Source organism: Curtobacterium sp. UCD-KPL2560 (assembly GCF_001705035.1).
Lineage (GTDB): Bacteria > Actinomycetota > Actinomycetes > Actinomycetales > Microbacteriaceae > Curtobacterium.
Window position 1 is genome coordinate 1 of the sequence record NZ_MCIG01000006.1, and the last position, 84,380, is coordinate 84,380.

Below are 84,380 nucleotides of genomic sequence, written 5' to 3' on the forward strand. Positions count from 1 at the left end.
TCTGAGGGGGACGTGGTCCTGGGCGTCGTGGGTGGCGCGGCTGGGGTGTCCGGCGCGCCTGCGTCGGATGCGCTGGCGTCCCTGGGCTGGACGTCTGAGGGGGACGTGGTCCTGGGCGTCGTGGGTGGCGCGGCTGGGGTGTCCGGCGCGCCTGCGTCGGATGCGCTGGCGTCCCTGGGCTGGACGGCGTCCGCGATCGGGTCGGAGCTCGTGACCGGGTCGGTGTCCGTGCCCGGGGTGGGGTCCGTACGTGGGCCGGGGCCCTTGCCCGGGTTGGGGTCCGGACCTGGACCCGGGCCCGTTCCCGGGTTGAGGTCCGGACCTGGACCCGGGCCCGTTCCCGGGTTGGGGTCCGGACCTGGACCCGGGCCCGTTCCCGGGTTGGTGGACGAGCTCGTCGAGGCGGCGTCGGCGGCCGGTACCGGGCCGGTGGGGCGCCTCGTCGTCCTCGTCGACGGGCGGTCCGGCACCGGCAAGACGACTCTCGGGCGAGCCCTCGGGGCGCGGCTCGGTGCGACCGTCGTGCACCTCGACGACGTCTACCCGGGCTGGGACGGTCTCCGCGCCGCATCGGACGCGGTCGTCGACCAGGTCCTCGGCGCGCCCTCCGGGTACCGCCGCTGGGACTGGGCAGCGTCCCGTCCGGCCGAGTGGGTGCCGGTGGGCCCGGCTGGCCCGCTCATCGTCGAGGGGTGCGGTGCCCTGTCCCGGCGGTCGGCTCCGCTGGCATCGCTGCGTGTCTGGCTCGAGGCCGACGACGCGGTCCGGCACGAGCGGGCCATCGGCCGCGACGGCGAGGTGTTCGCGCGGGAGTGGGACCGGTGGGCGGCGCAGGAGGCGGCGTTCATCGCGGCGGAGGACCCGGCGTCACTCGCGGACGTGGTCGTCCGGACCTGAGGCGTCCAGGGTGCGGCGGTGTTCGTCGTTCGTCCTGCGTGCGGCGGTGTTCGTCGTTCGTCCGGCGTGCGGCGGTGTTCGTCGTTCGTCCGACGTGCGGCGTTGTTCGTCGTTCGTCCGGCGTGCGGCGTTGTTCGTCGTTCGTCCGGCGTGCTGCGGTCGTGCCTGGGTGTCGGGCTACGCCCAGCCGAGTTCGTGGAGGCGTTCGTCGTCGATGCCGTAGAAGTGGCCGATCTCGTGCACCAGGGTGGTGTGTACCTCGTCACGGAGTTCCTCGACGGTGTCGCACTCGGCGAGGTGCTGCTTCCGGAACACGACGATCCGGTCCGGGAGCTCACCGAAGCCGTACTGGCCGCGCTCGGTGGCGGCGACCCCCTCATAGACGCCGAACAGCTCGGCACCGTCCTCGGGCTCGTCCTCGACGACGAAGACGACGTTGTCGAGGCCGTCGACCATCTCGTCGGGGAGCAGGTCGAGCTCGTCGGTCACGAGTTGCTCGAACTCGTCGGCGGACATCTCCATCACCGGACGATCGTCGCACAGCGGGCTGGTCGGGAGGTCGGTGCGCGAGCGCCGCGGTTCCGTGGGGTCGGCGAGCTGCCCGCGTGGCGCGCAACGTGGATCGGCCCGGGTTCGCGGTGAACGAAGAAGGCCCCCGTCTCGCGACGGGGGCCTTCTCGTACGGGGTGAATAACGGGTCTCGAACCCGCGACCTCCTAGACCACAACCAGGCGCTCTACCAACTGAGCTATATCCACCATGTTCGCTCCGGGGCTACCCGGGCGACCACTCAATAGTAGTACACGCTGGCGGCGCTGTGGACCACTACTCGGCGGCGGGCTGCGCGAGCCGCGGTTCCCACTGCTCGACGACCTCGGCTGCGACGGCCCGGACGTCCTCGGTGGTCGGGCCCGGCTCGGCGACGAACCCGGCGCGGCGGTAGTACTCGAGTTCGCGGATCGACTCGAGGATGTCGGCGAGGGCGCGGTGGCCGCCGTGCTTCTCCGGTGCGTTGAAGTACACGCGGGGGAACCACCGGCGGCAGAGTTCCTTGATGCTCGACACGTCGACGCTGCGGTAGTGCAGGTGACCGTCGACGCGCGGCATGTACTTGGCCAGGAAGGCGCGGTCGGTCCCGATCGTGTTGCCGGCCAGCGGCGCGGTCCCGGCTGCCGGGACGTGCTGGAGGATGTACTCGAGCACCTGGTACTCGGCGTCGGCGAGCGAGACGCCGTTCGGGATCTCATCGCTGAGGCCCGACGTCTCGTGCATCTTCGTGACGAACTCGTTCATGTTGTCGAGCGCGGACTGGTCGGGCTTGATGACGATGTCGAAGCCCGGGTGCACCGGGGTGAGGTCGAAGTCGGTGATGACGACCGCGACCTCGACGAGTTCGTCGACAGCGACGTCGAGGCCCGTCATCTCGCAGTCGATCCAGACGAGGCGGTCGTTCGCAGTTGCCATGCCGACGATCCTATTCCGCGGGTGCGACGCTGCTGCGCCCGGTGCATGCCCTGTGGACTGCCGGCGCGCTCGGCGTCGCCCCCACTGGCTGCGCTGCCCGCCCCATCGGTCCGGCAGCCCGGCAGTCCGGCAGTCCGGCAGCCCATCAGTCCGGCGGCCCGGCGGCCCGGCAGTCCGGCAGCCATGCGCATCGGCCGGTGCGGTGACTCGGGCGGGCGATGTGTGCACGGAGTCCGGCGTGGGCGCGACGACTTCGCCCGCTCGCGGCGTCGTGCCGGAAGCCCGCGATCGGTGACGGGCGAGGCGGAGGTGGGTTGCGCCTCCCGTCTCGCGGCGTCGTGCCGGGAGCCCGCGATCGGTGACGGGCGAGGCGGAGGTGGGTTGCGCCTCCGCTCCGAGGCCCGCGCAGATCCGGGCGAGCGGGCGAATCCGCACACCAACGACGGGCAAGGCCTGCACACATCGCCCGCTCGCGTGCGTGCCCCGTGCTCCGCGCCCCGCTCCGCTCCGGCGCACGGCGCACGGCGCCGAGCGGGCGAATCCGGCAACTGATGCCGGGCGGGATCTGCACACATCGCCCGCTCGCGCTCCCGCTCGCGCTCCCGCTCGCGCTCCCGCTCGCGCTCCCGCTCGCGCTCCCGCTCGCGCTCAGCGCAGCCCACACACGAACGGCCCGGAGCGCCGAAGCACCCCGGGCCGCCCGACCGGGCCGCTCCGCGTCAGAGCATCTCGCCCGCCGAGATCGCCTCGGCCTCGACGCGCTCGGGCTCGGGCGCCGCGCCCTCGTCCACGCGCCGCAGCACCTTGGTGGTCAGCGCGACCACCACGAACGCGATCGCCACGGAGACCCCGGCGAACACGTACGCCGCACTCGGCGAGAAGTCGTCGGCCAGCAGGGTCGCGACGGGCGGGGCGATGGCGCCGCCGATGAACCGCACGGCGGAGTACGCGCTCGACGCCACCGAGCGGGGGAGGTCCGTCGCCTCCATGACGCACTCGGTGAGCACGGTGTTCAGGACCCCGAGCACGAGTCCGCCGATCACCACGCAGACGATCAGGCCGGGCTGGGACCGCACCACGACGGCGGCGGCGAACAGGTCGAGCGCGAGCAGCGGCAGCGCGATCTTGAGCACGGTCGTGCGGCGCATCCGCGCGGTCAGCATCGGCGCGACCCAGACCGAGGTGATCGCGAGTCCGACGCCCCACCCGAAGAACGTGAAGCCGATGCCGAGTGCGCCGAAGCCGAGCGGGAACGGCGTGTAGGCGAGCAGGACGAAGAAGCCGATGTTGTAGAAGAGCGCGGTGACGGCGAGCGCGGCGAGCGCCGGTCGACCGAGGGCACGGAACGGGGCGGAGAGCTTCGTCGGGGTCGGCTGCTCGAGGCCGGAGGACTTGAGCAGCACCACCACCGCGATGAACGCGATCGCCATGAGGGTGGTCACGCCGAAGAACGGTCCGCGCCAGCTCACCGAGCCGAGCAGGCCACCGACGAGCGGGCCGACCGCGATGCCGAGGCCGAGCGCGGCCTCGTAGAGGATGATCGCCGAGGCGGTCCCGCCGGATGCCGCACCGACGATCGTGGCGAGCGCGGTGGAGATGAAGAGCGCGTTGCCGAGGCCCCACCCGGCGCGGAAGCCGATGATGTTCCAGACGCTGCCCGAGGTCGCGGCGAGCACCGAGAACACGACGATGAGCGCGAGACCGATGAGCAGGGTGTTCTTCGCGCCGATGCGGCTCGAGACCCAGCTCGTGAAGAACATGGCGACACCGGTGACCGCGAGGTAGCTCGTGAAGAGCAGTTCGGTCTGCGCCGCGGTGGCGTGCAGGGAGTCGGCGATCGCGGGGAGGATCGGGTCGACGAGGCCGATGCCCATGAAGGCGACGACGCAGGCGAAGGCGATCGCCCAGACCGCGGACGACTGCTTGAGGATGCTGCCGGACGCAGCGGGTGCGTGGGCGTTCACGCGGTGGTCTCCGTTCTGGTGGTGGTGAGGGTGTGGGCGGCGGTGCGCGATGCGAGCACGTGGGCCGCGTCCCGCAGGGTGGCCCACTCGTCGTCGTCGAGGTCGGCGAACACGGGCCCGACGGTCTCGGTGATCGTGGCGCGCCAGGTGGCGAGCCGGTCGTGCCCGGCGGGGGTGATCGCGATGCGCTGCCCGCGGGAGTCGTCGGGGTCGACGGTCCGGGTGACCAGGCCGTCGGCGTGCATGGACGCGACGAGCTTCGTCATGGTCGGCTGCGCGACGCGGGACAGCGCGGCGAGTTCACCGATCCGCAGTCGCTCGTCGGTCTCGAGGATCCCGAGCGTCCGCCACACGGCGGCGGACGTGGGGTTGCCCGTCGCCTGCGCCGCGGCCCGGATGAGCCGGTTCACGGACACGAGCAGCGTCTCGATCGTGGCAGCCCGATCTTGTTCCATGCCGGAACTGTATAGCCGGGCTATGCATCCGTCAACAGGCGCCCCCTGGTACAAGGGATGCATGAGTGACATCACGATCCACGAGGGCGACGAGTACACCGCGATCTTCCACGGCGGGCCCTTCGACGGGACGACCGACACCCGCACCGCGACGACCGACGCGATCGACGACGAGGTCACCGTCTACGCCGACCTCGAGGGCCTCCAGACCGCCTTCGCGTACAAGGCGACGAAGACCCGCCAGGTCCTCGACCAGACCTCCGTCGAGTACGAGTACGCCCCCGGAGACTCCGACCCGGTCGACGACCTGCAGGACCGCGGCGACCGCAGCGGCGAGTTCGACCGCGAGTAGTCCCACCCGCACCACCCCGCGAGCGCCGCGTGCCCCGAGCCGATCGGGAGTGCACGCGGCGCTCGCCGCGTTGCAGCCCGCGTGCAGCTCGACCTCTGGACCTCCGCCTTCTGTGCCCCGTGCGCGGCCGCCCGTCGCGTGACCGGTGAGGCCGCGGCCCTGGTCCCCGGCCTCCGGGTCCACGAACGCGACGTGGCCGCGCACCCCGAGACCGCCGAGACGCTCGACATCCGGTCGACGCCGACGATCATCGTCCGACGGGACGACGGCACCGAGGTCTTCCGCTCGCCCGGGGTCCCCTCGCGCGACCAGCTGCTGCTCGCGGTCGCGAAGGCGCTCTAGTCCGTCGTCCGGCCGACCACCGGTCCGGAGGCGCGTCCCGCCCCCGCCACGTCGGTCACCCGGTCGTGCGGTGCCGGTCGGGAGGCGCGTCCCRCCCCCGCCGCATCGCTCGCACCGTCCGTGCGGCCCGGCCCAGGGCCGTGGTCGTCCCCGCCCCGCAGCTCGCGCTGGGAGCGTGGCGGCAGCACGACCGGCACCGTCGGGGGCGCCACCGTCCGCCGCGCACGTCGAGCGATCCGCTTCAGCGCGCGCACCGGCGTCCCGACGAGCAGCGCCACGAGGCCGGCCACCGACCGGTCCGCCGACCCGAGCGCGTTCCGCCGCTCCCAGGACCGGCGCAGCGCCCCGCCCCGACTCCGCCGTGCCGCCGGACGATCGACCAGCCCACCGGAGTCGCGTGCGGTCATCAGCGCCTCTGCCCGGTCGGACCAGTCGTCGTCGCCGGGCGGGTGGAAGTGGTTGTCGTGCAACCACTCCGGGCGGACCGTCCCGAACCGCCCGTCCACCAGGTCGGTCGCGTCGCCCTCGAGCCCGCTGTCCACGAACACCTCGTTGATGAGGGACCGCGACACCCCGAAGTCCGTCAGGGTCAGGGCCGGGACGCCGCGCGCCACGGCCTCGAGGACCGCGGTCGAGCTGATCGTCACGAGCGCCACCGCACGGTCGAGGTGCCGTGCCATCGGACCGCTCGCCACGACGAGGTTCGCCGGCCGGTCGTCGGGCAGCAGCTCCGGGTAGGGGTACTGCTCCCGGTGGGTCTGGTGCTCGCCGGCAGCCGCCCGGACCTTCACGACGACGCGCCACTCCGGGTGCCGCCGGGCGGTCGCGAGGAGCCACCCGACCACACGGCGCCGGTCCTCGAGGTCGGCGGGGACGCTCGGCTGCGCGGCGAAGACGACGGCGTCCCGACGGCGAACGCCCCCACCGTGGGGAGCTGCGGGGACGTCCGTGTCCTGCGTCCGGGACGACCCACCCCGCGAGCGGGCGAAGGGCAACGTCGCGAGGGCGAACGCCGGTTCGATCCCGCCCGCTCGCGCGAGGTCGCGGTAGGCGCGGACCTCGCGGTGGCTGTGCAGGACGAACACGTCGGCGCGGGCGCGGAAGAACACGCCCTTCCACTTCGCCGGGAACGAGATGCCCGGGAGTCCCGTCAGCAGGACCGGACGGGGACGGACCCGGCGGACCACCTCGTCGATCACGAGCTCCGCCACCGGCCCGATGCACGCCACGAGCAGCGCGTCCGGCGGCTCGGCCCGGAGTCGCGCGACGACCTCCGCGACCGGCACCGGCCGGGGCGGCTCGGCCGCGAGGTGCGCGAGTCGGCCGTCGAGCCCCTGGAACGCCGCCCGGAGCTGCCCGGGACTCGCGGAGCGCGGAGTGTCGACGACGAGCAGCTCCAGGTCCCAGTGCGCGGGGGCGGTCGCGAGCAGGTGGGCGCCCCACTTCGCGAACGAGTCGGTGTCGACCAGGCCGACCACGCGCCGTCGGCGAGCCGACGGGACGGACGGGAGGCGCGCCTCCCGTCCGTCCCGTGACGCACCACGCGCGTCGGTTGGGTCGACCGCCGGGGCCGGCCCGTCCGCCGCGTCCCCGCTCACGCGCCGACGCGGCGCAGCTTCGCCATCGGAGCTCGCTCACCGGGGAAGATGCGCTTGACCCCGTCGCCGAGCGCGGTCTCGATGATCCGGACGTCGCGGGCGAGGGTCTGCAGTCCGTGCGGCTCGAGCGACGCCGCGTGGTCCGAGCCCCACATCGTGCGGTCGAGCGTGATGTGCCGCTCGACCGCGGTGGCACCCAGCGCGACCGCGGCGAGCGAGATCTGCAGGCCGGGCTCGTGGCCCGAGTACCCGACCGGCACCCCGGCGTAGCGACCGGCGAGGGTGTCGATCATGCGGAGGTTGGCCTCCTCGGCGGGGAGGGGGTAGGTGGACGTCGCGTGCATGAGCACCAGCCGGTCCGTGCCGAGCGTGGCGACCGCGCGGTCGATCTGCTCGAGCGTCGACATGCCGGTCGACAGGATCACCGGCTTGCCCGTCGCCGCGACGGCCGAGAGCAGCGCGACGTCGGTGACCGACGCCGACGCGATCTTGTAGGCCACGACGTTGAGGTCCTCGAGGAAGTCGACGCTCGGCTCGTCCCAGGGCGATGCGAACCAGTCGAGGCCGCGCATCGTCGCGTGGTCGCCGATCTCGATGTACTGCTCCCGGTCGAACTCGACGCGGTAGCGGTACTCCAGGTAGGTCATCTCGCCCCACGGGGTGCTGCGCGGGGTCTGCTTCATGTGCTCCGGGGTCGAGATCGCCGGGGTGCGCTTCTGGAACTTGACGGCCTGCAGGCCTGCGTCGGCGGCGACGTCGACGAGGCGCTTGGCGATGTCGACGTCGCCGTTGTGGTTCAGGCCGATCTCGCCGATGAGGTACGCGGGGTGGCCGGCGCCGATGGTGGACGTGCCGATGGTGACGGTCATGGTGTTCCGTTCTGGGTCGGTGCGAGGGGCCACCGCGCGGGGGCGGGGCGGTCGGAGGGTGCTGGTCGTTGCTCGGCTGGCGGTTGTCCGGCTGGTCGCTGTTCGAGCCGGGGCTGCTCGGTTGGGGGCAGCTGGTCTCGGTGCTGCTCGGGTCGAGGCTGCTCGGCTGGGGGTAGCTGGTCTCGGTGCTGCTCGGCTGGGGGCAGCTGGTCTCGGTGCTGGTCGTCGCGTGGGTCGGGGCGGTCGAGACGCTCGGCGAGCGTGGCCGCGAGTTCCAGGTCCGCCGCGTCGTCGACGTCGACCGCGCCGCGAGGATCGACCACGACGAACTCCACCCGCCCCGAGAACCGGTGGCCGGTCGCACGGAACCGGTCGTGCGCGAGGGCGTAGAAGGCACCTGTCTCGCGGTACTCGGGCTCCCGGTCCTGGCGACGGGGTCGGACGGCGGCGTCGTGGTTCACCGCGCGGGCGCTGCCGTCCTCGGCGGTCCGCCAGAGGAACGCGTGCGAGGGCGTGGCGGCGAACACCGCGTCGGCGTGACCGTCGCGCACCCGGCGCACGGCGGTGTCGACGTCGGCGGGGTCGATGAACGGCGAGGTCGCCTGCACGAGGAGCACGACGGCCGGCGGGATCGAGGAGGGCGGGGGCGTCGCCCGGGTGACGGGAGCGCCCGTGCCCGTGTTCTCCTCGCCCCGCGCGCCGTCCGCCAGGAGGTCGAGGACGTGCAGTACCGCGGACTCCGACGACGCCTCGTCGCCGGATAGTTCCGGCGGACGTCGGACGACCCGTGCCCCGGCGGCCTCCGCCTCGGCGGCGATCGCGTCCCCGTCGGTCGACACGACCACGAGGTCGACGGTCTCGGCGCGCAGCAGCGACTCGACGGTGCGACGCACGAGCGAGCGCCCGCCGACCGTGCGGAGGTTCTTGCCCGGCAGACCCTTCGACCCCGCTCGGGCCGGCACCACGGCGACGACGGTTCCGGGGGAGCGCATGTCCGGGACGGTACGGAGCGCCGGTGTCCCGGAGGAGAACTCGGGGCTGCCGCCCGCCGAACCCCGCCGGAACGGGAGGTCCGCCGCCCGGGCCCGKGCGACRCGCGCGCGAGCGGCTCCCCACTGCATCCCGAGCGGGCGCTTCCTGCACGCCCCGCAGCGGATCGCCTGCCGGTTCCGCCCGCTCGGGGTGCGTTCGAGTCGGGGAAGCGGACCCGCTTCCGCGAGCGGGCGCTTCCTGCACACTCCGCGGCGGATCGCGTGCCCGTTCCGCCCGCTCGGGGTGCGTTCGAGTCGGGGAGGCGGGCCCGCTTCCGGGAGCGGGCTCCTCCCGCGACGCCTGCGGCGGTCTCTGCGTCGGACCCCGAGCGGGCGCTTCGTGCACACCCCGCGGCAGATCGCGTGCCCGTTCCGCCCGCTCGGGGTGCGTCCGAGCCGGGGAGGTGGTGCCGCTTCCGCGAGCGGGCTCTTTCCGCGAGGCCGTCGGCGGCTTGATGCCGTTTCCGCCCGCTCGGGATCCTGAGGCGGAGGCAGGGGCTCGTCGGCGAAGGTCGAGTACCGCGAGCGGGCTCTTCCAGCGCGAGCGGCGTGCAGGAGCGCGCCGGTTCCGCCCGCTCGGGGCCGCGCGCGGCGGTGCCCGACCGGACTCGAGGACGCGGACCGTCTCGGCACGGCTGGCAGCGCCGAGTCCCGGCCTCCCGCGTTCTCCGCCGGAGCGACGGAGCTGCTCGAACGAAGGCCGGTGCCCGCACGGTTGCATCGCGAGCACCGGACACCGCCGCACCTCCGTACGGTGCGGCTGCGTCGGCTCCCGCTCCACGGTTTCGTGCAGCGCCTCCGCGGACCTCGGCGGTAGGATCGTCGCCGTCCGCCTCCGTAGCTCAGTGGATAGAGCAGGTGGTTTCTACCCACCGTGCCGCGGGTTCGATTCCTGCCGGGGGCACCGACGACGAGAGGCCGTCATCCCGGGGATGACGGCCTCTCTCGTTCGTGATCGCGGGGACTCAGTCGTCGTCGTCGGCGCGACGACGCAGCTCGCTCGCGCTGATCGGCTGCGTGTAGGGGGAGTCGTCGGTGTCCTCGTGGTCGGCACGGCTCGACGCAGGGTCGCCCACACTGGCGCGATCCGATCCGCCGGTCCCGGTCCCGGTGCCGCCGAAGCCGGGCGTTGCGGCGCGGTTGACGTGCGACTCCGCCGACGTGGGACTCGACACCCGCGTGCCGTCGTCGGTCGAGGCTCGCGACTCGTCGTCGTCGGTCCCACGGGAGCGCGAGGCGAGCGGCGAGCCGAGCGGCGGACGGACCGGAGCACCCGACAACGGCGTCGTCGCACCGTCGCCGTACGCGCGGGTGGCGTTGCCGGAATCGTCACCGATCGGCGTGGTCTCGTCCTGGTCGGAGGAACGCCCCTCCGAGGATCGCTGGTCGCCGGACGCTGCACCGCGGCTCCACGACGGGACGGAACCCTCGCGGGGAGCGGCCGACGATGCTGGGGCCGCAGCCGGCGTGACGGGGGAGGCCGTGCCTCCAGGCTGGGCGGTGGGACGCAGCGAGGTGGTGGTGGGCGCGGGTCGATCCTGCTGGGCGGACGCGGTGCGTGCACCACGGCCGTCGGAACCGCGATCGGCGGTGCCGTCGCGCCGGTCGACCTGGTCGGCGTTCCAGTCCTGCTGGCGCGCGATGAGCTCGGCATCGGGGTCCGGGGAGTCGAACTTCCACCGCTCGAGGTCGGACTTGAACAGCTTGCGAGCGCGGTTCGGGCGGGCCTGCCACTCGAGCATGCGGTCCTGGAGTTCACCGAGGGACTGGCCGGCCTGCGAGGTGAACGTCGACGAGTTCTTCTTGATGTCGGCGATCTCGTGCTGTGCCCAGTCGGCGGCGAGCGGTGCGCCGCTGACGGGGAGCATCCGGAGCCGGAGGTCCGCATCCTCGGCGAGGTGGTCGGCGTATGCACGCTCGTCGTGTCCGAGCGACCCCCAGCGCGCGGCCTTGCGCGCCGCGGAGACGACGGCCGCGACCGCGGCGTACCGGCTCTCGCGCTCGTGCAGCGACACGACCCGCTTGGTCGCCCCTCGGCCGATCAGCGCGGCGATGACGCCGGCCACGACGATGGCGACGAAGGGGATGATCACTCCGGACAGCACCCGCCACCCGTTGTCGGACGACGTCCAGTCGGTCAGCTCGTTCCACCAGTCCATGCGCGAACCCTACTCACGGAACGGTCAGGCTCCGGGGAGGCCGGACGGCGTTCCGCCCGACCCGCGACAGCGCGGTCATCCCCAGCGCAGGCAGTCGACGGCGTCGTCCGCGGACCAGACGTTGGGCAGCTCGACGAAGCGGCGTTCCGTCGCCACGTAGCGGCGCGCGCGGTATGCGGTGCCGCCGGCGACGTCGAGCCGGTCCACGTAGCCGACGATCTCGCCGTTGGCGCGGGTGACCCGGCTGAGGTCGTCCCGCACGTCGAGCACCCGGAGGTCCCCACGACTCCGCGCGACCGGCGTCGTGCGGAGTCGGAACACGGGTTCGGTGGTGCGCTGCACGGGAGCCTCCAGGTGGTCGTCGTTCGTGGTCTGCTCCGACGGTACGGGCGACCACCGACACGCCGGGCCCCGGGCGGACAGCTGGGGAACAGTGCGGCCGCGCCTGCTGTTGTGGAGGAAGTACACCCCGGTACCGGCTCCGCTCGGAGCCCAGGAAGGTAGGTTGACCCCCATGACGACGTTCGTGCTCGCAGGTGGATGTTTCTGGTGTCTCGACGCCGTGTACCGCACGCTCCAGGGTGTGCAGGACGTGGTGTCCGGGTACGTCGGCGGCGCGACGGAGAACCCGTCGTACGAGGCCGTGTGCACCGGAGCCACCGGCCACGCCGAGGCGGTCGCGGTGACCTTCGACGAGTCGGTCATCCCGGCCGAGGTCATCCTCGACGTCTTCTTCACGCTCCACGACCCGCGCCAGCTCAACCGCCAGGGTGCCGACGTCGGCACACAGTACCGCTCCGCGATGTTCCCCGCGGACGACGAGCAGCGTGCCCTGTTCGAGCGGGCGATCGAGCGCGCATCGGACATCTGGGACGGCGGCATCGTGACGACGATCGAGCCGCTGGGTACCTTCTACCGTGCGGAGGAGTACCACCAGGACTTCTTCGCGAAGAACCCCGGTCAGGGCTACTGCATGGCGGTGGCGCTGCCCAAGGTGAACAAGGTGCGCAAGGCCTACAGTCAGTACATCCTGGCGTCCTGAGGCACGGGCGTCGGGGCCACGAGGAGGTGGTCGAACGATGATGGACAACACCGGGACCTGGGTGGCGGTCGGACCGGCCGGCGCGGTGGGCAGCATCCACCGCGCGGCGGACGGCTTCCACGTCGAGCTCTACGGACGATCCGGTCCGGGCGGCGGGACGTACCCGTCCCTCGCCTCCGCGAAGGGTGCGGTCCACGCGGCCCTCGGCCCGCTCGCGGAGCGGCCCGAGTTCCGGGCGCACTGACCGCGAACGGTCCGTCGTCGCGGACCACCGGCCTGGAGGCGCGGGGGACTTCTCCTCCACAGGTCACCTCCGAAGACTGACCAGTCACAGATCGAGCCCCGGGGCGCTTCCGCGCCTCGGGGCTCGATCACGATCGACGCATGAACGACACCATCACGGTCTGCGGGATCATCGCCACCGAACCCCGCCACCTCGTCACCGACACCGGCATCGCCATCACGAGCATGCGACTGGCCTCTCCGTCCCGCCGATGGGACCGGTCCACCTCGACCTGGACCAACGGTGCGACCAACTGGTTCACCGTGACCGCGTTCCGGTCGCTCGCCGCCAACGTGTACAAGTCCTTGAAGAAGGGCGACCGCGTCGTCGTCACCGGTCGGGTGCGGATCCGCACGTGGGAGCGGGACGGGCGCGGCGGCACCTCGGTGGAGATCGACGCCGAGGGCATCGGCCACGACCTCGCGTGGGGCATCAGCAACTGGATCCGCGTCCCGCGGCACGCGAGCGAGACCACCGCCGCCCCCGGCACGTCGCCGACCGTCGACCCGACCACGGGCGAGGTGCACGGCCACGACGAGGCAGGTGCCGTCGACGGCGCCGAGGCCGACGGCGGACCCGCCCACCGTGAGGACCTGCCCGACCCGGCCGAGGCGGCGGAACACACCGCGGTCGCGCTCGACGGGGAGTTCGCGCCGCCGTCCGCACCGCCCGGCGGCGAGGACCCCGACGACGCCGGGTACCCCGACGGTGGTCTCGGAGCAGCGCCCGGCGTCGACCACCTCACCGGACGTCCGGCGGCCTGATCGGGCGCCGACCCCTCCGGCACCGATCACGCAACCGAGGCCGCTCGCCCGGACCCCGGCCGCCCGGACCCCGGTCGCCCGGCCGCACCCGATCATGGGGGGCGGTCCGGGGGGACCGGGGTGCACGGCCGCGCCCGATCCGGCTGGGCGGTCCGGGCGGCCGGCGGGTCCCGCCACCCGCGAGGCCGCAGTGCTCACGGCGGCCCGGGTCGGGGAGGGCTCGGTGCTCCGCCGGTCGGATCGCGGCACGGGTCCCCGGAGACGCGCCCGATCAGTAGACTGACTCCGATATGGCTGAGTACATCTACCAGATGGTCCGCGCCCGCAAGTCGGTCGGCGACAAGCTGATCCTCGACGACGTCACGATGTCGTTCCTCCCCGGCGCCAAGATCGGCGTCGTCGGGCCGAACGGTGCGGGCAAGTCGACGATCCTCAAGATCATGGCGGGTCTCGACCAGCCGTCCAACGGCGAGGCGAAGCTCTCGCCGGGCTTCACCGTCGGCATCCTCATGCAGGAGCCCGAGCTCGACGAGTCGAAGACCGTCCTCGAGAACGTGCAGGAGGGCGTCGGCGAGATCCACGGCAAGATCACGCGCTTCAACGAGATCTCCGCGCTGATGGCCGAGCCGGACGCCGACTTCGACTCGCTCCTCGCCGAGATGGGCACGCTGCAGGAGGAGATCGACGCGGCTGACGCGTGGGACCTCGACTCGCAGCTCGAGCAGGCGATGGCCGCGCTCCAGTGCCCCCCGGGGGACGAGCTCGTGACCCACCTCTCCGGTGGTGAGAAGCGCCGCGTCGCGCTCTGCAAGCTCCTGCTGCAGAAGCCCGACCTGCTGCTCCTCGACGAGCCCACCAACCACCTCGACGCCGAGTCCGTGCTCTGGCTCGAGCAGCACCTGCAGCAGTACCACGGTGCCGTCCTGGCCGTGACCCACGACCGGTACTTCCTGGACCACGTCGCCCAGTGGATCGCCGAGGTCGACCGCGGCCGTCTCTACCCGTACGAGGGCAACTACTCGACCTACCTCGAGAAGAAGCGTGCCCGTCTCGAGGTCCAGGGCAAGAAGGACGCCAAGCTCGCGAAGCGCCTGTCCTCCGAGCTCGACTGGGTCCGCAGCAACACCAAGGGCCGTCAGGCGAAGTCGAAGGCCCGTCTCGCCCGCTACGAGGAGATGGTGACGGAGGCCGAGCGCACCCGGAAGCTCGACTTCGAGGAGATCGTCATCCCGGTGGGCCCGCGTCTGGGCTCGCAGGTCATCGACGCCGAGAAGCTCCACAAGCAGTTCGGCGACCGCGTCATCATCAGCGACCTGTCCTTCACGCTGCCCCGCAACGGCATCGTCGGCGTCATCGGCCCGAACGGTGTCGGCAAGACGACGCTGTTCAAGACGATCGTCGGCCTCGAGCCCCTCGACGGCGGCACGCTGAAGATCGGCGAGACGGTCGACATCTCCTACGTCGACCAGAGCCGTGGCGGCATCGACCCGAACAAGAACCTGTGGGAGGTCGTGTCCGACGGCCTCGACTACATCCAGGTCGGCAAGACCGAGATCCCGTCGCGTGCCTACGTCTCGCAGTTCGGGTTCAAGGGCCCGGACCAGCAGAAGCGCGCCGGCATCCTCTCCGGTGGTGAGCGCAACCGCCTGAACCTCGCGCTGACGCTCAAGCAGGGCGGCAACCTGCTGCTCCTCGACGAGCCGACGAACGACCTGGACGTCGAGACCCTCGGCAGCCTCGAGAACGCACTCCTCGAGTACCCCGGGTGCGCCGTCGTGATCACCCACGACCGGTGGTTCCTCGACCGCATCGCGACGCACATCCTCGCGTGGGAGGGCCTGAACGAGGACGGTACGCCGAACTGGTACTGGTTCGAGGGCAACTTCGAGGCCTACGAGGAGAACAAGATCGAGCGCCTCGGTGCCGATGCGGCGAAGCCCGGCCGCGCAACGTACCGCAAGCTCACGCGCGACTGACCCGTGGCGAGGCTGCACGTCCCGGTCCGTCTGCGCTGGAGTGACATCGACGCGTACGGCCACGTGAACAACTCCGCGATGCTGCGTCTCCTCGAGGAGGCGCGCATCGCGGGGTTCTGGGGGCACGAACCGTCCGAGGCCGACGGGTCGGGCGAGCTGCCGGATCCGATCATCGACGGCCGCCCGGGTTCCGGGACGATGACGGTGATCGCGGCCCAGCGCCTCGAGTACCTCGCGTCGATCCCGTACCTGCGTCGACCGCTCGACGTGCACCTCTGGATCGGCCGCATCGGTGGTGCGAGCCTCGATGTGTCCTACGAGGTCTGGTCGCCCGCCGGCGTCGAGCCGGCCGTGCTGTACACCCGGGCCACCACGGCTCTGGTCATGGTGGACGCCGAGACGAACCGGCCGCGACGTCTCACCGACGCCGAGCGTGCCGCGTGCGAGCAGTACGCCGAGCCTCCGGTCGAGTTCGCTCGCCCGTAGGTCGCCGCCCGCCGCTCCCGGTCCGGCTTCGGCCCGCCGCAGGCTTCGCGGCCGAGCGCCCGGTCGGCTCCGCACAACGGAAAGCACCTCGCGCCACGGAACGCCGTGGCGCGAGGTGCTTTCCGTTGTGCGCGAGCACGCCGCACCGCGCTATCACGCGCCGGCACCGCGGGCCGGCGCCCACGCGCCCCCGCCGCTCACCGCGGCACGCGCATCATGCCCTCCTGGGCCACCGACGCGAGCAGGCGCCCGTCCCGCGCGAACATCCGTCCGAACGCGAGCCCCCGCCCGCCCTGCGCGCTCGGTGACTCCTGCGCGTACAGCACCCACTCGTCCGCGCGGGCGTCCCGGTGCCACCACATCGCGTGGTCGAGGCTCGCGAGCTTGACGCCCGGCGTGCCCCAGGCCATCCCGTGCCGCCGCATGATCGGCTCGAGCAGGGACAGGTCGCTCGCGTACCCGAGGACCGCGCGGTGCAGCGCCGGCTCGTCTGGCAGCGCACCCTGCACCCGGAACCACACGGCCTGGTGCGCCACGTGCTCGCCCTGCACGTCGACGAACACCGGACCCTCGACGTGCCGCAGGTCGATCGACCGCTCCGCCCACGCCTGCGCGACCGGGTCGTCGATCGGCGCGAGGATCGACGCCGCCGACGGCAGGGTCTCGGGATCGGGGATGTCGACCGGGAACGGGTCCTGGTGCTCGACGCCCTCGTCGGGGCGCTGGAACGACGCGATCATCGAGAAGATCGGCACCCCGCGCTGGTACGCCTGCACGCGTCGTGTGGCGAACGAGCGGCCGTCGTGGATGGTCTCCACGCCGAAGGTGATCGGCACGTCGGTGTCGCCGGGGCGCAGGAAGTACCCGTGCATCGAGTGGATGTCCCGACCCTCGATGGTGTGCTGCGCGGCGACGATGCACTGCGCCAGGACCTGTCCGCCGAAGACCCGGCCGCCGGGCGACCAGTGGCTCGCCCCGGTGAGGATCGTCTCGCCCGTGCTGGCCCCGGTGTCCTGGAGTCGGAGGGTGCTGAGGAAGTCGGGTTCGCCGCGCATCCCCGCAGTCTACGAACGTCGCCCCGGTAGGATCGGCGGTGACATGGGCACCTCGTTCACGCTTCCCGACGCCGCCTCGCTCGGCGACCTCCGCACCTACCTCGGACGGGCTGCCCGCATCGAGGACGGATCCGTCCGGCTCGTCGCCGACTCCGGTGTCCTCGCGGTCTACACGGCGATCCTCTACCCGCTCGGCCTCCTCGACGAGCTGCCGACGGTGCTGGGGCTCCGCACGTTCTCCCTCGCCGGCACGGCCAGCATCGACGCGGTGGTCCCGCTCGCCTCGCTGCAGGAGCGCTTGCGCCTGCTGGGCGAGCAGCACGAGGCCGACCGGGCCGAAGGGGCCGACCCGACCCGCGCGACCCCGGTCGAGGTGGAACTGCCGCACGAGGTGCACACCGTGACCTGGGCGGCGATCTCCCCGCCCCGTGGCGGCTGGGTGCCGCTGCCCGACGTCTCCCCGGAGCTCCTCCGCCGGGCCGCCCGTGACGGCATCGCCGAGGTGGCCGACGCGGTCCCCTCGAACGCGGGCGAGGCGATCGTCCGCCGCATCCGTTCCGAGGTCTGGGGCCGTCCGGTCCCCGGCATCGAGCACGTCCCGGCCGGTGCCGGGTTCGCGGGGGAGAGCCTCGGCTTCCTCGGGCACGACCCCGTCCGGCTGTTCGAGACCGGCCCGTGGAGCCGCCTCACGACCTCCCGCGGCCACGTGCTCGTGAAGCGTCGCGCCTGGTCCCTGAGCGTCTGAGCTCCTCCGTCCACCGCGCCCCAGGGCTGCCGTGGTTGGGTGTCGCCATGCACGTCTTCCTCACCGGCGCCTCCGGCTACATCGGCTCCTCCGTCCTGCGCGCGCTCGTCGCACACGAGCACGAGGTCACCGCCCTCGTCCGGTCCGACCAGAAGGCGCAGGCCGTCCGCGACGCCGGCGGCCGCGCCCTCGTGGGCGACGTGACGGACACCGACGTCGTGCGGCGGCTCGCGCACGAGGCCGACGCCGTCGTGCACACCGCGTCGGCGTCCGGGGTCGACCCCGACTTCACCGCGACCGTCCTCGAGGCGCTCGCGGGCACGCCGAAGCCGTTCGTGCACACGGGCGGCATCTTCACGTTCGGCGCATCGACGACGATCACCGAGGAGTCCCCGGTGGCCCCGCCCGCCCTGACCGCGTGGCGTGCGCCCATCGAGGCGGCGGTCCGCGCGAGCGAGGTACGCACCACGATCGTCGCGCCGGGCATCGTCTACGGCCGGGGCGCGGGCATCCCGGCGATGTTCGTCGGCGACGGCGAGCACGAGGTGCGGCTGGTCGGCGACGGCTCGCAGCGCTGGACGACGGTGCACATCGACGACCTCGGCGAGCTGTACGTGCTCGCCGTCCACCGCGCGGAGCAGGACGGGTACGTCGTCGCGGCGTCCGGCGACAACCCGACCGTGCGCGAGATCGCCGAGGCGGGCGCGCACGGCTCGCCGGTCGTCGCGGAGGACGTCGACGCGTCGCGGGCGCGGCTCGGGGCCGACTTCGCGGACGCGCTGCTGCTGCACCAGGAGGCCACCGGGGAGCACGCGCGCTCCGCCTACGGCTGGCACCCCACGCGGCCTGCGCTGGTGGACGACCTGACCGACGGCTCCTACGTGCGCTGAGCGGGTCCCTCGCGACCGCGACGAGACGACGGACGGGAGGCGCGGTGCGGGCCCGCACCGCGCCTCCCGTCCGTCACCGCTCGCGTCGACGACGTGAGCCGGTCGACCCGTCGGATCGCCCGACACCGGCCCGCAGGTCAGTCGAACGTGTTCGTCATGGCGTGGGCGGCTCGCTCCAGGTAGTCCCACAGCTCGGCCTCGTCGAGCGGCGCGAGGTCGAGCGACCCGACGGCGTCGTGCATGTGGAGCAGCCAGCGCTCGCGGGCCTCGGGCGTGATGCGGAACGGGTTGTGCCGCATCCGGAGCCGCGGGTGTCCGCGTTCCTCGCTGTACGTGCCGGGGCCGCCCCAGTACTGCTGCAGGAAGGCCGACAGACGCCAGATCGCGCCCTCGAGGTCGTCGGCCGGGTACATCGGCCAGATCACGTCGTCGCGCTGGACGCCCTCGTAGAAGCGCCGGACGAGCCGGTCGAACGTCGGAGCGCCCCCGATCCGCTCGTACAGCGAGCCCGTCGCCGACGCCCCGTGCTCCCCGACCCGCAGCGTGATCGGCTGCGCGGGGCCCCCGCCCGCCACGGGCAGGGCGCCGCCGGGGCCGCCGCCAGCCAGGGGCAGGCCGCCGGTTCCTCCGGTCGGGGGCGCGGGCTCGCTCACTGGTGGTCCTTCCCGGCGTCCGGCTCGTCGGTGCGGATCGCGCGTCCGAACAGGTTGCCACGCCTGCCGCGGGACTTCGTCGGCGCGGGCGTCGGCTGGGTCCGGACGGTGCGGAGCCCGTTTATCGAGGTGGCGTTCTCCCAGCCCTCGGGCATGATCATCGCCATCGCAGGGAGCGTCACCCCGAGCTCGTCCACCGAGCGCTTGAGCCGGACACGCAGCTCGCGGCCGACGACGTCGAGCTCGGACGCGCGGGTCTTGACGACGAGCCGGAAGACCATGCCCGCGTCGCTGACCGACTGCAGGCCCCAGATCTCCGGCTTCTCGACGATGCGCTGGCGCCAGCGCGGCTCCTGCGACATCCGGACCGCGGCGGCGAGCAGGGCGTCCTGCACGGCGTCGATGTCGGTGTCGTACGGGACGGTGATGTCCACGAGCACGCGGGACCAGCCCTGCGACAGGTTGCCGACGCGCAGGATCTGCCCGTTCGGGACGAACCACAGGATGCCGTTCACGTCGCGGATCTGCATGACCCGGAGGCCGACGTTCTCGACCACACCGGTGGCGGGGCCGGTGTCGACGACGTCGCCCACACCGGCCTGGTCCTCGAGGATCATGAAGACGCCGGACAGCAGGTCCTTCACGATGCTCTGCGCACCGACCGCGAGGCCCGCCGCGATGAGGGACGCACCACCGACGATGCCGACCGCGGCGTTCGGCAGCACGAGCGGGATGATGATCGCGAGCGCGATGAGCACGACGATGACGGTCGCCAGGTTCTCGAGCACGCTGCCGAGCGTGCGGGTGCGCTGCACGACGCGGGCGGTCTGCACGGGGGAGGCGACGAGGGCCTGGGTGTCGTCGACGTTCTGCCGACGCTTCGCCCCGCTCACCACCCGCGCCACGACGCCCTTGATCGTGTGGCGCAGGAGGAGCCGGACGACGACCGCCGCGAGCAGGGTGATGACGATCACGATCGGCACGTGCCAGGTGTCGACGAACTGGGTGAAGGTGTTCGACATCCACTTGGGGACGTCGTCGGTCGAGGTCGCAGCCAGGTTCATGATCCGATCGATGCTAGAGGGCGGGGCCTCGGCGACCCCTGAGGATCACCGAGGCCCCGCCCGTGCGTGGTCGTCCGACGCAGGTCAGGCGTCGGCCGCCTGGACGCGCAGCGCGCGCTCGGTGCCGGCCAGGTTCTCCGTCACGATGCGGCGGAGCGCCGGGGTCTCCGGGTGCGCCTCGAGCCAGGCCGTCGCGGCGTCGCGGAGCTCGACCGAGGCGAGCGGTGCCGGGTACAGCCCGGTGACGATCGTGTCGGCCATGTGGTAGCTGCGCTCGGCCCAGATGCGGGTGAGCACGTCGAAGTACTTCGCCACCAGCCCCTCGAGCACCACCGGGCTGTTCGTGTGCTGGAAGCCCATCGTCGTCTGGCGCACGATGGCGTTGGGCAGCTCGTCGGAGTCGACCAGCGAGGAGAACGCCGCGAGCTTGCCCTCGGCGGTGGGGATCGTCGCACGGGCGCGTGCGGCGGCCTGTTCACCCGACGCGGTCTTGTCGGCGGCCAGCTCGGCGTCGACCTCGGCGTCGCCGGCAGCACCCGCGAGGACCAGGCCCTCGAGCAGCTCCCAGCGCAGGTCGGTGTCGATCTCGAGGCCCGGCAGCGTGACCGACCCGTCGCGGAGGCCCTGCAGGGTCGCGACGTGCTCCGGCGTGGACGCGATCTGCGCGAAGAACTTCACGAACTGGAACTGCGCGTCGGAGCCGGACTCGGCCGAGGACGCCAGCTGCCAGAGCGTGTCGCCCACCGTGCGGACCGTGGCGTCGACCTTCTCCGGCGCCACGTAGTTGCGGGCGGTCAGCAGCAGCTGCGAGAGCGTGGTGCGGATCGTCGTCGACTCGGTCTCGGTCGCGATGTTGCCGAGCACGAGCCGGACGTAGTCGCTCGCGGCGGACTCGGCGTCGCGGGTGGCGTCCCACATCGCACCCCACACGATCGAGCGGGCGAGCGGGTTCGCGATCGCCGCGAGGTGCTCGATCGCGGTGCGGCGGGACTGCTCGTCGAGCCGGATCTTGGCGTACGCCAGGTCGTCGTCGTTGAGGAGCACGAGGTCGCCGCGGTGCACGCCGACGAGCTCGGGGACCTCGGTACGGGCGCCGTCGACGTCGATCTCGACGCGGTGCGCGCGCTCGAGCTTGCCGCCGGCGGACGCGGCGTCGGCACCGAACGGAGCCGTGGCGTCCTGCGTGACGGCGTAGACGCCGATCGCCAGGCGGTGCGGACGGAGCGTCGGGTGGTCGGCCGGGGCCTCCTGCAGCACGGCGAAGGACGTGATGACGCCGTCCTCGTCGACCTCGATCTCGGGGCGCAGGGTGTTCACGCCCGCCGTCTCGAGCCAGAGCTTCGACCACTCGGACAGGTCGCGGCCACTGGTGGCCTCGAGCTCGACGAGCAGGTCGCGGAGCTCGGTGTTCCCGTGGTGGTGCTTCTTGAAGTACGCCGAGACGCCGGCGAAGAAGGCGTCGATGCCGACCCACGCGACGAGCTGCTTGAGGACCGAGCCGCCCTTCGCGTACGTGATGCCGTCGAAGTTGACCTGGACGTCCTCGAGGTCGTTGATCGTCGCGACGATCGGGTGCGTCGAGGGGAGCTGGTCCTGGCGGTAGGCCCAGGACTTCTCCATCGCCTGGAACGTGGTCCACGCTTCGGTCCACTCGGTGGCCTCGGCGGTCGCGATGGTCGACGCCCACTCGGCGAACGACTCGTTGAGCCACAGGTCGTTCCACCACTTCATGGTGACGAGGTCGCCGAACCACATGTGCGCGAGCTCGTGCAGGATCGTGACGACCCGGCGCTCCTTGATCGCGTCGGTGACCTTCGACCGGAACACGTAGGTCTCGGTGAAGGTGACCGCGCCGGCGTTCTCCATCGCACCGGCGTTGAACTCCGGCACGAACAGCTGGTCGTACTTCTCGAAGGGGTAGGCGACGTCGAACTTCTCCTCGAAGTACGCGAAGCCCTTCTTCGTGGTCTCGAACACGTACTCGGGGTCGAGGTACTCGGCGAGCGAGCGGCGCGCGAAGACACCGAGCGGGATCGTCCGGCCGTCACGGCTCGTCAGCTCGTCGCGCACGACCTCGTACGGGCCGGCGACGAGCGCGGTGATGTAGCTCGAGATGCGGGCCGTCGGCGGGAACGCCCACGTGGCGACCTCGCCGTCGACGTGCGGCTCGGGCGTCGGCGCGTTCGAGACGACCTGCCAGCGGGCCGGTGCGGTCACGGTGAAGGTGAACTCGGCCTTGAGGTCGGGCTGCTCGAACACCGCGAACATGCGGCGGGAGTCCGGGACCTCGAACTGCGAGTACAGGTAGACCTCGTCGTCGACGGGGTCGACGAAGCGGTGCAGGCCCTCGCCCGTGTTCGTGTAGAGCGCGTCGGCGACGACGACCAGCTCGTTCTGCTCCTGCAGGTCGGCGAGCTGGATCCGGACGCCGTCGTTCACCGCGGCCACGTCGAGCGCGGTGCCGTTCAGGGTGACCGAGTGCACGGTCTTCGTGATCGCGTCGATGAACGTCGACGCGCCGGGCGTCGCGGTGAACCGGACACGCGTGGTGCTGCCGAAGCTCTCGGCGCCGCGGGTCAGGTCCAGCTCGACGTCGTACGTCTGCACGTCGACGATCGCGGCACGTTCCTGGGCTTCGGTTCTGGTGAGGTTCTCTCCGGGCACGGACGCTCCAACTTCGCTGGCGGCGCGGACGATCGATGTCCGCGGTGTGGGGAGTCCCGGCACGGCGTCGTGCGCCGTCGGGACGATGGGATCAGCCTAGCGAGCGCGCGTACGCTCGCATCGTGACCGAGACGACTGTGGACAACACCGAGACGACCCCGACCGCCGTGGAGTTCTGGTTCGACCCGAACTGCCCCTGGGCCTGGATGACGAGCCGCTGGGTCGGCGAGGTCGCCCGCCACCGGGACCTCGACGTGACGTGGAAGGTGATGAGCCTGTTCGTCCTCAACGAGGACCAGGACATCCCGGACGAGTACCGCGAGCGGATCGTGAAGGGGCAGCTCTACCCGCGCATCGTCACCGCCGCGAAGCTCCGTCACGGCCAGGAGGTCGTGAAGCCGCTGTACGACGCGCTCGGCGAGCACGTCCACCACCGCCAGGAGTCCGACCCCGAGCAGGTCGTGCCCGCGGTGCTCCGCGAGCTCGACCTCGAGGCGGACCTGCTCGAGTACGCCTGGACCGACGAGGTCGACCAGGCCGTGCGCGCGAGCCACCAGGACGGCATCGACCGGGTCGGCCAGGACGTCGGCACCCCGGTGATCGCGGTCGAGGGCACCGCCTTCTTCGGTCCGGTCATCTCGCCGGCACCGAAGGGCCAGGAGGCGCTCGACCTCTGGGACGGCGTCGTCGCGGTCGCGAAGGTCCCAGGATTCTTCGAGCTGAAGCGCTCCCGCACGGTCGGCCCGGTCTTCGACACGGTCGAGCAGCCCGCCGGCTGACCGGCGCGACCCACGGACGGACGGGAGGCGCGGTGCGGACCGGCACCGCGCCTCCCGTCCGTCCGTGGTGGCGTCGCGACCCGCGCGCGCGTCGCGGGGGCGCGCCGCGGTCCGTCAGTCCAGCTGCAGCCGCATCAGGGTGAGGTCGAGCCACCGGTCGAACTTGCGGCCGACCTCGGGGACCACGGCGACCGTCGCGAAGCCGAGCCGTTCGTGGAGCGCGATCGAGCCGGTGTTCGTGCTGCAGATCCCCGCCACCATGACGTGGCGGTCCTCGTTCCGAGCGCGGGCCACGAGCGCGGCCATGAGCGTGGAGGCGACGCCCCGGCCGCGGAGGTCCTCGACGACGTAGACGCTGTGCTCGACGGTGTGCCGGTAGCCCGGGTGCGGCCGCCACTGCGAGTACGTGGCGTAGCCGGCGACGCGGCCGTCGACCTCGGCGACGAGCACGGGCCACCCGTCGCCCTGCCGCTCGGCGAGCCAGCCGTCGAACCACGCGCGCGGGTGCGGGACGTCCTGCCAGATCGCCGTCGAGTGCAGCACGGCGTCGACGTGCAGCGCGTGGACGACGTCGAGGTCGGCCGGGGTGCAGTCGCGGACCAGGGCCGGGGCTGCTCCGTCCGTCGCATATGCTGTCGTCATGTCTCAGATCGTAGACGACTCGGCGGCGACCACGGAACCCGCCGACGTGTCCGAGAACGCCGACGACGCCGCCCAGCGCCACCTGGGGGAGCGGTTGCAGCGCCTCCGGACCGAGCGGCGGTGGAGCCTCACGGAGCTCGCCGAGGAGTCGGGCGTCTCGCGGGCGATGATCAACCGCGTCGAACGCGGGGTGTCGAGCCCGACGGCGACGATCCTCGGGCGGTTGTCCGGCGCGTTCGGGCTCACCGTCTCCCAGCTCCTCGACGAGTCCCTCGAGCACGACGTCCCACGCACGGCCGACCCCGACGCCGCGCGGGGTGTGCAGCGCGGGGCGACCGCGGACTCGTGGACCGACCCGGAGACCGGGTACCGCCGCCGCCCGGTGTCGAGCGCCGCCTTCCCCGCGGACGTCACCGAGGTCCGCCTGCCCGCCGGCCGCGAGGTCGCGTACCCGGCGAGCGCCTACGCCTTCCTGCGGCACTGCATCTGGGTCGTCGACGGGGTGCTCGAGGTCGTCGCGGGCGGTGACGTCACCCGGTTGGCGGCCGGCGACCGCATCGAGCTCGGCGACCCGGCCGACGTCGTGTACCGCAACCCCGGTGACGAGCCGGTCCGGTACGTCGTGGTGGTGGTCCGCGCGGCGTAGCGGCACCGTCGGCACCGGCGGAGCGGCGGCCCGTCGGGCGGTCCGTCGGGCGGCGGAGCTGGCCGCGACGCGGGAATATGATCGGGGCATGCGCATCCACCTCGGAACGGACCACGCCGGCCTCGAGTTCACCAAGACCCTCGCCCAGCACCTCACCGAGGCCGGACACGAGGTCGTCGACCACGGTCCCACCGAGTACGACGCGCTCGACGACTACCCCTCGTTCTGCATCAACGCCGCGCACGCGGTCGTGCAGGACCAGCGCGCGGGCGTCCCGGCGCTCGGCGTCGTGTTCGGCGGCTCCGGCAACGGCGAGCAGATCGCGGCGAACAAGGTCGCGGGCATCCGGGCGGCGCTGGTGTGGAACGAGTCCACCGCGCTCCTGGCCCGGCAGCACAACGACGCGAACGTCATCTCGATCGGCGCCCGCCAGCACACCGAGGACGAGGCGATGCGCTTCGTCGACCTGTTCGTCGCCGAGCCCTTCTCCGGCGAGGAGCGCCACGCCCGCCGCATCGCCCAGCTGGCCGAGTACGAGACGACGGGGCACATCGCCGGTCGGCAGATCGACGAGTAGGCCGGGTAGACAGGACCGATGCCCGAGGGTCACTCCGTCCACCGCATCGCGAACCAGTTCGACCGGCACTTCGTCGGCAAGCGCTGCGAGGTCTCCAGTCCACAGGGGCGGTTCGCCGCCGGTGCCGCGCAGCTCGACGGCAAGCGCATGGTCGCTGCGCGTGCCGTGGCGAAGCAGCTGTTCCTCGAGTTCGAGGACGACCTGTTCCTGCGCGTGCACCTCGGGTTGTACGGGGCGTGGGACTTCGCGGGTGTGATCTCCTCCGCCGAGGCGCTGTCCGAGGACGGTGACGGCGAGGAGTCCCTGTCGTCGATCGGTGCGCCGCGGCTCGCGCGCTACCGGATGGCCGAGCAGGAGAAGGTCGAGGACCCGATCGAGTCCTTCCCGCCGGACCCCGTCGGACAGGTGCGCGTGCGGCTCCTCACCGAGGACACCGTCGCCGACCTGCGCGGACCGACCGCGTGCGTGGTCGAGGACCCGGCGGGCGTGCAGCGGGCGCTCGACAAGCTCGGCCCGGACCCGATCAACGACGACGGACCCGAGGCCGAGCGCACCTTCGTCGAGAACGTCCGGAAGCGGAACGTCGCGATCGGGCAGCTGCTCATGGACCAGTCGGTCGTCGCCGGCATCGGGAACATCTACCGCGCCGAGCTGTTGTTCCGGCAGCGCATCGACCCGTACAAGCCGGGCAAGAAGATCACCGTGAAGCAGGCGAAGGCGCTCTGGCAGGACTGGTCGACGCTCCTGCACGCGGGCGTCCGCGACGGGCTGATGCTCACGATGGACGACCTGTCGCCGGCCGACCACGCCAAGGCGGTCCGCTCCCGCAAGGACCGGCACTGGGTGTACCACCGCCAGGGCGAACCCTGCCGGGTGTGCGGTACCGAGATCCGGATGGCGGACATGGCCGGACGCAAGCTCTACTGGTGCCCGAAGGACCAGAAGTAGCGCCCGCTACCGGTCGAGGTACGTCCAGCGCCCGGCGACCGCGGTGCCGAGCACGCGCATCGTGCGGAGCGTCGCCGACGATGCACCGAGCGGGTCGGTCGGCACGAGCACGAGGTCCGCGACGTCACCGACGGCGACGCTCACGCGGCCGTCCGTCGACCCGCGCCACGCGGCGAGTGGCGACATCCGCTGCTCGGGGTGCCACGGCTCGCGGCCGTCCCGGTCCCGTCCGACCGCGGCCGCCATCGCGATCCACGGGTCGAGCGGTGCGACGGGCGCGTCCGAGCCGAGCCGCATGCGCGCGCCGGCCCGCTCGAGCGCGGCGAACGGGAACGCGCGCCCGGTCCACCCGGCCCAGTACCGGTCGGCGACGTCACGGTCGTCCATGGCGTGCTCGGGCTGCACCGACGCGACGACGCCGAGCCGCGCGAACCGGTCGACGTCCTCGTCGAGGAGCAGCTGCGCGTGCTCGACGGTCCCGCGCGCACCGACGGTCTCGAAGGCGTCGAGTGCGAGGCTGACCGCCCGGTCGCCGATCGCGTGCACGGCCGGCAGGAGCCCGCCGTCGACGGCCCGGCGGAGCAGTGGGACGAGGTCCTCGGGCGCCCACGTGAGCAGTCCGGCGCCGTCGGCGGTCGCCGCGGTCCGGGTGCCGAGCGAGCCGTCGGTGATGACCTTGAACGGCCCCATCGTGAGCAGGCCCCGGGTGCCGGGCACGACGTCGCCGGTGCGCAGGCCCCGGGCGAGCAGGTCGTCGAGCTCGGCCGGGTAGACGCCCGACGCGACGCGGATGCCGTCCGTGCCGGCCGCGATCCGGCGTGCCCACCGGTCGAGTCCGAAGACCATCTCGAGGTCGACGACCGCGGTGACCCCGCGGGTCGTCGCCGCCTCGACCGCATCGGACACGGCGGCGTCGAGCACCGTGTCCGGCACGCGGGAGAGCGCGCCGGTCACGTCGAAGGCGTCCTGCTCGCGCAGGACGCCGTCCTCGCCGGCCGGCAGGGCCCGCCCGAGCACGGCGGCGAAGTGCGCGAGGGCGATCGCGTTGCACCAGACCGCGTGCAGGTCCGCGCTCACCACGACGACCGGGAGGCCCGGTGCGGCCTGGTCGAGCAGCGTGCGTCGGGCGGGGCGCGGCCAGGTCCCGTCGCGGTACCCGTGCCCGACGAGGACCGAGCCGTCGCGCACGCCGGTGGCCGCGACCGCGAGGCGGTCGGCGGCGGCCTCGGCGGTGGTGCAGTCCGCGACGTCGACGCGGCCGCGCACGAGGGCCCACTGGTCGAAGTGCACGTGGTGGTCCACCAGGCCGGGGCCGAGCCAGGCGCCGTCGGTCTCGACCACCTCGGTGTCGGTGCCCTCCGGCACGTCGACGGTCCCGGTGGGCGCGATCGCGGTGACCCGCCCGTCGACGACCAGGACGTCGGCGGGGGCGCCGGTGGTGCCCACGCGGCGGACGGTGCGGAGCAGGGTCGCGGTCACCGTGCCTCCCGTCCGTCCGCGCGCACACCGCGCACCCGGTCCATCTCGTCGGCGAGCGCCGGGGCGGCGTACGGGCCGTCGCCGCGCAGCGCCTCGACGATCCGGTCGACCACCTCGGGGGCCTTGTTCTGCGAGAGCTTGGCGCGGGCGTCGAAGCGGGTGACACGGATGCGGATGCCGACGGTGCCCTTCGCGATCCGGCGGGCGGTGTCGAGGTCGACGTCGAGGGAGGTCGGCTCCGGCATGACCTGCTCGAAGTGGTCGACCAGCTCGCCGAGCACCCGGAGGTTCTCGTCGTCGGACAGGACCTCCGGCGTGCCCCACAGGTGCGCGGTGACGTGGTTCCAGGTCGGCACGAACTGCTCCGGTGGGTACCAGGCGGGGGAGACGTAGCCGTGCGGGCCCTGGAACACGACGAGCACCTCGTGGCGACCGAGCTCGTGCGCGACCTCGTCGGGACGGCCGACGTGCGAGACGAGCACGATCGCGTCCGGGTCGTCGTCGGGGCCGGGTGTCTCGAGCAGCACCGGGTAGTGCGAGGCGACGACGCCCGCCTCGGTGGACGACACGATCGTCGCCCAGGGGTTCTCGGCCACGACGCGCTTGACCTCGGTGACGTCGGTCATCAGGAAGTGGGGTGTGTGCCGCATCCGACGAGCGTGGCACATGCCAGGCTGGTCGGTATGGAGAAGCGCGCCGCGTACGAGTCCGTCCTGCCCTACGTCCGCGAGTGGATCGGGTACAAGGTGTGGCAGCTCCGGCTCCCCGGGGTGCAGGTCGCCGTCGGGTTCGAGGGCGAGGAACTGTTCGCCGAGGCCTGGGGCTACGCCGACGTCGAGGCCGGCCGCCGCCTGACCACCACCGACCTGTTCCGGATCGCCTCGCACTCCAAGACCTTCACGGCGACCGCGCTGCTCCAGCTCGCCGACGCCGGACGGCTGCGGCTCGACGACACGGTCGGGTCCTTCGTGCCGGCCCTCGTCGACGCCGGCTCCCCGGTCGCGGACGCCACGGTCCGCGAGCTCATGGAGATGGGCGGCGGGGTGGTCCGTGACGGTGCCGACGGCGACCACTGGGCCCTCGCGCACCCCTTCCCGGACGCCGAGCAGCTCGTCGCACTCGTCGTCGAGGGTGGCGCGAAGGTGCCCGTCGGCTCCGCGTTCAACTACTCGAACCTCGGCTACGGCCTGCTCGGGCTCGTGGTCGAGGCCGTCACCGGTACCACGTACGCCGAGCACGTGCGCGCGGCGATCGTCGAGCCGCTGGGCTTGACCGGCACCGGACCGGAGTTCGACCCGGCCCGCGAGGACGAGTTCGTCGTCGGCTACACGGGCCTGCACACCGCCCGCACCCGGCAGCGGGTGCCGCACGTGACGACCGGGGCGCTCGCCGCGGCCACGGGGTTCCACGGGACCGCCTCGGACCTGGTGCGGTACTTCTCGGCGCACGTGCCCGGTCGCGGTGACCTGCTGTCCGACCACGCGAAGCGCCTGGCGCAGCGGAAGGCCTGGAGCGCCCTCGACACCGACCCCGCAGCGCGCGGGTACGGCGCCGGTTTCATCGTCGACCGGATCAACGGGCGCGAGGTCCGCGGGCACTCCGGTGGCTTCCCCGGCCAGATCACCCAGTCGGTGTTCGACCCGGCGTCGTCGCTCGTCGTCTCGGTGCTGACGAGCAGCGCGACCGGCCCCGCGGGGATGCTCGCGAACGGCATCGTGCACCTGCTCGACACCGCGGCCGACGAGCACCCGGCCGGCCCCGACCTGCCGGCGGACGTCGACACCTCCCGGTACACGGGACGCTTCACCACGTTCGAGGGCATCACCGACTTCGCCCGCGTCGGCGGCCGGCTGCTCGCGATCGACCCGACCCAGCCGGTGCCGACCGAGTCCCCGGTCCGGCTCGACGTCGTCGACGCGGACACCCTGCGGATGGCTGCCGGCAACCGCTTCGGCTCGATCGACGAGCTCGTCACGTTCACGCGCGACGAGTCCGGCGCGGTCGTCTCGGTGCGGGGCGACAGCGGCATGACCCACCGCCCGTGGTCCGTCCCCGAGGAGACCCCCGAGGTCGCCGCCGCCCTCGTCTGACCCGCGGCCGCCCGCCCCCGGACCGCGGCGGCGACGATGGGCTGTGGGCCGCGGCGGCGACGGCAGGACACGCGTCGTCCGTGACGATCCCGGTGCCAGATCCCCGGGGATCGCACACCGAGATCGTCACTGGCGCGATCGATCGTCACGGGCGCGATCGATCGTCATCCGGCAGGGGCAGGACCCACGGGTCCGGACGGTCGGTCCTCGGGGGCGTCACCCGCGCCAGCGCGCGCCGCATCGAGCTGGCCCTCGCGAAGCCGAACGCGGTCGCGACGGACTCCTCGTCGAGTCCGTCGTCCAGGGCACGACGGATGCGGAGCGAAAGGAACCACCGGCGCAGGGCGTCCGGGGTGCAACCGGTCGTGGCGCGGAACCGCCGCTCCGCCGTGCGACGGGATCCGCGCACCGTCGTCCTGAGCACGTCGGCGACCGAGCGTGCCGCGCTGCTGCCGGTGTCGGTGTCGGTGCCGGGGCCGGAACCGGTGCCACCGCAGGTCCCGGTGTCGGCGAACAGCGCGTCGATGCACCGCAGCAGGCCGTTGTCCGTCAGGTACGCCGGCGGTTCGTCGCGCAGGACCGCGATCACCACGGCGCGGGCGAGCGTGTCGCGCTGCGCCGCCGCCCAGCGCTGGCCGGTCAGCGCCTCGACGTGGGCGAGTGCCCGGACGACGTCCTCGGACAGTGCGTCGACCGGTCGGGTGCGCAGGGGGCGGGTGAGGTCGAGGGCCTCGTCGGCGAGCGGGCTGGCCCGGACGCTGCCGACGTGCACCCCGGTGGCGTGGAACGGGTCGAGCGGTGTGCCGTCCGGCGCGGGCAGGGGTCCGGGCGCCGTCCCCACCCTGACGCCGGTGCACACCGCGGCTCCGGCTGCGGCTCCGGCTCGGCTTCGGCTTCCGGTTCCGGTCCCGCTCCTCGCCCCGGTGCCGCTCGCGGGCACGAGCAGTGCGCTGCCGGGTCGCACCAGTTCGGCCCCGCCGTGCCACGCCACCCACACCGTCGTGTGCGTCGAGCTGGCGACCCACCGGAGGCCGTGCGACGGCGGGAGGTCGAGCGCCCAGTCGCCGTCGGCGCTGGACACCTCACGGTCGTACCGGACGTCGAGCCCGACGACGTCGAGCAGGGCGGCGAGTGCATCGGTCATGCACCGACCGTGGCACCGCGGCGCGCGACGGACACCGGGTCGGGAGCGGTCTGTGGAGGAACCGGGGGTGGGGACAACCCCACCACGAGTCCGGGAGGCGGCAGGATGGGGCTCGAGCCCGCGCTCCGCGAGGCTTGCACCATGACCGAAACCGACCGCCTCGACCAGGCCGAGACCGTCCCGCTGGACGACACCTCCGCCGCGTCCGACCAGGCACGCACCGTCCCGCTCGACGGCGCCGTGCCGCAGGGAGCCACGAAGCCCGTGCCCGAGCAGCCCGTGCCCGAGCAGCCCGTGCCCGAGCAGCGCGCGCCCGAGCAGCGCGTGCCCGAGCAGCCCGCGGCCGCACCGGCCGGGTGGTCGGAGACGCCCGCCGTGGGGTCGCTCGGTGGCCGAGGCGGATCGGGCACGACCGCGGGCGCGTTCTACCGGGACGCCTGGCGTCGCCTGCCGCGCGACTTCGGGTACATGGCGCTCACCGCCGTGCTGCTCTGCACGCTCTACGCGGCGTTCCCGGCGGCGCTCCTCGGCGGCGGGTTGCGCGACCTCTTCAACCCGTTCGTCCTGCTCATGTTCTTCATCGCGCTCTTCGTCGCGCGGTGGATCGGGCAGTTCGAGAAGGTCCGCATCGGCTGGGCCGACCCGCGGCCGATCCGCCCGGTCGACTGGACCCCGCGCTGGCAGCAGAACTGGTGGACGCGCACGGGCTCGGCGGTGGCCAACCCGCACTACTGGCTGTACCTGCTGCACGCGGTGGTCGTGTACCCGCTCGCGGCGCTCATCACGGTCGGCACCGGCGTGCTGTTGGCCGTCGGGTTCACCTGGCCGATCGCCGTCGGTGGGCTGTTCCTCGTGAACGACGTCCGGTCCGGTTACTCCGGGCCCACCGAGGCCAGCTTCGTCATCGGTGTCGCCCTCGCCGGACTGCTGTCGATGGCCGCCTCGGTCGTGCTGCTCCCGCTGTGGTCCCGCGGCTCCGTGCTCGCCCACTACTGGATCGACTTCGGCCTGCTCGGCGGGTTCCGCGCCGAGCAGCTCGAGCAGCGGGTCGCCGGACTGCAGGCCTCCCGTGCCGGCGCCGTGACGGCCGAGGGCCAGGCGCTCCGACAGATCGAGCGGGACCTGCACGACGGCCCCCAGCAGCGCCTGGTCCGGCTCCGCATGGACCTCGCGGCAGCCGAGCGCGCGATGGACCGCGACCCGGCGAAGGCGAAGCAGCTCATCGTCGAGGCGACCGAGCACGCCAAGGACGCCCTCGACGAGCTCCGCGCCCTGTCCCGCGGCTTCGCCCCGCCGATCCTGCTCGACCGCGGACTCGTCGCCGCCCTCGAGGCGCTCGTCGCCCGCACCCCGATCCCGGTCGGCCTCGACGTTCGCCTGCCCGAGGGACTCGAGCTCGGCACCGAGATCCAGCGCAACGTGTACTTCACCGTCAGCGAGCTCCTCACGAACACGACGAAGCACGCCGGCGCCTCGGCCGCGGGCGTCTACCTCGGGCTCATCGTCGACGCGTCCGGCGTCTGGTACCTCACGGTCAGCGTGACCGACGACGGTCGCGGGGGAGCGCGCCCGCAGCAGGGCCACGGCATCGAGGGGCTGATGGGACGCATGCGTGCCCTGGACGGCGAGCTCATCGTGAACAGCCCCGACGGCGGCCCGACCGAGGCCACCGCGCGGATCCCGCTCGGTGCCCTGAACGGCGTGCCCACCGCACGCGCCTGAGCCCGGGGAGCGACACCGCTCCCACTAGGCTGGTCGGCATGAGCGACGGCCCGGATGCAGCACGCATCCGGGCCGTCGTCGTCGACGACGCCGTCCTCCTGCGCGAGGGGCTGTCCCGCGTGCTCGACGAGGCCGGCATCGACGTCGTCGGGCAGTACGCAGACGCGGATTCCTTCCTCGCGACCCTGCCGCACGACGCCCCCGACGTGGTCGTGATGGACGTCCGGATGCCGCCGACCTTCACCGACGAGGGGGTCCGCGCCGCCGTGCAGACCCGCCGCACCGCCCCGGGCACGGGTGTCCTCCTGCTCTCCCAGTACGTCGAGGCCACCTACGCCGAGGAGGTCCTCGCAGCCGGCGCCACGGGCATCGGCTACCTGCTCAAGGACCGCGTCACCCGACTCGACGAGATCGACGACGCCGTCCGCCGCATCGCCGCCGGCGGCACCGTGCTCGACCCCGAGGTCGTCACGCAGCTCATGGGCCGCCGTCGGGACCCGCTCGCCGCCCTGACGCCCCGCGAACGCGACGTCCTCGGGCTGATGGCCGAGGGCCGCACGAACGCCGCGATCGCCCGGACGCTCGTCATCGGCACCGGCGCCGTCGAGAAGCACGTCACGAGCATCTTCGGCAAGCTCGGGCTCGAGGACACCGGCGCCGACCACCGCCGCGTCCTCGCCGTCCTGGCGTACCTCGGCTGACCGGCCCCGACCGTGCCCGTCCACCCGTGACCCGCGTCCCCGCACCGCTGCTGGCGCTCGCCGCGATGGTGTCCGTGCAGCTCGGTGCCGCGACGGCGAAGACCCGCTTCGACGAGGTCGGCTCGGTCGGTGCGGCGACGCTCCGGCTCGTGATCGGCGCCGTCGTCCTCGTGCTGGTGGTGCGTCCGCGCGTCCGGCACTGGACCCGGGCGCAGTGGACCGCGGCGGTGCTGCTCGGCCTGGCGCTCGGCGGCATGAACGTCCTCATCTACGTCGCGTTCGCGAGCATCCCGATCGGCGTCGCGGTGACGATCGAGTTCCTCGGCCCCCTGGCGCTGTCGCTCGTGCACACCCGGCGGTGGCGGGACGTGACGTGGGCGGCGCTCGCACTCGCGGGCGTCGTGCTCCTCGGCGTCGGGCCCTCCGCGGTCACCGCGGTGGGTGGTGTCCTCGCGGCGATCGCGGCCGCGGCCTGCTGGGCGGGCTACATCGTGATGAACCGCCGGGTCGGTGCCGCGATCCCGGGGGTCGACGGCCTCGCGGTGTCGATGGTCGTCGCGATGCTCGTGTCGCTGCCGTTCGGCCTCAGCACCGCGGCCGAGGGCGTCGTCGCCGACCCGTCGCTGCTCCTCGTGTTCGGCGGTGTCGCCGTGCTGTCCAGCGTGCTGCCCTACGCCCTCGAGATGTCCGCGCTGCGCCGCATGCCGACCCGGGTGTTCGGCGTGCTGCAGAGCCTCGGTCCGGCGATCGCCGCCCTCGCCGGACTCGCGATCCTGCGCGAGGCGCTCTCGACGCTCGAGGTCGTCGCGCTCGCCTGCGTCACCGCGGCGAGCGTCGGCGTGACGCTCACCGCGCGGCGTCGGCGCGGGTCCGGTCCGACAGGCGCTCCCTCGGACGCCTGACCCCTCGCGTCGCGCACGGGACGGCCGGGAGGCGCGGCTCGAGTCGCACGGTCGGCTCACGGTCCGTCCCGCGTCGGCCGGGAGGCGCGGACCGCGTCACACCACCGGCCCACGCCCGCCCCGTGGCAGCCGGGAGCAGCGTCGCCGCGACGTCGGGATGCACGCCGCCGCGCCGGACGCTCGCCGGGCGGGCGACCGCACCACGTCGTGGACGCACGCGGCGAAGGCGGACCGCAGCCGCGCCTCCCGGCCGGTCCGTCGGCGCCGTGGCGCCGCGCTACTCGGCGCGCAGGAAGTCGGCGTACGTCGGCTCCGACCGGTCGCCGGACAGGAGCGCGGGGTCGTTCACCCGGCGTTCGACGAACGCGGCGACGACCTCCGGCGGGGTCAGCACGTGCGCCACCCAGGACGGCACCTCGGTCTTCTTCACGGTGCCTCCTCGGGTCGTGGCGCAGACGAACTACTCGATGATTGAGTAGTTCGGCCACTCCGTGTCCACCGAACGATCCTCGGGTGCGGGCCGGAAGTCAACGCGGTGCGTCAGGGGGACGGCCGTCGGTCCGTTCTGTCCGCAGAGCGCGGTGCTTCACGGCGGATCGCCAGACCCACGCGTCCGCCTGTTGTCCGAACTGCGCCCACTCGACCAGGACGGCGTCGCGGGTCCAGCTCTTCGCGAAGCCCTTCACGCGGATGTGGAACGTCGGGAACTGCACCCAGGCCCAGACCGGCGACGGGGTGACGGCGTGGCAGACGTCGGGCCCGCGGGCGTCCTCCGACAGGGAGTAGGCGCGCGGGCGTTCGACCTCCGGGTGTTCCGGGGGCTGCCACCGGTTCTCGCGACGCCGTCCCACGACGGTATTCGAACGTGTGTTCGAACCGGCGTCAAGTCCGGCGCGCGGCACTGCGGGCGGTGGATCGGCGGTGGGGCGTGTCGGCGCCCGCGAGGGGAGCGCGGGAGGCGCAGCTGCGGGTCGCCACCGGGACGAGCAACCGACGACCGTGCGGAGCACCGGCTCGATCGGACCACCGCCCAGCGACACCAGGACGAGCAACCGACGACCGTGCGGAGCACTGGAAGACACAGAGGGGATGACGGGAATCGAACCCGCGTGGCCAGTTTGGAAGACTGGGGCTCTACCATTGAGCTACATCCCCGCGCAGCGACCGTGATCGCAGCGCCACCATCGTAGCGGACGAAGCCCCACCGACATGCCACCTCGCGTCACGCTCCCGCCGACCGATGCCGACGCGCGGACGATCCGGCGCTCACGGGTGGCCTCGTTCCTGCTCCTGACGGCCGCCGCGGTGGTGTTCTCGCTCCGGCCGGAGGTGTTCGGCGACCCGCAGGGCGCACCGTGGCACGCCGTGCTGCACGTGTGGCGGATCGTCGTCGGCATCGTGCTCGTGGTCGCCGCGCTCGGGGTGCAGGTCGCCGTGGGTGTGCAGTGGCGACGGGTGCTCCGGCGACGTGCCGAGGGCGATGCGGACGGGCCCGCCACGCCGCCCGGGAACCAGTCACCGACGGACCGCTAGACTCGTCGCGGTCGTGCGTGCCCTCGTGGTGCGCGCGACGACCCTGGCCCAGTCACGGGGCGTAGCTCAGCTTGGTAGAGCGCCCGCTTTGGGAGCGGGAGGTCGCAGGTTCAAATCCTGTCGCCCCGACCAGGTCCACTCGAACGTCAACCAACAGGAGTACATCCCTTGGCCACCAGCACCGTCGACAAGGTGAGCGACACCCGCGTCAAGCTCACCGTGAACGTGACGCCGGAAGATCTCAAGCCGAGCATCGACCACGCGTACAAGCACATCGCCGAGCAGATCAACATCCCCGGCTTCCGCAAGGGCAAGGTCCCGCCGGCCATCGTCGACCAGCGTGTCGGCCGCGGCGAGGTCCTGAACCACGCCGTCGGCGACGCGATCGACACCTTCTACCGCCAGGCGGTGGAGGAGCAGGAGCTGCGCATCCTCGGCCGTGCCGAGGCTGACGTCGCCGAGCTCCCGAACGTGAAGGACTTCACGGGCGACCTCGTCCTCACCTTCGAGGTGGACGTCCGCCCCGAGTTCGACCTGCCGAAGTACGACGCGTACGAGCTGACGGTCGACGCGGTCGAGGTCTCCGACGACGAGATCGAGGAGGAGCTGCAGAACCTGCGCACCCGCTTCGGCACGCTCGTCACGGTGGACCGTCCGGCCAAGACCGGCGACTTCGCCCAGATCGACCTCACCGCGACCATCGGTGACGACGAGGTCGACTCGGCCACCGGCGTCTCCTACGAGATCGGCTCGGGCGACCTGCTCGAGGGCATCGACGAGGCGCTCGAGTCCCTGACCGCCGGCGAGTCGACGACCTTCGAGTCGACCCTGGTCGGTGGCGACCGCGAGGGCGAGACCGCCCAGATCGCGGTCACCGTCACCGCCGTCAAGGAGCGCGAGCTCCCCGAGGCCGACGACGAGTTCGCCCAGATCGCCAGCCAGTTCGACACGATCGACGAGCTCAAGGCCGACCTCAAGGAGCAGATCGCCAAGTCCAAGACCTTCGGTCAGGGCGCGGCGGCTCGCGACAAGCTCGTCGAGAAGCTCATCGAGGACGTCGAGATCCCGATCTCCGCGCAGCTCATCGAGGACGAGGTGCACCGTCACCTCGAGCAGGAGAACCGTCTCGAGGACGAGGAGCACCGCAAGGAGGTCTCCGAGTCCAGCGAGAAGGCCTTCCGCTCGCAGATCCTCCTCGACGCCATCGCCGAGCAGGAGCAGATCCAGGTCTCGCAGGAGGAGCTCACGCAGTACCTCATCCAGGCCGCTGCGCAGTACGGCATGGAGCCCGCCGAGTTCATCAAGGTGATCGACCAGAACGGTCAGATCCCGGGCATGGTCGGCGAGGTCGCCCGCTCGAAGGCGGTCGCGACCGTCCTGTCGAAGGTGACCGTCAAGGACACCAACGGCGACGCCGTCGACCTCTCCGCCTTCACGGCGGGTGTCGCGCAGGAGCCGGCCGCCGACGAGGCGTCCGACGCCGACGAGGCCGCGGAGTCCGACGCGAAGTAACGCGCGCACGTCACGGACGGGAGGCACGGTGCCAGCTGGCACCGTGCCTCCCGTCCGTCGTCCGGCGCGGTTCCCGCGCCGTCCGCACCGCCCACAGCGAACAGGGGCGAAGTGCTGCGTTGCACCCGATAAGTTCGACATCAAGCGACAACTGAACGGGAGCTTTTCCATGGCCGAAGCGACACTGAGCCCCAGTGTTTTTGACCGCCTTCTGAGAGACCGGATCGTGTGGCTCGGCTCCGAGGTCCGCGACGACAACTCGAACGAGATCGCAGCCAAGCTGCTGATGCTCGCCGCCGAGGACCCTGAGAAGGACATCTACCTCTACATCAACTCGCCCGGTGGCTCGATCACCGCCGGCATGGCGATCTACGACACGATGCAGTTCGTGCCGAACGACATCGTCACCGTGGGCATCGGCCTGGCCGCCTCGATGGGCCAGTTCCTGCTGTCCTCGGGTACCCCGGGCAAGCGCTACATCACCCCGAACGCCCGCGTGCTCCTGCACCAGCCGTCCGGTGGCTTCGGCGGCACCGCTGCCGACATCCAGACGCAGGCCAAGGTCATCCTCGACATGAAGCAGCGGATGGCGGAGCTCACGGCCGAGCAGACCGGCAAGTCGATCGAGCAGGTCCTCAAGGACAACGACCGCGACAACTGGTTCACGGCGCAGGAAGCCCTCGAGTACGGCTTCGTCGACCACCTCCGCGCCTCGAGCGCCGAGGTCGTCGGTGGTGGCGGCACCGTGGGTGACGGCGAGACGCCGACCGCGGCCGCCGAGCCCGACTCCCACTGACCACCACCGAAGAGAAGGAAACGAGAATGCACCTCCCCATGCTCGGTGGCGCGCAGAACGTCCCGGCTCCGTCCGATCGCTACATCCTCCCCAGCTTCGAGGAGCGCACGGCCTACGGCTTCAAGCGTCAGGACCCGTACGCGAAGCTGTTCGAGGACCGCATCGTGTTCCTCGGCGTCCAGGTCGACGACGCGTCGGCCGACGACGTCATGGCCCAGCTGCTCGTGCTCGAGTCGATGGACCCGGACCGCGACATCGTGATGTACATCAATTCGCCCGGTGGCTCGTTCACCGCGATGACGGCGATCTACGACACGATGCAGTACATCCGCCCGCAGATCCAGACGGTCTGCCTCGGTCAGGCCGCATCGGCCGCGTCGGTGCTCCTCGCTGCCGGTACCCCCGGCAAGCGTCTGGCGCTGCCGAACGCCCGGGTGCTCATCCACCAGCCCGCCGTGCAGCAGGGTGGCGGTCAGGCGTCGGACATCGAGATCCAGGCGGCGGAGATCCTCCGCATGCGCACCTGGCTCGAGGAGACGCTGTCGAAGCACTCGAACAAGACGGCGGCCGAGGTCAACAACGACATCGAGCGCGACAAGATCATGTCGGCGCAGGAAGCCCTCGAGTACGGCCTGATCGACCAGGTCCTCACGAGCCGCAAGAACCTGCCGGCGCTCGTCAAGTAGCGGGCCACGACGAAGGCCCCGCACCGTCCGGTGCGGGGCCTTCGTCGTGCGCGGGGTGCGTGCGGGTCGCGTCCGTCGCGTGGTGCGACGTGCCGGACGGGAGGCGCGGTGCGGGTCCGGTGCGTCGGTGCCGGTCGACGTCGGTGCCGGTCGTCGTCGGTGCACGTCGGCGTCGTTGCACGTCGACGTGGGTGCCGGTCAGTCCTCGTCGGGGTCGTCGGGCGTGGGGGCGGGACGACGGCGCAGGAGCAGCAGGACCGCGACGACGAGCCCGACGAGCACGACGCCGCCGGCACCGATCCACAGCGCGTCCGACGCGGTCGAGTCGCCGCCCGCGGTCGTGGTGCCCGGGTCCGACTCGGCACCGGCGGTCGCACCGCGGTCGGTCGCGCACGTGGGCGGCTTCGTCGTGCCGGCTGCGGGGGAGAAGCCGGCGGGGGCGTCCCACGTGAAGTCGTAGCGGTCCGAGACGGTGTGGCCGTCGGCGGACACGATCTGCCACTCGACCTCGTACTTCCCGGAGGCGCCGAGCGCGGCCTTCGTGGTCATCGAGGGGCCGTCCACCGCGACGCAGCCGTCCTCGTAGTACCGGCCGTCGGGTCCGAGCACGCGGAAGGCGAAACCAGAGTCGGAGCCGCCGATAGCCAGGAGCCGGTCGTTCGTCGTGATGTCGAACCGGGCGGGCAGCTCGGTGAGCGTCCCGCCGACCGCCGGGGTCGAGGACACCAGGTAGTTGTGCGCGCTGGCTGGGGCCGCGAGCCCGAGGACCGCACCGCCCGCGATCGCGACCGACGCGGCGGACGTGGCCACGAGCCTCCAGGCCGACCGCCGACCGGCGTCGGACCGCCGGACACCCGTCCGACCCGCCACGGGCGTCACTTGGTGGTGTTCCGTGCGCCGGCGTCGCGGCGACGCGTGGCGGCGACGGCGACGACCAGGCCGACGGCGCCGACGACCAGGCCGCCGAGGCCGAGGAAGCGGCCGACCAGGTCGGGGCCGCCGGTCGTCGCGGACGCCGTGCTCGCGGTCGCCGTGGTGGCGTCGTCGTCACCCGTCGACGAGGACGCGGCGGTGAGGACGATCGAGGGGGCCGGGTGCTCGGGCTCCTCCTTGCCGGTCTGCTGCTGGTCCCAGTCGGTCGAGCCCTGCTCGCAGGTCTGCACGACCGGGAACGACACCCGGTCGCCGGGCTTGCCGTCGGGCAGCGAGAACGACAGTGCGAAGGTGTCGCGTTCGTCGGCGGGGAGCGGGGTCTTCGCCGTGTACGTCACGCTCGTGACGCGCTCGGCGGGGGCGGCCTCCTCGTCGCTGCTGCTGCTCGACGACGAGCTCGTGTACGGCTCGGTGGTCTTCGTGATGGTCCAGTTCGGGTTCACGGTCGGGGTGACCTCGATCACCGACTTCGGCACCGAGAACTCGAGCTTCGTCGTGGGGGAGCCGTCGCAGCCGTGCGGGACCGAGAACGTCGCGGTCGTGTACGAGTTCGCGGCGGTCGACGTGGCGTCGGCCTCGACGTGCGCGCTGGCGGCGCCGGCGGTGCCGAGGACGATCGCGGCGGTGACGCCGAGGGTCGCGGTGCCGACGAGGGCGAGGCGCTTGGTCATGGGGTCCTCTCGATTTCTACAACTTGTAGAGCAGCGGTGGCAACGGTACCAGGTGCGCACGCCGTGGGCGAACGAGCCGGGACAGACCGGGTGGCGTCGCCGTCGGTGTCACCGGATGCGGTTAGGCTCGGAGCACCGGGCGGGTCACCTGCCCGCATCGGTCAACCAGGGAGGGCACCGACATGGCACGCATCGGGGAGAGCGCTGACCTGCTCAAGTGCTCCTTCTGCGGCAAGAGCCAGAAGCAGGTCCAGCAGCTCATCGCCGGGCCGGGTGTGTACATCTGCGACGAGTGCGTCGAGCTGTGCAACGAGATCATCGAGGAACGCCTGGCCGAGGCCGGCGAGGACACCGCGAGCGGCGACTTCGAACTGCCGAAGCCGCGCGAGATCTTCGACTTCCTGCAGGAGTACGTCATCGGGCAGGACCCGGCGAAGCGTGCCCTCGCGGTGGCCGTCTACAACCACTACAAGCGCATCCGTGCGCAGGGGCAGATCACCGCTGCCGAGGACCGCGACGACATCGAGATCGCGAAGTCGAACATCCTGCTCATCGGGCCGACCGGCTGCGGCAAGACCTACCTGGCGCAGACGCTCGCGAAGCGCCTGAACGTGCCCTTCGCGGTCGCCGACGCCACGGCCCTGACCGAGGCCGGCTACGTCGGCGAGGACGTCGAGAACATCCTCCTCAAGCTCATCCAGGCCGCCGACTACGACGTCAAGCGCGCCGAGACGGGCATCATCTACATCGACGAGGTCGACAAGATCGCGCGGAAGGCCGAGAACCCCTCGATCACGCGCGACGTCTCGGGCGAGGGCGTGCAGCAGGCGCTGCTCAAGATCCTCGAGGGGACGACGGCATCGGTCCCGCCGCAGGGCGGCCGGAAGCACCCGCACCAGGAGTTCATCCAGATCGACACGACGAACGTGCTGTTCATCGTGGCGGGGGCGTTCGCCGGGCTCGAGGACATCGTGTCCTCGCGCGTGGGCAAGCGCGGCATCGGGTTCGGTGCGCCGCTGCACAGCCCGCTCGACCAGCAGGACCTGTTCGCCGACGTCCTGCCCGAGGACCTGCACAAGTTCGGCCTCATCCCCGAGTTCATCGGTCGTCTGCCCGTCGTGACCACGGTGTCGCAGCTCGACCAGGCGGCGCTCATGCAGATCCTGACCGAGCCGAAGAACGCGCTCGTGAAGCAGTACCAGCGCATGTTCCAGATCGACGGCGTCGAGCTCGAGTTCGACCGCGGGGCACTCGAGGCGATCGCGGACCTCGCCGTCCTGCGGCAGACCGGTGCTCGCGGGCTCCGGGCCATCCTCGAGGAGGTCCTCGGGCCGGTCATGTTCGACGTGCCCTCGGACGACGACGTCGCCCGGGTGGTCATCACCCGCGAGTCGGTGCTCGAGAACGCTGCGCCGACCATCGTGCCCCGCCCGCGGGCGAAGCGCGTCGAGAAGTCGGCGTAGCGCGCGGTCCCGAGACGGCCCGGCCCCCGAGGGGGTCGGGCCGTCGTCGTGTGTGCGGTCGGGTCGCGCGCGTCCCCGGTGGTGGCCGCGCCGCGTGGCCCGGCACCGCGGGCGTCCCCGGCGGTGACGCGCCGCACAACGGGAAGCACCTCGCACCACGGGATTCCGTGGCGCGAGGTGCTTCCCGTTGTGCGCGGTGCTCGGGCGGGCCCGACCGGGCCGACCGGGTCGCGGCCGCGGGGCCGCCTGCGCGCTACTCCAGCCCGCGGCGGCGCAGCAGCGGCCCGACCTCGGCGTCGCGGCCGCGGAACGCGCGGTAGGCCTCGAGCGGGTCCTGCGCCCCGCCGACCCCGAGCACGGTGGTCGCGAAGCGGCGCCCGGCCTCGCGGGAGAGGCCGCCGTGCTCCCGGAACCACTCCACCGCGTCCGCGTCGAGCACCTCGGACCAGATGTAGCCGTAGTAGCCGGCGTCGTACCCGCCCGAGAACGTGTGCGCGAAGTACGTCGACGAGTACCGCGGCGGCACCGCCCGGACGTCCACCCCGGCGTCGGCGAGGGCACGGCGCTCGAAGTCCTCGACGTCGGTGACCGCGGCGGCCTCGGCGGCGGACAGACGGTGCCACGCCTGGTCGAGCAGGGCTGCCGCGAGGTACTCCGTGGTCGAGAAGCCCTCGTTGAAGCCGGCCGAGTCGCTCAGGCCGAGGACGAGCTCGGGCGGCAGCGGTTCGCCGGTCTCGTGGTGCTTCGCGTAGTTCGCGAGCACCGAGGGCCAGGTCACCCACATCTCGTTCACCTGCGAGGGGAACTCGACGAAGTCGCGCTCGACGTTCGTGCCCGAGAACCGCGGGTACGTCGTCCGGGCGATGAGTCCGTGCAGCGCGTGGCCGAACTCGTGGAACAGCGTCTCGACCTCGTCCTGCACGAGCAGGGTCGGCGACCCGGCGGCGGGCTTCGCGACGTTGAGGTTGTTCACGACGACGGGCAGCGTGCCGAGCAGGTGCGACTGCTCGACGACGGGGTGCATCCACGCGCCGCCGCGCTTGCCGTCGCGCGTGTAGAGGTCGAGCAGGTACAGGCCGACGGGTTCGTCGTCCTCCGAGCGCACCTCGAAGACGCGCACCTCGTCGTTGTACCCGTGCAGGTCCGGCCGCTCGGTGAAGCGCAGGCCGTACAGTTCCCCGGCGGCGTGGAACACCCCGTCGCGGAGCACCCGGTCGGCCTCGAAGTACGGTCGGAGCGCCGAGCTGTCCGCGGCGAACTGCTCGCCACGGAGGACCTCGGTGGCGTACGCCCAGTCCCACGCCTCGACCTCGAACCCGACGGCCCGGGACCGGACGGCGCGCTCGTCCTCGGCGTTCGCGGCGGCGGCGGGCACGAGCGACGACAGCAGCCCGTCGACGGCCTGGGGCGTGCGGGCGGTCTCGTCAGCGGTGACGACCGACGCGTGGTCCGGGTACCCGAGCAGTTCGGCGCGCTCGGCGCGGAGCCGGACGATCCGGAGCAGCACGTCACGGTTGTCGTGGTCGTTCCCGCGCCGACCGCGGGACAGCGACGCGCGCATGATGCGTTCGCGCAGGCCGCGGTGGGTGAGCGAGCCGAGCCACGGGTGCCCGGTGTACAGCGGCAGGGTGACGAGCCAGCGGTCGAGTCCGCGGTCGGCGGCGGCCCCGGCGGCGGCGGAGCGGGCCCCGTCGTCGAGCCCGTCGAGCTCGGCCTCGTCGGTGACGTGCACGGCGAGGTCGTTCGTCTCGTCGAGCAGGTTCCGCTCGAACGTCGCGCTCAGCGTCGACAGCTCCTGGTTGATCGCGGTGAGGCGTTCCTTGCCGGCGGCGTCGAGCCCGGCGCCCGCGAGGGTCATCTCGGTGTGCACGCGTTCGACGAGCCGGCGGTCCTCGGCGGAGAGGTCCGCTCGGGCCAGGTCGTCGCGGACCGCGGCCACCCGGGCGTACAGCCGCGCGTCGAGGGTGATCGCGTCGCGGTGCGCGGCGAGCACGGGGGAGAGCTCGGCCTCGAGGTCCCTGAGCTCGGGCGTGGAGTCGGCGCCGGTCAGGGTCCAGAAGACGTGCCCGACGCGCGCCAGCAGCTGCCCGGAGCGCTCGAGGGCGACGAGCGTGTTCTCGAACGTGGGGGCCTGCGGGTCCGTGGCGATCGCGTCGACCTCGGCGCGCTGCTCGGCGATGCCGGCGTCGAACGCGGGACGGAAGTGCTCGAGCCGGACGTCGTCGAAGGGCGGGAGGGCGTAGGGGAGCGTGCTCGGTTCGTCGAACGGGGTTGCCATGCAGCCACCCTACGGACGCACCACACGGGCTGCGTCAGCGCGTCGCGGCGTCGATCAGGGTCTCGGCCGCCGCGCGCGCGTGCGCCGCCGGCTCGGTGGTCCCCGCGATCGCCGCCGTCGTCTGCGCCCCCTCGGCGAGCAGCGCGAGCTGCGCGGCGAGGACCTCGGCCCGCCCCGCGTCCTCGACGAGCCCCGACGTGAGCGACGCCACGTACCGCTGGAACGACGCCTTGTGCTCACGCGCGATCTCGGCGACCGCGTCGGAGGTCGCCCCGAGCTCGCCGAACGCGTTGATGAACCCGCAGCCCCGGAAGGTGTCGTCCCCGAACCACGACTCGAGGAAGTCGTACACGGCCAGCAGCTTGTCCCGCGGGGTGGTGGCGGCGTCGACCGCGCCGTGCACGCCCCGTTCCCACAGGTCGTGCCGGCTGCCGAGCACCGCGGCGACCAGCCGGTCCTTGCCCGGGAACGCCGCGTAGAGCTTCTTCAGCGAGACGCCGGCACCGGTCCGGATCTCGTCCATGCCGACCGTCTGGATGCCGCGGGCGTAGAACAGCTCGTCCGCCACCTCGACGATGTGGTCCCGGACGGCCGGGTCGACCCTGCTGACCATCGCGTGCCCCGTTCCCTGATCCGGTCCGTCCCCGCCGGGTCAGCGCCGGGAACGACGGTTCTCACTCTACGCCGGGGCCCGGTGCCCGGCTCAGTCCTCCTCGGCCGCGTCGTCCGGGTCGGTGACCTGCGCGTGCCCGGCCGGGTCGAGGTGGATCGAGGTGCCGTCGTCGAGCTCGACGATCGGCTTGCCCTCGAGGAAGGTGAGCGTCCAGCCCCAGGTGGACGCGTCCACCGAGGCCGCTGCCAGCTCGTCCTCGACGCCGCGCACGGCGACGACCATCGTCTCGGGCAGTCGCGCGGGCGGCTGCCCACCGACGTTCCAGCGTGTGCCCAACTGCATCCGTGCCTCCAGGGGTGGGTGTGGACGGGCCGGGTCGCGGACGCGACCCGGCCCGTGGGGGCGACGCTACGCCTGCTGTTCCGCCAGCTCGATCTCGGTCACCGCGAGCTCCGGGCCGTCGGTGAACGACAGGTTCTCGATGCGGCCGACGGCCGCCAGGTCGACCGCCGCGCGCTCGATGAGCACGCGCTGCTCCGGCGGAGCCGCGACCACCGCACGCGTCACGGGCGTCTTCTGGGAGGCCTTGGCGGCCGTCTTCGCGCCGCGGATGCCGATGAGCGCCTGTCCGACGGCACCGAGCAGCCCGGTCGGCTCGGCCTGGGTGGGCAGTTCGGCCCGCGTCGGCCAGGAGGCGCGGTGCACGCTGGTGTCGTGGGTCCAGGCCCACACCTCCTCGGTCGCGAACGGGAGGAACGGTGCCAGCAGACGGAGCAGCGCGTCGATCGCGGCGCGCAGCGCCAGGACCGCGCTCGCCTGGGTCTCGTGCGTCGCGTCGGCCGCGGTGCCGTAGGCACGCTCCTTCACGAGCTCGAGGTAGTCGTCGCAGAAGGTCCAGAAGAAGCGCTCGGTGACCTCGAGGGCCCGGGCGTGGTCGAACGCGTCGAAGGCCGCGGTGGCCTGGTCGACCACGGCGCCCAGCTCGGCCAGCACGTCGACGTCGAGCGGCTCGGTGACGCTCGTGGCGCCCTCGGGCAGCGGGAAGCCGTAGACGAACTTCGCGGCGTTGAGCACCTTGATCGCGAGACGACGGCCGACCTTGATCTGCTTCGGGTTCTGCGGGTCGAAGGCCGCGTCGGTGCCGAGCTTGGAGGAGGCGGCCCAGTAGCGGACCGCGTCGGCGCCGTGCTGCTCGAGGATCGACAGCGGGGTGACGACGTTGCCCTTCGACTTCGACATCTTCTTGCGGTCGGGGTCGACGATGAAGCCGGAGATGCTGGCGTGCTTCCACGGCGCGACGCCGGCCTCGAGCTGGCTGCGGAGCGCGGTCGTGAACAGCCAGGTGCGGATGATGTCCTGCGCCTGCGGGCGGACGTCGTACGGGTAGACCAGGTCGTACAGCTCCGTGTCGGTCTCCCACTTGCCCGCGAGCTGCGGCGTGAGCGACGAGGTCGCCCAGGTGTCCATCACGTCGAGCTCGCCCTGGAACCCGCCGGCCTGGCCGCGCTGGGATTCCTCGTATCCCGGGGCCGGCTCGGCCGCCGGGTCGACCGGCAGCTGGGCCTCGGTCGGGACGATCGGCTGGTCGTACACGGGGTTGCCGTCGCCGTCGAGCGGGTACCAGACCGGGATCGGCACGCCGAAGAACCGCTGGCGCGAGATGAGCCAGTCGCCGGACAGCCCGCCGACCCAGTTGTCGTACCGGACGCGCATGAAGTCGGGGTGGAACGCGATCTCCTCGCCGCGCTTGCGGAGCGTCTCCTTGAGCTGCTCGTCGCGCGCGCCGTTCACGATGTACCACTGGCGGGTCGAGACGATCTCGAGGGGCTTGTCGCCCTTCTCGAAGAACTTCACCGGGTGGGTGATGGTCTTCACGTCGCCGACCAGTTCGCCGGACTCGGTGAGGGCGTCCACGAGGACCTTCTTCGCCGAGAACACCGTCTTGCCGGCCATCTCCGCGTAGAGCTCCTTGCCGCGGGCGCTCTCGATCCACGCCGGCTCGTCGGAGCGGACGCGGCCGTCGAAGCCGATGATCGCGCGGTTCGGCAGCTGCAGCTCGCGCCACCACACGACGTCGGTCGTGTCGCCGAAGGTGCAGACCATCGCGATGCCGGCGCCCTTGTCCTGCTGTGCGAGGTGGTGCGCGAGCACGGGGACCTCGACGTCGAACAACGGCGAGCGGACGGTCGTGCCGAACAGGTCCTGGAAGCGCTCGTCGTCCGGGTGCGCGACGAGGGCGACGCACGCGGGCAGGAGCTCGGGGCGGGTGGTCTGGATGACGACGTCCTCGCCGCCGTCGGTGCGGTGGAACGCCAGCCCGTGGTACGCGCCGGGCATGTCCTTGTCCTCGAGCTCGGCCTGCGCGACGGCCGTGCGGAACGTGACGTCCCAGAGCGTCGGGGCGTCGGCCTGGTAGGCCTCGCCGCGCTCGAGGTTGCGGAGGAAGGCGCGCTGGGCGCTCGCGCGGGAGGTGTCGTCGATGGTGCGGTACGACTGCGTCCAGTCCACCGACAGGCCGAGCGTGCGGAAGAGGTGCTCGAACTGCTGCTCGTCCTGCACGGTCAGGCGCTCGCACAGCTCGATGAAGTTGCGACGCGAGACCGGCACCTGGTCGGCGGCCTTGCTCGACTTGCCGTCGCCGCCCTCGAACGGCGGGACGAAGGCCGGGTCGTAGGGGAGCTGCGGGTCGCAGCGGACGCCGTAGTAGTTCTGCACGCGGCGCTCGGTGGGCAGGCCGTTGTCGTCCCAGCCCATGGGGTAGAAGACGTGCTTGCCGCGCATGCGCTCGTACCGGGCCTTGAGGTCGGTGTGCGTGTACGAGAACACGTGACCGATGTGCAGCGAGCCCGAGGCGGTCGGCGGCGGGGTGTCGATCGAGTAGACGGCGTCCTTCGTGGCGCTGTCGCGGTCGAACCGGTAGGTGCCGTCCTGCTCCCAGACCGGGCCCCAGACCTGCTCGAGTCCGTCGACGGTGGGCTTCTCGGGCATGGGCTTCGACATGGCAGGGCCTCTCGATCGATGTGTGCGGCACCGAGTCCGTGGTGAGGTGCCTGAGTGTCCGCGCGCACTGCACGGCGGGTCGATCGTACCGGAGCGGGTCCCGGCGCTGCACCCGCCGCGGTGTGCGCGTACCACAGGGGAGGGGAGGACACGCTGGAGGGCGGCTGCTAGTCTGTCGGGGTTTGTCCGGCGAGCGTGGGTTCCGTCGGGACCGCATCGTTGCTCTCCGCCGGACGCCCGAAGGCAAGACGCAGCACTACCGGAGGAACGAACTTGGCACCGAACGATGCACATCCGCACGGCGACCGGCCGTTGCGCACGAAGGCCGCCGCGAAGCGCGCACGCCGCAAGCTGACCGAGGACGACGTCACCGTCGTCGAGGAGTCGCTGCTCAAGCGCGCGGTCGCCGCCGCCGCGCTCGGCAACGCCATGGAGTGGTTCGACTTCGGTATCTTCGCGTACCTCACGGTCACGATCTCGAAGGTGTTCCTGCCCGAGGGCGACCCGACCTCGAACCTCGTGGCGACGTTCGGCTTCTTCGCCGCAGCGTTCATCGTCCGCCCGATCGGCGGCGCCGTCTTCGGCCCGATCGGTGACAGGATCGGCCGCCAGAAGGTCCTCGCGCTGACGATGATCCTGATGGCCGCCGGCACGCTCATGATCGGCCTCATCCCGTCGTACTCGACGATCGGCTTCTGGGCCCCGGTCCTGCTGCTCGTCGCACGCTTCGTGCAGGGCTTCTCGACGGGTGGCGAGTACGGCGGCGCCGCGACCTTCATCGCCGAGTACTCGCCCGACAAGCGCCGCGGGTTCATGGGCTCGTGGCTCGAGTTCGGCACGCTGGCCGGCTACGTGCTCGGCGCGTCGATCGTCACCGTGCTGCAGTACGCGATGCCCGAGGACGCGCTCCTCAGCTGGGGCTGGCGCATCCCGTTCATCGTCGCCGGTCCGCTCGGCCTGATCGGGCTGTACCTGCGCCTCAAGCTCGAGGAGACCCCGGCCTTCCAGAAGCAGCAGGAGCAGGCCGCCGAGCGCGAGTCGCAGAAGACCCCGTTCCTCAAGCTGTTCGCCGAGAACTGGCGCTCGCTCATCGTCTGCATCGGCCTCGTGCTGGTCTTCAACGTGACCGACTACATGCTGCTGTCGTACATGCCGACGTACCTCGAGACGAACCTCGGCCAGAACGCCACGTTCGGCCTGATCCTCATCGTCATCGTGATGATCCTCATGATGGTCGTCATCACGTTCGGCGGTCGGCTGTCCGACAAGTTCGGCCGTCGTCCGGTCCTGGCCGCGGGCTGCATCGGCTTCATCGTGCTGTCCTGGCCGGCCCTCAAGCTCGTCCAGACCGGCACGGGTGTCGGCGTCTTCACGGGCCTGCTGCTGCTCGGCCTGGTCCTGGTGACCTTCACCTCGACCATGCCGTCGACGCTCCCGGCGCTGTTCCCGACGATCATCCGCTACGGCGCCCTGGCGATCGCGTTCAACGTGTCCGTCTCGCTGTTCGGCGGCACGACGCCCCTCGCCACGCAGGCGCTCATCGCGGGTGCCAAGGACGCCGGCCTGTCGTGGGCCGAGGACATCCCCGCGTTCTACCTCATGCTCGCCGCGGTGATCGGCCTCGTCGCCGTGTACTTCACCAAGGAGACCGCCGCGACGCCGCTCATGGGCTCGGGCCCGACGGTCGCGCACGAGGACGAGATCGCCGACGTCATCAAGGACTACAACGACCCGACCTCGGAGCTCGCGCAGTCCGACTGGGCGAAGGACTTCTCGACGAGCGAGATCCCGATCATCTCGGGTGACGCCCCGACGGCGGGACAGGACAAGGAACCGACGGGCGCGTAGGCGCGTCACCATCCGGCCGGGAGGCGCGGTGCGGGTCCGTCCCGCACCGCGCCTCCCGGCCGTCGTGGCGTCCGGTCCGTGGTGGCGCTGCGCCTCGGCGACGCCGGTGCGGCTGCGCCCGCAACCGCACCCGCGGCCGCGGCCGCTCCCGCGCGCGCCTGCGGCCGCGTGTCAGGCGGGGCCGGCGGCGAGCCGCTCCGCGGCGCGCAGCAGCCGCACGGTCTCGGGGTGCTCCGGTGCGTCGAACACCCGGGCCGCGGGGCCGTGCTCGACCACGCGCCCCCGGTGCACGACGAGCACCTCGTCGGCCGTCCGTCGCACGGCGCGCAGGTCGTGCGACACGAACACCATCGCGACGCCGGTCGCATCCCGGAGCCGTTCGAGCAGTGTCAGCACCGCGTCCTGCACGGTCGCGTCGAGGGCGGTCACGGGCTCGTCGAGCACGACCACCTCGGGCTCGGTCGCGAGGGCCCGCGCGATCGCCAGCCGCTGCCGTTGCCCGCCGGACAGGGTGCGGGGGGATCGTGGCCGGAGTGCCGGGTCGAGCCCCACCTGCCGGAGCGCGTCGTCCACCCGGTCGGCGAGCGGACCGCGTGCGCGGCGCTCCCGGCCGTCGGACAGCGCGTCGGCGAGCACGCGCTCGACGGTCCAGCGTTCGTCGAACGTGGCACCCGGGTCCTGCACGACGGCGGCGAGCCGGGGTCGCCGTGCCCGGCGGTCGCGTTCCGGCAGCGGTGCCCAGGCCGCGCCGTCGAGCGTCACCGTGCCGGCGTCGGGGTCCTCGAGCCCGAGCAGCATCCGCGCGACCGTCGTCTTGCCCGAGCCGGAGGCGCCGATCACCCCGAGCACCCGGCCGGGCCGCACCGCGAGGGAGACGTCGTCGACGGCGGGCACCTCGGCGAAGGTGCGCGACAGGCCGTCCGCGGCGAGCAGGGCGGGTGCGTCCGCGCCGGCCGCCCGAGCACCGGTGTCGAAGGCGGTCGGGTCGCCGGGGCGGGCGGTCCGCACCGTCCCGGCGCGGGCCGCCTGGACGAGTGCCTCGGTCGTCGGGTGCTGCGGGGCGGCGAACACCCGCTCGACCGGTCCCTGCTCGACGACCGTGCCCCCGTCGACGACGACGACGCGGTCCGCCCACCCGGCGACGAGCCCGAGGTCGTGCGTGATGACGAGCAGTCCGGCGCCGCGCTCCTGCGCCGCTCGGAGCTGCGCCATCACGGTGACCGCGACGGCCGCGTCGAGCGCCGTGGTCGGTTCGTCCGCCACGACGAGGGCGGGGGAGGCGACGGTTGCCGCGGCGATGAGCGCCCGCTGGCGCATCCCGCCGGACAGCGTGTCGGCCAGCCGTCCGTCGGTCGCGAGGTCCGGGTCGAGGCCGACCGCGCTCAGCGCACCCCGGACGGCGTCGATCCGTTCCGCGGCGGTCGTCCGGGTGTGCAGCCGCAGGGCGTCGGCGACCTCGCGGCCGACCGGTCGGAGCGGGTCGAGCGCACCGAGCGCCTCCTGGCCGACGTAGCCGACCAGGGCTCCGCGCACCGACCGCCACCGCCGCTCGGACAGGCCGCGGACGTCGCGCCCGTCGAGCCGGAGCGCCGCGGCGTCGACCGTGAGCCCGGCGGCCGAGAGCCCGAGCACGGCCCGCGCGGTCAGGGTCTTGCCGGAGCCGGACGCGCCGACGAGGGCGACGCACTCGCCGGGCTCGACCGTGAACGACACGTCGTGCACGAGGGTCGTGCCGCCGGCCCGGACGGTCAGCCCCTCGACCTGCAGCACGCTCACCGCACGGCTCCGCTCCGCCGGACCGCGCGGCCGAGCACCGTGACCGACGTGGCGAGCACGACGATCGCCAGGCCGGGGAACGTGCTCGTCCACGGTGCGGTGAGCAGGTAGGTCCGGCCGTCGGCGAGCATCGCGCCCCACTCGGGTGCCGGCGGCGGGGTGCCGACACCGAGGTAGCTCAGCGCGGAGGCCCACACCACGGCCTGTCCGACGCCGAGCGTGGCGACGGCGACGACCGGCCAGAGCGCGGCGGGCAGGACGTGGCGGACGGTGATCAGCGCGGGTCGGCGACCCTGCAGCACCGCGGTCTCGACGACCTGCGACCGCCGGGCCGTCCGGACGAGCCCGCGGACGATCCGGGCGTACCCGGGAGCGGTCGCGAAGCCGACGGCGAGCGTCGCCGGGACCGGCCCGGGTCCGGTGACCGCGATCACGACGAGGGCGACGAGGAGCAGCGGCAGCGCGAACGCCACCTCGGTGACCCGCCCGACGACGGCGTCGACCAGGCGACCGCCGAGTCCCGCCGCGGTGCCGAGCACGACGCCGACCGCGCCGCCCACCAGGGTGGCCAGGACCCCGACGACGAGCGAGGCCCGCGTGCCCGCGACGACCCGACCGAGGACGTCCCGTCCGGACTCGTCCGTGCCGAACGGGTGCGCCCACGACGGCGCCTGGAGCGCCACCTCCGGGTGCACGGCGAGCGGGTCGCCGCCGCCGAGCAGCGCCGGCCACACCGCCGCGACGACCGCCAGCAGCACCACCGCCGCGGCGACCGTGCCGACCGGCCCGAGCGTCCCCCCAGGAGATCGCTCGGACCGGCGGGCGCGGCCGCCGTCACGGGTGTCGGCCGGGAGGCGCGGGTCGACGATGCCGCTCACCGTACGCCCGCCCCGGTGTGCGCCGGGCGCGGGGCGCCGCCGCGGCGGCCGTCACGGGACCGCTCCGCCGTCCCGCCCCGGGGGTCGACCACCCGCTCGACCAGGTCGGCCACGGCGAGCACGACGACGTAGGCGGCCGCGGACACGAGGGCGATCCCGGTCACGAGCGGCATGTCACGCTGCGTCACGGCACCGACGAGGGCGCGTCCGACGCCCGGGAGCGCGAACACCGACTCGACGACGACCGCGCCCGACACGAGCGAGCCGAACGCCCACGCGGACAGGGCGATGCCGGGCAGGGCCGCGTGCCGGAGCAGGTGGCGGCCGAACAGGCCCGCGGGCGACTCGCCGCGACCGCGCGCCGCGAGGGCGAACGCGGAGCGCTGGGCGTCGACGACCCCGTCGCGCACCGTCTCGGCCAGGTAGCCGGCGACGGGCACCGCGACGGTCAGCACCGGCAGCACCCAGCCGGCGAGGGTGCCGTCCGACACCGCCGGCACCCACCCGAGACCGCTCGCGAAGACCACGATGAGCACGCTGCCGAGCCAGAAGTGCGGCACGACGCTCGCCGTCACGGTGATCGCGCCGGTGAGCGCCGCGGCGACCCGTCCGCGCTGCGTCGACCACCAGGCCGCACCGATCGCGAGGACCCAGGCGACGACGAGTCCCGCGACCGCCAGGGTCAGGGTGACCGGCAGCTGCTGCGCGAGCAGCCCCGCCACGGGCGTGCGGAACGCGTACGAGTCCCCGAGGTGCCCGGTCGCGAGCCGGCCGAGGAACACCGCGTACTGCACGAGCACGGGCTGGTCGAGACCGTAGTCCTGGCGGACCCGGGCGACGGCCTCGGCCGAGGCCTGCGAGCCCGGACCGCCGAGGATCGCCAGTGCCGGGTCACCCGGGATCAGCCGGATCGCCACGAAGACGATCGTCGCGACGGCCCAGAGCACCCCGACACCGCCGGCCGCGCGACGGAGTCCCCACAGCGACCAACCCGACCACCCGGCGGGCAGCCCGCCGCGCTCCCGACGCGGGACGGGCCTCCCGGCCGCTGACCGCGTCAGCGGTCGATCCACGCGGTGCCGAACCACGGCGTCGAGACGGCCGTGGTGCGGATGCCGTGCACCGCGGAGCGGTACAGGAAGTGGTTCTGCTGGTCGTACAGGGGCAGCACCGTGCCGCTCGCGAGGATGCGCCGCTGTGCCTGCTCGTAGAGCTTGCCGCGCTCCGCGGTGTCCGACGTCCGTGCGGCCTGCTCGACGAGTCGGTCGACCTCGGGGTCGTCGAGCTGCGCGAGGTTCGCGAAGTAGCCGGACGGTGCCGGTTCGATGCTCGCGCTGTCGTACAGGATGCGGAGGACGTCCGCGCCGACCTTCGTGTACGGGGCGCTGACCACGTCGTACTGGTTCCCCGCGAGGGCCGCGTACCAGCTGGACAGGTCGAGCTCCTCGATCCGGACGTCGAACCCGACGGCCTTCTCGGACGCCTGGACCTGCTGGAACAGGCTGCGCTCGGCCGGGACCGACTGGTTCGTCGACACCGGGAAGGTGACGGTGAGGCGCTGGCCGTCCTTCTCGCGCACGCCGTCGCTGCCGACCTTCCAGCCGGCCTCGTCGAGGAGCTCCTTCGCCTTCGACGGCGAGTACCGGAACAGGCTCGGGTCGGAGTACGCGAACGGCTCGACACTGGACAGCACCGAGTACGAGCGCTCCGCGGTGCCGAGGAACAGACTGCGCAGGCCCGGGTCGACCTGGGCGCCCGCGATGAACGCCTTGCGGACGGCCTCGTCGCGGAAGACGCCGTGGCCGGAGTTCAGCTCGAGGCGGTTCGAGGCACCGGGCCGCGGGGCGTCGAGGTCACGGATCGCGCCCTTCGCCGAGGCGGCCTTCAGCTGGTCCGGCTGGGCGTTGTCGATCACGTCGACCTGCCCGGACTGGAGCGCGGCGTAGCGCGAGGTCGAGTCGGGCAGGAAGCGCCACGTGATGCCGTCGAGACGCGGCTTCGTCGAGCCGGTCAGCGGCGTGTAGCGGGTGTTCTTCGCCAGGGTGACCCGGTCGCCGTGCTTCCAGGCGGTGACGGTGAACGGACCGGTGCCGACCGGCGACTCGCAGTTCGTCGCCTGCGGGCGCTGCAGGGCCTTCGGGGACTCCATCCCGACCCACGGTTGCGAGAAGGACTCGAGCAGTGCGCTGTCCGGCCGGCTCAGGGTGAGCGTGACGGTGTGGTCGTCGGTCGCCGTGGCCTTCGTGATCGACTGCAGTGCCAGGTAGCCGGTGCTCGACGCGGTCGCCGGGTCCTGCACGTGCTCGATGTTCGCGACGACCGCCGCCGCGTCGAACGGGGTGCCGTCGGAGAACGTGACGTCGTCGCGGAGCGCGAAGGTCATCGTCGTGCCGTCGTCGCTCGTGGTCCACGACCGGGCGAGGGCCGGGACGGGCTTGCCGTCGTCGAGCGCGGTGAGCCCCTCGACGAACTGCGTCGACAGCAGGGCCTGCGGGTAGTTGCCGCCGACGTGCGGGTCGAGGCAGGTCGGCTCGGCGTCGCCGGACGCGTACGTCAGCGTCCCGCCGGTCTGCGGCGTGCTGGCCGAGGTCGCCGCGCCGCCGCCGGTGCAGGCGGTCAGGGCGAGGAGGAGGGCGGCGGCTCCCGCGATGGAGGTGGGGCGACGCCCGGCTCGCCGGGGTTTCTGTACTGAGTCCATCGGGTGCACCAGTCGATCGTAGCGGGATGTCGGGTGGACGGGATCGCATTTGTTGCACGACTCGTTTGATACTTGATATACAGGTGGCGCGCGAGTGACCACCCGCGAGACATCCGACAGGAGGGGATTCGATGCTGTCGACGTTGGACGCAGCAGTCAATCGAGAGCTTGCTCGCATCGAGACGGAGCGAGCGTACGTCTCTCATCGTGAGCCGGAGCCCGTGTTGACGACTCCCGCTGCGGTTGCGATCGGGTACGCAGCCGTGGTCGGCTACGCGGCTCAGGGGGCCGCGTTCACAGCCGGGGCCACCGCCGTCGTCGGCGCATACGCCGTCGGGAAGGCAGTCGGATGACGAACCTCGACGCCGCAGTCAATCGAGCGCTCCAGGCTTTCCCCCAGACCCAGCGGGAGTTCAGTGCGCAACTCTGGGCGCGAGAAGCCGTGCCCGTCCTCACGACACCGACTGCCTTCATGGCGGGGGTTGCCTTCAGCTCGGCGATCATCAACGCCTACAACGCGGGTGCGAACGCGGGATGACAGTGCTCGCGCCGACCTCATCGAGACCGGAGCGCGAAGGCGAGCGCAGGGAGGGAGCTCTCTTTGCGAGCAGCGCGAGGAGGGGAAGATGAAGCCGCGGCACCCGTCGAGCCCGATCCGCTGGCTCGTCCACCGGTTCACGAGCCCCGCCCATCTCGATGCGGAGCGCGTGATCAGCGCTTCACAACGCTGCTCTGCGGTCGCGTCCCTCATGGCGTCGCTCGAGGCCCTGTCCGTCCTCATCGACAGCGGGAAGCGCTCCCGCCTCCGGATGGAGTGGGAGCACTCCCAGCACTCGTACGATCGTGCACCCCGGGCAGTGCAGCTCGCCGTCCGGGCAACTGGCCCCACCCCAGTCCGCACATCCCTGCACGCTGCCCGAGCGCTGCTCTCGCTCTACGTCCTAGCCGCACCGTCAACCGCGCCGTGCAGGAACATCGCGTCGGCGGCTTCAGGCCTCATCACTGGACTCCTCTACCCCGTCAGCCGACTCGGTAGTGACGGCGCGGACCAGGTCACGGCGATGAGCCAGTTCACGGCCGGGGTCGCCGGTGCTTGTGGCTCTGAACGAACGCGTGCCCCGCTCCTCTGGGCGCTGGCGATGCAGAACGCGATGTCCTACTCCGTCGCAGGATTCGCGAAGCTCGCTGGCCCGGACTGGCGATCGGAGGAGGCGCTGTCCGGGATCATGAGAACGCACACGTACGGAAGCCCGCTCGTCTGGTCGTGGATGAGGACGCACCCTTTCGCTGTCCGCGCCGTCTCCACGGCGGTGCTCCTGTTCGAATGCGCCTTCCCGATCGTCTTCGTCGCTGCCCCATGGGTCGTTCGCACGATGCTCCTCTGCGCGATCGGCTTCCACGCCGCGAACGCCGCGGCGATGGGTTTGGGGCGGTTCTTGCCGAGCTTCCTCTCGTTGCACCCATTCGTTCTCTACGTTTCCCACGCGAACGCACGTCGCCCTGGGCCCACCTTCCCCTGCATCGTCATCGTCTTGACGGCGGCGACAGTCGGGGCGTTCGCGTTCGGACAGCGTCGAGCGGAGGTCGACCTACAACGGGCGAACGAGCGCCGGCAGGACCTCGTGCTGCCGGGCTGGTGCGAGGGGGGAGAAGGCGTGCACCTTCGTCAGTCGAGCCGGGGCATCGTCATCTTCGAGGGCGGTCTGGGGACCCTCGAGCAGGAGGCATCGGTGGTCAGGAGCGAACTCGCGAGGGGTGGCCTTAGGTTGGTGACCCGTTGTCGGATCGGGGCCGAATCCGAGCCGAGGAGCTTGCTCGATGTCAGGGCAGCCGAGCTCGCGGACGTCGTGCGATCAATCCGGAGCCACGATGAAGGTCCGATCGTGCTCCTGGGTTACTCCTTGGGTGCAGAAGTGGTGCGCCGCGCGGTGGCGCACCACGGAGCTCCGGCCGACGGAGTGCTCTTGCTCGACCCCACGCATCCCGGCGAGATGGTCCGCTCGTCGAAAAAGCGAGCGACCCTCGCATCAATCGATTGCGCCATGCAGCTGTTCGGAGTCGCGACCGCGGTCGGTCTGGGATTCCTCATCGAAGCGCCGATGTGGATGAAGCGTTTGTCTTCCGACGAGCGCCGAGCCGCGCTCGTGCAATACCGATCCTCCGGGCACTGGCGGCGCGTCCGTGCCGAGTGGCGGGCCGCACGAGAGGTGCTCATCGAAACCGGCTCCCCCTCGCCGTCACGGCTCCCGACCAGGGTAGTGTCCGCCCGTCGATCACTCCGAGAGGACCCAGTTCAGGAGAGCCTCCACGAGGAGCTCGCGCAGATGGTCGGAGGAGCGCGGAGACCTCTGGTGATGCTCGAGCGCGTCCGACACGACGAAATCCTCGGTGATGCGGGAGCGGTCTCAACCATCGCACGAACAACGTGCGACCTGTTCGACGAGGTGGATCGGAGCTGTTCTGGGGGGCGCGAGTCATCGTGATGCGAAAGGACCGGCGGGCAGTCAACGCTCTGATCACGTTGTTCGCCGCGGCAGGGATCGTCGTCACCCTGTTCGGACAGGTCCCGAGCGCATCGTTCGGCCGAGCACGATCGCGCGACTGGTTCGGCGTCGTACCGAACTGGCGGTTCTTCGCGCCGACCCCGGCGCAGCACGACTTCGCGGTGTACACCAGGCCGCTCGCGCCGGACGGCAGGCCTACCGTGTGGACGAGACCCCGCCCGATCCCCGAACGTCGTCTGATCCATGCGGTGTGGTTCCCGGGCCGCCGCGCGGACAAGGCCCTGTTCGACCTGTGTGGAGATCTCCTCCCGTTGCTCGACATCGAGGATCCGAGTCGCATCGAGCATCGACCTGCCTTCAAGGTGCTCCGCGCTTGGGCCATCGCTGATCTCCGCGCGGTCGGGGCACCTGACGTCCCGCATCAACTCGCACTCGTGCGTTACGCGGGATCAGATGACCGCGTGGCACCAGAAGTCGTGTTCACATCGAGCCCGTTCGAGCTCGACGCGGATGCTCAAGCCGCCGGCCAGCACGAGCCCGGAAGACGTGTTCGTCGTCCTCGTGGCGACGGAAGAGAGGAAGCCGCCCATGGGGATCGCTGATGCGCTGGGGACCGTGGCGGTGGTCGAGTGCGTCGCGGCCACACTCGTCGTCCTGCACACCGTCTCGGGCCTCGTCGACTCCTTCCGGCGCTGGGTCACGGACTGCGCTGAGCCGGGGAGTGGGGCGGCGGGCGTCGGGGCGAGTGCGCTCGTGGTGGTCGCGGCCCTGCTCTCCGTGGTGTCGTGGTGGGCGGCGACGGGTGACGCGCGCTGGGCATGGGGCACGTTCGGGTCGCTCGTCGTCCTTTTCGCCGGCATCTTCGGCGAGCCACCGTTGCACCGACGGATAGCCAGGTCGAAGCGCCACTAGTGGCGGAGGGCGACCGGCCGTCGGGGCGCCCGGCGTGATCCGATTCGGAGGCAGCGGCGTCACCCGGTTTACTGAGGACATGGACGAGACGATGCGCCGCGGTGGCCGCCCCCGACGGTCCAGCGCCGAGGTCCTCGCCGACGCGGCCGCCGAGCTGTTCCTCGAGCAGGGCTACGCGCGGACCACGGTCGACCACGTCGCGGCCCGCGCCGGGGTGAGCCGCGCCACGTTCTTCAACTACTTCGCGTCGAAGTCCGACGTGCTCTGGCTCGAGCTCGACGCCGCGGTCGCGTCGCTGCCCTCGCACCTCGCGGCGTCGACCGAGCCATCGGCCGTGCGGGCCGTGGAGCAGGCGCTGCTCGCGACCGCCCGGTCCCACGACCCGGAGCGGGTGCCGTGGGCGATCGCGCAGGCCGAGGTGATGGGCATCGGCGACGAGCTCGTCGCGAGCGTGGCTGCCCGGGTCACGGCGCAGCACGCGGCCGTCGCCGCGTTCGTCGGGGGACGCACGGGGGAGCACCCGGCGTCGCTCTGGCCGCAGACCGTCTCGGGCGCGATGCTCGGCGCTGCCGCGGCGGCGTTCGGGGTCTGGGTCGCGGACGGGGTCGCCCGCCGTCCGCTCGTCGAGTACGTCGGGGCGGCGCTCACCCCGGTGGCCGCGGGCCTCGACGCGCGCTGAGCCACGGGCGCCGGCACCCGGCTCGGACGGTCGGAAGGTCGGACGGACCGCCGACCACCCGGGCCGCGGTCGCCGGTCGTCACTCGGTCCGCAGCGTCCCCGCACCGCCCGCGGCGACGTCCTCCGCCGTGCCGTCCCGCACGGTCGCGGGCGCCGGTCCACGGTTCCTCCCCGCGAGGGACGCGTCGCCGGGCAGCGACAGCGTGAGGATCGCCTCCTCGATGTACTGGCTCGTCTCGAGGGACGCCTCGACACGACGCAGCCGCACCGCGACGTGCTCCTCGTCCTCGTTGCCCTCCAGGTCGACGGCCGCGACCAGGAACACCCGCGAGGGCCCGACGAACTCCAGGTGCAGGTAGGTGACCCGCTCCACCTCGTCGCGCCGCAGCAGCTCGGTGAGCACGGCGTCCTCGAGCTCCGGGGAGGTCGCCTCGCCGAGCAGGAACCGACGGTTGCGCTCGATGAGCACGATCGCGACGACACCGAGCAGGATCCCGACCGCGATCGACCCGACGGCGTCGAACACCGCCAGCCCGGTGAGCTGGTGCAGGAGCACGCCGAGGAACGCGATCACGAGCCCGACCAGCGCCGCGGCGTCCTCGGCGAAGACGGCCCGGAGCGTGGGGTTCGACGACTGCAGCACGTGGCGGAGCACGGGCACCCGGCGCTTCGTCGCGGCACCGTGCGCCTGCCGGTAGGCCTGCACGAAGCTCGTGCCCTCGAGCACGAACGCGATGCCGAGCACGACGTAGTTGAGGACGACGTCCTCGGCGGGCCCGGTCTCGCCGAGCTCGGTGATCCCGTGCCAGATCGACACGACCGCCCCGGCGGTGAACAGGCCGAACGCGGCGAACATCGACCAGATGTACGTCTCCCGGCCGTACCCGAGCGGGTGCTTCGTGTCGCGCTGCTTCGCACCGCGCCGTTCGGCGACGAGCAGGAAGACCTCGTTGCCCGTGTCGGCCCACGAGTGTGCGGCCTCCGCGGTCATCGACGCCGACCCGGTGAGCACGGACGCGATCGTCTTGGCGACGGCGACGAGCAGGTTGGCGGCGAAGGCGATGACGACGGTGAGCAGGGACTCCGGACGGTCCTGCTTCTCAGGTTCGGGCATCCCTCCAGCATGCTCGGCGTCCGGTAGACTCGCCCGGACAGGCGTCGAACCGGCCATCACCGGTGAGCCTCCGGAAGAACGCGGCAGCAGCACGGCCGTCAGTAGAACCGGGCGGACCGGGCCGCACCGCACCCGGACAACGAGCGGTCGTCGGCAGCACCAGCACCGACGGCAAACGAGGTGGTACCGCGGAGCAGTGCTTCCGTCCTCGTGGAGATCGACCGAACCCCCAGTTCCGTCCGACCACAGGAGCCCCCGGTGCGTTACCCACTGAACCGACCCGCTGACGACACGAGCGCGGCCGGCGTCACCCCGTCGCCGTCCTTCCCCGCCGTCGAGCAGGGGATCCTCGCGTTCTGGAAGCGCGACGACACGTTCCAGGCGTCCATCGACCAGCGCGAGGGCTGCACCGAGTGGACGTTCTACGACGGCCCGCCCTTCGCGAACGGCCTGCCGCACTACGGGCACCTGCTGACCGGGTACGCCAAGGACGTCTTCCCGCGCTACCAGACCATGCGCGGCAAGCAGGTGCACCGCCGGTTCGGCTGGGACACCCACGGGCTCCCCGCCGAGCTCGAGGCGATGCGGCAGCTCGGGATCACCGAGAAGCGCGAGATCGACGAGATGGGCGTGGACGTCTTCAACGCCGCGGCCAAGCAGTCGGTGCTCCGCTACACCGACGAGTGGCAGGCGTACGTCACCCGCCAGGCGCGCTGGGTCGACTTCGAGGACGACTACAAGACCCTCGACGTCACCTTCATGGAGAGCGTGCTGTGGGCGTGGAAGCAGCTCTGGGACAAGGGCCTCGCGTACGAGGGCTTCCGCGTGCTGCCCTACTGCTGGAACGACCAGACGCCGCTGTCGAACCACGAGCTCCGCATGGACGACGACGTCTACCAGATGCGGCAGGACCAGTCGGTGACGGTCACGTTCCCGCTGCGCGGGGACCGCGCCGAGGCGCTCGACCTGGCCGGCGTGCGGGCACTCGCCTGGACGACGACCCCCTGGACGCTGCCGACGAACGCCGCGCTCGCGGTCGGTCCGGAGATCGCCTACGCGGTCGTGCCGGCCGGGCCGGGAGGCGCGGCTGACGGTGGCGACGCCGGTTCCGCCCGGTACCTGCTCGCGTCCGACACCGTGGCCGCGCACGCGAAGGACCTCGGCTACGAGTCGGCCGACGACGCGCTCGCCGCCGTGCTCCGCACGGTCGCCGGCGCCGAGCTCGACGGCGTCGCCTACGAGCGCCTGTTCGACCACCTCGCCGACCAGGAGGGCTACGAGCACGCCTGGCGGATCCTCGTCGCCGACTACGTCGAGACGGGCGAGGGCACGGGCATCGTGCACCAGGCCCCGGCGTACGGCGCCGACGACCAGGAGGTCTGCGCCGCGGCGGGCATCCCCGTGGTGCTCTCGCTCGACGAGGGCGGCGTCTTCACGTCGCGGTTCGGCGAGGTCGCCGGCATGCTCTGGTCCGATGCGAACAAGCCGCTGACCAAGGCCGTGCGCGAGGCCGGTCGTCTGCTCCGCCAGGCCTCGTACGAGCACAGCTACCCGCACTGCTGGCGCTGCCGCAAGCCGCTCATCTACAAGGCCGTCTCGTCGTGGTTCGTCCGCGTCACGGCGTTCCGCGACCGCATGGGCGAGCTGAACCAGGACGTCAACTGGGTGCCGGACAACGTCAAGGACGGCCAGTTCGGCAAGTGGGTCGGCAACGCCATCGACTGGTCGGTGTCGCGCAACCGCTACTTCGGCACGCCGATCCCGGTGTGGGTCTCGGACGACCCGGCGTACCCGCGCCAGGACGTCTACGGTTCGCTCGAGGAGATCGAGCGCGACTTCGGTCGGCTCCCGCTGAACGCGGAGGGCGAGGTCGACCTGCACCGCCCGTTCATCGACGAGCTGACCCGGCCGAACCCCGACGACCCGACCGGGCGGTCGACCATGCGCCGGATCACCGACGTGTTCGACGTGTGGTTCGACTCGGGCTCGATGCCGTACGCCCAGGTGCACTACCCGTTCGAGAACCGCGAGTGGTTCGACAGCCACAGCCCGGCCGACTTCATCGTCGAGTACATCGGGCAGACCCGCGGCTGGTTCTACGTCATGCACGCGCTGTCCACCGCGCTGTTCGACCGCCCGGCGTTCCGGAACGTCATCAGCCACGGCATCGTCCTCGGCTCGGACGGCCAGAAGATGTCGAAGAGCCTGCGGAACTACCCGGACGTGTCCGAGGTGTTCGACCGCGACGGCGCCGACGCCATGCGCTGGTTCCTCATGTCGTCGTCGGTGATCCGCGGCGGCAACCTCGTCGTCACCGAGGAGGGCATCCGCCAGGGCGTCCGCGAGTTCCTGCTGCCGCTCTGGTCGACCTACTACTTCTTCACCCTGTACGCGAACGCCTCGGGGGAGTCGGGGTACCAGGCAACGCGGCGCACCGATAGCACCGACGTGCTCGACCGGTACCTGCTCGCGAAGACCCGTGTGCTCGTCGAGGACGTCACGACGCACCTCGACGCGCTCGACACCCCGCTCGCGGCGCAGGCCGTGCGTGACTTCGCCGACGTCCTGACGAACTGGTACGTCCGGCGCTCCCGCGACAAGTTCTGGCTCGGTGCCGGCTCCTCGCCCGAGGCGCAGGCGGCGTTCGACACGCTGTACACCGTGCTCGAGACGCTCACCCGCGTCGCCGCACCGCTCGCACCGCTCGTCACCGAGGAGGTCTGGAAGGGCCTGACCGGCGGACGCAGCGTCCACCTCGAGGACTTCCCGGACGCCGCCGAGTTCCCCGCCGACGACGCCCTGGTCGCGGCGATGGACCGCGTCCGTGACGTCGCGTCGAAGGGCCTCGCGCTCCGCAAGGCGACCGGCAAGCGCGTGCGGCTGCCCCTCGCGACGCTCACCCTCGTGGTGCCGGACCCGGACGCGATCGCGGACTTCGCCGACATCCTGCGCGACGAGCTCAACGTCAAGCGCGTCGTCCTCGAGCAGCAGGAGGAGTCCTCGCTCGGCCGGTACGGGATCGAGCGGAAGCTCACCGTCAACGCCCGCGCCGCCGGTCCCCGCATCGGCGGGCAGGTGCAGCAGGTCATCCCGGCCGCCAAGCGCGGTGACTGGGTCGCGACCGACACCGGCGTCACCGTCGGCGGTGTCGACCTCGTCGAGGGTGAGTACTCGCTCGACCTCACCGCGGCGGACGACTCCGTCGCGGTGGCGTTCCTCGACGGCGGCGGCTTCGCGGTGCTCGACACCGTGACGACGCCGGAGCTCGAGGCCGAGGGGCTCGCACGCGACGTCGTCCGCGCCGTGCAGCAGGCCCGTCGCGACGCCGACCTCGACGTCAGCGACCGCATCACCCTGACGCTCGGTGTCGACGCGACCGCGGGTGCCGCGGTCCGGGCGCACCAGGAACTCATCGCGGGGGAGACCCTCGCGACGACCGTGCACGTGGCCGAACGTGCCTTCGCCGACGGCGAGGGCACCGACGTCGGTGCCGCAGCGAAGGTGTCCGTGGAGGTGGCACGCGCATGAGCGACAGCAACCAGTACGACAGCGACCAGTACGACGACCAGTACGACGACGAGCACGACGACGATCGTCACGACGAGTCCGACGGGTCCGGCGGGCACGCCGACGGCTCCGTCGCCGACGGCGGCGCCGACGGCGTCGCGATCCCGGTCGGCCCAGCGGGCGACCAGGCCCCCGGCGCCGTCCTGCCCTACGGCGGGGACGACGACGAGGTCCGGCGGGTCGAGGCGGCCCTGTACGCCCGGATCGGCGAGCAGGCCCCGGAACGCCGGCTGCACGCCACCCGGCGCGCGGTCGAGCTCCTCGGCGACCCGCACCTCGCGTACCCGGTCGTCCACCTCACCGGCACGAACGGCAAGACCTCGACCGCCCGGATGACCGAGAGCATCGTCCGCGCCCACGGTCTGCGCACCGGGCTCATGACGAGCCCGCACCTGGTGTCGATCCGGGAGCGCATCGTCATCGACGGCGAGCCGATCGCGCCGGCGCGCTTCGTCGAGAACTGGGACGACATCACCCCGATCCTCGAGATGACCGACGCCGAGCTCACCGCGAAGGGCGAGCAGCCGCTGACCTTCTTCGAGGCGCTGACCGTCCTGGCGCTCGCGTGCTTCGCCGAGGCACCCGTCGACGTCGCCGTGATCGAGGTCGGCATGGGCGGCGAGTGGGACTCCACGAACGTCGTGCAGAGCCAGGTCCAGGTGTTCACCCCGATCGCGATCGACCACGCCAAGCAGCTCGGCGGCACCGTCGCCGAGATCGCCCGCACCAAGTCGGGCATCGTCAAGCCGTCCTCGGCGGTCGTGTCGAGCGCGCAGGCGCCCGAGGCGCTCGCCGAGCTCGAGCGCGCCGTCGAGCTCACCGAGTCGACGCTCACGGTCGAGGGCGCCGGGTTCTCGGTGCTCGACGTGACCCCGGCGGTCGGCGGGCAGCTCGTCACCGTGCAGGGCATCGCCGGCCGGTACGACGACCTGTTCCTGCCGCTCTTCGGGCGCCACCAGGCGCAGAACGCCGCCGTCGCGATCGCCGCGGTCGAGTCGTTCCTCGGCCGCGGGTCGCAGGCCCTCGACGAGGACGTGCTGTCCGAGGGCCTCGCCGGGACGACGAGCCCCGGCCGCCTGCAGCCGATCGCGCAGGAGCCGACCGTCGTGGTCGACGCCGCGCACAACCCGCACGGTGCCCGCGCACTCGCCGCGGCGCTGCCCGTCGCGTTCCCCTCCGGGCACGTCGTCGGCGTCGTCGGGATCCTCGCCGACAAGGACGCCCGCGGGTTCGTCCGCGCGCTCCGGGACACCGTGCAGACGTTCGTCGTGACGCAGCCGCCGGGGGAGCGCGCGCTCGACGCGGACGCCTTCGCCCGGGTCGTCGTCGCCGAGGTCGGCGAGGACCGGGTCGTCGTCGAGCCGTCGCTCGCACAGGCACTGCGGGAAGCCCGCGACCTCGCGGACGAGGCGGACGCCGAGGACGCGCTCGTGCTCGTCGCCGGGTCGGTCGTCATGGTGGGCGCGGTCATGGACCTGGTCCACTCCGAGGGGGAGGCGAAGTGACGGACGCACCACGGGCCTCCCGACCGGGTCGCCAGCCGCGCGTACGGAAGCCGCGACGCGACCGCGGAGCACGGGAGAGCCTGCTGTCGATCGCCCTCGTGCTCGAGGCGATCATGTTCTTCTTCCCGATGCTCGTCGTGTACGGCAAGGGCACGCTCCCGCCCCTCGCGGCGTTCGGCGGCGGCATCGCCGCCATCGTCGTCCTCACAGTCGCCTCACGCCTGACCGACAAGCCCGCCGGTGTAGTGTTCGGGTGGCTGCTGCAGGCGGCCATCCTCGCCACCGGCTTCATCGAACCGTTCATGTTCGCGGTCGCGGTGGTGTTCCTGGCGCTGTGGGTTTTCTGCTTCGTCAAGGGCGGTCAGCTCGACCGTCTGAACGCCGCGCGCCGGGCCGCCGCGGGCGAGGGCTGACCCCCCACATCGACCACGAAACAGGAGACCTGCGTGTCCGATCTCGAAGAGACCCTCGTCCTCGTCAAGCCCGACGGCGTCGCCCGCCAGCTCACCGGTGAGATCCTCCGCCGGATCGAGGCCAAGGGCTACGAGATCGTCGACCTGAAGATGCTGACGGCGCCCCGTGACCTGCTCGACCAGCACTACGAGGAGCACCAGGGCAAGCCGTTCTTCGAGCCGCTCGTCGAGTTCATGCAGTCCGGTCCGGTCGTCGCCGTGCGCGTCGCCGGCAACGCCGCGATCGCGGGCTTCCGCTCGCTCGCCGGCACCACCGACCCGACCACGGCCGCGCCCGGCACCATCCGCGGCGACCTCGGCCGCGACTGGGGCCTCAAGGTGCAGCAGAACCTGGTGCACGGGTCCGACAGCCCCGAGTCCGCCGCGCGCGAGCTCGCGCTCTGGTTCGCCTGAGACGGGGAGACGACGTGACGAACAACGACCGACCGACCAAGAACGAGCGGCGCCAGCACGCGCGTGAGGTCGCCCGGCAGCGCGCCGACGCCGAGAAGCGCCGCAAGCGCCGCAACAAGTGGTTCCTCCAGGGCGGCATCGGCCTGGGCATCGTGGCGGTCGCGGCCATCGTCGCCATCGTCGTGGTGAACGTCAACAGCGGCGGCAGCACCTCGGCCGCTGGCCCGAAGAACATGGTCACCGGCGGCATCCAGTTCACCGGCGGCAACGGCGAGATGGCCCCCGTCACCACGAAGGGCGTCCCCGCCGACGGCACCCCGTCGCCGGTCGCCACCGCGAACGACGACGGCACCGTCAAGGTCGTCGAGTACGTCGACTGGGCCTGCCCGGTGTGCAAGCAGTTCGAGACCACCTACGGCGACCAGGTGAACGACCTGGTCAAGGACGGCAAGGCGACCCTCGAGGTGCACCCCGTGTCGATCCTCGACCGCAGCTACCTCGGCTCGCGCTACGCCAGCCGTGCCGCGAACGCCGCCATGTGCGTCGCGAACTTCGCCCCGGACAAGTTCCTGTCGGTGCAGCAGCAGTTCTTCGAGAAGCAGCCCGAGGAGGGCACGAAGGGCCTGACGAACGCCGAGATCGCCGACCTGGTGAAGGCCGGCGGCGCCACCGGTTCGGACATCTCCGAGTGCCTGTCCAGCGAGCACTACAAGGGCTGGGTCACGAAGTCGACGAACGAGGTCCTGCAGGACTCCTCGGTCGCGGGCCCGCAGGGCTTCGGGACGCCGACGATCCTCGTCAACGGCAAGCGCGTGGACAGCCTGACCGACGTCGTCTCGACGATCGAGGCAGCGGCGAAGTAACGCCCCACCACCGACGACGCCCCCGCTCCCGACCAGGGAGCGGGGGCGTCGTGCGTCGTGCGGACGCGTCGACCGCGGTCGCAGCCGTCAGAGCGTGCTGAGCACCCGGGGGAAGACGACCAGGATGCAGACGACGACCACCGCGTAGTTCGCGAGCACGAACGCCCACGAGAACGGCAGCAGGGTCCGGCCCGTGCGCTGCAGCCCGGCACCGAAGCGCCCCTGCGCCGCGTTCCAGATCGTGAAGACCCAGAACATCGGGATGGTCATCGACCAGACGAGCAGGCACCACGGGCACAGGTAGCCGATGACCCACACGGTCTGCGTGAACAGCCAGGTGACGAACACCCAGGCGAGGAACACGCCCGCGTTGAACGTGATCCAGAACCACCGGTGGCCGTTCCGCATGCCGGCGAGCAGCATCACGCCGACCGCGATCGGCGCGACGAAGCCCATCACGCCGATGAGCGGGTTCGGGAAGCCGAACAGCGACCCCTGCCAGCTCGTCATGACCTGCGAGCAGTTCACGAACGGGCTGACGTCGCAGCTCAGGACCGCCTGCGGGTTCTCGTACTTCTGGAACTCGTCCAGCACCAGGCGGAAGGCGGCGTACAGCGCGACGGCGCCGGTGACGATGAGGAGGACCGCCATCGCGATCGGACGACGGTGCGTGGTTGCGCTCGTGCTCACCGCGTCATCTTCGCACGCCCGTTCCGGCCCTTCCCTGGCAGGGCGTGCGACAATGGCCGAGTCGCGCGGTCCGACCGTGCGACGAGCAGAGCTTCCCGGGCCCAGCCCGGGCAACAGGTGCGGTGAGAGCGCACCGTGACCGGACGTGCGTCACTCCGACGCCGAATCCGCGTGGACCGGGTGTCCGCCGCGGAACCGGCGCGGACCGTACGAAGATGACGGACACCGGTCACAAGACAGCGACGACGGGGGCGTGGACGCCGCTCGTCACAACCGAAGGTTCCCGTGCCCGACAGGGTACGAGCAGAGTTCCCGCCGCCCGTCAGGGCGCGAGCGGGGTCAAGGAGTGCACCAGACCAATGGTGGAGCAGAACACCGACAACACGACCAACGACGACGCCACGCCGAAGCGCCGCGGCCGCCTGTTCGGCAGCCGCCGAGCGCGGTCGGGCGGCCTGGAGGCCCGTGGCGACGTCGACCGGACGACGACCGACACCGACGGGGTCACCCTCCCCGCCGACGCGGCGACCGACGAGCGCGTCGCGTCGCCCGACACCTCCGCCGCTGACGCGGCAGCGGTGCAGGACGGGACCGAGGCACCGTCCTCGGTCGTGGCGCAGGACGGAACGACCGTCCCGGTCGCGGTCGACCCGGTCGCCGCTGCGTCCGGTGAGCCGCACGACGTCTCGACGCTGACCGGGGACCTGCCGGTCGTCGGGGCGGCGTCCGACGGCGTGGGCAGCGACGGCGTCGGCGCCCTCGTCACCGGTGCCGACGCGCACGGGGCGCAGGCCGCCGGGACGCAGGACGAAGCAGGTGCGACCGCTGCCGACCCGACCACCGCCGGGGGCGACGTGCCGGACGACGCGGGGCGCGCCTCCCGTCCGGACGCCGCCGTGCAGACGGCCGACGCGTCCGACGAGGCGTCCGACGAGCCGTTCGTCCCGCGGGCCACGAGCACCCTCAGCCTGATCTTCCACGCGCCGGTGCTGCCCGAGGTGCCCGTCCGCGCCCCGCGCGACGAGCGGGACGACCGCGACGACGACGAGGACGACGACGAGCAGGGCGGCGGCCGTCGCCGCTCCCGCCGTCGTGGCACGAGCGCCGACCGCGAGCAGCGCGCGCCGCGCGACCACCAGGAGCCGCGCCGCCGCGAGCCGGAGCTCATCACCGAGCCGCAGCGCATCAAGGGCTCGACCCGCCTCGAGGCGAAGAAGCAGCGTCGCCGTGACGGTCGCGACGCCGGTCGTCGTCGCCAGGTGATCACCGAGGACGAGTTCCTCGCGCGCCGCGAGAGCGTCGACCGCCAGATGATCGTGCGGTCCAGCTCGTCGAAGATCGAGATCGGTGTGCTCGAGGACAACGTCCTCGCGGAGCACTACGTCACGAAGTCGCACAACGTCTCGCTCATCGGCAACGTCTACCTGGGCAAGGTCCAGAACGTGCTGCCCTCGATGGAGGCGGCGTTCGTCGACATCGGCCGCGGGCGCAACGCGGTCCTGTACGCGGGCGAGGTCGACTGGGCGTCGGTCGACACCGGCAACCACGGCCGTCGCATCGAGGCCGCCCTCAAGCCGGGCGACAAGGTGCTCGTGCAGGTCACGAAGGACCCGGTCGGCCACAAGGGTGCCCGGCTCACCAGCCAGGTCTCGCTGCCCGGCCGCTACCTCGTGTACGTGCCGAACGGCTCGATGAACGGCATCTCGCGCAAGCTGCCCGACACCGAGCGTGCCCGGCTGAAGAAGATCCTCAAGGAGGTCCTGCCCGAGCACGCCGGCGTCATCGTCCGCACGGCCGCCGAGGGCGCGACCGAGGAGCAGCTCACCCGCGACGTGCAGCGCCTGACCAGCCAGTGGGAGGCGATCCAGAAGAAGGTCGCCGGGGGCCACGCGCCGGTCATGCTGCACTCCGAGCCCGACCTGCTCGTGAAGATCGTCCGCGACGTCTTCAACGAGGACTTCACGAAGCTCATCATCGACGGCGACGCCGCGCGCGGGGTCATCGAGGACTACCTCGACGCCGTCGCGCCGGACCTCAAGGACCGCGTCGAGCTGTACGACGGCCCGGACTCCTTCGAGGAGTACCGCCTCAACGAGCAGATCGCCAAGGCGCTCGACCGCAAGGTGTGGCTGCCGTCGGGTGGCTCGCTCGTCATCGACCGCACCGAGGCGATGACCGTCGTCGACGTCAACACGGGCAAGTTCGTCGGATCCGGCGGCAACCTCGAGGAGACCGTCACGAAGAACAACCTCGAGGCCGCCGAGGAGCTCGTCCGCCAGCTGCGTCTGCGCGACATCGGCGGCATCATCGTCGTCGACTTCATCGACATGGTGCTCGAGTCGAACCGCGACCTGGTCCTCCGTCGTCTGGTCGAGTGCCTGAGCCGCGACCGGACGAAGCACCAGGTCGCCGAGGTCACCTCGCTCGGCCTCGTGCAGATGACCCGCAAGAAGATCGGCGTCGGCCTCCGCGAGTCCCTCGACGAGGTCAACGCGCAGGTGAACGACAACAACGCCGACCCCGGTCCGACCAAGGGCCGTCGCAAGGCCCGGAGCACCGGCGGCAACGGCTCGGGCAACGGGTCGAACGGTGGGTCCTCGAACGGCTCGTCGAACGGCACCGGCTCGAACGGCGGCGGCGCGGCGCACCAGATCACCGAGGACGTCAAGAACGCCCTGTCGCGCATCGCCGCCTCGACGCTGCCCCACGAGGAGTCCGACGCACCCCGGACCGGCATCGCGAACCCCCGCGGGGGAGCGGCCGCACCGGCAGCCGAGACTCCGGCGTCGCCCGCGTCGACCGCCACCCCGGTGTCCGCACCGGACGAGGCCGACCAGTCGCAGGGCCAGTCGCAGGGCGGCGAGCAGTCGTCCGGCAAGCGTCGTCGTCGTCGCGGTGGCCGCGGCGGCAACGGCGCAGGCGGGACCGTCGGCGCCGAGCAGACCCCGGCGGCCGAGGAGCGTCCGGCAGCCACGTCCGGTCGGTCCGAGTCCACGCCCGCGGCACGGGCAGCCGAGCAGGCGCCCGCGCCGGTCACCTCGGCCTCCGCGCCGACCGCCGCCGCCGAGCCCGTCAAGGCCCCGGCTCGTCGTCGGGCGAGCTCGAGCGCCACGGTGACGCCGGCCGACACCACGGTCGCGATCCTGGACATCCCGGTCGCCGTCACGAAGCGCGAGCCCCGACCGGTGACCGGCGATGCCGAGTCCCTGCTCGACTCGGTGCTGCAGGCACTCCCCGAGCCGAAGCAGCCCGGCCAGGGTCGCTCCCGCTCGCGTCGCGTCTCGTCGCCGAGCATCAGCGCTCCGGCCACCGCGGACACCGCCACCGACGCGGGCGACACGCCCGACGACGGTGCCGTGATCGTGGGCAACTGACGTGACCGACCCGGCGGGCCCCGGCCGGCAGCACGGCACCGGATCCCACGGAGCGGGCTGGGGACAGCCCGCTCCGGGGGACCGGATCCCCGCCGGGCCCACCGGACGGGGTCGTCCCGCCGGTGACCCGCGGCGTGCCGTCGCACCCGGGGCCTCGGTGGCGAACACCACGAGTGCGCTCATCGCGGTCGTCTCGATCGTCCTCGTCGAGTTCGTCTCGGGCCTGGCGTCGCTGGTCGGGACGACCCTCGTGGTGCACCCGTTCGGCAACGCCGGCACCGGTGCGTCCCTGCTCGGCAGCTTCGTCACGGGCGTGTTCACCGCGCCGCTGCCGTACTACCTGGTCACCTTCCTCGCGCTCGCGTTCCTGACGCCGATCGCCCGCCGCAGCCCGCTGCCGACCGTGCTGGTCCGCGCGCTGCTCGCCGGCGCCGCCGGGACCGTGGCGCTCGTGCTCGTGGGGATGGCCACCGCGCTGGTCGACCTCGGCCGTCCCGGGGCGGGGGGCCGGACCGTCGCGGCCGTCGTCACGGGCCCGCTGGCGAACGGCGTGCCGTTCACCCTCATGCTCCTCGGCACCGCGACCGTCGCGTGGCTCTGGACCGGACGCCCGGGAGGCGCTCGTCCCGGTGCCCGTGGCGGCTCGGGGCGTCTTGGCACGGTGCGGCCCGCCGACGCGGTGCCGTCGGCGACGGTGCAGCAGCCGGGCCAGGCGTGGGGACAGCCGCAGCCGGGCCGTCGACCCGCTCCGCAGCCCGGGGCGCAGGCGTGGCCGCAGCAGGACCCGCAGCAGCTGTGGGGGCAGCAGGACCCGCAGCAGCCCGTACGGGGGCAGCAGACGCCGCAGCAGGCCCCGTGGGGCCAGGGCCCCGCGCAGGGGCCGCAGGGGCCGCAGGGGACGTCGCAGGCCGAGCAGGGGCAGCACGGGGCGCCGCAGCCCGAGCAGCAGCCCCGGCCCTGGCAGCCGCCGGCACCGCGCTGAGCACAGATCCGCACCCGTCCCGGCACCCGTTGGCGAGACGAGGCGAGGCGGAGCCGGACCGACGTGTCGGCGGTGCGCCGCGCCTCCCGGCCGACGCCGCGTGCCGGCCCGCGGTCTCAGTCGGCGCGCTTGTCGCGCTGCGCGACCCGCAGCCCGCTCGCGATCAGCCGGAGCACGAGCTCCCGACCGCTCACCGCGGTGGCCCCGGCCGCGACGAGTTCGTCGTAGCGCGCGAGGGGCACGTCGTAGTGGTCGTGGTCGAACGCACGACGCGGGATCCCGGCACGGTGCGCGAAGGCGTGGAGCTCGTCGTACGACGCGTCGCTGACCAGGTGGGACCACACCGTGTCGTGCGCGGGCCAGCTCGGCGGGTCGATCAGGACGGTCACGGATCGATCGTACGTGTGTCGCCGTTTGACCGGACCTAGGGGGATCGAGTATTCTCGACCCCTGGTGTCAGCGGGCCGTTCTGCCTGCGTCGCCGATCGGGCCCGGCCTACCGGGAGCCGCTCGTGCAGAAGTGGGCACCCGAGACTTCCCTCAAGCAGAGTACGTAAGGATTTCCACGTGGTTTACGCAGTAGTGCGCGCCGGCGGCCGTCAGGAGAAGGTCGAGGTCGGCACCATCCTCACGATCGACCGTGCCAAGGCCGACGACAAGGGCAACATCGACCTCGCGCCGGTGCTCCTCGTGGACGGTGACAAGATCACGTCGGCCGCTTCCGAGCTCGCCGGCGTCACCGTCACCGCACAGGTGCTCGAGGACCTCCGCGGTCCGAAGGTCGTCATCCAGAAGTTCAAGAACAAGACCGGGTACAAGAAGCGTCAGGGTTTCCGCGCTGAGCTGACCCGCGTCAAGATCACCTCGATCGCGTAAGGCGGGAGTAGAAGATGGCACACAAGAAGGGTGCGAGCTCCACTCGCAACGGTCGTGACTCGAACGCACAGCGCCTCGGCGTGAAGCGCTTCGGTGGCCAGGTCGTCAACGCCGGGGAGATCATCCTCCGCCAGCGTGGCACCCACTTCCACCCGGGCGCCAACGTCGGCCGCGGTGGCGACGACACGCTGTTCGCCCTCTCGGCCGGTGCGGTCGAGTTCGGCACCAAGGGCGGCCGCAAGGTCGTCAACATCGTCGCGGCGTAGTCGACGAAGCGTTCTCAGTTGGAGGGGCGGGCCGAGTGCCCGCCCCTCCTTCGCTTTCCGCGGGCCGACCTGTCCGCACCCTCGCGGGCACACCGGCCCGCACCCTCGCGGGCACACCGGCCCGCGCCCTCGCGGGCCGATCTGCCCGCACCTTCGCGGACACACCTGTCCGCACCCTCGCGGGCACACCTGCCCGCACCGTAAGGAGTGGAACCATGGCGACCTTCGTCGACCGCGTGACCCTGCACCTCACCGCGGGGAACGGCGGCAACGGCTGCGTTTCGGTCCGCCGTGAGAAGTTCAAGCCCCTCGCCGGGCCCGACGGCGGCAACGGCGGTGACGGCGGCGACATCGTGCTCGTGGCCGACCCGCAGGTGACGACCCTGCTCGGCTACCACCGCTCGCCGCACCGTTCCTCGAAGAACGGCCAGCCCGGCATGGGCGACATGCGCAGCGGCGTGAGCGGCGAGACCCTCGAGCTGCCCGTCCCGATCGGCACCGTCGTGCACGACGAGGGCGGCGAGGTGCTCGCGGACATGACCGAGCCCGGCATGCGCGTCGTCGTCGCACCGGGCGGTCAGGGCGGCCTCGGCAACGCGGCCCTCGCAACCACCAAGCGCAAGGCCCCCGGCTTCGCCCTGCTGGGGACACCCGGGTGGACCGGCGACGTCAGCCTCGAGCTGAAGACCATCGCCGACGTCGCACTCGTCGGGTTCCCGAGCGCCGGCAAGTCCTCGCTCATCGCCGCGATCTCGGCCGCGAAGCCGAAGATCGCCGACTACCCGTTCACGACCCTGACCCCGAACCTCGGCGTCGTCGAGTCGGGCGAGGTCCGCTTCACGGTCGCCGACGTCCCCGGTCTCATCGAGGGCGCGTCGGAGGGCAAGGGCCTCGGCCTCGAGTTCCTGCGCCACGTCGAGCGCTGCGAGGCGCTCCTGCACGTCATCGACTGCGCGACGCTCGACCCGGGCCGCGACCCGTTGAGCGACCTCGACGTGATCCTCGGCGAGCTCGAGCGCTACCCGGTCCCCGAGGGCCAGACCCCGCTGCTCGAACGTCCGCAGCTCGTCGCCCTCAACAAGGTCGACGTGCCCGAGGCCGCCGAGCTCGCCGAGTTCGTCACGTCCGAGCTCGAGGACCGCCGCTACCGGGTGTTCCCGATCTCGACCGCGTCCCGCGCCGGCCTGCGCGAGCTGACCTTCGCGCTGGCCGAGGTCGTCGAGCAGGCCCGCGCCGCCCGTCCGGCCGTGCCCGAGCAGGAGCGCATCGTGCTCCGCCCGAAGGCCGTCAACGCGAAGCCCTTCACGGTTCGTGCCGAGGGCGGCGAGGAGCACCGCTTCTACCGCGTCCGCGGCGAGAAGCCGGAGCGCTGGGTCGTGCAGACCGACTTCACCAACGAGGAGGCGATCGGCTACCTGGCCGACCGGCTCGCCAAGCTCGGCGTCGAGGACGGCCTGTTCAAGGCCGGCGCGGTCGCCGGGTCGACGGTCGTCATCGGTGGCGACGGGGGCATGATCTTCGACTGGGAGCCCACGCTCACCTCGACCGCCGAGCTCATCACGAGCGCGCGTGGCACCGACTCCCGGGTGGGTGGGTCCTCGCGACCGACCCGCAACGAGCGCCGCGAGGACTACTTCGAGCGCATGGACGCCAAGGCGGCGGCGCGCGCCGAGCTCGAGCAGGAGCGCATCGCCGGCCTGTGGGCCGACGACGACGAGGACGGCCGCTGACGGCGGTCCGCCGACGCAGCAGCCCCGACCGACGAGGGACCGACGACCGATGACCGAGACGACCGACCGCGCCGACACCGGAGCCGTGCTGGAGCGGGCTGACGTCCCGCGTGCCCGGCGCCTCGTCGTCAAGGTCGGTTCGTCGTCGGTCAGCGGCGACGCGGCCGGCCAGATCGGCGCGCTCGTCGACGCCCTGGCCGCCGTGCACGCCCGGGGGACCGAGGTCGTGCTCGTGTCCTCGGGCGCCATCGCGACCGGGTTCCCGTTCCTCGGGCTCGAGGGCCGCCCGGACGACCTCGCGACCCAGCAGGCGGCCGCGGCGACCGGGCAGAACCTCCTGATGTTCCGGTACCAGAAGGAGCTCGACCGGCACGGCGTCGTCGCGGCCCAGGTCCTGCTCACCGCGGGGGACATGCAGAACCCGACGCACCGGGTGAACGCGCAACGGGCCGTCGACCGGCTGCTCGAGCTGCGGGTCCTGCCGATCGTGAACGAGAACGACACCGTGGCCACGCACGAGATCCGCTTCGGCGACAACGACCGGCTGGCCGCCCTCGTCGCGCGCCTGCTCGGCGCCGACGCGCTCGTGCTGCTCTCCGACGTCGAGTCGCTGTACACGCGGCCGCCGGAGCACCCCGACGCGCGGCCGATCCACGACGTCCCGTTCGGCGACGAGCTCGCCGGGGTCACGTTCGGCGCGTCGGGAGCGGCCGGCGTGGGTACCGGGGGAGCGGCCACGAAGGTCGCCGCTGCCCGGCTCGCCGCCGAGGCCGGCACCGCCGTGCTCGTGACCGCGACCGGCCTGGTCGAGCGCGCGCTGGCCGGCGAGCAGGTCGGCACCTTCTTCCACCCGGCTCCGCGGGGCTGACCCGACCTGGTCCACCGGTCGGGAGGCGCGGTGCGGCCGGGTGGGTCCGGCGCGTCGCGCGCCGGGTCGCGGTCGGGAGGCGCGGCGCGGCCGGAAGGGTCCGGTTCGTCGCGTGCGGGGTCGCGACCACTTCGCGTGGCCGGCTCCTCCTCCACAGGGCGGCCTGGCACGGATGCCCTCCACCGGACCGACGCAGGAGGTCACGTCCGGCCCGTCCGCTCCTACAATCGGACCATGTCGCTGACCGCACCCGCCCCGACCCTCACCGACAAGCTGGTCGCCGCCCGCAGCGCGTCCACCGTGCTCGCGACCGCGACGACGTCGGTCAAGGACGCCGCACTGCGCGCGGTCGCGGCACGGCTGCGCGGGGACACCGACGCCATCGTCGCGGCCAACCACCAGGACCTCGTGGCGGGCGAGGAGAGCGGCCTGTCCTCCGGCCTGCTCGACCGTCTGCGGCTCGACGCCACCCGGATCGAGGCCCTCGCGGCAGCCGTCGAGCACGTCGTGGGGCTCACCGACCCGGTCGGCCAGCACGTCCGTGGGTCACGACTGCCGAACGGGCTGCAGCTGTCGCAGGTGCGTGTGCCCTTCGGCGTGGTCGGCGCGATCTACGAGGCCCGTCCGAACGTCACCGTGGACATCGCCGCGCTCGGCCTGAAGAGCGGGAACGCGGTGGTCCTGCGCGGGGGATCGGCCGCCCTCCGCACCAACGCGGTGCTCGTCGACACGGTCCGTGCCGCGCTCGGGTCCGTCGGCCTGCCCGAGGACCTGGTCCAGACCATCGACGAGTTCGGGCGTCAGGGGGCGACCGAGCTCATGCGTGCCCGCGGGCTCGTCGACGTCCTGATCCCGCGGGGGAGCGCGTCGCTCATCCAGACCGTCGTCACCGAGTCGCAGGTGCCGGTGATCGAGACCGGCGCCGGCGTCGTGCACGTGTTCCTCGACGCCTCCGCCCCCGAGGGCCGCGCGGTCGACATCGTGCTCAACAGCAAGGTGCAGCGGCCGAGCGTCTGCAACGCCCTCGAGACCCTGCTCGTGCACCGGGCGGCGGCCGAACGCCTGCTCCCGGTGCTCGCCGCGCGCCTCCGTGCCGCCGGTGTCACCCTCCGCGGTGACGACGCGACCCGCACGATCGTCCCGGGGGTGCTCCGCGCGACCGAGGCCGACTGGGGCACCGAGTCGATGGACCTCGACCTCTCGATCCGCGTCGTGGCCGACGTCGACGAGGCGATGGCGCACATCGCGCGGTGGTCGACGCACCACACCGAGTCGATCGTCACCGACGACGTCGACACCGCGGAGCGCTTCCTGGCCCAGGTGGACTCGGCCGTCGTGATGGCGAACGCGTCGACACGGTTCACCGACGGCGGCGAGTTCGGCTTCGGTGCCGAGGTCGGGATCTCGACGCAGAAGCTGCACGCCCGTGGGCCGATGGGGTTGCCGGAACTCACGAGCACCAAGTGGATCGTGCGCGGTCAGGGACAGATCCGCGGCTAGACTGGGCGGCGTCTTCCCCCCGATCGAACGGAGCACCGGTCCGATGACCTTCCTCGCTGAAGCCGCAGAACACTCCTCCGGGGTCCCCGCGTTCGTCTTCCCCATGGTCGCCGCGCTCTTCTTCACGTTCCTCGGGTTCGTGACCTGGAGCTTCCGCGACGTCGCGTACCGCCACTCCCAGAAGTTCGAGGCCACCCGCCACCACGAGACGGGTGTGGACGAGTTCGGTCACACCAAGCACTGACCTCCGGCTCGATGCTCGAGAGCACGGGGCGCCCACGCATCGGCGTGATGGGTGGCACCTTCGACCCGATCCACCACGGACACCTCGTGGCGGCGTCGGAGGTCGCGCGCGCCTTCGACCTCGACGAGGTCGTCTTCGTGCCCACCGGCCAGCCGTACATGAAGTCGGACGTCACGGACGCCGAGCACCGGTACCTCATGACGGTCATCGCGACGGCGTCGAACCCGATGTTCACGGTCAGCCGGGTCGACATCGACCGTCCCGGACCGACGTACACGGTCGACACGCTCCGTGACCTGCACGCGCAGCGTCCCGATGCCCAGCTCGTCTTCATCTCGGGCGCGGACGCCGTCCAGCAGATCCTCGACTGGAAGGACCACGATGGGCTGTGGGACCTGGCGCACTTCGTCGCGGTCACCCGGCCGGGACACGACCTCAGCATCACCGGACTGCCCGAACGCGACGTAAGCTTGCTCGAAGTCCCCGCGTTGGCGATATCGTCCACCGACTGCCGCGACCGGGTCAGGCGCGGGTCACCCGTGTGGTACTTGGTCCCCGACGGTGTCGTCCAGTACATCTCCAAGCACCATCTGTATCGGAGCGTTGCATGAGTTCGTCCGACGCGCAGCCGCCACTGTCGCGGCGCGAAGCGCGCGAGCGGGAGCGTGCCGCCGCAGCCGGTTCGCAGCCCGTCACGCCCCCGCCGACCGTCACGCCGCAGGCCGACCAGCCGAGCGAGGAACGCCGCCGCCCGGGTTCGCACGTCGCGCCGTCGCCCTCCGGGCCGGCGCAGCGGTCCGCCCAGGGCACCCCCGGTGCGTTCCCGCTCGCCCCGGCCTCCGGCGCCGAGGCGTCCGGCGACCCCTCGTCGTCCACGCCGTCACCCGCGAGCCCGGCACCGGCCTCGGCGACCGAGATCGTCCCCGGTACCGGAGGGCTGACGCGTCGTCAGCTCCGTCTGCGCCGTGAGGCCGAGGGACAGGCGGTCCAGCCCGTCCCGCTGCGGGCACCGACCCCGCAGTCGTCCGACCGCACCGTGCAGGACGTCCTCGGTTCCGTGGACCGGCTCGACACCGACGAGCCCCCGACCCCCGTGCGCCCGGCCTCGGCAGCACCCTCGCCGGCAGCTCCCGAGCGTGCGGCCGTCCCGGTGCCCTCGGCGGAGGACGCCCCCTCCGTGCCGTCGCCCGCGGCCCCCGTCGGCTCGACGCCGACCCCGTCGGTGCCGTCCGCCCCTGAGCCCGGGGAGACCGTCCGGCTCGACGCGGCCGCCGTCGCGCAGGCGACCGAGGCCGACGGTTCGCCGGACGACCTCGAGCCGCTCAGCGAGGCCGCGGCACACGCCGAGGAGCCCCGCCGGCACCGGTCCACGTGGTCGTCGCCCGACGAGGACGCTGACGCGGACACCGCCGACACCGCCGACACCGCGACCACGCCCGGCACCGACCTGCCGACCTCGTCGACGCCGGTCGTGTTCCCGCTGTCGCTCGACGACGACACGAACGAGGTCCCGGTCCAGCGCCCGACCTCCGCGTCGGCACGCCCGGCCTCTGCCGACGACGCGCCCCGCGTGCCGGCCTCCTTCGCCCGTCCGGTCGAGCCGAAGCCGGTGACGACGGCGTTCACCCCGCCGGCCGGTCACTGGTCGCAGCTCGCGGACGACGCGAACGACGCCGAGGTGCACGACGAGGAGACCGGCACCCGCCGTGTCGCCGTGCAGAACACGAACTCGATCGTGCTCCCCGACTCCGCACTGGCCGACCCGACCGGCGCGCTGAACGCCACGGGCGAGGTGATCCTGACCGGGTCGATCGACCTGCCCGCGTCGCTGTCCTCGACCGGGTCGCACCGACCGATCGACGGCGCCGAGGTCGACCGTCTGCTCGAGCAGCACGACGAGCAGCCCGAGACGGACGCGAGCCCGGTCCGTGCGAGCCGCGCCATCTCCAGCCACACCTCGACGCGACAGGTCGTCCTCGCCGCCGCCAAGCCCAAGGAGTCCCGCACGCCGGTGATCCTCGGTGTGACGGTCGGTGCCGTGGGCCTCGCTGCGGCTGCGGTCATCATCGTGGCCCTGGTCACGACGCACATGGGCGGCTGACCGGCCGTTCCCCGTCCGGACCGCCCCGTGGTGGTCCGACCAGACGCACTCCGGTGGCGATCGACGTCGCCGGTCCGATCGTCCCCCGCGCCCGTGGCCTGGCCGCTGTCGGTGGGGTGGCCTATGATCGGGACCCATCACACGGGTCCGCACGCTGCGGGTCCGACGACCGGAAGGACTCCGTGACCGCCTCTCCCCGTGCAGTGGAACTCGTCCAGCTCGCCGCCCAGGCAGCTGACGCCAAGCAGGCCGAAGACCTCGTCGCCCTCGACGTGACCGCGCCGCTGCAGCTCACCGACGTGTTCCTGCTCGCGACCGGCCGGAACGAGCGCAACGTGCTCGCCATCGCGGACGAGATCGAGGACCGGCTCCTCGCCGACGGCGCCAAGCCGCTCCGTCGCGAAGGCCGTGCCGAGGGCCGCTGGGTGCTCATCGACTTCGGTGACATCGTCGTGCACGTCTTCCACGAGGAAGACCGCCAGTACTACTCGCTCGAGCGTCTCTGGTCGGACTGCCCGACCATCCCGCTCGAGCTGCCGGTGGACCAGTCCGCCGCCGACCAGCCCGCCTGATCGGCCCACCACACGCGACGCGCCCGGGTGACGAGCTCGATTACGTCACCCGGCGTTCGCATGGTGTACGCTTCCATGGTGCCTCCGGTTCGGAGGAACACCACACGAGCAAGTGAGAACTTGCACCGTGACCTGGGTCTGTGGCGCAGCTGGTAGCGCACCTGCATGGCATGCAGGGGGTCAGGGGTTCGAGTCCCCTCAGATCCACCCACACCGGAACCCCGTCGCTCACGAGCGGTGGGGTTTCGTCGTTCTCGAGCGCCTGTCGCTCCCGAGCGCCTGTCGTCCCCGCGCTCTTGGCGCTCCTGGCGTTCCCGGGGCCCGGTCGCTCCCTGATGCCCCGAGGCCCCGATCGACCCGTGGTGGTGCCGTTCCACGGCCCCGCGGTGGGTTCCGTACCGTCGCCACGCTCCCGCTACGCTGATCCGCATGAGCAACGACGCGCCCCTGTCCGGTTCCGCCCTGACGATCACCGCGGCGGGCTACACCGCCGAGATCGCCTCGGTGGGGGCATCGCTGCGCACCCTCCGGCACGAGGGCCGCGACCTGGTCGTGCCGTTCGACGCCGACGAGGTCCGTCCGGCCTTCCGGGGCGCGGTCCTCGCTCCGTGGCCGAACCGGGTCGTGGACGGCCGCTACACGTTCGGCGGCCGGGAGCACGAGCTGGCCCTGACCGAGCCGAAGCGCCACCACGCCCTGCACGGTCTGGTCGCGTGGACCGACTTCCGCACGGTCGCGCACGAGCCGGACCGTGCCGTCCTCGCCACCACGGTCGCCGCGCAGGAGGGCTACCCGTACCGCGTGGACGTCCTGGTCGAGTACCGCGTCGACGCCGACGGTCTGCACACCACCGTGACCGGCACGAACACCGGGCACGAGTCCGCGCCCTGGGGGACCGGTCCGCACCCGTACCTGGTCGGCGGGGCGGGGCGCGTCGACGACTGGACGCTCACGCTGCCGGCGGCCCGGGTGCTCGAGGTGACCGAGGACCGTCTCGTGCCGACCGGCCTCGCCGACGTGCACGACGAGTTCGACCTCCGCACCGCGACCCCGATCGGCGGCCGCTTCATCGACCACGCCTACACCGGCTTCGACCGCGACGACGAGGGGGTCGCGACGATCGTCCTCACCGGTGCCGACGGCCGCGGCGTCCGCGTGGCGTTCGGTCCCGAGTGCCCGTGGGTGCAGGTGCACACCGCCGACCACGTCGTCCCCGAGTACCACCGCGTCGGCCTGGCCGTCGAGCCGATGACGTGCGCGCCGGACGCCTTCAACACCGGCGAGGAGTCGGGGCTCGTCGTGCTCGAGCCGCACGCCTCGCACGCCGCCTCGTGGACGATCGCCGCGGTCTGACCGGAGCGCGGGCGCTCGTCCGCCGGTTCGGGTGGACCCCGGACCTCGGCTCCCTCGCGGCCTCGGCGGCCGGCGACGTCGTCTGGCTCGACTCCGCCCTGCCCGACGGCGCACCGGACGCCGCACGTGAGCGGGCCCGCTGGTCCGTCCTCGCCCTGACCGGCGGGCCGTTCGGTGCCGGGTTCCGGCACGAGGACCGTCGTGCACTCCTCGACGTGTCCCCGGCCGCGGAGGCGTGGTTCGGTCCCTCGCGGAGCGTCGACGCGGGCGCGTTCGCGACGCTCGGGGACCTGCTCGCACGCACACCGGCCTGCACCGCGCCGATCGCCGGGTGCGGCTTCGCGCTGGGGTGGGTGGGCTTCCTCGGGTACGAGCTCGGCCGTGAGACCGACGGGCCGGACCGGACCGCCGGGCAGCACGCGGACGCCGACCTGCGGTTCGTGGACCGGGCCGTCGTGGTCGACGCGGACGGCGGCGCGTGGGCGCTCGCCCTCGTCGTGGACACGGACACGGACACGGGCGCGGACGCGGAAGCGGGCACGGACACGGACGGTGCGGCAGGCGCGGCCAGCACGGCGAACCGCGCGTGGCTCGACGAGGTGACCACGCGACCGGCCGCCGCGGTGGACGCGGGCGCGACCACGGGCCTCCCGGCCGGTGCGGTGACCGGGGTGCCGGGCGTGACCGGCGGGGCGGGCGCGGCCACGGGCCTCCCGACCGGTGTGGCGACCGGGCGCGTGTCGCGGGCCGCCTACGAGACCGCGGTCGAGACCTGCCGTGCGGAGATCCGCGAGGGCAACGCCTTCCAGGTGTGCCTCACCACCGCCTTCGCGGTCGGCCTGGAGGCGCGGGTCGGGCCCGCCACGGACCCGCACCTGGACGAGTACCTGCGGCTGCGCGCCGTCGACCCGGTGCCGTTCGGCGCCTACCTGCGGCTCGGACCGCTCCGGGTCGCGAGCCGCTCGCCGGAACGGTTCCTGCGCATCGACGCCGGCGGGCGGGTCCTCGCCGAACCCATCAAGGGCACCCGTCGTCGCGACCCGGACCCGGGCCGGGACGCCGTGGTGCGGGCCGACCTGGCGACGAGCGGCAAGGACCGCGCCGAGAACGTCATGATCGTCGACCTGCTGCGCAACGACCTGCTGCGCTCGGCGGTGCCCGGCTCGGTGCACGTCGAGCGGCTCTGCGCGGTCGAGACCTACGCGAGCGTGCACCAGCTCGTGTCGACGGTGTCGGCGCAGCTGCCCCCGGGCGCGTCGCGGGCCGAGGTGGTCCGTGCCGCGTTCCCGCCGGGGTCGATGACGGGCGCGCCGAAGCGCAGCGCGACCGCGATCGCCGACCGGCTCGAGGGTGCGCCGCGCGGGGTGTACTCGGGAGCGGTCGGGTACTTCTCGACGGACGGCACCGTCGACCTGTCGGTGGTGATCCGGACACTGGTGACGGTCCTCGACGACGCGGGCGCGGTCCGGTCCCGGTCCTTCGGGGCCGGGGGAGCGGTGACGTGGTCCTCGGTGGCGGCGGACGAGGCGGACGAGGTCGAGACGAAGACGCGGTCGGTGTTCGGCGGGCTGGGGGTCGTCGGGCGCTGGTGACGGGCGCGGGCCTGGGTGTTCGGGTTCGGGCTCGTGCGCGCGTGTACTCGCGTTGCGCGATCCGCGGATCACCGGCGTGTCGAACGTGCGTTCGGGCTGACTGTCCACAGGATGTCGGACCCGGTTGACATGATCGAACACATGTTCGAACATGAGGGCATGCAGACGGCGGCGGCACTCCTGTCGTCCGGGCGCGAGACGTCCGGACGCAGCAGACCTGCCCGCCCCGATCCGGACCGGATCCACACGGACCTGTCGGACCCCGACCTGGTGCGTCCGGAGCCGACGCGCACCGAACAGGTGCGCTCGGACCCGGCCCGTCCCGTGCGCCGTGTCGACCACCTCGGGGACGCCCGTGCCGCACTCGACCGCATCACGGCGCTCCGGTCCCGGGTCGCCGAGATGGAGGCCACGCGGGTCGACGTACAGGGGCTCCCGACGGCCCCGGCACTGCAACCGTTGCTGCCGGGTGGGGCGATCCGGGTCGGTGGTGCCTACGCGGTGCAGGAGTCGGTGCTGCTCGCGATGACCATGTTGCAGGCGGCCTCGGCCGAGGGCGCCTGGTGCGCGGTGGTGGGGGTGCCCTCCTTCGGGGTCGAGGCGGCAGCGGCGATGGGGATCGACCTCGAGCGGCTCGTGCTCGTCCCGGACCCGGGCGACCAGTGGCTGACCGTGACGGCGGCACTCGCCGACGTCGCCCAGATCGTGCTCACGCGACCGCTCGGCCGCGTGGTGCCGGGGGACGTGTCCCGGCTGTCGGCGCGCCTGCGGCAGCGTGGCGGAGCGCTCGTGGCCCTGGGCTCGTGGCCGGGCGCCGACGTCACGCTGCAGGTGACGGACTCGGTGTGGAGCGGCATCGGTGACGGGTACGGACACCTGGTCGAGCGTCGCGCGACCGTGACCGCCTCGGGCCGCGCCGGCGCCGGACGTCCGGTGCACGCCGAACTGCTCCTGCCCGCCGCCGACGGCGCGGTGCGCCCGGTCGAGCCCGTGACCACCGCCGGCTCGGTCGGCGGCGCGTCCCGCGTCCTGCGTCCCGTGGCGGTGGCGTCGTGACCCCGCGCGGCGGCGGTCGGCCCCGGGGCACCCGCACGCGGGCCGCGTCGCCCCGCAGCACCGGGACGGGTGTCCCCGGACCGGCGACGGTCCGAGCC

The 84,380-nt window shown here is 72.4% G+C and carries 81 protein-coding genes and 5 tRNA genes; 52 read left to right on the forward strand and 34 right to left on the reverse strand.

Features of this window, described 5'->3' with window-relative positions; all coding sequences use genetic code 11:
* Positions 1-384: 384 nt before the first annotated feature.
* A complete protein-coding gene (locus BEP24_RS02975; RefSeq protein ID WP_253181546.1) occupies positions 385-897 on the forward strand; it encodes an ATP-binding protein in 513 nt (170 codons plus the stop codon).
* Between the two features lie 177 nt (positions 898-1,074).
* On the opposite strand, the gene BEP24_RS02980 is transcribed toward BEP24_RS02975, so the two are convergent.
* The 5 genes from BEP24_RS02980 to BEP24_RS03000 form a co-directional block, all read right to left on the reverse strand.
* Positions 1,075-1,419 (reverse strand): metallopeptidase family protein, encoded by a 345-nt coding sequence (locus BEP24_RS02980; protein ID WP_065960110.1) that lies wholly within the window; start codon positions 1,417-1,419, stop codon positions 1,075-1,077.
* Between the two features lie 163 nt (positions 1,420-1,582).
* Positions 1,583-1,655 (reverse strand) — tRNA-His (locus BEP24_RS02985).
* Between the two features lie 67 nt (positions 1,656-1,722).
* Positions 1,723-2,361, reverse strand: a complete 639-nt coding sequence (orn, locus tag BEP24_RS02990; protein ID WP_065960113.1) for an oligoribonuclease — start codon at positions 2,359-2,361, stop codon at positions 1,723-1,725.
* A 719-nt stretch (positions 2,362-3,080) separates the two neighbouring features.
* On the reverse strand, positions 3,081-4,325 hold the full coding sequence (locus BEP24_RS02995) for an MFS transporter (protein WP_065960114.1): 1,245 nt from the start codon (positions 4,323-4,325) through the stop codon (positions 3,081-3,083).
* The gene (locus BEP24_RS03000; RefSeq protein WP_065960116.1) at positions 4,322-4,780 is read right to left on the reverse strand and encodes a MarR family transcriptional regulator; all 459 of its coding nucleotides are present in this window, start codon (positions 4,778-4,780) and stop codon (positions 4,322-4,324) included. Before BEP24_RS03000 ends, BEP24_RS02995 begins: the two co-directional genes overlap by 4 nt.
* Before the next feature lie 61 nt (positions 4,781-4,841).
* On the opposite strand from BEP24_RS03000, the gene BEP24_RS03005 reads away from it, so the two are divergent.
* Together BEP24_RS03005 and BEP24_RS03010 are read left to right on the forward strand one after the other, a co-directional pair.
* The gene (locus BEP24_RS03005) at positions 4,842-5,132 is read left to right on the forward strand and encodes a hypothetical protein (protein WP_065960118.1); all 291 of its coding nucleotides are present in this window, start codon (positions 4,842-4,844) and stop codon (positions 5,130-5,132) included.
* An 81-nt stretch (positions 5,133-5,213) separates the two neighbouring features.
* The gene (locus BEP24_RS03010) at positions 5,214-5,474 is read left to right on the forward strand and encodes a thioredoxin family protein (RefSeq protein ID WP_083230027.1); all 261 of its coding nucleotides are present in this window, start codon (positions 5,214-5,216) and stop codon (positions 5,472-5,474) included.
* Here the strand turns inward: BEP24_RS03010 and BEP24_RS03015 are convergent.
* The 3 genes from BEP24_RS03015 to BEP24_RS03025 all read right to left on the reverse strand — a co-directional run bounded on the left by BEP24_RS03015 (position 5,471) and on the right by BEP24_RS03025 (position 8,933).
* The gene (locus tag BEP24_RS03015) at positions 5,471-6,952 is read right to left on the reverse strand and encodes a DUF6716 putative glycosyltransferase (RefSeq protein WP_065960124.1); all 1,482 of its coding nucleotides are present in this window, start codon (positions 6,950-6,952) and stop codon (positions 5,471-5,473) included. The genes BEP24_RS03010 and BEP24_RS03015 overlap by 4 nt on opposite strands.
* A 116-nt stretch (positions 6,953-7,068) precedes the next feature.
* The gene (locus tag BEP24_RS03020) at positions 7,069-7,941 is read right to left on the reverse strand and encodes an N-acetylneuraminate synthase family protein (protein ID WP_065960126.1); all 873 of its coding nucleotides are present in this window, start codon (positions 7,939-7,941) and stop codon (positions 7,069-7,071) included.
* A complete protein-coding gene (locus BEP24_RS03025; RefSeq protein WP_065960127.1) occupies positions 7,938-8,933 on the reverse strand; it encodes an NTP transferase domain-containing protein in 996 nt (331 codons plus the stop codon). Before BEP24_RS03025 ends, BEP24_RS03020 begins: the two co-directional genes overlap by 4 nt.
* Positions 8,934-9,803: 870 nt before the next feature.
* On the opposite strand from BEP24_RS03025, the gene BEP24_RS03030 reads away from it, so the two are divergent.
* Positions 9,804-9,876, forward strand: a tRNA-Arg gene (locus tag BEP24_RS03030).
* 61 nt (positions 9,877-9,937) lie between these two features.
* Here BEP24_RS03030 and BEP24_RS03035 read toward each other — a convergent pair.
* Together BEP24_RS03035 and BEP24_RS03040 are read right to left on the reverse strand one after the other, a co-directional pair.
* Complete coding sequence (locus BEP24_RS03035; RefSeq protein ID WP_065960129.1) at positions 9,938-11,131, reverse strand: hypothetical protein; 1,194 nt, start codon at positions 11,129-11,131, stop codon at positions 9,938-9,940.
* Positions 11,132-11,206: 75 nt separating this feature from the next.
* Positions 11,207-11,473, reverse strand: a complete 267-nt coding sequence (locus tag BEP24_RS03040) for a hypothetical protein (protein ID WP_083230028.1) — start codon at positions 11,471-11,473, stop codon at positions 11,207-11,209.
* Between the two features lie 172 nt (positions 11,474-11,645).
* On the opposite strand from BEP24_RS03040, the gene msrA reads away from it, so the two are divergent.
* The 5 genes from msrA (at position 11,646) to BEP24_RS03065 (ending at position 15,682) form a co-directional block, all read left to right on the forward strand.
* Entirely contained in the window at positions 11,646-12,173 is a 528-nt protein-coding gene (gene msrA / locus BEP24_RS03045) for a peptide-methionine (S)-S-oxide reductase MsrA (RefSeq protein WP_065960131.1), read from the forward strand.
* A gap of 37 nt (positions 12,174-12,210) precedes the next feature.
* Positions 12,211-12,417 carry a hypothetical protein gene (locus BEP24_RS03050; RefSeq protein ID WP_065960133.1) on the forward strand — a complete coding sequence of 69 codons (207 nt, stop codon included), beginning with the start codon at positions 12,211-12,213 and terminating at the stop codon, positions 12,415-12,417.
* 140 nt (positions 12,418-12,557) lie between these two features.
* Positions 12,558-13,220 (forward strand): single-stranded DNA-binding protein, encoded by a 663-nt coding sequence (locus tag BEP24_RS03055; protein WP_065960136.1) that lies wholly within the window; start codon positions 12,558-12,560, stop codon positions 13,218-13,220.
* A 290-nt stretch (positions 13,221-13,510) separates the two neighbouring features.
* On the forward strand, positions 13,511-15,196 hold the full coding sequence (ettA, locus tag BEP24_RS03060; RefSeq protein ID WP_065960139.1) for an energy-dependent translational throttle protein EttA: 1,686 nt from the start codon (positions 13,511-13,513) through the stop codon (positions 15,194-15,196).
* Positions 15,197-15,199: 3 nt separating this feature from the next.
* Positions 15,200-15,682, forward strand: coding sequence for a thioesterase family protein (locus BEP24_RS03065; protein WP_065960141.1), 483 nt, complete (start codon positions 15,200-15,202; stop codon positions 15,680-15,682).
* Positions 15,683-15,879: 197 nt separating this feature from the next.
* Here BEP24_RS03065 and BEP24_RS03070 read toward each other — a convergent pair whose 3' ends face one another.
* Positions 15,880-16,737 (reverse strand): acyl-CoA thioesterase II, encoded by an 858-nt coding sequence (locus BEP24_RS03070; protein WP_065960143.1) that lies wholly within the window; start codon positions 16,735-16,737, stop codon positions 15,880-15,882.
* 43 nt (positions 16,738-16,780) lie between these two features.
* Here BEP24_RS03070 and BEP24_RS03075 point away from each other — a divergent pair, with 43 nt between their 5' ends.
* Positions 16,781-17,482, forward strand: coding sequence for a hypothetical protein (locus tag BEP24_RS03075; RefSeq protein WP_065960144.1), 702 nt, complete (start codon positions 16,781-16,783; stop codon positions 17,480-17,482).
* Between the two features lie 47 nt (positions 17,483-17,529).
* Complete coding sequence (locus BEP24_RS03080) at positions 17,530-18,372, forward strand: NAD(P)H-binding protein (RefSeq protein ID WP_065960146.1); 843 nt, start codon at positions 17,530-17,532, stop codon at positions 18,370-18,372.
* 137 nt (positions 18,373-18,509) lie between these two features.
* On the opposite strand, the gene BEP24_RS03085 is transcribed toward BEP24_RS03080, so the two are convergent.
* From BEP24_RS03085 to pepN, 3 genes are all read right to left on the reverse strand, one after another.
* Positions 18,510-18,914, reverse strand: coding sequence for a globin (locus BEP24_RS03085; RefSeq protein WP_065960262.1), 405 nt, complete (start codon positions 18,912-18,914; stop codon positions 18,510-18,512).
* A gap of 107 nt (positions 18,915-19,021) precedes the next feature.
* Positions 19,022-20,089: a mechanosensitive ion channel domain-containing protein gene (locus BEP24_RS03090; RefSeq protein WP_065960149.1), complete on the reverse strand. Its 1,068-nt coding sequence runs from the start codon at positions 20,087-20,089 to the stop codon at positions 19,022-19,024.
* A gap of 84 nt (positions 20,090-20,173) precedes the next feature.
* Positions 20,174-22,753, reverse strand: a complete 2,580-nt coding sequence (gene pepN, locus BEP24_RS03095) for an aminopeptidase N (RefSeq protein WP_065960150.1) — start codon at positions 22,751-22,753, stop codon at positions 20,174-20,176.
* Between the two features lie 137 nt (positions 22,754-22,890).
* Between pepN and BEP24_RS03100 the strand changes: the two genes are divergently transcribed.
* Positions 22,891-23,532 carry a DsbA family protein gene (locus BEP24_RS03100; protein WP_065960153.1) on the forward strand — a complete coding sequence of 214 codons (642 nt, stop codon included), beginning with the start codon at positions 22,891-22,893 and terminating at the stop codon, positions 23,530-23,532.
* Between the two features lie 114 nt (positions 23,533-23,646).
* On the opposite strand, the gene BEP24_RS03105 is transcribed toward BEP24_RS03100, so the two are convergent.
* The gene (locus tag BEP24_RS03105) at positions 23,647-24,174 is read right to left on the reverse strand and encodes a GNAT family N-acetyltransferase (RefSeq protein WP_065960155.1); all 528 of its coding nucleotides are present in this window, start codon (positions 24,172-24,174) and stop codon (positions 23,647-23,649) included.
* On the opposite strand from BEP24_RS03105, the gene BEP24_RS03110 reads away from it, so the two are divergent.
* The 3 genes from BEP24_RS03110 (at position 24,173) to BEP24_RS03120 (ending at position 26,345) form a co-directional block, all read left to right on the forward strand.
* Complete coding sequence (locus BEP24_RS03110) at positions 24,173-24,820, forward strand: helix-turn-helix domain-containing protein (RefSeq protein WP_065960156.1); 648 nt, start codon at positions 24,173-24,175, stop codon at positions 24,818-24,820. The two genes, BEP24_RS03105 and BEP24_RS03110, sit on opposite strands and share 2 nt — an antisense overlap.
* A gap of 88 nt (positions 24,821-24,908) precedes the next feature.
* Positions 24,909-25,397, forward strand: coding sequence for a ribose-5-phosphate isomerase (locus BEP24_RS03115; RefSeq protein WP_065960159.1), 489 nt, complete (start codon positions 24,909-24,911; stop codon positions 25,395-25,397).
* Positions 25,398-25,415: 18 nt separating this feature from the next.
* Positions 25,416-26,345, forward strand: coding sequence for a DNA-formamidopyrimidine glycosylase family protein (locus BEP24_RS03120; protein ID WP_065960161.1), 930 nt, complete (start codon positions 25,416-25,418; stop codon positions 26,343-26,345).
* 6 nt (positions 26,346-26,351) lie between these two features.
* Here the strand turns inward: BEP24_RS03120 and BEP24_RS03125 are convergent, their stop codons facing one another.
* Both BEP24_RS03125 and BEP24_RS03130 read right to left on the reverse strand, forming a co-directional pair.
* Positions 26,352-27,824, reverse strand: a complete 1,473-nt coding sequence (locus BEP24_RS03125; RefSeq protein ID WP_065960163.1) for an amidohydrolase family protein — start codon at positions 27,822-27,824, stop codon at positions 26,352-26,354.
* On the reverse strand, positions 27,821-28,474 hold the full coding sequence (locus tag BEP24_RS03130; RefSeq protein ID WP_065960164.1) for an FMN-binding negative transcriptional regulator: 654 nt from the start codon (positions 28,472-28,474) through the stop codon (positions 27,821-27,823). The genes BEP24_RS03125 and BEP24_RS03130 overlap by 4 nt, the downstream gene beginning before the upstream one ends.
* Positions 28,475-28,507: 33 nt before the next feature.
* On the opposite strand from BEP24_RS03130, the gene BEP24_RS03135 reads away from it, so the two are divergent.
* Entirely contained in the window at positions 28,508-29,914 is a 1,407-nt protein-coding gene (locus BEP24_RS03135) for a serine hydrolase domain-containing protein (protein ID WP_065960167.1), read from the forward strand.
* A gap of 145 nt (positions 29,915-30,059) precedes the next feature.
* Here the strand turns inward: BEP24_RS03135 and BEP24_RS03140 are convergent, their stop codons facing one another.
* A complete protein-coding gene (locus BEP24_RS03140; protein WP_065960168.1) occupies positions 30,060-31,058 on the reverse strand; it encodes a hypothetical protein in 999 nt (332 codons plus the stop codon).
* A gap of 141 nt (positions 31,059-31,199) precedes the next feature.
* Here BEP24_RS03140 and BEP24_RS03145 point away from each other — a divergent pair, with 141 nt between their 5' ends.
* The 3 genes from BEP24_RS03145 to BEP24_RS03155 are packed head-to-tail and all read left to right on the forward strand — an operon-like array spanning position 31,200 to position 34,383.
* Positions 31,200-32,780 carry a sensor histidine kinase gene (locus BEP24_RS03145; protein ID WP_083230034.1) on the forward strand — a complete coding sequence of 527 codons (1,581 nt, stop codon included), beginning with the start codon at positions 31,200-31,202 and terminating at the stop codon, positions 32,778-32,780.
* 38 nt (positions 32,781-32,818) lie between these two features.
* The gene (locus BEP24_RS03150) at positions 32,819-33,481 is read left to right on the forward strand and encodes a response regulator transcription factor (protein ID WP_065960171.1); all 663 of its coding nucleotides are present in this window, start codon (positions 32,819-32,821) and stop codon (positions 33,479-33,481) included.
* Between the two features lie 26 nt (positions 33,482-33,507).
* On the forward strand, positions 33,508-34,383 hold the full coding sequence (locus BEP24_RS03155) for an EamA family transporter (RefSeq protein ID WP_083230029.1): 876 nt from the start codon (positions 33,508-33,510) through the stop codon (positions 34,381-34,383).
* A gap of 277 nt (positions 34,384-34,660) precedes the next feature.
* On the opposite strand, the gene BEP24_RS17375 is transcribed toward BEP24_RS03155, so the two are convergent.
* The 3 genes from BEP24_RS17375 to BEP24_RS03165 form a co-directional block, all read right to left on the reverse strand.
* Positions 34,661-34,813 carry a hypothetical protein gene (locus tag BEP24_RS17375; protein ID WP_171898710.1) on the reverse strand — a complete coding sequence of 51 codons (153 nt, stop codon included), beginning with the start codon at positions 34,811-34,813 and terminating at the stop codon, positions 34,661-34,663.
* Positions 34,814-34,910: 97 nt separating this feature from the next.
* Positions 34,911-35,234, reverse strand: a complete 324-nt coding sequence (locus BEP24_RS03160) for a hypothetical protein (protein ID WP_065960173.1) — start codon at positions 35,232-35,234, stop codon at positions 34,911-34,913.
* 233 nt (positions 35,235-35,467) lie between these two features.
* Positions 35,468-35,538 (reverse strand) — tRNA-Gly (locus BEP24_RS03165).
* A gap of 54 nt (positions 35,539-35,592) precedes the next feature.
* On the opposite strand from BEP24_RS03165, the gene BEP24_RS03170 reads away from it, so the two are divergent.
* The 5 genes from BEP24_RS03170 to BEP24_RS03190 all read left to right on the forward strand — a co-directional run bounded on the left by BEP24_RS03170 (position 35,593) and on the right by BEP24_RS03190 (position 38,910).
* On the forward strand, positions 35,593-35,916 hold the full coding sequence (locus tag BEP24_RS03170; RefSeq protein ID WP_139266469.1) for a hypothetical protein: 324 nt from the start codon (positions 35,593-35,595) through the stop codon (positions 35,914-35,916).
* Between the two features lie 55 nt (positions 35,917-35,971).
* A tRNA-Pro gene (locus tag BEP24_RS03175) sits at positions 35,972-36,048 on the forward strand.
* 36 nt (positions 36,049-36,084) lie between these two features.
* Positions 36,085-37,428: a trigger factor gene (gene tig / locus BEP24_RS03180; protein ID WP_065960176.1), complete on the forward strand. Its 1,344-nt coding sequence runs from the start codon at positions 36,085-36,087 to the stop codon at positions 37,426-37,428.
* Between the two features lie 169 nt (positions 37,429-37,597).
* On the forward strand, positions 37,598-38,224 hold the full coding sequence (locus tag BEP24_RS03185; protein ID WP_065960178.1) for an ATP-dependent Clp protease proteolytic subunit: 627 nt from the start codon (positions 37,598-37,600) through the stop codon (positions 38,222-38,224).
* Between the two features lie 26 nt (positions 38,225-38,250).
* Complete coding sequence (locus BEP24_RS03190; protein WP_065960181.1) at positions 38,251-38,910, forward strand: ATP-dependent Clp protease proteolytic subunit; 660 nt, start codon at positions 38,251-38,253, stop codon at positions 38,908-38,910.
* A gap of 198 nt (positions 38,911-39,108) precedes the next feature.
* Here the strand turns inward: BEP24_RS03190 and BEP24_RS03195 are convergent, their stop codons facing one another.
* Both BEP24_RS03195 and BEP24_RS03200 read right to left on the reverse strand, forming a co-directional pair.
* Positions 39,109-39,720, reverse strand: a complete 612-nt coding sequence (locus BEP24_RS03195) for a copper resistance CopC family protein (RefSeq protein ID WP_065960269.1) — start codon at positions 39,718-39,720, stop codon at positions 39,109-39,111.
* 65 nt (positions 39,721-39,785) lie between these two features.
* Entirely contained in the window at positions 39,786-40,514 is a 729-nt protein-coding gene (locus BEP24_RS03200) for a YcnI family protein (RefSeq protein WP_065960185.1), read from the reverse strand.
* Between the two features lie 182 nt (positions 40,515-40,696).
* Between BEP24_RS03200 and clpX the strand changes: the two genes are divergently transcribed.
* On the forward strand, positions 40,697-41,977 hold the full coding sequence (gene clpX, locus BEP24_RS03205; RefSeq protein WP_065960188.1) for an ATP-dependent Clp protease ATP-binding subunit ClpX: 1,281 nt from the start codon (positions 40,697-40,699) through the stop codon (positions 41,975-41,977).
* A 253-nt stretch (positions 41,978-42,230) separates the two neighbouring features.
* Here the strand turns inward: clpX and BEP24_RS03210 are convergent, their stop codons facing one another.
* The 4 genes from BEP24_RS03210 to valS form a co-directional block, all read right to left on the reverse strand.
* Entirely contained in the window at positions 42,231-44,255 is a 2,025-nt protein-coding gene (locus BEP24_RS03210) for a M3 family metallopeptidase (RefSeq protein WP_065960190.1), read from the reverse strand.
* Between the two features lie 34 nt (positions 44,256-44,289).
* Complete coding sequence (locus BEP24_RS03215) at positions 44,290-44,868, reverse strand: TetR/AcrR family transcriptional regulator (RefSeq protein WP_065960192.1); 579 nt, start codon at positions 44,866-44,868, stop codon at positions 44,290-44,292.
* Positions 44,869-44,958: 90 nt separating this feature from the next.
* Positions 44,959-45,210, reverse strand: a complete 252-nt coding sequence (locus tag BEP24_RS03220; RefSeq protein ID WP_065960193.1) for a hypothetical protein — start codon at positions 45,208-45,210, stop codon at positions 44,959-44,961.
* Between the two features lie 66 nt (positions 45,211-45,276).
* On the reverse strand, positions 45,277-47,868 hold the full coding sequence (gene valS, locus BEP24_RS03225) for a valine--tRNA ligase (RefSeq protein WP_065960194.1): 2,592 nt from the start codon (positions 47,866-47,868) through the stop codon (positions 45,277-45,279).
* Between the two features lie 273 nt (positions 47,869-48,141).
* Here valS and proP point away from each other — a divergent pair, with 273 nt between their 5' ends.
* Positions 48,142-49,716 (forward strand): glycine betaine/L-proline transporter ProP, encoded by a 1,575-nt coding sequence (proP, locus tag BEP24_RS03230; RefSeq protein ID WP_253181547.1) that lies wholly within the window; start codon positions 48,142-48,144, stop codon positions 49,714-49,716.
* A gap of 171 nt (positions 49,717-49,887) precedes the next feature.
* Here the strand turns inward: proP and BEP24_RS03235 are convergent, their stop codons facing one another.
* From BEP24_RS03235 to BEP24_RS03250, 4 genes are all read right to left on the reverse strand, one after another.
* A complete protein-coding gene (locus BEP24_RS03235) occupies positions 49,888-51,492 on the reverse strand; it encodes an ABC transporter ATP-binding protein (protein ID WP_065960199.1) in 1,605 nt (534 codons plus the stop codon).
* The gene (locus BEP24_RS03240; RefSeq protein WP_083230031.1) at positions 51,489-52,370 is read right to left on the reverse strand and encodes an ABC transporter permease; all 882 of its coding nucleotides are present in this window, start codon (positions 52,368-52,370) and stop codon (positions 51,489-51,491) included. Before BEP24_RS03240 ends, BEP24_RS03235 begins: the two co-directional genes overlap by 4 nt.
* Positions 52,367-53,287 carry an ABC transporter permease gene (locus BEP24_RS03245; protein WP_253181548.1) on the reverse strand — a complete coding sequence of 307 codons (921 nt, stop codon included), beginning with the start codon at positions 53,285-53,287 and terminating at the stop codon, positions 52,367-52,369. The genes BEP24_RS03240 and BEP24_RS03245 overlap by 4 nt, the downstream gene beginning before the upstream one ends.
* Before the next feature lie 140 nt (positions 53,288-53,427).
* Positions 53,428-55,068 (reverse strand): ABC transporter substrate-binding protein, encoded by a 1,641-nt coding sequence (locus BEP24_RS03250; protein ID WP_065960203.1) that lies wholly within the window; start codon positions 55,066-55,068, stop codon positions 53,428-53,430.
* Positions 55,069-55,199: 131 nt separating this feature from the next.
* Between BEP24_RS03250 and BEP24_RS16835 the strand changes: the two genes are divergently transcribed.
* The 6 genes from BEP24_RS16835 to BEP24_RS17385 all read left to right on the forward strand — a co-directional run bounded on the left by BEP24_RS16835 (position 55,200) and on the right by BEP24_RS17385 (position 59,163).
* Positions 55,200-55,421 (forward strand): hypothetical protein, encoded by a 222-nt coding sequence (locus tag BEP24_RS16835; RefSeq protein ID WP_216093098.1) that lies wholly within the window; start codon positions 55,200-55,202, stop codon positions 55,419-55,421.
* The gene (locus tag BEP24_RS03255; protein WP_065960206.1) at positions 55,418-55,606 is read left to right on the forward strand and encodes a hypothetical protein; all 189 of its coding nucleotides are present in this window, start codon (positions 55,418-55,420) and stop codon (positions 55,604-55,606) included. The genes BEP24_RS16835 and BEP24_RS03255 overlap by 4 nt, the downstream gene beginning before the upstream one ends.
* Before the next feature lie 88 nt (positions 55,607-55,694).
* Positions 55,695-57,551 (forward strand): alpha/beta fold hydrolase, encoded by a 1,857-nt coding sequence (locus BEP24_RS17380; RefSeq protein ID WP_065960209.1) that lies wholly within the window; start codon positions 55,695-55,697, stop codon positions 57,549-57,551.
* Entirely contained in the window at positions 57,548-58,174 is a 627-nt protein-coding gene (locus BEP24_RS16850; RefSeq protein WP_141693335.1) for a hypothetical protein, read from the forward strand. The genes BEP24_RS17380 and BEP24_RS16850 overlap by 4 nt, the downstream gene beginning before the upstream one ends.
* Complete coding sequence (locus BEP24_RS03265; RefSeq protein ID WP_141693336.1) at positions 58,161-58,484, forward strand: hypothetical protein; 324 nt, start codon at positions 58,161-58,163, stop codon at positions 58,482-58,484. The genes BEP24_RS16850 and BEP24_RS03265 overlap by 14 nt, the downstream gene beginning before the upstream one ends.
* 34 nt (positions 58,485-58,518) lie before the next feature.
* A complete protein-coding gene (locus BEP24_RS17385; protein ID WP_171898711.1) occupies positions 58,519-59,163 on the forward strand; it encodes a TetR/AcrR family transcriptional regulator in 645 nt (214 codons plus the stop codon).
* Positions 59,164-59,242: 79 nt separating this feature from the next.
* Here BEP24_RS17385 and BEP24_RS03275 read toward each other — a convergent pair whose 3' ends face one another.
* Complete coding sequence (locus BEP24_RS03275; protein ID WP_065960215.1) at positions 59,243-60,277, reverse strand: cation diffusion facilitator family transporter; 1,035 nt, start codon at positions 60,275-60,277, stop codon at positions 59,243-59,245.
* 258 nt (positions 60,278-60,535) lie between these two features.
* On the opposite strand from BEP24_RS03275, the gene ileS reads away from it, so the two are divergent.
* The 5 genes from ileS to BEP24_RS03300 are packed head-to-tail and all read left to right on the forward strand — an operon-like array spanning position 60,536 to position 67,078.
* The gene (ileS, locus tag BEP24_RS03280; protein WP_065960219.1) at positions 60,536-63,805 is read left to right on the forward strand and encodes an isoleucine--tRNA ligase; all 3,270 of its coding nucleotides are present in this window, start codon (positions 60,536-60,538) and stop codon (positions 63,803-63,805) included.
* Positions 63,802-65,349, forward strand: a complete 1,548-nt coding sequence (locus tag BEP24_RS03285; protein WP_171898712.1) for a folylpolyglutamate synthase/dihydrofolate synthase family protein — start codon at positions 63,802-63,804, stop codon at positions 65,347-65,349. Before ileS ends, BEP24_RS03285 begins: the two co-directional genes overlap by 4 nt.
* On the forward strand, positions 65,346-65,762 hold the full coding sequence (locus BEP24_RS03290) for a DUF4233 domain-containing protein (RefSeq protein ID WP_065960221.1): 417 nt from the start codon (positions 65,346-65,348) through the stop codon (positions 65,760-65,762). The genes BEP24_RS03285 and BEP24_RS03290 overlap by 4 nt, the downstream gene beginning before the upstream one ends.
* A gap of 33 nt (positions 65,763-65,795) precedes the next feature.
* Positions 65,796-66,215 (forward strand): nucleoside-diphosphate kinase, encoded by a 420-nt coding sequence (gene ndk / locus BEP24_RS03295; protein WP_065960223.1) that lies wholly within the window; start codon positions 65,796-65,798, stop codon positions 66,213-66,215.
* Between the two features lie 14 nt (positions 66,216-66,229).
* Complete coding sequence (locus BEP24_RS03300) at positions 66,230-67,078, forward strand: thioredoxin domain-containing protein (RefSeq protein ID WP_083230032.1); 849 nt, start codon at positions 66,230-66,232, stop codon at positions 67,076-67,078.
* An 87-nt stretch (positions 67,079-67,165) separates the two neighbouring features.
* On the opposite strand, the gene BEP24_RS03305 is transcribed toward BEP24_RS03300, so the two are convergent.
* Positions 67,166-67,768 carry a vitamin K epoxide reductase family protein gene (locus BEP24_RS03305; protein ID WP_253181549.1) on the reverse strand — a complete coding sequence of 201 codons (603 nt, stop codon included), beginning with the start codon at positions 67,766-67,768 and terminating at the stop codon, positions 67,166-67,168.
* Between the two features lie 359 nt (positions 67,769-68,127).
* On the opposite strand from BEP24_RS03305, the gene BEP24_RS03310 reads away from it, so the two are divergent.
* Positions 68,128-71,142, forward strand: coding sequence for an Rne/Rng family ribonuclease (locus tag BEP24_RS03310; protein ID WP_065960228.1), 3,015 nt, complete (start codon positions 68,128-68,130; stop codon positions 71,140-71,142).
* Positions 71,143-71,299: 157 nt separating this feature from the next.
* On the forward strand, positions 71,300-72,124 hold the full coding sequence (locus BEP24_RS03315) for a hypothetical protein (RefSeq protein ID WP_141693337.1): 825 nt from the start codon (positions 71,300-71,302) through the stop codon (positions 72,122-72,124).
* 116 nt (positions 72,125-72,240) lie between these two features.
* On the opposite strand, the gene BEP24_RS03320 is transcribed toward BEP24_RS03315, so the two are convergent.
* Positions 72,241-72,513, reverse strand: a complete 273-nt coding sequence (locus BEP24_RS03320) for a DUF4031 domain-containing protein (protein ID WP_065960231.1) — start codon at positions 72,511-72,513, stop codon at positions 72,241-72,243.
* Between the two features lie 178 nt (positions 72,514-72,691).
* Between BEP24_RS03320 and rplU the strand changes: the two genes are divergently transcribed.
* The 13 genes from rplU to BEP24_RS03385 all read left to right on the forward strand — a co-directional run bounded on the left by rplU (position 72,692) and on the right by BEP24_RS03385 (position 84,282).
* Complete coding sequence (gene rplU, locus BEP24_RS03325) at positions 72,692-73,000, forward strand: 50S ribosomal protein L21 (RefSeq protein ID WP_065960233.1); 309 nt, start codon at positions 72,692-72,694, stop codon at positions 72,998-73,000.
* 14 nt (positions 73,001-73,014) lie between these two features.
* Positions 73,015-73,266: a 50S ribosomal protein L27 gene (gene rpmA, locus BEP24_RS03330; RefSeq protein WP_065960235.1), complete on the forward strand. Its 252-nt coding sequence runs from the start codon at positions 73,015-73,017 to the stop codon at positions 73,264-73,266.
* A 215-nt stretch (positions 73,267-73,481) separates the two neighbouring features.
* Positions 73,482-74,996 (forward strand): GTPase ObgE, encoded by a 1,515-nt coding sequence (gene obgE, locus BEP24_RS03335; protein ID WP_065960237.1) that lies wholly within the window; start codon positions 73,482-73,484, stop codon positions 74,994-74,996.
* A 49-nt stretch (positions 74,997-75,045) separates the two neighbouring features.
* A complete protein-coding gene (proB, locus tag BEP24_RS03340) occupies positions 75,046-75,864 on the forward strand; it encodes a glutamate 5-kinase (protein WP_065960240.1) in 819 nt (272 codons plus the stop codon).
* Between the two features lie 234 nt (positions 75,865-76,098).
* Positions 76,099-77,364 carry a glutamate-5-semialdehyde dehydrogenase gene (locus BEP24_RS03345; RefSeq protein ID WP_065960241.1) on the forward strand — a complete coding sequence of 422 codons (1,266 nt, stop codon included), beginning with the start codon at positions 76,099-76,101 and terminating at the stop codon, positions 77,362-77,364.
* A 43-nt stretch (positions 77,365-77,407) separates the two neighbouring features.
* Complete coding sequence (locus tag BEP24_RS03350) at positions 77,408-77,608, forward strand: hypothetical protein (RefSeq protein WP_065960243.1); 201 nt, start codon at positions 77,408-77,410, stop codon at positions 77,606-77,608.
* Positions 77,609-77,619: 11 nt separating this feature from the next.
* Positions 77,620-78,219 (forward strand): nicotinate-nucleotide adenylyltransferase, encoded by a 600-nt coding sequence (gene nadD / locus BEP24_RS03355; RefSeq protein WP_065960247.1) that lies wholly within the window; start codon positions 77,620-77,622, stop codon positions 78,217-78,219.
* A complete protein-coding gene (locus BEP24_RS03360; protein WP_065960249.1) occupies positions 78,216-79,709 on the forward strand; it encodes a hypothetical protein in 1,494 nt (497 codons plus the stop codon). The genes nadD and BEP24_RS03360 overlap by 4 nt, the downstream gene beginning before the upstream one ends.
* 182 nt (positions 79,710-79,891) lie before the next feature.
* A complete protein-coding gene (rsfS, locus tag BEP24_RS03365; protein WP_065960276.1) occupies positions 79,892-80,281 on the forward strand; it encodes a ribosome silencing factor in 390 nt (129 codons plus the stop codon).
* Positions 80,282-80,415: 134 nt separating this feature from the next.
* Positions 80,416-80,488: transfer RNA gene (locus BEP24_RS03370), tRNA-Ala, on the forward strand.
* A 222-nt stretch (positions 80,489-80,710) separates the two neighbouring features.
* Entirely contained in the window at positions 80,711-81,634 is a 924-nt protein-coding gene (locus tag BEP24_RS03375) for an aldose 1-epimerase family protein (RefSeq protein ID WP_065960252.1), read from the forward strand.
* A complete protein-coding gene (locus tag BEP24_RS03380) occupies positions 81,613-83,226 on the forward strand; it encodes a chorismate-binding protein (protein ID WP_065960253.1) in 1,614 nt (537 codons plus the stop codon). Before BEP24_RS03375 ends, BEP24_RS03380 begins: the two co-directional genes overlap by 22 nt.
* Before the next feature lie 141 nt (positions 83,227-83,367).
* Positions 83,368-84,282, forward strand: a complete 915-nt coding sequence (locus BEP24_RS03385; RefSeq protein ID WP_216093099.1) for a hypothetical protein — start codon at positions 83,368-83,370, stop codon at positions 84,280-84,282.
* Positions 84,283-84,380: the final 98 nt, after the last annotated feature.

What these genes read in the sequence shown, in the direction of transcription:
- BEP24_RS03005 (WP_065960118.1), top strand. Translation starts at nt 4,842, where the DNA reads ATGAGTGACATCACGATCCACGAGGGCGACGAGTACACCGCGATCTTC.
- BEP24_RS03080 (WP_065960146.1), top strand. Translation starts at nt 17,530, where the DNA reads ATGCACGTCTTCCTCACCGGCGCCTCCGGCTACATCGGCTCCTCCGTC.
- BEP24_RS03350 (WP_065960243.1), top strand. Translation starts at nt 77,408, where the DNA reads ATGACCTTCCTCGCTGAAGCCGCAGAACACTCCTCCGGGGTCCCCGCG.
- BEP24_RS03105 (WP_065960155.1), bottom strand. Translation starts at nt 24,174, where the DNA reads ATGACGACAGCATATGCGACGGACGGAGCAGCCCCGGCCCTGGTCCGC.
- BEP24_RS03055 (WP_065960136.1), top strand. Translation starts at nt 12,558, where the DNA reads ATGAACGACACCATCACGGTCTGCGGGATCATCGCCACCGAACCCCGC.
- BEP24_RS03000 (WP_065960116.1), bottom strand. Translation starts at nt 4,780, where the DNA reads ATGGAACAAGATCGGGCTGCCACGATCGAGACGCTGCTCGTGTCCGTG.
- clpX (WP_065960188.1), top strand. Translation starts at nt 40,697, where the DNA reads ATGGCACGCATCGGGGAGAGCGCTGACCTGCTCAAGTGCTCCTTCTGC.
- BEP24_RS02980 (WP_065960110.1), bottom strand. Translation starts at nt 1,419, where the DNA reads ATGGAGATGTCCGCCGACGAGTTCGAGCAACTCGTGACCGACGAGCTC.
- BEP24_RS03130 (WP_065960164.1), bottom strand. Translation starts at nt 28,474, where the DNA reads ATGCGGCACACACCCCACTTCCTGATGACCGACGTCACCGAGGTCAAG.
- BEP24_RS03310 (WP_065960228.1), top strand. Translation starts at nt 68,128, where the DNA reads ATGGTGGAGCAGAACACCGACAACACGACCAACGACGACGCCACGCCG.
- BEP24_RS03135 (WP_065960167.1), top strand. Translation starts at nt 28,508, where the DNA reads ATGGAGAAGCGCGCCGCGTACGAGTCCGTCCTGCCCTACGTCCGCGAG.
- msrA (WP_065960131.1), top strand. Translation starts at nt 11,646, where the DNA reads ATGACGACGTTCGTGCTCGCAGGTGGATGTTTCTGGTGTCTCGACGCC.
- nadD (WP_065960247.1), top strand. Translation starts at nt 77,620, where the DNA reads ATGCTCGAGAGCACGGGGCGCCCACGCATCGGCGTGATGGGTGGCACC.
- BEP24_RS03345 (WP_065960241.1), top strand. Translation starts at nt 76,099, where the DNA reads ATGTCGCTGACCGCACCCGCCCCGACCCTCACCGACAAGCTGGTCGCC.
- BEP24_RS03075 (WP_065960144.1), top strand. Translation starts at nt 16,781, where the DNA reads ATGGGCACCTCGTTCACGCTTCCCGACGCCGCCTCGCTCGGCGACCTC.
- BEP24_RS03360 (WP_065960249.1), top strand. Translation starts at nt 78,216, where the DNA reads ATGAGTTCGTCCGACGCGCAGCCGCCACTGTCGCGGCGCGAAGCGCGC.
- BEP24_RS03170 (WP_139266469.1), top strand. Translation starts at nt 35,593, where the DNA reads ATGCCACCTCGCGTCACGCTCCCGCCGACCGATGCCGACGCGCGGACG.
- BEP24_RS03110 (WP_065960156.1), top strand. Translation starts at nt 24,173, where the DNA reads ATGTCTCAGATCGTAGACGACTCGGCGGCGACCACGGAACCCGCCGAC.
- BEP24_RS03210 (WP_065960190.1), bottom strand. Translation starts at nt 44,255, where the DNA reads ATGGCAACCCCGTTCGACGAACCGAGCACGCTCCCCTACGCCCTCCCG.
- BEP24_RS03190 (WP_065960181.1), top strand. Translation starts at nt 38,251, where the DNA reads ATGCACCTCCCCATGCTCGGTGGCGCGCAGAACGTCCCGGCTCCGTCC.
- proB (WP_065960240.1), top strand. Translation starts at nt 75,046, where the DNA reads ATGACCGAGACGACCGACCGCGCCGACACCGGAGCCGTGCTGGAGCGG.
- BEP24_RS03020 (WP_065960126.1), bottom strand. Translation starts at nt 7,941, where the DNA reads ATGACCGTCACCATCGGCACGTCCACCATCGGCGCCGGCCACCCCGCG.
- BEP24_RS03050 (WP_065960133.1), top strand. Translation starts at nt 12,211, where the DNA reads ATGATGGACAACACCGGGACCTGGGTGGCGGTCGGACCGGCCGGCGCG.
- rpmA (WP_065960235.1), top strand. Translation starts at nt 73,015, where the DNA reads ATGGCACACAAGAAGGGTGCGAGCTCCACTCGCAACGGTCGTGACTCG.
- ettA (WP_065960139.1), top strand. Translation starts at nt 13,511, where the DNA reads ATGGCTGAGTACATCTACCAGATGGTCCGCGCCCGCAAGTCGGTCGGC.
- BEP24_RS17380 (WP_065960209.1), top strand. Translation starts at nt 55,695, where the DNA reads ATGAAGCCGCGGCACCCGTCGAGCCCGATCCGCTGGCTCGTCCACCGG.
- BEP24_RS03070 (WP_065960143.1), bottom strand. Translation starts at nt 16,737, where the DNA reads ATGCGCGGCGAACCCGACTTCCTCAGCACCCTCCGACTCCAGGACACC.
- BEP24_RS03150 (WP_065960171.1), top strand. Translation starts at nt 32,819, where the DNA reads ATGAGCGACGGCCCGGATGCAGCACGCATCCGGGCCGTCGTCGTCGAC.
- BEP24_RS03265 (WP_141693336.1), top strand. Translation starts at nt 58,161, where the DNA reads ATGGGGATCGCTGATGCGCTGGGGACCGTGGCGGTGGTCGAGTGCGTC.
- BEP24_RS03145 (WP_083230034.1), top strand. Translation starts at nt 31,200, where the DNA reads ATGACCGAAACCGACCGCCTCGACCAGGCCGAGACCGTCCCGCTGGAC.
- BEP24_RS03215 (WP_065960192.1), bottom strand. Translation starts at nt 44,868, where the DNA reads ATGGTCAGCAGGGTCGACCCGGCCGTCCGGGACCACATCGTCGAGGTG.
- BEP24_RS03220 (WP_065960193.1), bottom strand. Translation starts at nt 45,210, where the DNA reads ATGCAGTTGGGCACACGCTGGAACGTCGGTGGGCAGCCGCCCGCGCGA.
- BEP24_RS03090 (WP_065960149.1), bottom strand. Translation starts at nt 20,089, where the DNA reads ATGAACCTGGCTGCGACCTCGACCGACGACGTCCCCAAGTGGATGTCG.
- BEP24_RS03255 (WP_065960206.1), top strand. Translation starts at nt 55,418, where the DNA reads ATGACGAACCTCGACGCCGCAGTCAATCGAGCGCTCCAGGCTTTCCCC.
- BEP24_RS03200 (WP_065960185.1), bottom strand. Translation starts at nt 40,514, where the DNA reads ATGACCAAGCGCCTCGCCCTCGTCGGCACCGCGACCCTCGGCGTCACC.
- BEP24_RS03285 (WP_171898712.1), top strand. Translation starts at nt 63,802, where the DNA reads ATGAGCGACAGCAACCAGTACGACAGCGACCAGTACGACGACCAGTAC.
- BEP24_RS03250 (WP_065960203.1), bottom strand. Translation starts at nt 55,068, where the DNA reads ATGGACTCAGTACAGAAACCCCGGCGAGCCGGGCGTCGCCCCACCTCC.
- BEP24_RS03385 (WP_216093099.1), top strand. Translation starts at nt 83,368, where the DNA reads ATGTTCGAACATGAGGGCATGCAGACGGCGGCGGCACTCCTGTCGTCC.
- BEP24_RS03275 (WP_065960215.1), bottom strand. Translation starts at nt 60,277, where the DNA reads ATGCCCGAACCTGAGAAGCAGGACCGTCCGGAGTCCCTGCTCACCGTC.
- BEP24_RS03120 (WP_065960161.1), top strand. Translation starts at nt 25,416, where the DNA reads ATGCCCGAGGGTCACTCCGTCCACCGCATCGCGAACCAGTTCGACCGG.
- orn (WP_065960113.1), bottom strand. Translation starts at nt 2,361, where the DNA reads ATGGCAACTGCGAACGACCGCCTCGTCTGGATCGACTGCGAGATGACG.
- obgE (WP_065960237.1), top strand. Translation starts at nt 73,482, where the DNA reads ATGGCGACCTTCGTCGACCGCGTGACCCTGCACCTCACCGCGGGGAAC.
- BEP24_RS03035 (WP_065960129.1), bottom strand. Translation starts at nt 11,131, where the DNA reads ATGGACTGGTGGAACGAGCTGACCGACTGGACGTCGTCCGACAACGGG.
- BEP24_RS03185 (WP_065960178.1), top strand. Translation starts at nt 37,598, where the DNA reads ATGGCCGAAGCGACACTGAGCCCCAGTGTTTTTGACCGCCTTCTGAGA.
- BEP24_RS03025 (WP_065960127.1), bottom strand. Translation starts at nt 8,933, where the DNA reads ATGCGCTCCCCCGGAACCGTCGTCGCCGTGGTGCCGGCCCGAGCGGGG.
- BEP24_RS03140 (WP_065960168.1), bottom strand. Translation starts at nt 31,058, where the DNA reads ATGACCGATGCACTCGCCGCCCTGCTCGACGTCGTCGGGCTCGACGTC.
- BEP24_RS16835 (WP_216093098.1), top strand. Translation starts at nt 55,200, where the DNA reads ATGCTGTCGACGTTGGACGCAGCAGTCAATCGAGAGCTTGCTCGCATC.
- BEP24_RS03375 (WP_065960252.1), top strand. Translation starts at nt 80,711, where the DNA reads ATGAGCAACGACGCGCCCCTGTCCGGTTCCGCCCTGACGATCACCGCG.
- valS (WP_065960194.1), bottom strand. Translation starts at nt 47,868, where the DNA reads ATGTCGAAGCCCATGCCCGAGAAGCCCACCGTCGACGGACTCGAGCAG.
- BEP24_RS03115 (WP_065960159.1), top strand. Translation starts at nt 24,909, where the DNA reads ATGCGCATCCACCTCGGAACGGACCACGCCGGCCTCGAGTTCACCAAG.